Genomic DNA, 106,600 nt, shown 5'->3' with positions numbered 1-106,600 from the left:
TATCACAACTAGCGGATTTTGAATGGGTGTTCCTAGATGGCTCGATTATCAGGGCTCATCAACATAGTACAGGCGCTGCAACGGAGCATTGTGAGCAAATAGGTCAGAGCTGTGGTGGTAATTCAACTAAAATTCATCTTGCGGTTGATAGTGGTGGTTTGCCTATTTGTTTTGAGCTTTCTGAAGGACAACGACATGATATCACTTATGCAGAAAACCTAGTTGAAAGGCTCGATGAAGTCAATACAGTGATAGCCGATAAAGGTTATGACAGCGAGCCTTTTCGGTGCTTTGTTCGTCAAAAAGGCGGACGAACGGTGATTGCTAAACGTAGCCCCTACGGCTTCACTTGGTCGCGTTAAAGTTAGCAATTGCCATTCAATAACGCATCGAGTTTGTAGTTCAATATTTGCCATAGCCAGTACTTGCATGAATTCGGGTAATTCAGTAGGGGGTATAGTTGGCTGATTTTTTACTTTCGGGCTATTAAATACTTCGGTGATTTTGGCTAGAGGGTTATTATCGATAATTCCCATATTGACAGCATAATACATTATTTCATTAATTCGCCGGCAAACTCTTTTTACTGTTTCGTATTTATTATTGTTATTTAATGGCTGTAATGCGTTAATCGCTTTGATAGCTGTTACTTGGTTTATTGGAATATCTTTTATATAAGGGAAAACATGATTTTCTAATGAACGCCAAGCCTTTTTGAGCGTTTGTTCTTCTAAACCTTGTTCTGTTTTGAATTTGAACCATTTCTCAGCCATAGCGTAAAAGGTATTATTACAAGCTTCTTGCTTACGTTGTTCTTGTTCCGCTTTGTGATATTGTGGATCTATCCCTTGCTTTATTAATTCGCGCGCTTCATCTCGTTGTTTTCGCGCTTGTTGTAGCGATGTTTCTGGGTATTTACCGAAAGATAATAATGTCTCTTTATGTGATATTGGCTTTTTATATTTAAATCGCCATAATTTAACCCCTGTCGGTTTAACTAACAAAAAAAGACCTCCACCATCAAAATACTTTTTATCCTTACTAGTGGCTTTTAATGCTTTTATTTGTGTGTCAGTTAAGGGAGTAGTTTTTACAGCCATTTTTCACCTTTGGGGGTACGCAATAATAGGGTATTTAATATACCCCCAAATATACCCCCATTATTTTTGGTTGTAAATGTACCTTAATGATACTTAATGGGCAATAAAATAGACTTTAAGGCTTGTTATTACTGGGTTTGGTGTGCTTTGTTGGGTTTAAAAGAATGTTACTGTTTATTGATTTGGTGCCGTGGGCGGGACTTGAACCCGCATGCCCTTAGAGCACTACCCCCTCAAGATAGCGTGTCTACCAATTTCACCACCACGGCGCCGTTTTTATTCTGGAATATCTGACGTTGAATTTTGTTGTACTGGTTGAGTAACTGGTATTGTTATAGGAACAGTACTACCTTCATTTGGCTGAGTTGTTGCCGGCACGCTATTATCAATAATATTAAATTCGTTACTCGAAGATATATGAGGTTTGCCACCTAAATTCGACAGTAAAATACTTATAACAAAAAACAAAATACCTAATAGTGTTGTTGCACGGGTTAAAAAATTACCACTTCCTGAAGAGCCGAATAAGGTTGCAGACGCACCAGCCCCAAAAGATGATCCCATATCAGCACCTTTGCCACGTTGTATTAGAACTAACCCAATAATGGCAATTGCAATAATCAAATAACTTATAATTAAAAATCCGTACATTTTAGCCTGTCAATTTTATATTTTATACAACAGAATTTATTGATGCGGAATATTAGCGAAAGACAGGCCAACAAGCAAGTAAAATTTAAAATATAGTTGATATATTTTGAGCATTTATACTTTTAAATAAGTAAAAATACGTCGTTTCTATGTAAAAAATATCTTTTTTATATTATGTATTATCGTTTTACAAATTTGCTTCATTTAGCAAAACAAATTAATTGATGCTTTTTTAATTTTATAATTTCTATATTATTTCACAATCAATTGTACGTTTTTTTAGGAAAACCAGTATAATGACGCCATTTTATTATCGTTCACATTGATTTTATGAAATTTATTGTTAAGCTTTTCCCCGAAATTACCATTAAAAGTGATTCTGTTCGTTTACGTTTTATTAAAATATTAACCAGCAATATTCGTAATATTTTAAAGCATCATATTGAAAATGTCGCAGTTATTCGTCATTGGGATTTTATTGAAGTTCGCCCAAAAGTAAAAAATAGTGAAGCTAAGATACTTGAATTATTAATGCGCATTCCTGGAATACATCATATTTTAGCCGTTGATGAAATCACTTTTGTTGATATGCATGATATTTTTGAAAAAGCATTGGATTATTATGCTCCATTAATTGAAAACAAAACGTTTTGTGTACGCGTGAAGCGTCGAGGTAAACATGAATTTACTTCAATTGATGTTGAGCGTTATGTTGGCGGTGGGCTTAATCAACGTGTTGCATCAGCTAAAGTAAAATTGACTCACCCAGATATCACCGTCAACCTTGAAATTGACAAAGACAAATTACTGCTTGTCAAAGGCCGACATGCAGGGATAGGTGGTTTTCCAACGGGTACACAAGAAGACGTATTATCGCTTATATCCGGTGGTTTTGATTCTGGCGTATCAAGCTACATGTTAATGCGTCGTGGCAGCCGAGTGCACTATTGTTTTTTTAATCTTGGCGGAAAAAAACACGAAATTGGTGTTAAACAAATGGCTCATTATTTATGGGAGCGATTTGGAAGTTCGCATAAAGTCCGTTTTATTGCTATTGACTTTTCTGATGTTGTGGGTGAAATTCTTGAAAAGGTAGACGATGGGCAAATGGGTGTTATTTTAAAACGAATGATGATTCGTGCTGCATCGAAGATTGCTAAACGCTATAATGTTGAAGCGCTTGTTACTGGTGAGGCATTGGGGCAAGTATCAAGTCAAACGTTAACTAATTTACGATTAATTGATAATGTCAGTGACACATTAATTCTGCGTCCACTTATCACGCACGATAAAGAAACAATCATTAACCTTGCACGTCAAATCGGCACAGAGGATATAGCAAAAACAATGCCAGAATTTTGTGGTGTTATATCCAAAAAACCAACAGTTAAAGCAGTAAAAGAAAAAATTGAAGCCGAAGAGCTGAATTTTGATTTTACAATTTTAGATAGAGCGGTTGAAAATGCTGAAAATATTGATATTCGTGAAATAAAAAAACAAACCGACACGACAATTACATCGGTTGAAACAGTGACTATGCTTAATGCAGATCATGTGGTTATCGATATTCGAGCACCAGAAGAGCAAGAGGATAATCCATTAATATTGAACGATATTGAAATCAAACATATCCCATTTTATAAGTTAGCAACTCAATTTGGGGATTTGGAACAATCAAAGCAATATTTGTTATATTGTGAACGAGGTGTGATGAGTAAATTACAAGCACTTTATTTAATTGATCAAGGTTTTAATAACGTTAAAATATTTCGTACATAAAACTAAACGATAATTTACTATATTATTAGTACTTTTTGCAGATATAATAAATTTAAAATAAAGATAAAGAGGACTGCAATGAACAGCAAATTACTTGTAGTTGATGATGATCTAGAGATTACTTTATTATTACGAGAATTACTCGAATTAGAAGGATATCAAGTTGAAGTTGCTAATACAGGCACTCAAGCTTTAGAAAAGTTTGATAATACAATTGATCTTATTCTACTTGATATTATGATGCCTGAAATGAATGGATTTAGTGTATTATCTCAACTTAGGGATAAATTTATAGTCCCTGTTATTTTTTTAACAGCTAAAGATAATGAGTATGATAAAGTTATTGGGCTTGAACTAGGGGCTGATGATTACATTCTAAAACCATTTAATGATAGAGAGCTTCTCGCTCGAATTAATGCGCTTTTACGAAGAACCCGTTGGGATAATAGCGTTGATAATGATTCTCATAAACCAAATCAGTATACTATTGATAAATTGAATGTAAATAGAAAACAACAATCTGTTTATTTTGATAACAAATATATTGATTTAACGGGCACTGAATTTCAAGTGCTACTTAAGCTTCTTGAAAATGCGGGTAAAATAATCTCACGTGAAACTTTAAGTGAATCTGTTTTAGGTAAAGAGCTTGCCCCTATTGCTAACTCAATTAATGTTCATGTTTCTAATTTAAGGAAAAAGCTTCCTCATCGAAGTGATGGTTTACCTTGGATTAAAACATTACGTGCTAAAGGTTATTTATTTGTGATAGATAAACAAGATGATCTATTGCAAAACTAAGCTAACATTTAAATGAAGATAACATAACATGTGGCTTTTTGACCGACTAACCATTAGAATTTTCACTACATTTTTACTGACAGTAGCCTTTTTTCTAATATTAATTATGGTTATACCTAATCTCGATTCTCGAAATTTAACGTATTTAGCAAATAAAGACAAGCAAATAGGTAATGTACTTGCTAATCAAATTGAAAATGATCTTATTAATGTACCTAAAGATAGTTTTCGATGGTGGATGCGTTTTATTGTTGTGATGGATAGTTATCAGAAACCAGGTCAATTTTTATTTATTGTTACGCCCAATGAACAAATTATTACTGCTGAAACTAAAAATCTTGATTTAGTAAAAAATTTTAGAGAAAAATCTAAAAATGTTAATGATCCTGCAAAGAAGATTTATGATTCCCAAGAAATTATAGGACCTTTTTTAGTTCATTATTCTAATGCCCAATATCAATTATACATTTTACAACAAGCCACAGATATTCAATCTCAATTTGTTAATTTTATTTTTGATCACCCTTTTTTATTATTAACTTTGACTATGCTTGCAAGCTCTCCCGTCTTACTTTGGTTATCTTGGAGTATTGCAAAAACTGCTCAAAGGTTAAAAAAGGCAGCTGATCAGGTTGCAAAAGGAAATTTGCAGGAGTGGCCAGAACTTGAACAGATAGGTTCATCAGAATATAAAGCAACGGGTGCTAGTTTTAACCATATGTTGAGAGAACTAAAACGAATGCAAGAGCTGCAACAGCGATTGTTTTCTGACATTTCCCACGAATTACGCACTCCATTGACACGATTACAGCTTGCTACAGCTTTATTGCGTCGAAAACAAGGCGAAAGTAGCGAAGTTATGCGTATTAATGCTGAAGCATTAAAGTTAGACTCTATGATTGGTGATTTATTATCATTGGCAAGGCAGCAATATGACAATAATGAAATTCGAGAATTTAATAAAATTGATTTATTATTTAAACAAGTGCTTGATAATGCAACTTTTGAAGCAGAACAAATAGGTAAAAAGTTTACTGTTACCAATCTTCCTACCAACCATACTATTTTATGCTATCCAATTGCTTTATGTAGCGCACTTGAGAATGTTATACGTAATGCATTTCGTTATTCTAATGAACAAATTGTTATCAGTTTTATTGAAAAACAACAAAAAATAACAATTACAATAGATGATGACGGAGTTGGCGTTGCTGAAAGTGAACTTGAACAAATTTTTAGACCATTTTATCGCACAAACGAAGCTCGCGATCGTGAATCTGGCGGAACAGGATTAGGATTAGCTATTGTAGCCAATGCTATTATACGCAATCATGGAACTGTTAAAGCTGAAAAAAGCCACTTAGGTGGACTTAGAATTGTGATAGTATTGCCTATTCATCAATATAGATAATAAAAGAGAAAAATTGTGTCAAATGCTGTATTAAACATCGTTTTATTTGAACCAGAAATTCCGACTAATACTGGTAATATTATTCGTCTTTGTGCTAATACTGGGTTTAATTTACATATTATTGAACCAATGGGCTTTTTTTGGGATGACAAAAAATTGAAACGGGCAGGGCTTGATTATCAAGAATTTGTGGATGTAAAACGTTATAAAAACCTCAATCATTTTTTGGAGAATAATCAAATTGATTTATTAACTCAAGTTTACGCACTGACCACAAAGGGACAAAGATCACATAGCGAAGTCAATTACCAACAAAATGATTTTTTGATGTTTGGCCCTGAAACCCGAGGTTTACCGAAAACTATACTTGATGTATTACCTCAGAATAAAAAAATACGCATTCCTATGTTAGCAACGAGTCGCAGTATGAATTTATCTAACTCTGTCGCTGTTGTGGTTTATGAATCATGGCGCCAACTAAAATACATGGGAGCTAGTCACAGATAAAAATATAATCACTACATAAAAAACCAGATATTGGCAATATTTTTCTTCACAATAAATTTGAAACCATGACACAAATCATCCTAACAGATATAAGATAACAGGCCAAATAACTAATTAAAAATAGTCGTTTTATTTGCGAGCTGATATCAAAATTTTTTGATATATTTTTATATTGTAGTTGAGTATGATGGGAAAATGATTATATAATTATAAACCCAATTTAACCGATTACGTATTAAGTAATCATAAAGACATGCTTGAGGATTTCTCGTGCCTGATATGAAGCTTTTTGCTGGTAATGCCACACCTGAACTAGCAAAACGTATAGCTAATCGCCTTTATACCTCTCTTGGTGACATTGTTGTAAGCCGTTTTAGTGATGGTGAAGTTAATGTTCAAATCAATGAAAATGTCCGTGGTGAAGATGTTTTTATTATTCAATCAACCTGTGCTCCTACTAACGATAATTTAATGGAATTACTTGTTATGATCGATGCGATGCGTCGTGCATCTGCTGGTCGTATTACTGCAGTTATTCCTTATTTTGGTTATGCAAGGCAAGATCGTCGAGTTCGTTCGGCTCGTGTACCTATTACAGCTAAAGTTGTTGCTGATTTTCTATCAACTGTTGGTGTCGATAGGGTATTAACCGTTGATCTTCATGCCGAACAAATTCAAGGTTTTTTTGATGTGCCTGTTGATAATGTATTTGGTAGCCCAGTTATTTTAGAAGATATGTTGCAACGCCAATTTGAACGTCCAATTGTGGTATCTCCAGATATTGGTGGTGTAGTGCGTGCTCGAGCGATAGCTAAACTGCTTAATGATACTGACATGGCAATTATTGATAAACGTCGTCAACGTGCCAATGAAGCTGAAGTGATGAATATTATTGGTGATGTTGCTGATAGAGATTGTATCTTAGTTGATGATATGATTGATACTGCAGGAACACTTTGTAAAGCAGCTGATGCTTTAAAAGCGCGAGGTGCAAAAAGAGTATTTGCTTATGCTACCCATCCGATTTTTTCAGGTAAAGCAGTAAGTAACATTAAAAACTGTGCCATTGATGAAATTGTTGTTTGTGACACAATTCCATTAACGGCTGAAGTAAAAGCATTGAAAAATGTTCGCCAATTGACATTATCAGGTATGCTTGCTGAAGCAATTCGTCGAATTAGTAACGAAGAATCTATTTCAGCTATGTTCCATCAATAATCTATTTTATCATTGATATAAATGCTCCTTTTGGAGCATTTTTCACGATAAAATTAGTGACAATAAAATATTATGACAACGATAAAACTGATTGTAGGACTCGCTAATCCCGGAAACGAATATGCAACAACAAGGCACAATGCAGGTGCGTGGTTTGTTGATCAATTGGCTGAACGTTATAATCAATCATTAAAAAATGAACAAAAATTTTTGGGTTACACATCAAAAATCAATATTTCAGGTCATGATGTACGTTTATTAGTTCCAACTACTTTCATGAATTTAAGTGGTAAAGCTGTGCAAGCTATGGCGACATTTTACCAAATAAAGCCAGAAGAGATCTTAGTTGCACATGATGAACTCGACTTAAATCCCGGAATAGCTAAACTTAAGTTTGGCGGTAGTCATGGTGGACATAATGGGCTAAAAGATATTGCTAATAAATTAGGTAATAATTTAAATTTTTATCGGTTAAGAATTGGTATTGGACATCCTGGCGATAAAAATAAAGTTGTTGGTTATGTTTTAAATAAGCCATCTAAACCTGAACAGGAATTAATTGATAAAGCTATTGACGAATCTTTGCGTTGTACAGATATCTTATTGTCTGATGGAATAGATGTTGCAATGAACAAGTTACATGCTTTTAAAGCTTAGTTAAATTATTAAATTTTTCAATAACGTAATAATAAATAACTCTATATTTTAATTAAATAATCCACCTAAAATATTAGGTGGATTTAATTGTCTTAACGTTTTTTAAGAAAAAAGATGAGTTATATTACCACCTTTTTCAGCAATTTTTTTCATTACTTCTTTGATTAACCATGTATTCATTGCTGCGGTATCATCAGTATTGCCTGGATAATTCAGTTCTTTTGCTAAATTTTTCCGTGCATCTAAACTGCTATCTATACCTAATAATTTCAATAGATCAACGATAGATGTTTTCCAGTTAAGCGTTTCAGGGTGCTTTTTAGCTAAATTCTCAAGAATAGATGTAACATCAATTGCGGATGCGCTTTGCTCTACTTTATCTTGGACTTTCTCTGAACCACTTGATACTGTATTTTTAACAGATGCGGTGATATTTTCAACTTTATCCTTCACAGCATCAACTGCATTATCTACAGTTGCTTGAGCACTTGGAAATACTTTGGAAAAAATGTTATTTAAAATATTCATATTACATCTCCTTTAAATTTAAACTGCTTTAAGAAAACTGCTTAACGATATAGATGTAGAAAAGATCACATTCAATATAGCGCTTAAAAGAATGTAATGTCAAAATTGTTATGCATTAATAGCATTTTATGTATTACAATAAACTGTTTACTAAGATGCAAAACAATTATTTTTAATACTTTTCTAATATTAACTGAATTGATTGAGATTTCAGAAAAGAATTATGTGTATTTTTTAATTATTTTATATCAAAGAAATGCCCTTAAAAGGGCATTAGAATTGTTAGGATTTTGACTAATTATAATTTAGTCCAACTAGTTAAAAAAAGCTCGAAGAATAGCATACTCAACACCGCGAATTTCGGCTAAACCTCGTAAACGGCCTATAGCTGAATAACCTGGATTTGTCTTTTTCTTCAGATCGTCCAACATTTGATGTCCATGATCTGGACGAACAGGGATTGAGCGTTTGATTCCTGCTTTTTTACGTCTCTGTTCTTCTGTAATAAGCGCCTTTATTACGGCATACATGTCAACATCACCAGCTAAATGATCGCCTTCATGAAAAGATAATGGGTTTTCTTCTCGAACCGTTGCGCGTAAGTGAATGAAATGAACACGATCAGCAAATTTTTCAGCCATTGTTGCCAAATCATTATCGTTACGAACGCCATAAGATCCTGTACAGAAACAAAAGCCATTATGAATACTGTCAACTGTATCTTTAATCCATTGCATATCTTCAATAGTTGAAACTATACGAGGTAAACCCAAGATAGGTCGAGGAGGATCATCAGGATGTACTGTTAATACCACACCGACTTCTTCTGCAATAGGTACAATAGCTTTTAAAAAATAGGCATAATTTTCACGTAATTTGGTTTTATCAATACCATCATAGGTTGCAAGGTGTGCCCTAAATTGATCAAGAGAATAACCTTCTTCTGCACCAGGTAAGCCAGCGATAATGTTAGCAATAAGCTTATCTTTTTCTGATTGCGTCATTTTTTCAAAAGAAGATTTAGCTGAAGCTATATCTTCTTTTGAGTAATCTTTTTCTGCATTGGGTCTTTGTAATATAAAGATATCAAATGCTGCAAACGCTGTTTGGTCAAAACGTAATGCTTTTGAACCATCAGGCAACTCATAAGCAAGATCAGTACGAGTCCAATCTAAAACTGGCATAAAATTGTAACAAACAGTATCAATGCCACAAGCTGCTAAATTTCTAATAGATTGTTTGTAATTTTCAATATGCTGCAAAACGTTTCCTGTATGGGTTTTTATTTCTTCATGAACAGGAATACTTTCTACAACAGACCATGTTAATCCTTTTTCTTCAATAACATTTTTTCGTTTTTGAATTTCTTCAATGGTCCAAACTTCTCCATTGGGAATATGGTGTAAAGCTGTAACAATTCCAGTTGCTCCAGCTTGTTTAATATCATCTAATGATACTAGGTCATTTGGTCCAAACCAACGCATCGTTTGTTCCATATAAATCTCCTTCACGATTTCATTTTGTTTTTCTAAAATAATAAAGATCTATAAACAATGCTGATTATTATCTATTGATTAACAATGTTAACCGGAATTGAGTCAAATAAATAACCATCAAAATTTGGATCTTCGCTATCCGAAACTGCCATTAATGTTTGTTTAACATTTTCTAAATGTTGCCACATAGCATGACGTGCGGCCATTGCATCTTTTACCTGTAACGCTTGTAAAATTTTTTCATGGTCATAAAGCCATTTTTTTCTATAACTATGATCAGTAATTCGACTGTGTAGTTGCCTCCACATTTTGCTAGCGGTACGTTTTTGCCATAAATCATTTAACAGACTTTCAAGTATTGAATTCTTGGTCGCTTTTGCTATTGCAATATGAAACATTTCATCTGCACTATAGTCATCTAAAATACCTAGTTCTAAAATTTGTCGTTCTTGTTCTAAAATAGCTCTTAACTCAATAACATCTGATTTTACAATTTGTGAAGCAGCAAAAGCGGCAATATTACTTTCAATTAATTGTCTAGCTTGTAATAGTTCAAAAGGACCAAAATCCTCTTCTTCAATTTTTTTATCTGTTTCTGATAATATTTCATTTGGTAAACCAATTACATATACGCCAGAACCTTTTTTGACAGTGACTAGATTTTCAAGTTCTAGCATAATTAGCGCTTCTCTTACTACGGTTCTACTTACATTAAATGCCTCTGCAATATCTCTTTCTGGCGGTAATCGGTCACCAATTTTATAGGTACCACCTTTTAATAGTGATTTAAGTTCATTGCCAATTTCTTGATATAGCCGATTAACTGTTAGCATTATTTATAATCCTTATTCTAATTTCGGTCTAATTTGAGTAATTATACGCTAATTATTACAAGTACTATAAGTCAATTATGGGATAAATTGATTTAATCTCATAATTGGTATGCCAATATGGTTTCATATTATAGTTTTTTTGAGCGTCACACATAAAATAAACCAAAAAACGTGATCTGCATCACAAAAAAGAAGAAATTGGGATGAAAATTTCGGCAACAAATGAAAATATATCTAACCAATAAGGTAATTAAACAGATAATCACGGTGAATAAAATGTTAAATTTAGTAAATCTTCCTAAATCAATTCAACATAGACCTTTATATGATCGGCAAAAAATAACCTCACGAATTGTTCATTTGGGATTCGGTGCCTTTCACCGTGCTCATCAAGCGTTATTGACCGATCGTTTACTTAACAAGGGAAACTGTGACTGGGGTATTTGTGAAGTTAATATTGTTGGTGGTGAAGAATTAATTAATGAAATTCGTAAACAAGACCATTTGTATACTGTGTTAGAAAAAGGCGCAACATCAAAAGAAGCATTTATTATTGGTAGCGTAAAAGAATCATTATTAGCACCAACAGATGGCATAGATGCAATTTTAGAAAAGATGACGGATCCAGTAGTTGAAATTGTTTCATTAACAGTAACAGAAAAGGGATATTGCATGTTACCTAGTGGAGCTAGATTAGATTTGAATAATGCATTAATTAAAGCTGACTTAGCGAATCCAACAAAGCCTATATCTGCCCCAGGTGTTATTGTTGAGGCGCTTTATAGAAGAATGCAACGAGGGTTAAAATCCTTTACTGCTTTATCATGCGATAATATTCCTGAAAATGGATTAGTCTTAAAAAAAGCAATACTAGGATTAGCTAATGCTCGAGATCCACAATTAGCAAATTGGATCGAGTCTAATACAACATTCCCATGTACTATGGTTGACCGTATTGTCCCTGCCGCAACATCTGAAACATTAACTGAAATTGAAGATACATTAGGCGGTATGTTTGATCCATGTGGTATTGCTTGTGAACCTTTTATTCAGTGGGTTATAGAAGATAATTTTGTGACTAACCGCCCTAATTGGAATGAAGTCGGTGCTGAATTCGTTGATAATGTTGTTCCATATGAAGAGATGAAACTTCGTATGCTAAATGGTAGCCATTCTTTTTTAGCCTACTTAGGCTATTTGGCTGGTTACGAGCACATTAATGATTGCATGAATGATGTTAATTATAAAAAAGCAACTTTAACATTGATGATGCAACAACAAGCACCAACACTTCACGTCCCTAGTCATGTTAATTTGAAACAATATGCAAACAAACTTATTGAACGTTTTAGTAATCCATCATTAAAACATAAAACATGGCAGATTGCGATGGATGGTACTCAAAAATTGCCGCAAAGAATGCTCGATTCAATCCGTTGGCATATCAAAAATGGTTCAGATTTTTCATTATTAGCTTTAGGGATTGCGAGTTGGATGCGCTATGTCGGCGGCATTGATGATAATAACCAGCCGATAGATTTACGAGATCCAATGAGTGAGCAACTACAAACTATTGTTAAAACGAGTATTGATGGCGTTGAACGAGTAAATGCTCTATTACGTCTAGAGGCTGTCTTTGGTTTAGATTTGCCGAACAATACATTATTTAAAGAAAAAGTGACAATACATTATCTTTCTTTAATGAACTATGGGGCAAAACAGACTGTCAGCAATTTATCAAACTAATTATCAAACTAAAGGGCGGATTAAATATAATGAAAAACTTTTTGGATGAAAACTTTTTGTTACAAACCGAAACAGCGCAAAGACTTTACTTTGATTATGCGGCAGATCAACCAATATATGATTATCATTGCCATTTACCGCCAAAAGATATTGCGGATAATAAAAATTTTTGTAATTTAGCTGAGATTTGGCTTGCCGGTGATCACTATAAATGGAGAGTTCTTCGTACCGCCGGGGTAGATGAGAAATTTATTACTGGCAATGCATCAGATTACGAAAAATACTTAGCTTGGGCAAAAGTTGTTCCTTTGACATTGGGTAATCCAATTTATCATTGGACTCATTTGGAGTTAAGACGTCCATTTGGTATCAAACATATTCTTTTTAATGAAAAAACAGCTGAAAAAATTTGGCTTCAGGCTAATGAACAATTAGCTACAAAAGAATTTTCGACAAAAGGTATTTTGAAACAAATGAATGTTAGGGCAGTAGGTACTACTGATGATCCAATTGATTCACTTCAATACCATAAACAAATAAGCTTGGATGGTTCCTTTGAAACTAAAGTAAGACCTAGTTGGCGACCTGATAAAGTATTTAAAATTGAACTATCTGGATTTCCTGACTATATTTCTCAATTAGGTCAGGTTTGTGATATTGAAATAAACACTTTTTCAGAACTGCTCACTGCATTATTAAAAAGGCTTGATCACTTTGAACAGCATGGCTGTGAAGCATCAGATCATGGTATTGAGATATTACGCTACGCAGATATCCCTTCAGAAAAACAACTCGATTTAATACTCAAAAAACGTCTAAATAATCAATCTTTATCTGAATTAGAAATAGCACAATTTAGTACAGCAGTTCTTGTTTGGTTAGGTAAACAATATCATAAACGTAATTGGGTTATGCAATTACACTTAGGTGCTTTACGCAATAATAATCAACGGATGTATAAATTGCTGGGGCCAGATGCAGGATTTGATTCAATTGGTGATAGACCGATCGCTGAACCTTTATCTTCATTGTTGGGAACTTTAGATCTGACCGATGAGTTACCTAAAACAATACTATATTGCTTAAATCCTAGAGATAACGAAGTGCTAGCTACAATGGCTGGTAATTTCCAAGGTTCTGGTATCGCTGGCAAAATCCAATTTGGATCAGGGTGGTGGTTCAATGACCAAAAAGATGGCATGGAGCGTCAACTTATGCAGCTTTCACAAATGGGTTTATTGAGCCAATTTGTTGGAATGTTAACTGACTCACGTAGTTTCCTCTCATTTACAAGACATGAGTATTTTAGAAGAATTTTGTGCAATATGGTCGGCAATTGGATCGAAAATGGTGAAATTCCTGCTGATTTTAATTTGGTAGGAAAGATGATCCAAGATATTTGCTTCAATAATGCTAATTTCTACTTTTCTAAATAGTAACAATAATTAAAGTTTACAGGGAATAATAAGGAGTAATAATGAAAACAGTACAAAAATTTAGGTGGAGCATGATATTACTTATTTGTGCAATTACCATCATTAATTACCTAGACAGAACAGCTTTGGGTGTTGCTGCCCCTACTATCTTAGAAACAACAGGTATTACTAAAGAACAATATTCTTGGGTAGTAAGTGCCTTCCAATTGGCTTATACAATTGGTCAACCAATTATGGGGTTTTTTATTGATACTATTGGATTAAGGTTAGGTTTTGCTATTTGTGCTATTGTGTGGGGACTTGCGACTATGGGGCATGCATTAACTGGTACCTGGCAAGGTTTAGCTTTTATGAGAGGTATAATGGGTTTCAGTGAAGCCTCAGCAATACCCGCCGGTATAAAAACAGCATCTATATGGTTTCCCGCAAAAGAACGAGGTATTGCTTCAGGCATATTTAATATGGGTACTTCATTTGGTGCAATGCTAGCTCCACCTTTAATTACCTGGTGTATTTTATTTCAAAGTTGGCAATTTGCTTTTGTTGTTTCTGGCTCTTTAGCATTGATTGCAGCACTTGCCTGGTTTACTTTTTATCGAGATCCTAAAGATTCTAAAATGCTATCGGCTGAAGAACGTGCATATATTGAGGCTGGACAAGAGAAATATTTAGATATTGATACAAAAGAAAAAGTTTCTGTTTCATCAATTCTTTCTCAACGAAACTTTTGGGGAATTGGTATTGCTCGTTTTCTTGCCGATCCTGCTTGGGGTACTATTAACTTTTGGGTACCAATATTTTTTGTTGAAACACTACACTTTAGCCTAAAAGAAATTGCTATGTTTGTTTGGTTACCTTTTTTAATGGCAGATTTAGGGTGTTTAGCTAGTGGATTTGTAGCTAAATTTTTAAATGATAGAGGTTTTTCGTTAATTAGATCAAGATTAATTACTTTTTCTATAGGCGCTGTACTTATGATGACCATTGGTTTTGTAAGTATTGTTCAAAACCCTTATTTAGCCGTGTTTTTAGTTAGCTTAGGTGGTTTTTCTCATCAACTATTATCTACAGTTGCTTCAACACTAGGTGGCGATTTATTTAATAAAAAACAAGTGGCTACGGCAGTTGGAATGGCAGGAGCGTGTGCATGGACAGGTCAGCTAATTTTTAATCTCTTTATTGGAGCATTCGTTGGGATTATTGGTTTTGGTCCATTTTTCATTGCGTTAGCTTTCTTTGATGTAATAGGTGCCGTTGTTTTATGGATTTTTATCAGAGAAAACAAAATTGAGAACAGTAACTTTCAATTAGAAAGAAATTAGTTATTTTCCTTATATCTTTAAACAGGCAAATACAATATCTGATCTGTATTTGCCATTATTTTATTAGTGTTTTGTTTTACTATTTACTAATAGTTTTTATAACTTTTATTTTGAGAACCAATTAACTTGTTTACAGAAGAAATCTATGTGCCAGATTCATGTTTAACCAATAAAAATAAAATTGAGAATAGGGGCTTTTATTTATGGAGTTTTTAAATATTCTTTGGGTGATCCTTGGGATAGGATTAATGTTGATTTTAAATATTCGCTTTAAAATAAATTCAATGGTTGCATTATTAGCTGCTGCAATATTTGTTGGTCTGATGGCTAAAATGGATTTATTGAGTATTCTTAAAACGATTAAATCAGGATTTGGTGGAACACTTGGTGAATTAGCTATTATTGTAGTTTTTGGGGCTGTTATTGGTAAATTAATGGTTGATTCAGGTGCAGCTCATCAAATTGCTCAGACATTATTAAAAAAACTTGGGATTAAATATGTAAAAATAGCGATCATTATTATGGGGCTTATATTTGGTCTAGCAATGTTTTATGAGGCCGCATTTATCATATTAGCTCCGTTAGTAATTGCATTAGCAAAAGAAGCGAAAATTCCATTTTTAAAACTAGCTATTCCTGGAGTTGCAGCAGCAACCACAGCCCACTCATTATTTCCTCCACAACCAGGACCTGTAGCTTTAGTTAATGCCTATGGGGCTGATATGGGAATGGTCTATATTTATGGACTTATTGTCGCAATTCCCTCAGTAATTTGTGCTGGTATAATTCTTCCTAAATTTCTCGGTAATTTAGAAAGACCCACTCCAAAGTTTTTACAATCTGAAACGCCTATTGATGAAAATAATCTTCCTTCTTTTTTTACATCAATTACTGTTCCTTTGATTCCTGCTTATATCATGATAGCAACCACAATAGCAAATATATGGTTAGAAAAAGGCACAACAGCTTATTGCGTTCTCAACTTTATTGGATCATCTCAAATTGCAATGTTCATTGCAATGATTGCTGCTTTTATCTTATTTGGGAAGAAACTTAATCATTCAATGGAATGGGTTATGACGTCTTTTGATAATGCAGTAAAAGGTATTGCAATGGTTGTACTAATTATTGGTGCCGGTGGCGCATTAAAGCAAATTATCATCGATACTGGTATTGGCGATACTATTGGTCAATTAATGTCAACTGGCGGGGTATCTCCTTATATTATGGCATGGTTAATTACTGTGTTAATCCGTTTAGCAACAGGGCAAGGTGTTGTTTCTGCTATGACAGCAGCTGGAATTATCGGTGCTGCAGTTATCGATCCTACTACGGGGATTATGAGTGGTGTGAACCCAGCCTTACTTGTACTTGCAACTGCTGCGGGGTCTAATACATTGACTCATATTAACGATGCTTCTTTTTGGTTATTTAAAGGTTACTTTGATTTATCAATCAAAGATACTTTAAAAACATGGGGCTTATTAGAACTAGTTAATTCAATTGTTGGTTTAGCTGTTGTGATAATTATAAGTATTATTGCTTAATTGTAATTTTTTTGAAAAGATTAACTGTGATATTTTGCAGTTAATCTTTTTATTTTTTAAGTATTATATTCGTTACATGAGTTTATCTTTATCATCAATGCGAATGCGATTTTACAACCTAATATGTAGGCAAACGCCAAGTAATTCAAACTTCATGATTAAAATAATCCGCTAAAGCGCATAAGGCGTTTTTCCTGAAATCGCTTTATGTGGTTTAACGGTATGATAAAAATTAATCAAACGTTTAAGCTTTTGTTTTCGCTCTTTTGCATCGCTAAATATTGGCTGATTATGCCGCATCTCAATTCAAAGTTCGTATCATGCTTTCGGCTTTTCCATTAGTTTATGGGCAGGTAATTTTTGCTTGATATACCGGTTATCACACAGTTTATCTAAATAAATCAAGATAATATATTTTTTGTTAAAAAGTTTCAGGAGTGTACTACGTTTATGTATAAAAAACTTAAAAATCAAATAGATATGAAAATGGAAATATTATCTAGTTTGCTGCTTTGTTTGATTTTTAAGTAACGGCAAACTTTAGGTATCAGCCTGTTGCATTTCGCTTAGATAGGTTTTGTTATCGGCTTTAGCTTGCCGTCTTAATTTATTTTTAATGGGTTTTTCGATTTTAAACAAACGTTTAATACCCTAGCTGATGGCTTTATAACGTTCGTTCTTACTGGTTAAAGACACAAACAGCTTTCATCAGGCTTTTTTAGCAGATTATAAATGCTCTAGCGAATGACCATAGAGCGTTTAGCTAAATGAGTGATAGTTATTTTTATTCATAATATCAAAAAGTTATTTTGTCATTTATATGATATTTATTTGTTTTTTTATATATATTTATTTATTATGTGTAGTTGCTTAAATGGCTGTAAACAAAGTGAGTAATTTCGATAGTTTAAAATATATCAATGAGTCTATTAGTCGTTTATTGACGCTTTACAAGAGGAGTAATATATATTCACTCTGTTTTATATTTACCTAAGAATTATCAAAAAATGCTATCAGCAATATTACGTGGTGCATTAATTTCAGCGAGTTTAATTATTGCCATTGGTGCTCAAAATTTATTTGTGCTCAAGCAAGGATTACTAAAAAATCATATCTTTTATGTGTCGGCAATTTGTTTTGTTTGTGATTTTGCCTTAATGTCAATTGGGATTTTTGGGATAGGTACTTTTATTAGTAGCAATTCTTTAATTACTAATATTTTAGCAATCTCTGGGGCGGTTTTTTTAGTTTGGTATGGCTTTTGTGCGTTTAAAAATGCAATTAAAGGCACAAGTAGCATGCAAATAGAATCTAAAAAACTAAAAAATAACAACTTATTAAAAGTTGTACTGGCAACCTTGGCTGTTACACTACTTAATCCTCATGTCTATTTGGATACTGTTGTTATTGTGGGTGGAATTGCTGGCACATTAACAAGCCAACAAAAATTGGCTTTTTTAATTGGTGCTGTTTGTGTTTCGTTCATTTGGTTTTTTGGAATAGGTTATGGCGCAAGATTGCTAACACCACTATTTAAACAAAAAAAGGTTTGGATCATATTGGACTTTTTGATTGGGTGTATAATGTTTTATATCGCTTATCAATTAGTTTGGTATATTTTTGAATGTCATTGATATTATTTTTTTGTAAAATTTGTTGGGCATTTGTTAAATAAATGGTGGGTCGTGAGCGATTATTCGGCACATCATGTGCCTCCCCCCTGCAGGGCCAACACTGCGTGTTGTTCAAATTTGTTCCGGACAAATTTGTCGAACGCTAGCGTTCTCATCGCTTCTCTTTGTTTAATTAGATTAATTGGATTTACTTAAGAAATGTATAATTAAATGGTGGGTCGTGAGCGATTCGAACGCTCGACCAACGGATTAAAAGTCCGCTGCTCTACCGACTGAGCTAACGTCCCGTTAGAGGTTGGTGGGTGATACCGGGTTCGAACCAGTGACCCCCTCCTTGTAAGGGAGGTGCTCTCCCAACTGAGCTAATCACCCTTACCGTGTGGATGTGCATTATAAGGCACGTCTTATTTCAGTCAACCTTTTTTTTAAAATTTCTCTAAAATCCACCTTGTTCGGTTTAATTTTAAACATTTTTTGGGTGGTAGTTCGCAAAAATTACTTTTCTCTATTTTTATTTGGTAAAGAATTACTATGATGAAGCGATTCGGTTATCACAGATAAAAGTTAATTCATCATGGTTTTTAATAAAGAACGCGTCATTATTTATGTTCAGCCCGCTATTTTACGCTATAAGGCAGTTAGCTCTGCCAAGCAGATAACTACATTAGACACAAGCGATGGCTTAATTGCATTTCATTATCAAAATGAAGCCGATATAGATTTATTTTTAAGTGATTTACAAAAAAAATTTGCTGGACGGACTGAATTTGAACTTAATTTGGACGCCAATTTAATCCAAATGCAACAACTTGACTTACCAGATATAAAGTTAGAATTAAGTGAATTGATTTTATATGTTGAAGCTAATATTTATAAATTATTTCAATTATCTGCTAAAAATGTATTTTTTGATTTTGTTTATCCAAGCAAACCAAATAAATACGTTACTGTGATGATAACTGAGCGCAATAACATTGAAAATTGGGTAAATCTTTTTAAAAAATATGAATTACCATTAACATTTGTTGGTTGTCGAGTTGACCATGCAAAAATTAATTTTTTACCATGGCGACAAGAAAAGCAAATAAAACACCGGCGGCAATTAGCTTACACGATTGTTAGCCTTATTGGCGTAATTAGTTGTTTGCTTTGTTATTGGTGGATTCAAGCCCGAAATGAACAGCAATATTATGAGCAAAAATTACTAGAACAGCAGCAGGAGGCACAAAAACTTACTGCTGAATTATCTACTTACCTACCTACCCCCTCATTAAGTCAAAAACAGATCCAAGACGCATTATTGTTGTTTTCAGCACAGTTACCTTCGGTTATTTGGTTGGACTCTTTTTATTATGAACAACAAAAAATTACGATTGATGGGCAAAGTTTTAGTTATGTTGAATTAACTAATTTTAATCAAAATCTGTTAACGTTGAAAAATATCAGCAATAGTCAAATAAATAGCGTCTTATCTAATAAAACAAACTTATTTTTTGAAATGGAAATACGCCTTAATGAACAGTGATTTTTTTAATCGCCCAATTTGGCAACAATATTTACTGTCTATATTTTGTTGTTTGGCCGTTTTTGTGGTTGTTTATCTAATTTTTATTCACGATATTGAGCAACAAGCTAAATTAAAGGCCAACGCGTATCAGCAAAAAATCACTGAAACGCAGCTATTACAGGCAAAAGTGAATCGTTATCAAACAAGTAAAAATAGTTTATATAGCTTGATATCAGAACAAGAGTTATCGCAGGCGATCGAACAACACCACCTTGTGTTGAGTGCCTTTAAGCGCTATCAATCAGACCAAACAGTGAATTGGGATATAGAGCTAAATGGTCAGTTTTTTAATTTTATGAATTTAATTTCATCATTGACCGATGACTTTTATTTTCTTGATTTTCAAAACCTAAAAATTAGTAAACAAGATCAGCAGTTACAGATCACCTTTACATTATTGTTTAAAAAGGATAACGAGTGATGCGTTATTTATTTTTATACATCGGTTTATTATTTTTTGTCTGTTTTGATCTTAAAGCAGATAAGCCTTTAGAACGGGATCCTTTTCAACCATATTATTCGGTTTCTTGTAGTGAACAGACCGAACAATTACTTGAACAAATTCAAGTTTGGCACTTTAGGGGGGTGATGAAACAAATTGATCAAAATTATCAGCAGATTTGGCTAGTATCTGATAATCAATGGCTAGCAATAACCGACGATGCAGTGCCAAATGTCTTATTTCCTTGGCATGTGCAATCTTTACTCAACGATAAAATTATTTGGCAAGCAGATTTACCTGATTATTGCCATCAAACTGTATCATGGACAATGCCTATCAATGAATAACGACACTAAAAATCAACGACTAAATCACTCTATTAACCTTGTTACTCAAACTAAAATCAATTTGGCAATAACAATTATTTTTATTTTTTTAATTATTGGAATAAAAGCTAGTTATGCCAATATCGATCAATCATTTAATTCTGAACAGCAAAAAAATGTCTCAATGACATTTTTCCAAACCGACATAGCTATCATTTTACAGGCACTAGCCGATAGTAAACAGATGAATTTGGTTATGACAGAAGATTTACCCATAAAGCAAACCATTAAATTAAATAACGTTGATTGGCACAAAGCACTAAAGATCGTATTAGACTCAGCAAACTTACACGCTGACATTGATGACAATATTTTGTTTGTTTCTAAAGCGCCTGATCCTGACATATTATTGCAAAAAAAACAATTAGCGCAAAAAGAACAAGAACTTAACCAACCACTTAACTCGTTATCAATAGCGATTAATCATGCTGATCCAACAATGTTAATTGAAACAATTCAACAGCAAGGACTACTATCAGAAAGGGGAAAGATAACACACGATAAACGCACCAATTCACTGATTATTATTGATTTAGCCAAACAATTTACTTATATCAAAAAATTAGTAAAAACACTCGATAAACCCATGCCTCAAGTTCATATTTCAGCACATATCGTTACCATGAGTGATGAAAGCATGTCACAGCTTGGTATTAAATGGGGGTACACAGGTAAGTCATCGCAATTATTGGATAAGTTTGATGTTGGTCTTGGCGTAGCTCATCCAACTACAACAGTGGGGTTTAATTTAGCAAAACTATCGGGTAGTTTGCTTAATTTAGAACTATCAGCACTTGAATCTGAAAATCAACTTGAAATTATCGCCAGTCCTAATTTACTTACCTCTAATCAAAACATGGCATCGATAAAACAAGGTACCGAAATTCCTTACGAAGTATCTAGTGGTAGCAATGGTGCGACATCGATTGAATTTAAATCAGCGGTATTAGGGTTAGAAGTGACACCTAAAATACTGTCCGATGATCGCATGATTTTAGATTTATATATTACACAAAATACGGCAGGACGTTCGATAAAACGTAGTGATGGTGGCGAAGCGCTTGCGATTGATACGCAAGAGATCAAAACACAAGTGCAAATAAAAAATGGAGAAACCCTGGTATTAGGGGGAATATTTCAACAGGTTAATACTAATAACAAACGGCAAGTCCCTGGTGCTGCTAGTATGCCCGTGATTGGAAATTTATTTAAACACAACAGTAAAAAACAACAAAAACGTGAATTAGTTATTTTTATTACACCGCAATTGGTTGAGTAAATGTTAACACAGTTGTATCATACTTAAACTTGTGTTTAATCTTTGCTTTGATATGTCATTATTATTCAAAGCATATTATTTTAGCCATTACTATTTATTAGAAAAGTCGAGAATATTATGCATGTTGTTGCTTCTGATTTAGACGGGACTTTATTAACTCCTGAACATAACTTATCGCCTTATACCAAACAAGTTCTTCAAGCTCTACGTAAAAAAGACATTCACTTTGTTTTTGCAACTGGCAGACACCATATTGATGTTGCACAAATGCGCGAAAACATGGAAATAGATGCTTTTATGATAACCTCAAATGGTGCAAGAGTGCATGATAGCCAAGGTAATTTAGTCTTTAGCCAAAGCATTGACCCATCGCTTGCAAGCGAAATTGCTCAAATGAGTATGGATGATCCGCTAATTTATACTCACTTATATCGTGGTGATGATTGGTTAATTAATAAAGAAGATACATTTTCGTTAGAGTTTTATCGCCATACGCAGTTTACTTATCAATTATTCAACCCACTTGACTTTGATACTACTGATATTGCTAAAATTTATTTTACAACGACTGATAATGCTCTTTACCAACACCTTGTTCAGCTAAAAAATCGCCTAGAGGCAAAATTTGGCAATAAAATAAGTGTTGCTTTTTCAACATTAAATTGCCTTGAAGTTATGGCCGAAAATGTTTCTAAAGGCAGTGCATTAAAAAAAGTTGTTGAAAAACTTGGTTACAGCTTGAAAGATAGCATCGCTTTTGGTGATGGCATGAACGATTATGAGATGCTAAAAGCAGCAGGTAAAGGATGTATAATGCAAAATGGTAGTACAGAATTAAAAGAATTATTGCCAGAATTAGAAGTCATTGGATCGAATGCTCAAGATGCAGTGCCCCATTATTTAAGTAAGCTATTTTTATAATTAACAAAGTATTTAAACATGAACATAATTATCGACAAAGAACTTAATACGCTTGGATTGCGTTGTCCTGAACCTATTATGCTAATTAGAAAGACCATCCGAGAACTTGCCATAGGGCAAGTTCTTTATGTTATTGCGGATGACTTTGCCACAACGCGCGATGTTCCTAGCTTTTGCCGTCATATGGATCACGAATTACTTTCATTACAGATAGAATCTGAACCATATCAATATTGGATTAAAAAGTCGCATTAATTAAAAATCTTTTTGGCAAAAAGTTTAGAAAAGTATGTAGTTGTATCAAGTGAATTCGATTTGTTTTAAATAAAAGCGTAATGTTCGCCAGTCATTAGGTTGAAGGTTATCAACCATTAACCAAAGTGTACTATGTTTTCCATTGTGTCGAGATTTTAAATTTAAGATAACAACATAACGGAATATCAATGGCTTATGTATTAGGTGCCAGCGTTGTTTGTGCCAATATATTTGATTGATATAGTGAAATAATGCAAATTCCCTTTTAATTGTTTTCAAGTAACACACACTACGCCACCATTCTATTAGCAACAATGGAATGATAATAAAGGTATAAGCGTTTAAAGATGTATTAGCAAACATGACTAAACAAAGTATAATTAGTATTAAATAAAAAATTGTTGAAATCAGTAATTGCCTTTTTGATACACTTAGTTTTGTGCTCCACATAATACTTCCATAGCTTAGTTAAAATAGAATTATTTCATAATTTTGTTAAAAAATGCTTAAAATAAAACTAAAGATGGGAGATAATACACACAATTTAATTATGTTTTATTTTAAAAGATGAGTGAACAATCATTATCACTTTGTATTGTATTAATGTGATGTTCCTTATTTAAAGACAATTTCACTAAATTTGGCGCAGAGAGGCTTCTGATGTCATTATTTTGCTTTAAAAATGTAGATAGGAAAGATTTGTGATATTAATTAGAGTGCTAAAATTTATTCTAAAACTATTCATAGGCCTATTTCTTTGTGGCTTAATTATTGGCATCGCAGGATATAGTTATTATTCTAAGGATCTTCCTGATGTTGCAACATTAAAAGATGTTCGCTTACAAACACCAATGCAAGTGCTAAGTAAAGATGGTGAATTAATTGCCATTTTTGGTGAACGACGCAGAACACCGTTAAAATATGACGAGATCCCGCCAATAGTCGTTAACGCAGTTATCGCAACAGAAGACTCACGATTTTACGAACATTTTGGTATTGACCCAATAGGTATTGCTCGTGCTATGTATATTGGTTTAAAACAAAAAGGGTTTTCTCAAGGTGGTAGTACTATCACTCAACAAGTTGCCAAAAACTTCTTCCTAACCCCTGAAAAGAGCATTGCACGGAAAGCAAAAGAAGTAATCCTCGCGATTCGTATGGAAAAAGAACTATCGAAAGAAGAGATCATGACACTATACCTTAACATGATCAATTTTGGCTCAAGAGCCTATGGCGTTGCTGCTGCATCTTACACCTTTTTTGGCAAAACACCCGATCAATTAACAATTGACGAAGCCGCTTTATTAGCGGGCTTACCTAATGCACCATCGGCATATAATCCAATTGCTCATCCTGATCGTGCATTAATTAGACGTAATTGGGTATTAGGACGTATGTTAAATCAATCCTATATTACCCAAGCACAATATAACGAGGCCATTAAAAAACCGCTTGGTGCAAGCTATCATTCGCCAAAAATCGAATTTTCAGCCCCTTATGTTGCCGAAATGGCACGCCAATTTATGTATGATAAATTTGGCGAAAAAGCTTACACAGACGGCTATAAAGTTTATACAACTATTTCAAAAACTGACCAAATCGCGGCGACTGAAACGGTACAAAAACATATTATTGATTACGACATCAGACATGGTTATCGTGGAGCTGAAAAAGTCCTATGGCAACCTAACGAAACTGCATGGGAAACAGATAAAATCCAGCAAACGCTTAACAAATATATATGCTATAGCGGCATGTGCCCAGCGATTGTTATGACATCATCAGATAAAGAAGCAACAGCGGTACTATCAGATAAAAGTACTATAACGATTACATACCAAAATATGAAATGGGCACGGCCATTTATTAGCGATACAAGACAAGGAGCCTTCCCTAAAAAAGTATCTGATACGCTCAAAGCAGGGCAACTTATTTGGGTTAAAAAATCGGCGGAAAGCTGGGAGTTAGCACAAATCCCTGCAGTTAATGCTGCGCTAGTGTCACTTGATTCAGACAATGGCGCAATTAAAGCAATTGTGGGTGGCTATGATTTTAAATTAAGTAAATTTAATCGAGCCACACAAGCACTAAGGCAATTAGGTTCTAACATTAAACCATTTATTTATGCTTCAACCTTAGAGAAAGGGCTAACAATGGCGACACTTCTTAATGATGCGCCTATTGTCCGATCAACGGGCAGTGCCACATGGCGGCCTAAAAATTCACCACCAACTTATGCAGGCCCATTACGGTTAAGAATCGGTTTAGGAATGTCTAAAAACGTCATGATGGTAAGAGCCTTGCGTGCCGTTGGTATAGATTATGCGGCAAATTATTTAGAACGCTTTGGATTCCCTAAAGAAAACATCTCACATAATGAATCATTAGCATTAGGTTCGGCCTCGTTTACTCCGTTACAAGTTGCAAGAGCCTATTCGGTTATTGCTAATGGCGGTTACTTAATTACGCCATATTTGATTGAGAAGATAGAATATAGTAATGGCACCGGCATGATTTATCAACATCAACCAATGATTGCTTGCCAAACTTGTAATGACGAAGTCGTCACCGAGGATAACAAACCAGTGGTGTCGTTAGATAATGTCGAAAACGAAGCCAACGCAACAGACAGCGAAGAGCCTGAACAAGCGAACCTTAAATCTGACGACGATTTAGTATTGCCTAATATCAACCCAAATGATAACAATACAAATGACACACCAAAATACGCTCCGCATACAATCGATAGTGGTATTGCATTTATTATGAAAGATGGCCTTCGATCCATTGTATTTGGTGGTTCAGATTGGCAGGGTACGGCATGGCGCGTAAAAGCACTCGGCAGGAAAGACGTTGGTGGTAAAACTGGAACAACCAACTCATCTAAAGATGTTTGGTTTTCAGGCTTTGGTGGCAATATTGTGACCACCGTATGGATGGGATTTGATGATCACCGTCGTGATTTAGGTCGAACATTCCGCGCCGAAGCGGGCGCTGTAACAGCAAATCCTATATGGGTTGATTATATGAAAGTAGCCCTAAAAGATGTTCCTGTAAAACAAGATGTAAAACCTGACAATGTAATTTCGGTTACTATCGATCAAAAAACAGGCTTATTACCTAGCTCAGGCTCTAAAACCATGTCAGAATATTTCATCAAAGGCACTGAACCAACGGGTTATGCGACAAAAGAAGTCGGTACAAAAGTAACTGATTCAGAGGGCAACACATCAGAACTATTCTGATAAAGGACTTAAAATGAATGGTTCAATAAGAATTATTGGCGGAAAGTGGCGAGGGCGAAAATTAACGGTGCTTGATAAGCAAGGACTACGCCCAACTACTGATCGCATTAAAGAAACCCTATATAACTGGTTAATGCCGGTTATCCATGGTAGCCATTGTTTGGATTGTTTTTCAGGTAGTGGATCACTTGGCTTTGAAGCCGCATCAAGAGGTGCCAAAAACGTCACCTTGCTTGAAAAAGACAAACAAGTTGCTACGCTACTCAATAAAAACAAACAACTGATTGCTAGCGATGCTATCGATATTTATCATACTGATACTCTAAAGTGGCTAAACAAACCAGCCTCAAAACAGTTTGATGTGGTATTTATCGATCCGCCGTTTCATCAATCATTGGTTGCCAAAGCAGTCAGCCAACTTGAGCAAAATAATTGGCTCAAACCATCTGCTTATATCTATATTGAAACAGAAATAGGGTATGACCTAACAACTTACATCCCAACTCATTGGTGCTTACATCGTGAAAAGACCGCCGGCCAAGTTCACAGCTACCTTTTTATACGGGAAGATAATTAATGTTCATCTTTATTGGCAAAACTTTATACTCATTGATGTGGCTATTTTTATTATTTAACCTAATTTGCCCTTACCCAAAACCAGCGAATGTGGTTGCTATTGTAGGGTTAATCGCTTTTGCGGTTACTCATGGTTTGCAAGCATGGATGTTAAACTCAACCATGACCAAACAAGAAAAAAAACAAGACAAATTCAAAGTATTGCGCCTGTTTTTATTTGGCGTTTTTGAATCACTTAGTTGGAAAGACAAAAAATAATAATAAAAAGTGGTTGCTAGATACAAAAATTTTTGTATAATGCTCACCACTTCTTTCCAAGCACCTCAATAAGCGGGAATAGCTCAGTTGGTAGAGCACGACCTTGCCAAGGTCGGGGTCGCGAGTTCGAACCTCGTTTCCCGCTCCAATTCATGATGCATAACGTTGTTAAACTTTTCGAATTTATTTGCCAATCAACCGCATTTTGTGCTGTGTTATCAATTACCAATTTTAAGTTATGCCATTTAAGGCTAAGGTTGCAGCCCAAGCAAATTCGCCACGCACATCTAAGTCCATTGGATCTTGCAGTAGCCGTTCGGTTGTGCACATTACGGTTTTTATGTTGGCCTCGATTTGTAAATTAATTAGTTTCGATTGCACACTTGCGGTAAAGTATCTTTCAATAGAATGAGCAATAATATCAGTGGCCGAATACACCAAATAATTGCGGCTGACTGTGGTTTGTAGTTTAGGGTTAATTTAGGGTTAATCACCGAAACTTTAGGGAACAAACAAAATCCATGGATTGGGTATTTTTGTTTTGTGTCTTCGTTTGTGATAATGCCTCCATTGTTCATTTCGCTACCTGTTGTCGCTAGCCCCGATTATTTGCAGAAAAATACCGTACCAATTTGTGTTAACGATTTGAATAATCACCATTTAATTGGTATGCGAATATCTTTGGGCATGGCGCTGAATTGCCGTGGGAATTTTTATAAGCAGGAAAAATGGTTAAATGCCATCCGCATTCGCAATTTATAATTAATAATCATTTGCGCAAGCAAGCCGATTTACATTGTTTAGGTATGACTTGGCTTGCTCGTTCTAGTGTTGAGTAAGAATTAGCATCGGGCGAATTGATTGAGTTGTTGGCTGAATTTGCCATTACTTATGATTCATTTTACCTTTACTATCCAAGTCGCAAAGGGCATTCAAATGTTTTTAAATTGATTATCTATTTGTTAAAGTGCGAATAGCCAACTTAACTAATTTCTATAAATAGACTAAATCAGTAACAATAAAAATGAGGCATTTAGCCTCATTGGGTTTTGTATAAAATCGATAGTATATTCCTAACTTATTACTCAACCTATAGCAAGTAACAACTTAATGTTTGTTAAGAATTTCTGAAAAAGGCCTAACAGTACTATTAGGCATAACAACTCGATCATTACCTTTTTCTTTATTAAGAGTCGCCTGATCAATTTCATAACCCAAAAGATTAGATAAAATATATTTATTCATAAGCCCACTTAAATAACCACTTTCCCCACGAAACGATTCAATATACTCACAGTTATAACGTGGATTGGTTGATATAAACATAAAAGGGATTAGAAACTGATCAACATTGTCCCCTATACCATGCCCAACATTGACAATTTCACCATGATCTGAAGTATAAATTATAGTATAGTTATCACTATATTTATTGATAACATCATATAACGCTTTAACTGTACGATCGGTATGGTGAACAGTTAGATCATATTCCTCAGCATCAGGTAAAGCCTGTTTATCAATGTCATCATAATCGCCTTCATAAGGTTGATGGCTACCACGCAAATGCACTAAAATAAATTTTGGGGGGGCATCATCTTTTTGTAGGGTATCTTCTAATAATTGACTTAAACCAATATCGAGGCTTTCTTCACTGAAAGAGACAACATCGCTTTTACGAGCAATAAAACCAAATTTAGTATTAAATGTTCCTTGAATTACTTGCCTCTTAGATGCCAACCAATAGGTTTTGTAATGGTTGAATTTGGCCATTTCAATAATCGATTTATTATTAAATAAATTATCATCACTTTCAGGTACATTAAATGAGAGTGTCATTGGTATCGAATCTCGAGTAAAGGCTGCAGCTGAGTGGCTATTTGGCATAATACACCCGCCATTTTGGCTAAAAATATTGGTCATAAAAGGCGTAGTTTGCTTATGATAACCATAGCTACTATAGCGATTTACGAAAGAAGATTCCCCCATAATAAATACAATTAAGTCGTTATCCGGCTTATTAGGCGGTAAAAGAACAGCATCATTAAACTTTTCAATTTCATGACTATTTGAATAGATATCTGTTGTAGTATAACTAACTAAAATATAGGCTAAATTAGCCAGTACAGCAGAATAACATTTACGCATTACACCAATAGCAGGTTTATAGGCCCCACGCTTTAGATCAGATTTTATTACTGAATAGCTTCCTAAATAATAAAGAAGGGTGAACAGTATAAGCACATAAATGGTTATAGGAATAAAAAGTCTAAATTTAATACAAACAAATTTTTTAAGAATAAATAAAATAAGCAAAGTCGCAATAAACGCAGGGCCAATTATCATTAAGGCTTGCTTAGCCATTGAGAGTAGTTCGTAAGAATTAGTCTCGACAATAGAATCAAGTAGGCTGTCTGATATCATGTCTCCATAAAAAATAAAATAGCTAACTTCTGATAAAAAAAGGAATAACAATAAAACGCCCAAAACAACAACAAGCTTATAACCGCTACAAAGGCAATTATGTACAATCATAATAAAAAATAAAGTTGTTATTGTCATTATATAAAAAAAGAGATCATCTAAAACGGAGTCAGTAGAATTATCATAAAAATGATATTTACAATAGCAGTAAGACCAAATAGCACCAATAAAAGTATAGATTAATAGCAGTAATATTGATGGAAGAATTTTTTTTATCCTACATAAATTCATAAAATATATCCCAATCCTATATTCAAGTATTTTTTGTTAAAAATGATAGTTATAGTTAATTTTTATCACTATTTATAATAAATCAATGTAAATATTGTTTAATTGTAGGAATTTTTACAAATTAATGAAAATAAAAGCGGTATGTATTTTACATGTTTTTTTATATTGTGAAATAATTATTGAATATTTTTTATTATGTTATACAATTCATTTACTTTCAGTAAAGAGAGTAAGATTATTTTATAAAAAATGTAAGAAATATTTAAGGAGAAAATTATGATGTATTTATCAGCGATTCGCGCCCAAGCAAGAACTTTTTTAGGCAAATTCATTAAAAACGAACAAGGTGTTACTGCAATCGAATACGCAATCGTCGCAGCGGGTGTTGCAGCTGTTGTATTAGTTATCTTTGGGAGTGGTGGTCCTGTAGAAGGTATGTTAAAGGATGTATTCACCAAACTACAAACTAAAATGGCAACTTTGCTCAGTTAAGCTGTATAAAAGTGACAAACGTAAGATTTGGTTGCAGTTGTAACTAAATCTTAGTTTTTTTAAATGGCGTGTTATATCGCTTTTTTATAAGAATGAGAGTTACTGGTAGTGATAACAGTAGCTCTTTGTTAGCATAAAAAAACAATGAAATAAATACAAATGGCTAGTGAAGAAACTAAGTTCTCTAATGAATGGGGTAAAATTCGTGATTTGGTGTTTCAAGTCATTGATCTAGATTTAATTGAGCAACTAAAAAACGAACCTAATAAAATCCTGCGCGAAATTCAAACTATAATTAGAGATATTGTCAATTCAGGCAATGCTTATATTACTGCCGATGAGTCAAATATATTGGCGGGTATGATTTGTGATGAAGTTATTGGTTATGGTCCAATTGATTCATTGATGAAAGATGAATCAGTTAATGATATTTTAGTTAATGGTCCTTTCAGCATTTATGTTGAACGTGGTGGTATTCTTAGCAAAACCGATAAGTTTTTTATTAGCGAGCGCCAACTGCTTGATATTGCAAGGCGGTTAGTTAATAAAGTTGGTAAAAATATTGATGAAGCACATCCTTTAGTCGATTCACGAATGCCCGATGGTAGCCGCCTTAATGTTGTTATTCCGCCGATTGCGATTGATGGCACCTCAATGTCGATTCGTAAATTTGGTACCGGTCGCCGAACATTTCACGATTTAATTAAATATGGCTCATTAAACGAAGATATGGCTAATTTTTTAGTCATTGCAGCGCGTTGTCGAATGAATATTATTGTTTCAGGCGGTACTGGTTCCGGTAAAACCACAATGCTAAATGCATTATCAGGCTTTATTGGCGAACATGAACGTACTATTACTCTTGAAGATGCGGCCGAATTAAGGCTACAGCAAGACCACGTGCTTAGGATGGAAACCAAATCAGGTGGTGAAGATGGGCGTGGACGGGTAACGATGCAAGATCTGTTAGTTAATGCACTACGGATGCGGCCAGACCGAATTATTTTAGGGGAGTGTCGTGGTGAAGAGGCTTTTGAAATGCTTCAAGCTATGAATACAGGGCATAACGGCTCAATGTCAACTTTGCATGCTAACACAGCTAGAGATGCTTTATCGCGTTTAGAAAGTATGATCATTATGGCTCAGTCCGAATTACCTATTGTGGCAATTCGGCACTATATTGCCTCCTCGGTTAATTTTATTATTCAAGTTTCTCGTTTGCCTGATGGTCAACGTAAAGTAATGAGTATTACCGAAGTTATCGGTTTAGAATCTGAAAATATTGTTACGCATGATGTATTTAAATTTAAAATTCATGACGAAAGAAACGAACAGGGTAAGATTCAAGGTGAATTTGTCTGTAATGGCTTAATAAAGCGATCAGCCCTTTATGAAAGTGCCCAATATTATGATATGTCAGATGTATTAGAAAAACTAATGTTCAACGCAGCAGGTATAAATATATGATATTGATTCTTTCAATTATTCTAATTCTTGTCGGTGCTGTAAATATTTGGACATGGCGACGCAATAGAGAGCGATTACAAGTTTTTTATAATGTTGAAGTTAAAAACACTACCTTGTCTAGTTTGGTTGAAAGCCAACTATCTCAAAGGCAGCAATCATTATGGCAGCGAATTAGCTTTGATTTTAACGTAATGATGCGATCTTATTATAACCTACTTATCATGGGACAATCTAAAAGTCGGTTGTTTGTTTATATTTTTGTCGGTACGGTTGTGGGGATAATATTAAATGGACAGTATCTTCATTATGATAGTTATACTGTAGCTTTAGCTAGTGGTATTGGCACGGTTGTTATTATGCTTTTTCTTAAAAAAAGAAAGTTGAAAAAAGAATTTTACAATACATTTCCTGAAGCATTAAATACCATTACTGGTATTGTAGCATCGGGTAGTGCCATAACAACAAGCTTTAAAGCGTGCGGCAACTCTATTGAAGGCGTTGTTGGTAAAACATTAAAGGAAGTAGATAAGCGAATAGAAATTGGTGATAATATTGAAGGAGTTTTAATGAACTCTTATCAACGACTGCCTTTCCCTGAATATTACTTTTTTATTTTAACGGTAATGGTTAACCTTGATAGTGGTGGTGAATTAAAAGAGGTGCTTAGTCGGTTAACAAAAATGTTAACAAACAATCAGGTTTTAGTTAAAACCAGAGACGGTAAAACCGCCGAATTAAGAATGACGATGACAATATTAGGCTGTATGCCCTTTGCTTTTATATTTATACTTAAATTAATTTCACAGACACATTATGATTATTTAATGGATACATCAGTGGGTCGTGGTATTTTGTACTATGTCATAGGTAGTGTGGCTATTGGTTTTATCATTATAAAGGGAATGATTAATAAAATCGTTTAAATTATGACTAGTTTATTAAATATATTAATTCCAATTATTTTAATTTATATTGGCTGCAAAGAGTTAATTGGTTCTTATTTATTAAGTAAAAGAAAACAAAAAATCAGCTTGCTATTAAATAATGAGAATCAAGAAAAAAAAGCACCTAAAAAGCATGTTAACCAAAAAGATGTTGCTTTTGAAAAAATTGCCGCAAAAAATAGTGTAAGCCTTAGTTTTTTACGCCAATTTCAAGAACAAAATAGTTGGAAGATATATGCTGTTATTATCGTATTTTCACTTTTTTATCTTGCCAATCAGATATTCTCGTTTATTGAACTTGGTTCTAATATGTTAATGGTTGTGTTATTTGTCATTATTATTATAGTCATTATTGTGCCTGAAAAGCTAGTAAGAAGACAAACAGCAAAAAGAATAAGAAGAATTTCACAAGACTTACCATTGGTTATTGATATGATGGCTATTATGGTTAAATCGGGCATGACCGTTGAAAATGGTTTTAGGTATTTAAGTACAAGGGTAAAACCAATCAATAAAGATGTGGCAGCTATTTTAGAAAGGGCTTGCTTAATGATGGATGTTAATGGTATTGAACTCTCGATTGATTTAATTCAGCGAGAGGTACCAAGTAAAGAAGTTAGAATGTTTTGTATTACCTTAAAAAGGAGTATTAGCTATGGTAATTCAATTTATGATGCTTTATTAGATTTATCAGCTGAAATGCGAGAAATGCAAAAATTATCTATAGAAGAAAAAATTGCTGCAATTGCAGCCAAAATGACATTACCTATGATGGTGTTTTTTTTAGCGCCTGTTCTTATTATTGTGGCCGGGCCTGTCATCATGGATATTATCACATCATTAAGCGAAAGGATGTAGAAACAATGAACCATTTTTCAATACATTGTAAAGTAAAAAAATTAATAAACACAAAATTTATTATAGTATGTTCAATGCTATTTATTGTTACTGGGTGCCAAAATAGTACCGTTAGATACGATTTAAATGACAAACAAAAAATTTATGTCCATGAAGCAACTAAAAATTATGGTGGTTTAATTGAGCTTTATAAACAACGTTTACAACGTTCTGATAGCGAAGATACTCGATATAAACTTGCTCAAGTTTATTACCTTACTCATGATTTTGAAGCTGCAAAAAGAACATTAATGCCAGTATTAAAGAAAAGTAAAAATGATAATGTTTTTGTTTTATATGGGCATATTGAATCTAAAATGCGAAATAATGACACGGCATTAGAATATTTAGACAAAGCTATTGCAATTAACCCAAAAAATGGTGAGGCGTATAATGTAAAAGGTATCGTTTTGTTGAAAAAGAAACAATATGATGCAGCACGTTATTCGTTCAATCTGGCCAGAGACAACTTTTATGACGAAAATAAAGTCACAAATAATTTGGCAATGCTATCAATTTTGAATAAAGATTATAATGAAGCTTATAAATACCTAAATATTTTATATACAAAAGGGTATCGTGATCAAACCATTCTTCATAATTTACTTTACACTTTGGTAAAGTTAAACAAAATACAATTAGCTAAGTCATTTTGTATAGGGCATAGGTTATCGAATGAGCCAGAAATTTTAATTCAAGAATTAAAACAAATTGAACCAATTGATGCAGTTAAGTTTAATGAGATCAGGCCAACACAAAGTGAAGGTCAAAAACAGTATACGATTGAAAAAACAGCATTACAAAAAGTATCTAAAACAGATACCGAGATTAAACCTAAAAAGGGAACTAAAGCGCAAACTACAACTAAGTCAGAAGTTAATGCTAAATTAGCGAACATAGCAAAATTAGACACTGAAACCGAAACCGACGTTAAAAAAGGTTCTCAAAAAAATAATCAAGCTAATCAGGCGGTAACTAAGTCGACTATTTTAGCCGTTCGCTCCGGTGAACACGGCAAATTCAGTCGAGTCACCTTTGAAACAGTCAGTCCATTGAGCAAAAATCAATACTTGCTTGAGAAGATTTCTCCAACCGAGTTCAAGTTATCGCTTTATGATGTAACGCTTCCAAAAGCGGGAATAAACTATATCATTAATCGAATTGCTCGTAGTGATCGTGATTTTAGCAATGTAACAGGAACTTTAACGGCTGAAAAAAAATTAATTTTAAAAATAAAAACAAAGCAGAATTCAATAGTGAAGGATTTTGATGCAGGTCCTGATGCTTGTAAAGCAAAGTGCTTTGTGTTTGATTTTTATTTAGAAAATAAATAAATGCAACAAAAATAAATATAACATCATATGGAGTTTGCATGAAAGAAAAAAAATTACTAGTTCTGTACATATTAATGTTATTTGTTGGGCTAGCATTACTTTTTACAAAATCATCGCCTGAACCTGTTACTGAACCATCGGTTCAGCAGCAGGTTGTGGTTGAAGAACCTAAAAAAGAAGAGCCCCAAAAACAAACTATTACAATCGCTGTTGCAAAACATGATATTGATAAAAATACAATTTTGACTAAGGCTGATTACTATTTTAAATCAATTGAAGTTGAAGCAGGAAGCAACGAAGCATCCAAATATATCAGCGATGCAATGGCAATTGATACTTATGTTTCTATAAACAATATTGCTAAAGATACTGTAATAGAAAGTCAGTTTCTTGCCTCGCCTAATTCAGAACAATACCGACTACTTGCACTAAAAGATGGAAATTATATGTTTCCGTTCAAAATAGATGAAATTGATTCTTATTTAATAAAAAATCTAAAGGCCGGTGACCTTGTCGATCTTTATGTCTTTTATGCTGACAACGAATTAGCAAACGCTAATAATAAAGGCTATGGTAATGATAGGCTTGTTTCTCCTAGTGATAATTTTACTAAAAATCGCATAAAACCAATTATTGTAGGTAAAAAAATTATTTACATTGATCTAACTGAAGGAGTTAAATCGAACTTTCAGAATAGAAAAGAAACGGCTCAAATTCAATTAGAGCTTTCAAATCAAGAAATTAAATTGTTAAGAACACTAATGGCCAACTCTACAGTTATTATGTATCCAAGTACTTATAAAAGGGGTATTGATGATGGATTACGTTTGTTAAATGACAAAGAAAAAAACTGGCCACTAACGGATAAAGCGATTTTTTCAAAAAAGAAAAAACCGCTTAATTTGCTAAAAGGTAACTAAGAATGCTAATAAAAATTAAACCAATTATAAACACAATTAAACAGCTAGTTTGCTTATTATCTATTAGCTTTTCCTCGTTGGTTTTTGCTAATATTCATAACTTACAAATTGGGCAAAGCAAAACAATTGTTTTACCTGAAAATGTAGGCACTGTCTTTATTAGTCAAGACAGCGTAGCTAATTACGAAGTTGTTGATGGTAAATCATTAATTATATATGGCAGATCAAATGGTAGAACTAGTTTACTCGTTTATGATGATGCAAATAATATTATCATTAATGATACTATTAATGTTGATCCGCTTTTATCGCAAATCACACATAGAATAGCGCAAAATTTTCCAAATAGCAGCGTAACAATAGATCGTTATGATAACGGCGGTGCAAATGGTAAATTTGTTTATGTATTAAATGGCACCACGCCAGATACGACAACAAAAAGTAAAATTATCACGCTTGTAGGGACACTTGTTGGGCAAAATGCGGAACGTATACGAAGCAAAGCATCAGGTGAGTTTGGGGATATAGATCTTACATTTCAGGATTATTATGTCTATAACAATATTATTGATAATATTAGAGTAATTGAAGAATATCAAGTTAATGTAAAGTTGACCTTTGTTGAAGTGAGCAAAACATTTACTGATTCGTTGGGTATTGAATGGCAAAGTTTAACTTTGGAAAGTATGGCCAAAGGTCAAGATTTTAAGCCTAATAATATTGGTGAATTTACATTATTGGGTCTAAAAAAAGGATTTGATATTCATAATATTGTCACCATGATTCGTGCAATAAAAAATGATCGGTTAGCTAAAATTTTAGCACAGCCTAATTTATCTGTATTATCAGGCGAAAGCGCCTCATTTTTAGTTGGTGGCGAAATTCCAATTATATCTACTGGTAAAGATGGTGACTCTAACGTTACGTATAAAGAGTATGGTATTAAGTTAAATATCAGCACAAAAGTAAATAATGATAAACGTATTAGATTATTTATTAATAACGAAGTAAGTTCGGTTGTTGGTTCGTATGCGTTTAATAACTATAATATTCCAACTTTACAAACACGAAAAACCAGTTCAACTATTGACTTATCTGATGGTGATAGCTTTGTAATAGCAGGATTAATTAGTGAGCAAGATACAGAAACATTATCTCGCATTCCTTTTGTTAGTGATATCCCTATTTTAGGGGCATTGGCTCGTAGTGCAGGAAACGGTCGTGAAAAGACCGAAATGGTGGTATTTGCAACAGTTAATTTGGTTAACTCTAATAATAGTTTTAATGGCGTAGAGCTACCAATTTTAGAACGTACCGATGTAATTAATAGCTTTTTTAATATTAAAAATAATATGGATAAGCAACGACGCAAAACAGTGCCTGTATCTAATGAAAGTGAAAAATTTATTAACGACATGGGTTTTATTGAATAAAAGGCTAGTGAGATTATTATGCAATTATTTGGTAGTAAAAAAGATAATGATACATCAAAAAGCGCTTCACAAGAATTTGTGGTTGGGCGTATATCCGGTTTTCAAGTGGCTATTTTAAGTAAAAGAAGTGAGTTGATTGAAAATATTCGCTCTGTGCTTTTTCTTTACAATGTATTAGGGATGGAGATCTTTCCGTTAGAGTTATCTGATTTAAAGGAAGCTCCACACTGGAACAAATATGATGCTATTATTTTAGATATCAAAGATCAAGACAATGCAGAAATTTTATCAGAAAATATTAACCGTTTTTTTCCAATTCAAGCATCAACAATACTCATTGGTAGTCATGATTCGATTAAGTTTTCTGAATTTTTGTTAAAAAAAGGAATTCATTTTTTATTAGAGAATAGTCAATTAGAAAAGATTCCAGATATCTTACATTCAAGGAGTATCACTCCACCAGGTTCAAGCCAAAGAGTAGGTAGCGTTATTGCGTTTTTAGGGTGTAAAGGAGGTATTGGTACTTCATCGTTAGTGGTTCATACGCTAAAAAATATTAGTTCACTAACAAATTATCCTCTTCTTTATATTCAAGGTGCAACAGCAAGTCCTAATGCTGATTTTTTATTTGAAATGCCAATCCCTCAAGATGGTTCATTAGTTGATGTTGAACTCTCGCTGCAAGTAAAAGTCGAGCCAAGTGATACCGCTTGGAAATACGACAATTTAAACTCAGGGCAATTTAATATTACAGTTATTGATCAAAATATGGGGTTAGCCTCTTCATTTAAGCACTTTGAAGAGATTATTACCTTGTCTAATATTGTTTTTATTGTAATAAATCGCGATCCCTTTTCGATCAAAACTGCTAAAAAAATGTTAGACGAAATATCTCGCCTTACCACACAAAATACAGATTTCCAAAATAAACGTTTTTTGGTTTGTTTAAATGAAGATGTTCCTTATGATAAAAAAAATGCTTTGCAAGATAGCGATATAGAAGAATTTTTAGGCCGAAATATTGATTTTACACGCAAATTTATCCCAAGTTTGGATAAATTTAAAAAAGCACATAGCAGTAAAGAAATAAAAGAAATAGCTTCAACTATTATAGGTAATAAAAAAATCGAAACAAACAAACAAAAATCACCTTTTTCAATATTAAAGAAAAAGAAAGATTAATCCTTAATATAATAAAATAGAGCAAAATTATGTTGAAATATTGGAAATTATTTTTTCGCCAAAAAAAAGCAAGTGTCTCGCTAGAATTTGCAATTGTTTTTCCTTCGTTAGTTGTTCTATTTTTGTTCGTTATTGAATTTAGCCGAATTATGTTTATTGGTTCGGCTTTGGATTTAATGACTACAGAAATAACCAGAAAAGCAGCAATTTCCCAACAGTCGAGTTATCAACAACAAATGCAGCAATTGATCGCATCAGAATCACTTTTATTTCCCTATATTGCTGATCCACAAAAGTTTACAGTAACAGTAAAATATTGTGAAACAGTCAAGCAGGTAACTGATGGTGGTTGCCAAGCTGCGCTTGCTGATAATACTCAGATACTGTTATTTGAATTGCAGTATGAATATTCAGCCATATTTTCCAAATTGTTTAGTCGTATTCTTGATACTTCTTTGACAAAAAAAACTATCGCTTACCGAGAGTTTAATAAAAATAGTTGATAATTTAAGGAATAAAATAACAATGAAATCTTCTGGCAATTTTTTGCGTAATAAAGATGGTATAATGTCAATAGAATTTGCTGCATGCTTTTTGTGCTTTTCAGCTTTGGTATTTATTATTTATGATGTATATAGTAGCATTATGTTACAAAGCAGATTAGAGCGTGCAAATTATGCGGTAGCTTCGATTTTTCGTGAAAGGTCATCTTTGTATCCAATTATAGATAGCTCAAGTGTTCAGAATACATCTTCATTATGCAGTAATTCTGACTCTTGCTTTCAATCTCATGAACTGTTTAATGATACTCAAGTAAAAGAACTTAGCCAACTAGCAAGTTCATTATTAGGTGGACGCAATGTGGCTGTAAAAGTAGATGGTTTATTTATTTTTCAAGATGTTAATAACCCAGCAAGTTTAAAAGATGCTGAATTTGTTACGTTAAGTGCTGAATCTTGTCCTTCTGGCGCCTGCAATGATGGTATTCGCAAGTATTTTTCTTCATTACCTAAGATGGACGATCGTTCAGATGGTTCACTTACTAACTATTCAAAACTAGTTCCATATGTTCCAAGAATTAGTGATTTGGAAAATAAATTAGAAGGGCGTTGGATTCCTCTGTATCGCGTTAGTATGTGTATTGTCAACGAGGAAAGTCTTTATTTAAAATTGGTTAACTCAAACAGAACTGCCTCTGGTTTTTTACCAAATTTATGTAGTAATTTTGTAGTGTTGTCTCGCTGTAATGATATTTTAAATCCTACAGACACAGCTTGTCCAATTTATCATCGCTAACCACACGCATATTAGAGGTCTATATGAGTAATAACAAATCTGAACACAAAAATCATAATAAATCTTTTTTTAAGTGTAATTTAGGTAGTGTGGCTATAAGCTTTGCAATTATGGTCCCAGCTATGCTTGCTTTTATGGTAGTTTCGATAGAACATACCCAAACAATGCGCAATCGTGCAAGGCTTTCTGAAGCAACTAACGAAGCCTCGTTAGCTATCATAGCTTTAAACAATAAAAATATTGATGAAACAGCCATTAAAAATAATCGTTCAATGGCAATGAACTATATCAATTATTTTTCTTCTCAAAAAATTACTGACACGTTGGGCGATGGCGATAGTATTGATGTTGAATATAACACAAAAGAAAAAGTATATAGTATTAAATATAAACAAAAATTGAATTCCCAAATTACTGATGAACAAACCGGTGAGTCAAAATCTATGTTTGTTACTAATAAATCCGACAGTTACGGGAACACAAAAAAATTTGAACGTTTTGATTCATTTGATATCGCTTTTATTGCTGATTTTTCAGGCTCGGCAACGTGCCAATATAATGACTCAACTTGTAACGATTACTTAGGAACAAATAGCTCACAGCAACGCCTTCAATACATGAAAGCGGCAATCGTTGATATTATTGATAAATTTAAAGGGGATTCTAAATTTGCATTAGTTCCTTATGACATTGGCGTACCGGTTCAGCAAGATACTAAAAACCCAGCAGGCGGAGAAAGCTACGCTTGCTCGGTTATGTATAAAATGAAATCGCCTTATGACAAAATTGATTATAATTTTTGGGCCAATAAAAATATTGCATATTCAAAATGGAGTAATTTAAAAGCAAGTGGAGAGATTAATGACTTTTCATCCTATAACTACTTTACTAAATTTGAGAATACTGTTAATTATTATTTAGATTATTTTAATTATCGTTATTATTCACAAATTATTGGGCCGGCAAAAGGTCTTAATAATGATCAAGCTTTAGTCAATAGTGGATTGTGTAGCCGTAGGCATCATGTTGATCAACTGAATATGGGATCGGCAAAATATGCTTGTGGTGAAAATGATCCAAATTATCCATTGAGCGATAAAAACCAGCAAATAATTAAAAAGCAATATGGCAATATAGTTCAACTGTATGATTATATGTTTTCAGGGGATTATCCTGATGTGCATTATTCATTTGCCAACACTAAAACAGTCGATGTACAAGGTACAATTGATACCTTATTTAGTGGTATCAATAGTAATACAATAACATTTAACCGACCAATTTCGCCAACTGTCGCTGATTTTTCACCGTTTTTGGGAATGTGCCAATCACCTTTATACAATAATAATATTATGAGTAAAGATGTGATTAATATGAACTCTAACTTCCAAAGGTTTAAAGAAACCGCAAAACATATTGGAACATTTAAATCATCCCCTCATTTAGTGCCTTTTAGTAAAGATAAAAATCATAATTTAGATTTACTAAATTATATTAAGAATGGAAACTGGCAACCAGGCGGTGGAACAGATACCATAACTGCTTTATTAAGAGCTGTTCCTGTAATGGCAAAAGGTGAGAGTAATAATAAAATGATCATTATTATTACAGATGGCAAAGATGATGCAGGAGCGGATATTCTTAGAGATAACTTCTTGGATGCTGGTGTTTGTCAGGCAATAACTAGCGGGTTGACCTCATTAGATAATCAAAAAAATGGTTATATTAATAGAGCAGCTAAAACAGCGATGATCCATTATATAAAACTAGATCCACAAGCAGGTAATTCGACAGATGCATACGGAAAATGGTTTACCAAGTGTATGAATGGTAATAAAAAATATGTGCACGAGGCTAATGATTATAAGACATTGTTCGATACAGTGGAAAAAATTATTCAAACAGAGACGGGAAATTTTATTAACAAAGGTGAGTCTAATTAATCAATAATATGATAGGAGCAATTCTAAATGAAACTGATTAAATTAGTAGTGTTGTTTGTATTTTGTTTATGTTCTTCTTTATTATTTGCCAATGAGCGAAGTGATGCGGTAGTGTTTTCAATAAAATCAGGATTGCAGATACCTACCGCATCCAATTCAGCTTATACGGGCATAACAATCGAAAACGGCGATCTTTGGATTTGGGGATATAGAGATTTAGGCCTACAAGGTAATGGTGTCTATACTGTTTCATCTAGTGCGCCTCCCGCCAGAGTGAAAAGTTTTGTTGAAAAAGGGCTTAGTATTACACAAGTTGCAACTGGAATTGCGCATATAATTGCATTAGATGATCAAGGTAATGTTTGGGGGTGGGGGCAAAATGGCTATCAGGAAGCTGCCGGAGGTAAATACTACGGTTATCCAACCTCGCCTGCTTTAGTGTTAGATAATAAAGATGTTATCATGATTAATGCAGGGGAATATACTTCTTATGCATTAACAAGAAGTGGCGAGGTTTATTCTTGGGGATATAATCTTTATGGGCAAGCAGGGCAAGGAACAAGAAGATCAATAGTTGGAGTTAATCGTATTGCACAAAAGTATTTTAATAATAGACCGGTAGTATTAATCGGAGCGGCTTATGAAAGCGGTTATGCTATTAATGATAATGGCGAAGTTTTTGCCTGGGGGGATGAAGAATCAAATGCATTTGGTTTTGAAAATATACCTGTCCATGTTTATAATTTTGCTCCGAAACAAATCACAAATTTACCCGTTGATGGAAAAAATATTATGCAGATAACAGGCGGAAATCGGTTCACGACTTTTGTAACATCATCCGCTGACGTTTACTCTATGGGGGCAGCAAATCACATAGGAATTGGTTGTGACTCTCATTATGATAGTCGGTGCGAAAGAGGCATAAAAGATCCTCAATTAATTACCGGTAATGTTGGTATGTTATATTGTCGCTATGCAGGATGTATTGCTACCACAAAAAGCAATAAAATATCAGTATGGGGTGTAACTGCTGGTGCTTTTAATCATATAATATATGAAGCAATACCAACGATTAAAAGCCATATTGGCAATTTAACAAAAGTTGATGGAGGTAAAGAAAGCCTACTGTATTGGAATGATGAAGGTAAAGTTTTTGGCGTTGGCTTTCCTGGCACAAATAAATTTCGCTCAGGAACCGGTGCAGTTAATTGGCCAGGAGTAGAATTAAAATTTGTTACAGATGAAATGAAAAAAGTTTATGGTGAAAACTATATTCCAGGGCAAGGTTACTAATGATTAACCAAGGATTAATTAATGATATTATTATTTTGGCGATTTGGCTGTGTTTGTTAGTTTCTTGTTATACGGATTGGAAGTACCGAATAATCTCAAATAAAATCGTCATAATAATATTCATTCTGGCTATTTTAAACTTTTTGTTTGGTCAAGGACAGCTAAATTATGGTGCATCAGCAATATTTTTAATCTGTGGTTTGCTTATGTTTTATTGCCGATTAGCCGGTGCGGGGGATATTAAATTAATTACGGCACTTTTAATAACAATTCCTGTAAGCAGCGTTCTGTTTTTCTTGGTTGTGATTACATTTTTTGGTTTGCCACTAGCAATCTTTGTAATTATATATAAACGTTTAAAGAAACCCGAAGGCGGTATTACATTACCCTATGGAATTGCAATAAGCGCAAGCTATTTTTTAACATCAATTACACTATTTAAGGTTATATTGTAATAGTAAACTCAACATTCACCTTAATGATATGTGTATTTTGATAATCAGTATTAGTGTTTCTCATTCTAAATAAATGATTGAGAAACATTCCTTTCTTATATGACATTAACTAATAATACCTTATACCTGAACGATAATTACAGTATATGTAAACCTAAATGTATAGAAAATAAGTGATTGCTTGATTACAAGCAAATCTTATACACTAATACCCCATTTTGTTTTAAAAGATAATTATTCTTGCTTTACGCAAAGATATAATAAAAATTTTTTAAAAATTATTACATTAAATTATAATTATGTATAAGATTGATGTTTTTGTTTTATACTGAAACGTAGTATTTTCTGAAACTTTTTTACAAAAATTATTATCTTTAGCCATATAAATTAAAGATATACGTATTATATAAAGACATTTTTGTATACAATTTTGTGCATGCCAAGTTTTTAGAACATTATAAATTTATTACTACAGGATGATGAATCATTATAATTATTTTTATTAGTTTTTGGCGTAAAAAGTAGTAATGATATTAATTTGCATTTATCAAAATTTGTTAAAGTTATGACATGGTTATTTCTTATAGATAACATTGAATATAATTATATTTACTACGGCATTATAGAAATAAATTAAGAGGAGACATGCATATGGAAAATCATAGCAGTAGTACCGTTGCTTTTGTTAAAAATCAGCGTGCTTCATTAATCAGTGCCATTTTTTTAATGGCGACATCGGCAATTGGTCCAGGATTTATTACTCAAACCGCTACGTTTACCGTTAAGCTTGGTACTGCCTTTGGCTTTGGTATTTTAGCATCTATTATTATCGATTTTGTTGTTCAGCAAAATATTTGGCGAGTGGTTGCGTTAACCAAAATGAACTCGTCAGACATTGCCAATGCCACAATTCCATTTAGTGGTTATGTGCTAGCGGTACTAATTATATTTGGTGGGTTAGTGTTTAATATTGGTAATATTGCCGGCGCAGGATTAGGTTTAAATGCACTTGTTGGGCTTGATCCTAAATGGGGCGGAGCAATTAGTGCACTTTTAGCGGTTTATATCTTTTCGTCGCGTAAAGCCAGCAATTTTATTGATCGTTTAATGATAGGTTTTGGTTTGTTAATGATTGTTTTAACGTTATTTGTGGTATTTGCATCGCACCCTCCAGTTGGTGAAGCATTAAAAGAAACCGTGTTTCCGAGTGATATCAATTTTGCTTCAATCACAACTATTGTTGGTGGAACCGTTGGGGGATATATTTCTTATGCTGGCGCTCACCGTTTACTTGATAAAGGTATGGTTGGTGTAGAGCATATTGATTATGTTTCAGGCGCGGCCACAAAAGGAATTGTCGTTGTTGGTTTAATGCGTTACATTTTATTTTTAGCGATTTTAGGGGTCGTGGCAAGTGGTGTGACAATTGATATTTCAAGTTATGCAGCCAATCCCGCATCGCAAGCCTTTCAGGCTGCCTTGGGCGAGCTTGGATTACGCCTTTTTGGTTTAATTTTATGGGCGGCAGCCATAACTAGTGTTATTGGGGCCGCTTATACTTCAATGACATTTATTACACCTTTTAAACGAACAATTACAGATAGACAACGCCAATTTGCCACCATTATCTTTATTGCTGTTTCGCTTGTGATCTATTTAGCTATGGGAACAGCACCTGTATCATTACTTGTTTTTGCCGGTGGTTTTAATGGTTTAGTGTTACCGCTTGGTTTGACTATTTTTGTGTATATTGGTTGGCGACGAGCTGATCTTATGTCTGGATATCATTATCCAAGATGGTTGTTATTTTCAGGTGTGATAGTGTGCGCAATGACTTGGTATATGGGCATAATGTCGGTTGCGACTATTTTTAACGATTTAAAATAGAGGACAATATGACAATCACCAAATGTATTGATTTAAACAGTGACCTTGGCGAAAGCTTTGGTCAATGGCAAATGGGTAATGACGAGGCAATGCTAAAAGTTGTTAGCAGTGCCAATGTCGCTTGTGGATTTCATGCCGGTTCGCCAGCCGGTATTTTAAAAACATTGAAAGCGGCCAAAGCCAATAATGTTGAAGTGGGTGCTCATGTCGGTTATCCTGATTTAGTCGGTTTTGGTCGTCGCAATATGGATATAGCAACTGATGAGTTAACCGCTGATGTGATTTATCAAATTGGTGCACTTAAAGGATTAGCCACATCAATCGGCACCAAAATAAGTTATGTTAAACCACATGGCGCATTATATAACACTATTGCACACGATAAACGTCAAGCAATGGCGGTGATTGATGCGCTTTGTGCGGTTGATTCGACGCTGATTTTGGTTGCTCTTGCTGGTTCAAGATTGATTCACTGGGCTAAAGAAAGTGGCTTAAGCGTAGTTGCCGAAGCGTTTGCTGATAGAGCGTATCATGCTGATGGTACATTAGTTTCGCGTAAAGAAGCAGGTGCTGTATTGCACGATCCTGATTTAGTAGCCGATCGTATGTTGCAATTGGTTAATGATGGTGGCGTGATGTCTATTGAAGGGCAATTTGTGCGTATTGAGTCAGGATCAATTTGTGTCCATGGCGATAGCACTGGCGCTTTAGCGATGGCACAAAAAGTGCGACAAAAACTACAACAAAATGGCATTAATATTGCCTCGTTTGCTAAAAGTAACAATAAATAAATTAGTTAATATTTTGAAAAATTAATCAAATTAATAAAAAAATAAAAGTATGATTAGACAACACTTTACCAAGTGGGCTATAAACTTGGCCTTTAATATGACCAAACAATATAAAATATGTATTGTTAGTGATTGGATGTTGATCATATTTCGAGGTACTTAATGCGATTTTTACCCGTTAATATCGATGCGTTTATCGTAGAATTAAACAGCCTTGAGCAAACTATGGCACTTACTGATGTGCTTCAAGGTGTTATTGCTGATTGGCATATCAATGAAATAATCCCAGCAGCACGAACCTTATTAATCCGTTATAACCCCATTGTAACCAGTGCTAATATACTTGCTAAGCAGATTGCTCAATTAGATATTTCGGCAACTGTTATACAATCTGGCGAATTGGTAACAATACCTGTTCGCTATAATGGTGAAGATTTAGCTCAAGTGGCAGACTATCTTGGTATAACGGTTGCCGAAGTCATTGCAAGGCACACTGATAACGAGTATCAAGTGGCTTTTTGTGGCTTTGCTCCTGGATTTGCTTATATGGTATCTAAAACGGCTCAGCTTAATGTACCGCGTCGCAAGTCGCCTCGAGTTCGTATTCCGGCAGGATCGGTTGCTTTGGCAGGAGAATTTAGTAGTGTATACCCACAAGCAAGTCCTGGTGGTTGGCAACTAATTGGTATTACTGACACCGCAGTTTGGGACATCTATCGTGATAAGCCAGCGCTGTTCAAACCGGGTACTCGGGTTCATTTTATTGATGTAAGTCAATCGAAAACAACTTATCATTTACCTGCTCATTTATCAGCTGCTAAAAAACAAGAAGACCTTGTTGAGCAACAAGATATAACAGTATTAACGACAGGATTGCAAACATTGTTTCAAGACAATGGTCGAATTGGGCAGGCGGCGTTAGGTATTTCTGAATCGGGAGCGATGGATAAAAGCGCATTACACAGCGCTAACCGAGTGTTAGGTAATTCAATTAATGAACCAGCGTTAGAAATTACTCAAGGCGGTTTTAGTGCACAAATAAACCGCCCCATGTTAGTTGCAGTAACAGGAGCTGTATGCGATATCACCATCACCACCTCACAAGGTGAAACCTATACTTCGCCCATGTATCGGCCAATTCAATTAGAAGTAGGTGATATTATCCGTTTAGGTAATGTAAAATGTGGCGTTCGTAGTTATTTAGCGGTGCGTGGTGGTTTTCAAGTATCGCCAATTTTAACCAGTTGTGCGTTTGATACCCTTGCACAAGTAGGTCCATTGCCACTAAAAGCAGGGCAAACATTGGCAATAAAGCAAACAAATGCGTTAAAACCAATTCCATTAACTGAAACCCCTGCTATCAATTACCCAACTAGTGAGGATGTGGTTGTTTTAGATATTGTGCTTGGGCCGCGTACTGATTGGTTTACTCAGCAAGCAATAGAGCTTCTTACTTCACAGCTATGGCAAGTAACGCCAGCTTCTAATCGTATTGGATTACGCTTATCTGGTGAACAACCATTAAGTCGTGAAAAACACCAAGAATTACAGAGTGAAGGAACTTGTATCGGCGCAATCCAAATTCCTGCTAATGGGCAGCCAGTACTATTTTTGAATGATCACCCTTTAACGGGTGGTTATCCTGTTATTGGTGCAGTATGTAATTATCATTTAGATTTGGCAGGTCAAATACCAGTTAATGCCAAAATAAAATTTAATCCGATAGGGATATTTAAAGAATTTGAAGGGAGTGATGTTGATCATGTCTGAAAATAATCAAACAATAATGCATAAAGTATTAATTGCTAACCGTGGCGAAATTGCCGTACGCATTGTGCGTGCTTGTCGTGATATGGGATTTTTATCTGTTGCGATTTATGCTGATGCCGATATTAACGCACTTCATGTACAAATGGCCGACGAAGCTTATGGACTAGCAGGCAATATGCCAAGCGAAACGTATTTAGATATTGATAAAATTATCGCTATAGCTAAAAAATCAGGAGCAACGATGGTGCACCCTGGTTATGGTTTTTTATCTGAACGTGTTGAATTTGCAAAAGCGGTGCAAGATGCTGGGTTAATTTGGGTTGGACCCAATCCCGAAACGATTGAAATATTAGGTGACAAAGTCAAAGCAAGGCAACTTGCATTGCAAGTGGGTGCGCCATTGGTTGTGGGAACAAAAGAACCTGCTAAAAACGCTAAAGAAGCAGTCGAATTTGCCCATGCCCATGGTTTACCTATTGCTATAAAAGCCGCATTTGGTGGTGGTGGTCGAGGTTTAAAAGTTGCTTGGCAAATAGATGAAGTAGAAGAGCTTTACCATTCTGCCGTGCGTGAAGCAACTGCCGCTTTTGGGCGTGGAGAGTGCTTTTTAGAACAGTTTTTACATAATCCTAGACATGTCGAAGCACAAGTTATTGCCGACAAATTAGGTCATATTGTTGTGGTCGGTACACGTGACTGTTCATTACAACGACGTAATCAAAAATTAATTGAAGAATCTCCTGCACCTTTTATAACTGAGCAATTAGAACAGCAAATTATTCAATCTTCGATTGATATTTGCGCTAAAGCAAACTATGTAGGCGTAGGGACAGTTGAGTTTTTACTCAGCCAAGATGGCAAATTATCATTTTTAGAAGTCAACACACGATTACAAGTAGAACATCCTGTAACAGAAGAAACAACAGGCATTGATCTTGTTGTTGAACAACTGCGTATCGCTCAAGGTTTGCCATTAAGCATTGATGAAACACCAAAACCTAAAGCTCATGCAATCGAATTTCGTATCAATGCCGAAGACGCAGCTAATGGTTTTTTACCTGTAGCTGGTACTATTACACGCTTTGATGTACCATTAGGAGCAGGTGTTCGCGTGGACAGTGGCGTAACGGTGGGATCAACAATTCCTGCCACGTTTGATTCACTGATGGCAAAATTGATTGTAGTTGGTCATAATCGACAACAAGCTATTGCTAGAGCTCGCCGTGCATTAGCAGAATTTACAATTGAAGGGGTTGCTAGTGTGTTGCCATTTGATCGTGCGGTTATTGAACATTCTGATTTTTGTGATGATTTTAAATTGCATACACGTTGGATTGAAACCGAATTAAATGCCACAATCACACCTGCAAAAAGGCAAATTCCTGCCAAAGAAGAAGCATTAATAAAAACCGTTATCGAAATTGACGGCAAACGCTGTAAACTGGGCTTACCAGCAAACCTATTTGCTAGATTTGCTATGCAAACCGAAGCAAACGTTATCTCATCGACTTCAACTTCTGCTAATGACGTACTATCCGATTCGCTTGTACCATCGCCTGTATCTGGTAACCTTTTTAAATGGTTAATTGATAATAACCAAAATGTAAACGAAGGTGATGCCATTGGTATTATGGAAGCCATGAAAATGGAAGTACAAATTATTGCACACCGAAGTGGCACAGTAACCAAAACAGTCCAAGAGGGCGATTATGTTAATGCAGGTGATGTCGTTGCTGAAATTAACTAGCACCTGATTAGCTTCAATTAATCCCAATTTGGGCACTTCTACAGCCTAATGGTTAAGCTTTAATAACTAGTATTATATTAAAATAATAATACTAGTTTTTTGTTTATGTTTAGCCATTTTTTGATAGTAAATGACTAAATGATGCTTAAGTCAAGACAGTTTTTAATGAATAATAAAACTTAGTAATTACTTGAAGTAATATATAAAAAAAGATTATTATCATGATTTTTTATATAAATTTATTATTCAAATATGTTAAGGTTTTAGAATTATCTTTAATAAATAGGAAAGTAGAATGGCACACTCATCTCATCCTCTGGTCCGTTTTTATTTTAAAGTTGGGTTAGTATTACAGATTTTATTAGGTTTAATATTTGGCGCTATACTTGCTGATGTATCTAAAAATACAGCACTAAATATGTCATTATTAGGCGATCTCTTTATTAACGCCCTAAAATCAGTTGCCCCTCTTCTTGTGCTTATTTTAGTAATTTCTTCAATATCAAATCACCAACACGGTAAACAAGCGAATATGAGATCGTTAATTACTCTTTATCTTGTTGGTATGATGTTAGCTGCATTATTAGCCACCGTTGCCAGTTTTTTATTCCCATCGCAAATTTCATTTGGTGACACACTAAATAACCTTGAGCTTTCTCCGCCTAATGGTATTACCGAGGTGTTAAAAACGTTACTAGGCAAAATGATCGACAATCCAATTAATGCGCTGATGAATGCAAATTATATTGGCCTTATTGTGTGGGGAGTTGGTATTGGCTTGGCATTAAGACATAGCAGTCAAACCACTAAAACGATGATGAATGATTTGTCTTATGCTATTTCGTTTATTGTCAGAATTATTATCCGATTTGCGCCTTTAGGCGTCTTTGGGCTTGTTGCTTCAACATTAGCCGAAACAGGTTTTGATGAGATCGAAAAATATGCGCATTTATTAATTGTATTAGTTTCTTGCATGGTGATTGTTGCATTGGTTATCAACCCATTACTCGCTTATCTAGTTATGCGAAAAAACCCATATCCACTCGTATTTACCGCTTTAAAAGAAAGCGCGATCCCTGCTTTTTTTACACGTAGCTCAGCTGCCAATATTCCTGTCAATATGGAAATCTGTAAAAAATATAATATGGATGAAGATACCTATACCGTTGCAGTGCCACTCGGTGCGGCAATTAATATGTCGGGTGCAGCTGTTACCATTACGGTGTTAACACTAGCAACAGTGAACTCAATGCCAGTTAGTGCCGGTATACATGTTGATATCTATTCTGCGGTATTACTTTGTATTGTAACTTCAGTGTGTGCTTGTGGTGCATCGGGCATTGCTGGGGGATCGTTACTGCTTATTCCAGTTGCTTGCAGTATGTTTGGTATACCGAATGAAATCTCGGCTAAAGTAATTGGAATTGGTATTGCCATTGGTGTAATTCAAGATTCGGTTGAAACTGCATTAAATTCATCAAGTGATGTTGTATTTATTGGTGCGGTTTCATCAGCAGCGCAGAAAAAGCAAAATAATACGACTAAAATTAAGTATTCAAACCTATCTAATTGGTAACTCTCATTTATAACTGAGTATGGTAATTTGTTATTATCAGCTCAGTTTTTATTTATTCCTCACAACCAAACATATCACATTGCTTTTTCTCGAATGGCTCTTTATTATTAAAAAACATCTAATATTTAAGTTGTTTCTTATATTATTTAGATGTTCCGATACTATATGTGATGAGGAGACACTATGCCATTTAATGCCATTGTTTTATCGAAAGAAGAAAAAACGGGGTTTTCATGCTCCTTAAAGAGTATTAGTAAACAGCAGTTATTAGCGCAAGAAGGTGATACCTTAATCCAAGTAACCTATTCAAGTATTAACTATAAAGATGCGCTAGCTTTAACCAACAAAGGCCCTGTAGTTAGGCAATGGCCAATGGTACCAGGTATTGATGGTGTTGGTATTGTGCTAGAGTGTCGCAGTGGTCGTTATCAAAAAGGCGATATAGTTATATTAAATGGATGGGGTTGTGGCGAAACGCATTGGGGGTGTTTGGCACAATATGCCTATTTTCAATCGGATTGGCTGATTCCACTACCTAACAATCTAACGCCTTATCAAGCCATGGTCATTGGCACAGCAGGTTATACAGCTGCGTTATGTGTTGAGCGAATTATCGATTTTGGAATAAAACCACACCATGGTATGGTGCTTGTGACAGGGGCAAGTGGGGGAGTTGGCTCAATTGCCGTTGCATTACTTACTAAACTTGGTTATCAAGTCACAGCATCGACCAGTAAAATCGATGAAGCACATTATCTACAAAAACTCGGTGCAGTTAATGTTATCGATAGTCAAATTTTAAAAGAAGCAGGTAAACCCTTACAAAAAGAACAGTGGTCAGCGGTTGTTGATGCGGTTGGTTCGCACACTTTAGCCAATGCTTGTGCTCAAACTCAATATGGCGGTATTGTCGCTTGTTGTGGGCTTACTCAAGGAATGAGTTTACCTGCAACGGTTGCACCATTTATTTTACGTGGCGTAACTTTGGCTGGCGTGGATAGTGTCATGGCAAGCTATGATAAACGTGTAACAGCATGGAGTTTATTAGCGCAGCATCTGGATGAAGATATCTTATCTTATATCGGCAGAATAATCACATTAAACGAGTGTGTTGAAGTGGCAAATAAAATGATCGCAGGAAAAATAAAAGGGCGCTTTGTTGTTGATGTAAACAAATGAATCTAGGTATTGCTAAACAGTGGTATCTTGATAATTACTGTTAATCAACCACGAAACGGTATAGACTCCTGAATATTTTTTACAAAAATTTAGCTTGCTATCTTAATTTATCTTCAATCGAGCTTTTTTTAACACACTATAAATGGTTGGATGACTGAGCATAAATATTTAGCTAATTAATAACGGTGATTTTTTATGATATAGACGCCATATCGCTTATCTGGGATACGGCGTTAGATATATGCATTACTGTCATTGCTGAAATTACTATCAACAATGTGAGGTATTCCGACTCGTTAGATCACATCAGCAAGTTCTTAAATGAAATTAGCGCTTGTATTATTTTATAAATGGGAATAAATTCGTTGGAGTGCTATTTTTACCATTACCATTTTAAATTTTCAGTCATCTAAGATTAATTTATGAGGGAATGTGATATGCCATATAAAACTCGTGAAGATTTACCCGATTCAGTACGCCATGTTTTGCCTGAACACGCACAAGATATTTTTAAAGAAGCATTCAATAGCGCGATTAAGGAATATCAAGATCCGCATAAGCGGCGTGATAATAGTGATCCCGAAACGATTGCTTTTAAAGTGGCTTGGGCAGCAGTCGAAAAGGTTTACCACAAGGGGGAAGATGGTAAATGGCAACGTAAATAATCATTAGGCATCCCAGTTAAATAATAATTTGATAGAAATAATTTATATTATCCTAATTTTTTACTAATCATTACTTTTATGAGAATAAAATAAGTTAGGATTAGATTATTTCTATCACAAGTAAAAACGGATTTATTATATTGGTTTTCTTTTTTATCCTAGTTATAAATAAACGCTGTTTATTTTTCTCTGACTTACTTTAAACCTATTAACGAAGTAAAACGTAATTAACAGCAATATATTAGTTATCTGGAAAGCTATTACGAGCTGGGACATTTTATAGCATCAGGTCGAAAAGTTCCACGCATAGGCGGAATGATTGTTTGCTAAGTAGAAAGCAAGAAACAGCAATTTTAATCATAAAGGAAGATTCATTTTATATTCATCACATTACTCAATACCATATTATCGAATTTGTGCCTTCGAAATAGGCTGATGAGTTTGACGAATTTATTTAAGATTTTGCTTTAACTATTTAAAATTTAAAATTATTTTTTTATCTTTATCGTATGCCGATAAATTTCTAAATATCAAAAAAAGTAACTCATCTTACTAATATTAATTTATAACTTTCCTCCAAAATATACTTTTATTTTTCCTGATCAATACGGAAAAAGTTGGTTAGTAATTCTATTTTTTTCCTTTTATACTAAATTTGAATTATCAATAAACACAGGTACTTGATTATGAAAAATAAAGGTTTACCAAAAGATTTTTTGTGGGGAGGTGCTGTTGCTGCTCATCAATTAGAAGGTGCTTGGCAAGTTGGTGGAAAAGGAATAAGTGTCGCTGATGTGATGACTGTTGGTTCACCAAAAAGTTACCGTAAAATTACTGAAGGTGTTATTGACGGTGAATATTACCCAAATCACGACGCTATTGATTTTTATCATCACTATAAAGATGACATTAAACTCTTTGCCGAAATGGGTTTTAAATGTTTTCGTACTTCTATTGCTTGGACTCGTATCTTTCCAAAAGGTGATGAACTTGCGCCAAATGAAGAAGGGTTAAAATTTTATGATGATCTTTTTGATGAATGCTTAAAATACAATATTGAGCCGGTTGTTACCCTTTCCCACTTTGAATTGCCTTATTATCTTGTTACTGAATATGGTGGCTTTCGCAATCGTAAATTAATTGACTTTTTTGTTCGCTTTGCAGAAGTTTGCTTTGACCGTTATAAAAATAAAGTCAAATATTGGATGACTTTCAACGAAATCAATAATCAAGCTAACTTTAATGAAGATTTTGCACCGTTTACTAACTCAGGTATTTTCTATAAACAAAGCGACGATCGCGAGCAGATTATGTATCAAGCTGCACATTATGAATTAGTTGCTAGTGCTAAAGCGGTACAAATTGGCCATGCTATTAACCCTGATTTTGAAATAGGCTGTATGTTGGCGATGATCCCTATTTACCCAGAGACTTGTAAACCAGGTGATATTCTAATGGCACAAAAGGCGATGGAACGTAAATATTTTTTTGGTGATGTTCATGTCCATGGTCAGTATCCAAACCATATTAAAAATTATTGGCAACGTAAAGATTTTAAACTTGATATCACCAATCAAGATCTTGAGATCTTGAAAAATGGAACAGTTGATTACATTGGCTTTAGCTATTACATGTCTAATGCAATTAGGAAAAAAGAAGATAATGAAAGCTATGAATATAACGAAAAAACCGATCTGATCGGCAATCAATATGTTAAAAAATCAGACTGGGGTTGGCAAATCGATCCTGAGGGACTTCGTTATACACTTAATTGGTTAACTGATATGTATCGTTTACCGCTTTTCATAGTTGAAAATGGTTTTGGCGCCTACGATAAGCTCGAAGCTGATGGTAGCGTGCACGATTCTTACCGTATTGATTACTTGCGTGAACATATTAAACAAATGAAGCTAGCTGTTGAAGAAGATGGTGTTGATTTGATGGGATACACTCCTTGGGGATGTATTGATCTTGTTTCAGCAGGGACTGGCGAAATGGAAAAACGTTATGGATTTATCTATGTTGATAAAGACAACAAAGGTAACGGTTCACTAAAACGTAGCCGCAAAGCCTCATTTGCATGGTTTAAAAAAGTCATTGAGTCTAATGGTGAAGTTTTATAAAGCATATAACTATTTTTTAGGAGAATTTATGAAAAAAGCATTAATTATTTGTGCCGCAGGGATGTCATCATCATTAATGGCAAAAAAAGTGACAGAATATTTTGCTAGCAAAGATAAAGCGGTTTCGGTTGATGCGGTATCAGCAACTGAAGGGGCGAATATGATTAAAAATAGTGATTTTTCACTTTTTTTAATTAGTCCGCAAACAATGATGATGCTTGATAAATTTAAAAAATTGGGGGAAGAAGTCGGTAAGCCTGTTGTCAGTATTCCTTTTCAGGCTTATATACCCATTCAATCAGGCATTGAACAATTGGCTAAGTTAGTAGAGGAGAATATAAACTAATTTAAATCAATATATATCGGCTTTAGCGATATGATTTGGCGTTGTGAATAGATTATTAAAATAGCAGCGCCTTACTATCTTACTTTATTGTGCTTATGTAATAGTTACAAGTATTCACTATATTATTAATAATATGGTTTTAGTTGATGACACAGGTATGGATGATAGTGATTAAAAATAAACAGCGTGACCTTATTAGTTTATTGGTTCGTTCTAAAGATCTATTTAAAAGCAGTGCATTACTAGCGACTGAGTTAGCATTATCAGATCGTACTGTTCGCACTTATCTTAATGATTTGAAATCGTTAATTGAAAGTCACGGTGGATCTATTATTAGTAAACAAGGTTATGGTTACAAATTACAAATTAAAGACAGAACAGCTTTCAACTTATTTTTAATTGAGCATCATTTATTAGATCGCAATGTAGAGCAAGCAAATTGTCGAGAAGCATGTCAAAGAAAACACCATATTCTTAATCTGTTATTATTAGAAAGCCAAAAAATCGATATAGAAGCATTAGCTGAACAATTATTTATTAGTTCTTCCCAACTCAATAAAGATATTTTAGAAATTAAGCATCAACTTAAACCGTATGGTCTGACAGTCAAAAAAAGCCAATCCCTGTTTTATGTTGAAGGCGAGGAAAAAGCAAAACGACATTTCATTTTGAGTTATTTTTTCCATGATGGATCAATTAATCTTTTGCAGCATATAACGTATTTAAATAACTTTAGTGATGTCATTAGTTTTGATTCGTTAACCATCATTATTTTAGATGAATGCCGTGAGGCAAAAATAAAATTATCTGATGTAATGATACAAAATATCGTGTTACATCTGTCATTAAGCATTAAACGCTTACAGTCAGGGCTTTCTATTCAAAATCTTGATATGTCACAATCGACAAAAAATACCTTGGAATATCAAGTCGCTAAAAAGATTATCAATAGAATTGAAAAGGTAACAGGTTTTTGTTTTCCAAAAGAAGAACAAATGTATTTAACTTTACATTTAATGAGTAAATCAAATTTTTGCCAAAATGATTTTGATGCTGAGTTGTATTCGTCTTTGACTAATTTACTCATCAAGATAGAACAAGAGACGGGATATTTATTTTTAAATGATGAGCAATTGAAAAACGGCATTATCCAACACTTAAAACCAATGATTGTTCGTTTAAAGCAACATATTAAACTGAAAAATCCATTGCTTAATGAAATTAAAGCCAATTCTCCAGAATTGTTTGAGTTAGTTAAAAATTACCTTAGCCAGCTTCCTGAGCTTAAAAAATTTACTATTCATGATGATGAATGGGGCTATTTGACTTTGCACTTTTTAGCTTCGATTCAAAAACTGAAAAATGAACAAAAAGCCAAAGTATTAATTATTTGTGCAACAGGTCTTGGTAGTGCTCAACTACTAAAAAATCGCGTTGAATGTGAATTTAATGAAAGAATCAAAATTGTTGCCACGCAAGGCTATTATGAAATTGAGCCGAAGATCTTAGACAAGATTGATTTTATTATCTCGTCGGTGGATCTCTCATCAAAAGTATTTAAAGTCCCAGTTTTTCATGTTTCAGTATTTTTTACCGAAGATGATGTACAAAAAATTCGCCGTCATCTTTCGTCACCTAATATGCTTATTTCAACACATAAAGAACCAATATCAAAGTCAAGATCTTTAGATCATGTTATTGATGCTTTGCAAATAGTAGATGATTTATCCGCTGGTTATTTTTACCGATGTGAACAGCCGCAAAATAAAGAACAAGTTTTAAATTGTTTACTTGATCTTTTAGCGCTAAATGAAACTAGTGATTATAAACAACTGATGATAAAGCAAATGGAAAATCGTATGCTATTAGGTGATATTTTCTTTAGCCCAACTATCGTAGTGCCACATCCAGCAATGCCAGTGGGAAAATTGCCTAAAATTGGCATTGCAATTATTCCTGATGGATTATTTTGGGATCACAATTATCCAAAAATTCACTTTATCTTTATGATTTCACCCTCGATTTATCAAAATCCGACTCTTGCGATGATGACAAAAGCGATTGTTAACTTGATTGATGATTTAGAAATGCAATCAAAACTATTGAAATCACAAAACTTTGATCAATTTAAACGACTTTTTATCCAACTTATTGAAAAAGAGGTATAGCAATGAATAAAGAAATGAGCTCAGAGGATATTCAACTTATCGCTTTTAATATTATTTTATATAGTGGTAATGCTAAAACCAAAATCCACGAGGCTTTTAAAGCAATGAGGCAAGCTGATTTTATTGCCGCAAATCAGCTTCTTGATGAAGCAAATAAAGAGATCTTGCAAGCACATCATTCACAAACAGAACTACTGCAAAATTATGCAAATGGTACCAAAATCACGATGGAAATTATTATGGTACATGCACAAGATCACTTAATGACAACTATGAGTTTTCGAGAAATGGCGATTGAAATGTTACATTTATATGAAAAACATCATGAACTAGAAACAACATTAAAGGGCTAAATAAGGAGTAGCATGATGACAGAAAAGCTAACCATGCATAAAAAAATCAGCCTAACTAATCTCTATTTTAATCGATTTTTAGTGATTCGCTATACCACCGCATTTTTTTTATTTTTGAATCTTTATTGGGCAACCTTTCTAATAGGTTCATTGTCAATAGTCGCTATTTTACCGCTTGCTCTTTTTGTTTTGGGCATACTTACCACATGGGAACAAATTAAACTTTATCGTAATCATTGCAATAAATTGCCTTATGCTCGGTTATTTTATTGTGCCTTAATGATAGTTTTTATAGCACTAATGATTACGCTCTATACCCCTTTGTATCAATTTTTCTTTCCATTTTTAAAACAGACACCAGATGCTTTACATGTATTAATGGTATTACTGACGGTGAGTTTAATTATTACGTTTTTAATGCTTAGAAAGTTAAATAATATTCAACATAATCGGGATCAGCATTTTAAAAGAATCCAAGCTTACGAAGAATTTATTAATTAGATGAGGAAAACAAAATGAATACGGGATTTGTTATTTTGCAGAAATATCTGATGACGCCGATGGCGAAAATATCACAATTTAAAATTGTTCGAGCTGTAATGGCGGCGGGAATGGCGTCAGTACCTTTTTCTATTGTTGGCTCTATGTTTTTAGTATTCAACACGTTGCCAGTGACATTTACTGGATTAGAAGGTTTTTTTCAGAATACTTTTTTTAGAGTGAGTGATCTTTATATGATTGCTAATACCGCGACAATCGGTATTTTGGCCCTTTATTTTAACTTTGTTGTTGGTTATGAACTAACTAAAATCGAAGCAGAAGAAACTGGTCTTAAAGTTAATGCACTTAATGGTGCAATGTTATCAGTATTTGCTTTTTTCATGACTTTGCCTGAATTGGTCATGCAAAATGGTGCGATTACCTTACTTAATGATAAAAATAATTTAGTCTTTAATGGGCTACGCTTAAAACCCTTTGTCTTTCGGTTGGGGACATCGGGGATATTTATTGCCATCGTTATGGCTATTGTGGCGACTCATCTCTATTTTTTATGCGTCAGACGCAACTGGGTTGTAAAAATGCCTGAAACAGTGCCATTAGGTGTTTCGCGATCCTTTACCGCACTGATCCCAACTTTTGTGATTGCTTTTTTTGTGATCATCCTTAATGGTATTTTGATCTATTTTGGTACTGATATTTTCAATATTATTGCCGTGCCATTTGCCTTTGTAACCAATCTCACTAAAAGTTGGTTGGGTATTATGGTTATCCTATTTTTAATTCATGCATTATGGGTGGTTGGGATTCATGGTGCGAGTATTATTGGGGCATTTATTACCCCGATTATGTTAACTAATATGACTGAAAATGCGGCAGGCGCTCATATTCCTTTTGCGGGTGAATTTAATAATTCACTTGTGATTTTAGGGGGATCAGGTTCTACCTTATTAATGACATTTTTTATTGCGTTTTTTGCGAAGTCTAGCCAACTAAAAATCTTAGGACGAGCGTCTGCAGTACCTGCAATATTCAATATTAACGAACCAGTTATTTTTGGAATGCCGATTGTATATAATCCTTATTTAGCGCTTCCTTTCTTTTTAGCCCCCATGGTATGTGGCACATTAGGTTATTTTGCGATTAATACAGGTTTTATCCATCCAATCATTGCATTAATTCCATGGCCATCACCAATGGGATTAGGCGCATTTATTGGTACTGGTGGAGACTACAAGGCCGCTATTGTTGCGATACTTTCAGCTGTTGTCGCTTTACTAATTTATATGCCTTTTGTCAAATTATATGACAATAAATTGTATAAAGAGGAACAAGGTAAGTCAGAAAGTCAAATTCAAACAGCTTAGTTTTTTATGTTTTAGATAAGAGCGTATATACTTTAATTAAATGAATTACGCTCTTTTTTATTGATAATCATAAAAATCAATTGCGCCTATTTTCTATGAGGATCAAGAAATCATTTTGACTAAATTCACTACTTTTTTATACTTAAACGTAGTGTTTCCTGAAACTTTTTTACAAAAATCCGCTTTATTTAAGCGGATTATGTTTTTATCGCTAACTTTATTAAGAAAATACATCATATTTGACACTTCTTAATAACATTTTCACCAAAGTTTAACTATTTCCTACTTATGTTCATCAAATAAGATAGATAGGCATCTCTATATAGATGAGTTTTATTATCATCGATTGCATTAAATTATCAGCCTTTATTGAGTAAAACTAACTGATCATCTTATTTCAGGTATTAGCAATTATTGGTGCTCTATGTAAATGACAAGTAAGGATAAAGCATTGCATTGTGGCTGGCTGATCAATATTTACTCAATATTTTTATTTTCTATGTTATATTGATGATTCCCCTTAACTGATTATTGCAGGATTTATTAATGTGATTCATGTATTTTGCTGTTAAGTGGGTACGATAAATAATACTTTAATTAGGAGGTGCAAAATGTTTTATCTTAAACGTAAGTTGATAAAGTATTGCTACTTTATTGTATTTTTACTGATAAGCCAACAAGTACTTGCTGTCGAAAACATAAAACAAAAATTAGAAGCTGGTGCAGTTGCTTCGCCCGATTATTATGGTGCCATTGCTGCACAAGAAATATTAAAAAAAGGAGGCAATGCTGCCGATGCTGCGGTGGCTACCGCCTTTGCGCTTGCTGTAACTTATCCTGAAGCGGGTAACATTGGAGGGGGTGGTTTTATGACCCTTTGGATGGACGGTAAGCCTTATTTTATTGATTATCGAGAAGTTGCACCAAGCAAAGCTGATAAAGATATGTATCTTGATGAACATAAAAATGTGATCCCTAATTTAAGTTTATATTCTCACAAAGCATCGGGCGTTCCTGGGACCGTTGCAGGTATGTGGGCTGTGCATCAACGTTTTGGTAAATTACCGTGGAAAGAGGTTATAGCACCAGCTATTCGATTTGCCAATGAAGGATTTGTTGTAGACAAACAACTAGTTAAACGTTATCAAGAAGCACAAGAACTTGCACCTGCTAATGGCCACTTTAAGCAATACTTTGGTTCAATGCAAGAAGGAAAAATATTTAAACAACCTGAGCTTGGCAAAGTATTAGAGCGTATTGCAAATCAAGGTAGTGACGGTTTTTATAAAAGCGAAACAGCTAAATTAATTGCCCAACAAATGAAAGAAAATGATGGACTAATTAGCGAAAGTGATCTGGCAAATTATCAAGCTAAATGGCGTACTCCTCTAGTTGCTAGTTGGCAAGATATGCAAATTGTTACAGCACCACCACCAAGTTCTGGGGGCGTTGGTTTGATTCAGCTATTATTAATGAAACAAGACCTTGCTAAAGATTTTAAAAATGTAAAAGTAAATTCAGCACAATATATTCACTTATTGGCCGAAATCGAAAAACGTGTTTTTGCTGATCGCGCTGAATATATGGGAGATCCTGATTTTATTACTGTGCCTGTAGAGAAGTTAATTGATCCTAATTATGTTGCAGAAAGAGCGAAGCAAGTTAATCCAAAAGCGATATCTGTTACTGAACAAGTTAAACCCGGTTTAGATAATAATCGTGAAAAATTACAGACAACCCATTTTTCAATTGTCGATAAATGGGGTAATGCGGTATCAAATACTTACACGCTAAATGGTTGGTTTGGATCTGCTGTTGTAATAGAAGGTACTGGTATCATTCTAAATAATGAAATGGATGATTTTAGTAGTAAACCAGGTGTTGCTAATCAATTTGGCGTGGTTGGTAAAGATGCTAATGCGATAGAGCCCAATAAACGCCCGTTATCTTCTATGACGCCGAGTATTTTTATTAAAAATAATGATGTTGCAATGATTATTGGTACACCGGGCGGTTCAAGGATTTTTACATCAATATTCCAAGTTGTTACAAATGTTTTTGATAATCATATGTCATTAAAAGCGGCAATGGATGCTCCGCGTTATCATCATCAACTATTACCAACGAATCTTATCTTTATTGAGCGTTTTCAAAATAAAGTACCAGAGGAGTTAAAAGACAAACTTAAACAGATGGGATATCATTTTGAACAACAAGATTTTAGCGGTGATATTCAAGCCATAAGAATTAACAATAATAAACCCGAAGCCGTATCAGATATTAGAGGTCGAGGTAAATCAATTATTGTGAAATAGATAATAAAAGACCCGCCATAATGACGGGTCTTTTTGTATTTATTGTTGGATGATTATTCAGGAATAATATCAACAATAAGTTTAGCAAATGCTTCGCTGTGTACTTGGAAGAACACTTCATGTTCACCAGTAGTACGCAGTACACCATTTGGTAAGCGAACTTCGCATTTTTATGCTTGGAATTTATGATAAACAAAATGCTCGCCGAGCAAATAAAAGGCGTTTTTTTATTGATGTAAATAGATGAGATAAATCCAGACTAGCATGTATTATAGCTAGTCTGTTTAGATTATTTAACTTAAAGTGAATCTTCTATCTTTTTAATGTCCTCTTGCGTAAAAGTAATGTTTGTCTTTTCACTAGTATCGTTAATTATCTTTTGACTAATTAACTCGGTGATTGGGTAGATAATAGTAAAATGATCGCCACCTTTAATCATATTTGAATAAAAAGGAATATTTTTATCTTTTGCCATAGACGATAGGATATTGAAGTCTGTGTTGTAATATTCTTCACCTTCAAAGTAAAAAGTTGGTGTTTTGATTGATTCAATAAAAAAACCAGGTGATCTAAGTTTAAATTCTTCGGCGCTAGTTGTATCAAAAGGCAAGAATGACATATCAGCGTTACCCCACCATTTTTTGACATCACTTACACCACCCAAAGAAAAGATAGCCCTAAATCCTGTTAAAAGTTCGCTAGCTAATAAAACGCGAGTACCACCAGTGCTATGTCCTGCTAGGTAAATTCTATTAGCATCAACATAAGGTTGGGCTGCTAAAAACTGACGAGCTTTTTCTAAATCATCAATTTCGCCAAAAAACATTTCATCTTGTCCAGGATTTCCGCTTTCCCCCCTAAAGCTTGGTAACATTAAAATTAATCCAGCCTTTCGAAAAGCACTACCGGTTTGATCGTTAGTTTTAGGTGCCGGCGTCCAAAAATCGTCACCACCTTGTCCACCAAATCCGCCACTAATCCAAATCACGGCAGGATGTTTTTTCCCATCTTTAGGATCTGGTGTTAAATACGCTGACATATCACCATCTTTTGCTGGATAATAAACTAATGAAAAAATATCTTTAGGTGGAATAGGTGGTTTTTCATTATAATCCTTTGGATTGACAATTTTAGTGTTAAAGTTAGCTCTTGCTTCTTGTAAACTAACATTGCTTTGAGGTACTGTATTTGATTTTTCAAATGAATTATTAGCGAGTATTGATAATGGAAATAAAGCCATAGCAATCACAGCTGCACGAATAATTATGTGTGTGTTTTCTTTAATCATTTCTTTCATTAACCTTTTAATTTTATTTAAAAATGGTAAATTCCTTATAAAATAAGATAATTTATTTTAAGCATTTTTAGTTCTTTAGCAATAAATAGATATAGGTATTTCAATAAAGTAGTAAAATATTGTTACTTTTACTATTATCATTTTAAATTATCATTTAAATGTTTCACCTTCAAAACTAAATTATGAGGAGGAATATGATATGCCATATAAAAAACGTGAAGATTTACCTGATTCAGTGCGCCATGTTTTACCTGAACATGCGCAGGATATTTTTAAGGAAGCGTTTAATAGTGCGATTAAAGAATATCAAGATCCGCATAAACGGCGTGATGATAGCAATCCCGAGACAATTGCTTTTAAAGTGGCTTGGGCGGCTGTTGAAAAGGTTTACCACAAAGATGAAGAGGGTAAATGGGTGGCTAAATAGGTATTTATTTGATAAATATGATTAACTAAGAATTTATTATACTTTTAATTTTTCATATAGCATGAAAATTTTATATTTTAACAATAAAAAAACCCGTCATTTGAACGGGCTTTTTGTATTTATTGTTGGATGATTATTCAGGAATAATATCAACAATAAGTTTAGCAAATGCTTCGCTGTGTACTTGGAAGAACACTTCATGTTCACCAGTAGTACGCAGTACACCATTTGGTAAGCGAACTTCGCTTTTTGATACTTGAATACCACGAGCTTTAACAGCATCAGCGATATCACGAGTACCGATTGAACCAAATAATTTGCCTTCATCACCGGCTTTAGAAGTAATAGTTACTTTACCAAGTGCATTGATTTGAGCAACACGCTCTTCAGCTGCTTTCAATGTTTCTGCAAGCTTAGCTTCTAATTCAGCACGACGAGCTTCAAAGAATTCGATGTTCTTTTTAGTCGCTGCTACTGCTTTACCTTGTGGAATCAGAAAGTTACGCGCATAACCCGCTTTAACATTAACTTGATCACCTAAGCTGCCTAAATTAGCAACTTTGTCGAGTAAAATAATTTGCATTATATGTTCCCTCTGTTGCTAATTACTGATGGTTGTCAGTGTATGGTAATAATGCCAAGTAACGAGCGCGTTTGATTGCGCGAGCTAATTGACGTTGATATTTTGCGCTAGTACCAGTAATACGGCTTGGTACAATTTTACCACTTTCTGTGATATAGCTTTTTAATAAAGAAACATCTTTATAATCAATTTCTTTAACGCCTTCTGCAGTAAAACGGCAGAATTTGCGACGACGGAAATAACGTGCCATTTGGCTATTCTCCTAATAGTTTAATTTGGTCAGCATGTAAAACAAGTTGACTTGTTTTGTTGCGTTTAGTGTGGGTACTTATAAATCCACTAACTAAAACGTTGCTGCCTTTTTTTATGTAACTTAACTCATGTTGTCCACTAACAATCACAGGCATTACGCACCATGCTTGCCTTGCGAGCTCTGCTTCAATTTGCTCAGAAACATGTTCTAAATAAAACTGGCAGTGTGATATCCCACTTGGACTGATTTTTCGTATCGGTGTTTTGATAACAATACCCGATAACGTTAAACGATTATTCTTCGGAATCATCGTCCATGTTTGTTTCGTTAAACTCTTCATCAGAGCTACGACGCTCATCTTTCGCTTTTAACATTGGTGAAGTTTCAGTTACAGCATGTTTAGTACGCATAATTAAACTGCGAATTACTGCATCATTAAAACGGAAGTTATCTTCAAGTTCGTTAACCGCTTCTTGAGTTGCTTCAACATTCATTAACACATAATGTGCTTTGTGCAGTTTTTCGATAGGATAGGCTAATTGGCGACGACCCCAATCTTCTAAACGATGGATTTTACCACCATCAGTGGTTAACGTACCAGTATAACGTTCAATCATACTTGGCACTTGTTCACTTTGGTCTGGGTGAACCATAAATACTATTTCGTAATGACGCATTATCGCTCCCTACGGATTAATCAGCTTTCTGTCGGGGCAACCGCAACCCATTGAAAGCAAGGAACATGAAAATAAGCGGTTGAAATCGACGGGGCATTATATATCAAGTTATAGTGCTTGACAAATGAATATGCCAAGATTCTTTATAAGACAATGTTACGTTTTGTTGATGGTAAGTATCTGTTTTTATAAAATCGCTGTGTGGAAACTATAAAAAAATTAATAAAATCAATGTTTTTACTGACCGTTTTTTGTGGTTGTAAAAATGCATTGTAAAATGTAACGATTTCTATACATTTTTGTTAGTAAAATATGATATGCTTTCGCGCAATAGAATTGTTATTAGTAGATGTTTGTATAACTATATAGGTAAGATAAGAGGAAAGGTTTGATGGCTCAGGAAACTATTTTTAGCAAAATTATTCGACAAGAAATCCCCGCTGATATTGTTTTTCAGGACGATAAGGTGACAGCATTTCGTGATATTTCTCCTCAAGCGCCGACTCATGTGTTAATTATTCCAAATAAACTAATTCCAACCGTTAATGATATTCAAGAAGAAGATGAAGCCGTTCTTGGGCATATGATGGTGGTTGCGGCTAAAATTGCCAAGCAAGAAGGTATTGATGAAAGCGGTTATCGTTTAATTATGAATTGTAATAAAGATGCAGGACAAGAGGTTTTCCATCTTCATATGCATTTATTAGGCGGTAAAAATTTAGGTCGATTAATAGGTTAATCATGATATGAAACAGATCAAGCGTATATTTGTTGTTAGCTCATTAGCTTTTTTGTTAGCGGGTTGTCATCTTCTTGGGAACTCTCAAAAAACCGAAGTAAAACCGCCTGTTGATGTTAATCAACCTGATGGTACTGGCGTGATTGAAACACCACCGCAAATTGTTAGGCAGACTGATTGGCATTCAATATTGTCACCATTTATCAGTAAATTAGTGAATTTATCCTCTTTAGACTCAGATAATAAGCTGATTTTAATTAGCGATATCCAAAATCGTAGTGGTGATTATCTTGCCAGTAATAAAATTGCTGATGCATTGCATCAATTAATGCACAAACAAAATACGTTCACTGTAGTTGATCAACAAGCGATAAGCCAAGCTAAACAATCACTGGGTATTTCGGCTGATGATAAGCTTGTGTCACGCGGTAAGATGATTGGACTGGCTAAATCGATGAATGCAAATTATGTCCTTTTTACAACAATTTATAAAGTGCCAAGCGAAAGTACTGATACCGATTTAGCAATGGAGTTACTTTCAACGAAAAGTGGCGAAATCTTAACTAGAGTTGCGTCGAAAGATTTTCCAAAACCGTCTGATAGCAATAGTAATGCACAATCAAAACAAATTGGAGATAATCAATAATGGGGCCGTTGTTGATTGATGTTGATGGTTTAACATTAACTCAAGACGATAAAAAGTTGTTACAAAATCCATTGGTGGCAGGGGTGATTTTATTTAGCCGAAATTACCAAGATCCTACGCAACTATACGAATTAATTAAACAAATTAGAGCAGCTAGCTCACAACGTTTGTTAATTTCGGTCGATCATGAGGGCGGGCGAGTTCAGCGATTTAGAGAGGGCTTTACGGCAATTCCCCCTGCGCAATCGTTTGCAGCTCTGAATAACTTAGAGCAAGCAAAGTCCTTGGCTTTTGATGCCGGTTGGGTTCTTGCTATGGAGTTAATTGCGTTTGATATCGATCTAAGCTATGCCCCTGTTTTAGATTTGGGACATGATTGTCTTGCTATCGGTACACGTTCATTTCATCAAGATGTCGATATTGCTTATCAAGTTGCTTCTGCCATGATTGATGGTATGCATGCTGCAGGGATGAAGACAACAGGCAAGCATTTTCCTGGGCATGGGCATGTGATTGCCGATTCGCATAAAGAAACGCCTGTTGATCATCGTGAAAAAGCATTGATTGAGCACGATATGCAGATTTTTGCTAAGCTTATTGCTAATAATAAGCTCGATGCGATTATGCCTGCTCATGTGATTTATCCTGCCTTTAATGATAAACCTGCTAGCGGTTCGCCATATTGGCTTAAAACAGTGCTTCGTGAGCAATTACATTTTGATGGTGTAATCTTTTCTGATGATTTATCAATGGAAGGTGCTTCAGTAATGGGCAATCATGCTGAGCGTGCCCAAGCTGCGTTAGCTGCTGGTTGTGATCTGCTTTTGGCTTGCAATAATCGGCAAGGAACGATGGCTATTTTAGAGCAGTTAATGGCGTTAGATAAGGTTAGTCCGCTAACATCAGATAAAGCAAAATGCTTATTAACCCGGACTAAAATCACTTATGCTGAATTGATAAAAAATCCTAAATGGCAAAATCGCCGAGATAATTTAATCAAACTTAATGAAAAGTGGGCAGATTATGCAAGTAGCCATCATTGAAATTGATCATAACCAACATCTGGTTGCTTATAACGACATAGCTAAGAAGTTGTTGGGAGATAAGGCTTTGGTATTAAAACAACCTTTTGATTATCAATCGATTTTTAGTTTTGATAATACCGTTAATATGGATAAGCAAGATGATACGATTATTGTTTTAAATTCTCAGCACTTTTTATTGCAAAAAGTGATGGAATTATCTAAAACAATATTTATTTTACAACCGATTGATTATCTAAAAAAACGCTTATCAAAAATAACCGTAGTAGCTTGCCATGCTTTTGATATCTTTGCTACCCAAAGCGTGGTTATGCAAAAACTCATTGCACAAGCGAAAGTGTTTTCTATGCAACGTGAACCGTTATTAATATCTGGCGAAACGGGTACCGGTAAGGATTTATTGGCTAAAGCTTGTCATCAATATAGTCCTCGTGGCGATCAGACTTTCTTAGCCTTAAATTGTGCAGCCATGCCTGATGAAGTCGTTGAAAGTGAGTTATACGGTCATGCAGCAGGCGCTTACCCCGGCGCAATTGAGAGCAAAAAAGGCTTTTTTGAACAAGCTAATGGCGGTTCCGTTTTGCTTGATGGTATTGATGAAATGTCGTTTCAAATGCAAACTAAGTTATTGCGTTTTATTAACGATGGCTATTTTCGTCGTGTGGGGGACGATAACGAGGTTTATGTCGATGTTAGAATCATTTGTGCAACGAAAGTTGATTTGGCCGATCTGGTCGAACAAGGAAAATTTAGAAAAGATCTTTATTATAGATTAAATGTGTTGTCACTTAATCTACCTTCTTTACAAGAACGTAAAGAAGATATCGCTCAACTTACGGGTATTTTTGTGAATGAATTTGCCAATAAACAAGGCATCACATCTCCAACAGTTGACGATAATGCTATTGATTATTTGAAGAGTTATTCATGGCCGGGTAATGTAAGGCAACTTAAAAATATTCTTTATTCGGCATTAGCGCAATTGAAAACACCTAAACTAACCGCTAAAGATATCGTATTACCAAGTTCGACGCCATCGCAATTGTCTTGGACTAACAATATTGAAAATAAAACACTAGATCAAATGACTAAACAATTCGAGAAAGAGGTGTTATTAAAACTCTACGACAAATATCCAAGCTCAAGAAAACTCGCCAAAAGATTAGGTGTATCGCATACGGCGATTGCAAATAAGTTGAGAGATTATGGGATAGGGCGGTGATAGGTTTATTTTTATCTATATTGTAGCAAAAATCATAACAAAATTGAAGTATGCATTTATATTGCTCTGTTGAGCTAATCAATATAAATGATATTTAACATATATGCAATATCTTTATTGGCTGTTATACTGACGCAGTCAGTTGTAGTTTGAAAAACTATGTGTGATTTAATTTAGGTAATTTAATGTGAAAACAGATATTATTAATTTATTAAGTTCTACTAGGAATTATTTTTTTCAAAATGCCAAAACATATGACGATACCTATATTGAGAGAGTTTTAAAGGATATTGAATGCTATGAAGTGATTTCATTTGATATTTTTGACACTATTTTGACAAGGTTAGTCGAGTGTCCTATCGATGTTTTTTCAATTGTAGAGAAATGTCTAATCGAAAAAGGTCATTTTTGTGCTAGTTTTGCTGTTGCTAGATTCGAATCGGAAAAAATTGCTAGAGATATTGCCTATCAACAAAATATAGAAGAGGTTACTTTAGACAATATTTATGAACAATTGAAAATAACTTATCCTGAGTATCAAGATGTTATTGAAGAAGCAAAGCAAACGGAAATGATGATCGAAATAAATTATTGTGTCCCATCTTTAGATAATCTATTTTTGATAAATAAAATTTTTGAAAAAAATAAAAAAATTATTTTAGTTTCTGATATGTATTTAGATGAAGAAACAATAAAAAAAATGTTAAGCAAAGTTGGGGTTTCATCTTTTGATAAATTATATTTATCAAGTAATTTATTAAAGACTAAAAATCACGGTACTATTTGGCAAAACGTCCTTGATGATTATGCCAATCAAAAAATCCTACATATTGGTGATAACTATTACTCAGATGTTGAGGTGCCTAAAAGAGACGGTATAGATACTATTTGGTATAATTCTCTCATAACAGAAAGAAGATTAGGTGGGCAATTGTCGACAAATATTATTCCTTTTTCTTTGATAAAAAAAATGATTTTATTAACAGATAAGGTAATATATAAAGATTTCTGGTTTGTTTTCGGGATTTCTTGTGGTTCTTTTTTTATTTATAGTTTTCTTCAATGGTTGAATGATCACGTTAGAAAAAATAAAATTGAACATGTTTACTTTTGCTCTCGTGATGCACAAATTATTTACAATTTATGGAAAGAATTTAATTTTGATAAACTATGTGGTGTAACATCAAGTTATTTATATATATCTAGACTTGTTCTTGGATATAGCCAGTGTTACATCGAATGTCAAAAACATAACAAGCTTTCTGAGGCATCTTTAACTTTTCTTTCTAACCATAATATAGTTGAAGGGCAAACTAATAGAGACGTTCTAACAAGATTAAAAATTAATATATCTGATATTGACGTAAATAATTTTGTTAATAAATTTGGTGATTTGGATAGCAAATTTAAATTTTCACTATTGGATGATTTTAAATTTTATCTTGGTCATGATTTACTTCCTCTACTACTACCTCAATTTGAAGAACAATACAAAAATTCCTATCAATACTATGATCAAGAAGGTATATTTAGCTCTAAAAAAATAGCAATAGTTGATTTGGGATGGTCAGGTACTTTACAGCAAGCTCTAACTTTGTTTAGAGAAAATCATGGTATTAAAGAAAAAATATCTGGGTTTTATTATGGATTACACAATGGTTTGGCTACTGGCCGAATATTTTACAACGGATTAATGGATGCTGCATTTTTTAGTGAATTCAATGATCCTAATAAAATTTTCTTAATGAAAAATAGCATTAATATATTAGAGAATCTTCATGTCGCAGATCATGAATCTGTTATTGGTTTTACTGAATCAATGGGAAAATATATTCCTATTTTCAAAGAAAAAAAAGATAATCTTAAAGAACAAGTAGTGAATTTAAAAAGATTTTATAAGGGATTGCATTCGGTTATATCTAAATGGGTTAAAAATGAAGATGTTTTCGGAATTAATTCTGATTATATTAATGTAAATACGGCAAAAGGAGCTTTAGCTCAAGTCATTTGTTCTCCTACTAGTCTAGAAGTTAAAGAATTGGGAAATATATTACATGCTCCAGGATACGATCATGAGATTTATTTTCCTTTGATTTGGTCAAATGAAGAACCTTGGGATGAGAAAATATATCCTATGATTCACCGAGGAGGTTGGTTATGTGGACAATTACTTTACTGGAAATATAATGGATATTATTCTGACAATGCTCATTTGTATCAAATTGTTAGTAACGAATTATCTAATTACCCGACAATTTTAAAAAATTTTATTTTAGGATAATATATAATGAATATATCAGAACAATTATATCCGTCTTACATTCGAGATTATGAAAATGTTAATTATATAAAACATGACGGATCCGTTGCCGTTATTATGCGAACTAAAGATAGGCCTATTTTATTAGCAAGGGCTTTAAAAAGTGTATTAGAACAAGAGTATCAGAATTGGCATTTGTATTTGATAAACGATGGTGGGGATAAAAAATCAGTAGAAGATCTAGTAAATATATATGCTTCTTCTTTTGATGGTAGATTAACTCTTTTACATAACGAAAAATCATTAGGTATGGAAGCTGCTTCAAATAAAGGATTTGAACTTGCGTCTGAGGAATTCATTGTCGTTCATGATGATGATGATTCATGGACTCCTCAATTTCTACAAAAAACGACTAATTTTTTAAAAGAGAATAAACATGCTGTAGCTGTCATCACAAATTGTGTTGTAATACATGAAGAAATCACAAATAATTATGTTCAAGAAACTGCTAGATATGAATGGGGATATTGGCGTGATGATGTTGATATATCAGTCCTTTTAAAAGGAAATATAACTCCTCCAATTTGTTTGCTCATTAGAATGGATGTTGCTAAATCGATAGGGCCTTTTAACGCTGATTTACCAGTATTAGGTGATTGGGATTATAATTTGAGGCTATTTCGATGTGGCGAAATTTTAACGTTAGATGAAAAACTTGCTTTTTATCACCATAGAGTTAATGCAACATCTATCTATGGAAATTCTGTACATGCTGGTGTTAATAAACATAAACTTTATGCAATCCGTTACAAAAATGCATTGGTTAGAAAATCTTTTCAAGAATCGCAAGGAAATTATGGTTTATTACAAATTCTATTGCTTGAACAGGATAAAAATTTAAATGAGATTAGAGCATTAGCGCATCAATTAGGCAACTCAATTGATCATCTTAATCATCAATTACAGGAAGTAAAAAAAATCTTGAATGAAAGAGTGACGATCTATAATAGGATCAGATTATTAATTAGAAAAATTCGACGTTGGAAAAAACAAAAAAGTTGAATAATATAAGTGGTGATAGTGTGATGAAAATTGATATGAGAGATTTTTTATCAAATTATTCAGATAAAAAAGTTTATTTTATTACTAATCCGGGGAATGCCGGTGACGCATTTATTACATATTCGACATACTGTTTATTTGATGAATTAAATATTTGTTATGAGATTATCGACCCTAATAATGATATTTCTATTTCTAATGAAATTCTATTTTTTAGTGGAGGAGGAAATTTAGTAGAAGGTAAGTATGATCATTTATATAAAAAATTAAAAAAATATTTAAATAATAATAAATGTATCATATTACCTCATACTATCTGGGGCTATAAAGATCTTGTTCAAGAAACTCATAGAAATTTAATTATCATCTGCCGAGAAAAAGTTAGTTATGAATTATGCGTTTTAAATGGAGCTAATAAAAATAATCTGTTCTTATCTGATGATATGGCTTTTTATTTTCCACAAAATGAATTATCACAGTTTGCTATTAAGGGTAGAGGACACGGGTATTGTTTACGAACTGACGGGGAATCATCTAAACTTCTTTATATTAATGAATTTAATAAAGACATTTCATTATCTTGGAATGGAGAGTTGTGGGGCAATTATTTGTTATCAAAATACGTAACATATAGTTTGGCTAGTTATTTATCACAATTTGATGAGATTGAAACAGACCGCTTACATATTTCTATTTTTGCAGCGATGTTGAATAAAAAAGTTATTATGTACCCTAATAATTATTACAAAAATAGAGCGATATTTGAAAATAGTATTATGCAGAAATACAAAAATGTAAATTTTGTTAATACCTCTACAGATTTATTACACTCTGACTATGTAATGAATTTATTAAAAAATGCTCATCTCATTACAGATTAATAATTAATATAATTATTAATCTTAAACTTTTAAATTTTGATATTAAATGAGTAATAAGTTAATAAAAATATGCTATTAAAGAAGATAAAAGATAAATCCAAAGTAAAAGTTAGATTATTTGGAATTACAATTTACAAAAGGTTGATATTCATAAATAGACGAGAATTCTTGCATGGCTTTTTTATTATAGAGAAGACAAATAAACGTAGAATATTTCGTTTATTGGGGTTTAGGATCGCTTCAAAGAGATTAAAAATAATAAAAGAACTACCAACCAGAGAAAAAATACACTCAGGGAAAAGTGAATTAAGTAATGAATATGAGGTTTTACAAGATTCATTACCTATTACCATTGAAAATATCAGTAAAATAATTGAACTTGAAACAATAAAAATCATAAGTTTCGGTGTTTTTGATAATTTATTAATTCGCCCATCTTTAGAATCAAAGGATGTATTACATCTGTTATTTCACACAGTAAAGAAAAAGTATAATATCGATTTGTGTAATGCTAGGTTATTAGCTATTGATGAATTTGTTCATCAAAATGTATCGTTATCAGATATATATAATTTCATTGCAAAAAAACTTTCTCTTGATGAAAAAACAAAATTATTACTTCAACAAGAAGAATTAGAAATTGAGAGTAAATTACTTACAGTTAGAAAAGATTTTATGTATTTATATGATATGGCGGTTAAAAATAATAAAAAAATCATAGCAGTATCGGATACATACTTACCTGAGGATTTTTTACTTTCAGTTTTGCATAAGAATGGTTTTTGTAAAATTGAAAAAATATATACTCCGGTTAGTTATAATAAGAAAAAAGATAATGGTGAATTATTCAACGATGTGATTAGTAATGAGAATATTGAACCATCAGCTATTTTTCATATAGGTGGTAATTATAATTCTGATTATTTACAGCCAATGGAAAAAAATATTACCGCAATCTATTATCCTTATGTGAAAAATATTTTAATATCAGAACGGTCAATCTATAAAGAGATTCTTTATGAATATGCGAATTTTGATTTAGGTCAAAGGTTGTTAATTGGATTTAGTTTTAATAGAGTATTCGCTGACCATTATCAAATGCCTAAAAAGCCTAATGTTTTTGCTGATATTAGTTGTTTATCTAGATTGCTTTTATCTCCACTTATATTATATATAGCATTAAAAATTCTGCAAAATAATGAAATTCAAAATAATTATGATAAAATTTATTTTGCTTCTAATAATGAATGTCTAATTGAGTTTGCCTATAATTTTCTGAAAGATAAGTTATTGAATAAAAAATTACCGAGCCAACGCCTGCTCATGTCAAAACAAATCTATCATATACTCAAATATGAAGATTTTATAAGATTTATAGAAAGTATTGATGATTGTGATAATGAATACTATAAATTTCGTAACATGCTTGAAGACGTTATTCTAGACAAGTCATTACTTGAAAAGTTACTTAATTTATTATCTGAAGAAGAGAGAGAGCTTTTATTTTTTGACAACAAAGAGAAATGTATTGATATTTTAAAACGTTTTAATTTAATTCTTAATCAATATCTAATTAAGTTGAAAAATAATTTAGTAGATTCTCTTTCACAAGAAGTGAAAGAGAATATAGGGAAAAGAGGAATTGTTTTCAATTTAGAAAATGATGAGCTATTATCTGGAGTATTAGCAAGTATTACTCATATTTTATTTGATCAAATTTATTCTTTTAATGGAAATGATAATTTTCAAAAAAATAATGGTAACATTAAGTCATTTTGTATTTCACCAACTATAAATGATTCAACTTCTTTAAAAATACTAATGTGTTCCTTGCTTTCACCATCAAAATTACTTTTAGAGAACAAAAAATTTCAAAACGATTTATTAGTAATCAAAAATGAAATGAAAGATTATTTGTCTCAATTTATTAATCAATTTGGCTCATATGTGAGTTTTTTGGATATAACTGATTTATCCGCGTTTGCTAGGCTTTTTAATTTTTCTTGGCAAAAATCGCCTTATTGTGAAATGAATCAATTAAGGCATGTATTTTATCAAGGATCTATTTCTTTTTATAAAACTAAATCTATACAATATCAATTAATTATGGAAAATTATCGATTTGATAATGTATTTTCTGCAACTGGTTTCGTTAATCCGGAAAAAAGATATATTCCGAAGAATGAGTTATCATTGTCGTTTAATAAAAAAGTAGGAATTCATTGTCATCTTTATAACATTGATCTTTCAGAAGAGATACTAAAGTACTTACATAATTTTCCAGTTAAATTCGATTTAATATTAACTATTCCTGATGAAAAAAAACGAGATTTATTAATTAATTTATTTAATAGGAAAATAGTAAAAAATTTAAATATGTTGAGTATTATCTTAGTACCAAATCGAGGCCGAGATGTAGCTCCATGGCTGATTGAAACAAAGAAATATCAAGATAAGTATGATTTATTTTGTCATATTCATTCTAAAAAAAGCCCACATTTATCATATTCATCTTCATGGCGTAATTATCTTTTTTCTAATTTGATAAAAAAAGAAAGTGTAATTGATATTTTTAATATTTTTGAACAAAATCAAAGTGTAGGTATCATTATTAATGATTTCTATAGTGAGTTGAAATGTGGACATATTCAAAATAATATTTCTTTAGCAGGTAATTATAATGAGAAAAAATTAATAGATCAGTTAATTTATAAGATGGGATTTTCGACAGAAATGTGCTTAAATGATCTATTATTTGCTGCTGGGACTATGTTTTGGTATCGCCCAAAAGCTTTGGAGCAGTTATTTTTTTTAAATTTATCTTATAAAGATTTTCCTAATGAACCCATAGGTGTTGGAGGAACTATTGCTCATGCTATTGAACGTTTACCTGTATTTGTATGTGAGCAAAATGGGTATAAAGGTTGTATTTATACAAAATATCCAAGTTAATTTCAAAAATTAAATATCAGTAATATTTTATAATTAAATAATAAGTTAAAGAGAAGCTAAATGAAAGTGATTGTTACAGGCGGTGCTGGTTTTATCGGTTCCGCTGTTGTTAGGCATATTATTAATCAAACAGAAAATGAAGTTTTAGTCATTGATAAATTGACTTATGCTGGGAATTTGGAATCATTAGATGAGATATCTAAAAACGAACGATTCCATTTTAAGCAAATTGATATTTGTGACCGAAAATCACTTGATTCTATAATCACTGATTTTCGACCTGATATTATTATGCATTTAGCTGCCGAAAGTCATGTTGACCGTTCTATTGATAATCCTTCTAAATTTATTGAAACCAATATAATAGGTACTTATACTTTATTAGAAGCATCTTTGGCTTATTGGAAAACGCTAGAGGCAACTAAACAATCTACATTTCGTTTTCATCATATTTCAACTGATGAAGTGTATGGTGATTTACATGGAACTAATGATTTATTTACTGAAAAAACGCCTTATTCGCCAAGTAGCCCATATTCAGCATCGAAAGCTTCGAGTGATCATTTAGTCCGTGCGTGGCATAGAACTTTTGGTTTACCTACAGTTATCACTAATTGCTCAAATAACTATGGACCTTATCATTTTCCAGAGAAACTAATTCCATTAATGATACTTAATGCTCTTGAAGGTAAGCCGTTGCCAGTATATGGTAATGGTCAACAAATTAGAGATTGGTTATATGTCGAAGATCATGCAAGAGCACTTTATCTTGTTGCTACTAAAGCAAAAGTAGGTGAGACTTATAATATCGGTGGGCACAATGAACAAAAAAATATTGATGTTGTAAATATTATTTGTGAATTACTTGAAGAACTCGTTCCAAATAAGCCTGATGGCGTTAAGTGTTATAAAGATCTGATTACTTATGTTACTGATCGGCCAGGTCATGATCAACGTTATGCTATTGATGCATCAAAGATCTATCAAGATTTGGGTTGGAAACCACAAGAAACATTCCAAACAGGAATGCGCAAAACAGTAGAGTGGTATCTCAAAAACAAACAATGGTGTGATCATATTAAAGATGGCTCATATGCAAGATCACGACAAGGAATTATTTAATATAGGTAACTTTATGAAAGGTATTGTATTAGCTGGTGGGTCAGGAACCCGTCTTTATCCCATAACTCGAGGTATTTCAAAACAGTTGTTACCTGTTTATGATAAACCTATGATTTATTATCCTTTATCTGTACTCATGCTTGCCGGTATTCGTGATATTTTAATAATCACAACACCTGATGATTTACCTATGTTTCAACGATTGCTAGGTGACGGTTCTCGTTTTGGTGTCAAACTAAGTTATGCACAGCAACCTAAGCCAGAAGGTTTGGCACAAGCTTTTTTAATTGGTGAGGAGTTTATTCAAAAACAACGCTGTTCTTTAGTGTTAGGTGATAATTTATTTTTTGGCGAAAGCTTTGGCAAAAAATTGGTAAGAGTTGCTGCTCAAAAAGAAGGTGCAACAATTTTTGGTTATCAGGTACTTGATCCTGAAAGATTTGGTGTAGTTGATTTTGACGAAAATTTTAAAGCATTATCCATTGAGGAAAAACCAGCCAATCCAAAATCGAACTGGGCTGTAACAGGTCTGTATTTTTATGATGAAAATGTGGTTGAAATGGCAAAACAAGTCAAGCCATCTCATCGTGGTGAGCTAGAAATTACAACTCTTAATCAAATGTATTTGGATGCAGGACTGTTAAATGTTGAGATCCTAGGACGCGGTTTTGCTTGGCTTGATACAGGTACACATGACAGTTTGCTTGAAGCGTCATCGTTTGTTCAAGTAATAGAAAAAAGACAAGGACTCAAAGTTGCTTGCCTTGAAGAGATTGCTTATCGTAATGGCTGGCTCAGTGCTGAACAGGTCAAAGAAGAAGCCATTAGTTCAGGTAAAACATTATATGGACAATATTTAGCAAGATTGATAGAACAATAGAATAGGTGGACAAATGGAAGTTATTTCAACTAATATTGCGGATGTAAAAATTATAAAACCGAAAGTGTTTGGCGATGAACGAGGCTTTTTTCTTGAAACTTTCGAACAAAAACGGTATCAAGAAATGTTAGGTATAGAACTTAATTTTGTTCAAGATAATCATTCGCGTTCACAAAAAGATGTGTTAAGAGGATTACATTTTCAAAAGGAAAACCCTCAAGGTAAACTAGTTCGAGTTGTTAGAGGTGAAGTTTTTGATGTAGCTGTCGATATTCGTAAAGATTCCCCTACTTATGGAAAGTGGGTTGGCGTTACCTTAACAGAAGAAAATAAAACACAGTTGTGGATTCCACCTGGACTTGCTCATGGTTTTGCTGTACTGTCAGATATTGCTGACTTTGAATATAAATGTACTAACTATTATGATCCTAAGTCAGAAGGGTGTTTATTGTGGAACGATCCTACAGTAAATATCAGTTGGCCGATTTCAAATCCATTACTATCGGCAAAAGATAAGTTAGGCAAAAAACTACAGGAGTTATAGTTAATTGATGAAAGTTTTGTTAACTGGTGCTAATGGTCAATTAGGACATTGTTTTAAAGATATCTTTCCTTCAGATTGGCAATTACTTGCTACTGACAGCCTGCAATTAGATATAACTGATGGTTTAGCTGTTAATAATTTTGTTGCCTTGCATAGACCAGATGCCATTGTAAATGCTGCAGCATATACAGCAGTAGATAAAGCCGAAGATGAATATGAATTAGCTTATAAAGTTAATGCTATCGGTCCTAAGAATTTAGCAATTGCTGCCAAAAAATATCATGCAAAACTAGTTCATGTTTCGACTGATTATGTTTTTGATGGTACAAAAAGTTCCCCTTATTTAGAGAACGATTTAACCAATCCGGTTAATGTCTATGGTGAGACTAAACTAGCTGGTGAATTATCTGTCTTAGACAATTATTCCTCTACAATTGTAATTAGAACCTCTTGGGTTTTTAGTGAATATGGTAATAATTTTGTCAAAACGATGTTAAAACTTAGCCAAACTAGACCTGAATTAACCATTATTGATGATCAGTTAGGATGTCCAACTTATGCTGGTGATATTGCTAAAACGATTTTAGAAATGCTAATGAATGATATTCAAGGTGGTATATATCATTATTGTGGTAATGAATCTACATCATGGTTTTTATTTGGTCAAAAAATATTTGATATAGCATTAGATCAAAATTTATTATTTCAAGTTCCTGTTATTTCTCCAATTAATTCTCAATCTTTTCCCTCTAAAGCTAAGAGGCCATTATATTCTGTAATGAGCATGGACAAAATAAAAAAATATAATTTATCTGGTTCAAATTGGGAAGAACAATTAATATCTTGTATTTCTAAAATTAGATCTATTTAGGTTACTTAATGACTATTTATTTTGCTGAGTGGAATGCTGATTATGAAAAGCATATGGTTAATGTCTTAAAATCTGAATATGATGTTGTTCTTTTTAATAAATTAATGAAACATTTTAGAGATATTAATTTTATATTAGATAGAAAAAATCTTCCTAGACAATGGTTTATCAAATTCCATCAATTCATGAAATTAAGAACATTAAAATCTGATGATATTTTATTGTGTAGTGGTTTTGCTATTTCTGGATTCATTGACTTAGTTAAAGATCTTCAATGTCATAAAGTTTTAGTGCTACGTGATACTATTGAAGTATTAAATAATAGCATGAAAAATAAAAAAAAATGGTTATGTCAACATGAAGATTATATAAATAAAATCACTCCGTTTTTTGATAAAATTTATAGTTTTGATTTTGATGATTGCCAAAAATATAGCTTTACATATTTAAATCAATTTTTACCATTTACTTTTTCAGAAATGAAAAAATTGAGGGGAGAGCCTAATCATTTCCACTACACTATAAAAACATGTTTTTTTATAGGCGAGTATTGGGAAAATAGAGCCCAAATTATTAATAGAATTGCGCCTATATTACACCAAAATGGTTACCAAACAGATTTTAATTTAATCAATTACAAATCAACACAAATAATAAACCCGTTAGGAAAATCTAACTATTATAAATCGAGAGAAAAAATTAGCTATTTCGAAAATATAGAAAAAGTAAAACAGAGCGATGTTATTTTAGAAATAGGGCAAATAGGTCAAACGGGAGTCACTTTAAGAGCCCTTGAAGCTATTTTATTTAACAAAAAATTAATTACTACTAATAAATCTATAAAAGAATATAATTTTTATTCGCCAGAACAGATTTTTATTCTTGATAATGAAAATTATCAAAATATTGAGTTATTTTTGAACTCTAAGTTTACACCAGTTACATTAGATGTTTTGTATCAATATAGTCCAGATGCAATGCTAAACACAATGACTAGTAATTTTGTATAAAAAAATCCTATTTTTTAAACTTTTATTTTTTTTATACAATATATTAGATAACAAATAAAACCACGCAACAATTTTTTTTGATGCAATTTATGTTTTGCGCAATATCTCATTTGTGTTGCTGTCGTAGCTGATAGCAGAGGTGTTGATTTCCATGGTGATGCTGATTTAGCATCAATAAAATATTGTGAGCATTTATAATCTCTAGCCCATTTGTGCCATGGTTTGGTTGGTCCAATGTAATGTATTAGTATTGTTTCATCAGAAATGGGGGAGTAACAGTTAATGTTTGATTTATATTTTAATTCGTAATTAATGCTGACTTGTTGGTTATATTTTCTATCAAGATACTTAACTTTTTCAAGCAATATAATATTTAATACATCTTGGTCTAGATGTGTGAATTTTCCTGAACGATTTGAATCGGAAAGTAACTCTAATGCTTTGCTATTTACATTAAATTCTTGCCATTTTTTTAGATTAATTAGCAAAAATCCTGCATTGAAGTAACCGGATGATAATTTATGTTCATCAAGTCGAGTGGCACATTTGTTCCACCATATAGAGTCTTTTTCTGTCACTACATAGGCGATATTATTATCAAAATTTAACGTACATAATTCTTTTAATGAACCTTTACAGATAATATCGGCATCGAGATAAAGAATTTTGTCTATTTTTCCATAAAAATAATCTGCCACGATAAATCTAAAATAGGTTGCAATTGTCCAATTTTTAGTAGTTGGTAAGTGTGATAAACCATTATCATCCACTAAATAAATTATTATGGTTGTTCCGTAGTCATCGGCAAGTTGTTCTAGTTTTTTTTCAAGATCATCGTTAATGTAATTTGTGAATATATGAAAATTAAAACATAAACTAGGGTTAGTTAATAAAATGGAAGTGATTGAAGTGGTACAACCTAAAAAAAAGTTTTTATCAATACCATATGCGATGTTTAGTTGATTAACATTATTGTTATTTCTAGCTCCAAATATTATCATTTTTTTTATAATTTTGTTTGCGTCGAAATACATTGCCAATTTCCTATTACATCGTGTGAAATTAATTATTATTTAATAACTGATTATTTAACCAAGAGTTTAATATTGTAAGAAGGATTTAATAAACTTACTTAACATTACTTTATTATATAGATAAAACAAATTTTTTCTAGTTGAAAAAGAGTTGTAATAAAATTTCAAATTAATAGAGTATATATAGTATAATTGTCTTTCCAATTAATTTTTTTACTTCATTATGTCTAATAAATATAGCTCATTGAATACCATTAAACAATTGTGGCCGTTTATTTATCCACATAAAAAAGCGTTAATTGTTGCAATTATTGCGCTTTTGCTAAATGCTGCAACTGACGCAACACTGATCTCGTTAACAAAACCCTTATTAGATAATGGATTAATGGATAAAAATTATGAGTTATTAATTCTTTTTTCGATTGGTATTATAGGGTTAATTGCATTACGTGGATTGTCTAACTATTGTTCTACTTACTGCCTTTCTTGGTTATCTGGTAAAGTTGTAACCAAATTCAGACAGATGATTTTTAATCACTTAGTTAAAAGTCCTACCAGTTTTCTTGATAAAAATCCTATTGGTGAGCTTGTCACGGTAATTACTTATAATACTCAATTATTATCAAAAGCTTCATCTGATGCTCTTATCATTTTAGTAAGAGAAATTGCTTATGCTATCGGTTTATGTGTCGTTATGTTTTATGGTAATTGGAAGTTGGCTTTAGTTTTAATTATTGTTGTACCGTTAGTTATTTTTATAGCCCAATTTATTGCAAAAAAATTTCGAAATACACTTGTTTCTATGCAAAAAGGAATAGGTAACATTACAACAGCAGCAGATGAGATGCTGAAAGGGCATAAAGAAATTTTAATTTTTAATGCTCAAAAATACGAAAAAGACAATTTTTATTCAATCAATAAAATTTTTAGAAAAGGCATTTTAAAAATTGTACTTGTTTCTGGTTTATCGACACCCATCATTCAATTAGTTGCTACATTGGCTTTAGGATTAATCTTGTTTCTTGTTGCAAGTCAAACTTTAGATATTACACCAGGATCATTTACTGTTGTTTTTTCGGCTATGGTTGCAGTGATGCGTCCTTTAAGGGAGCTAACTAGTGTTCATCTAGAATTACAAAAAGGCGCTGTTGCTTGCGAATCATTATTTGGACTGTTAAATTTACCACTCGAAGATGACAACGGAAAAGTTGAGTTGAATAGAGCAAAAGGAGATATTGAGTTTTGTCAGGTCACTTATACTTATCCAACAAGAACATCACCATCTTTAAATAATATTAGTTTTAAAATTAAAGAAGGCGAAACGGTAGCTTTAGTAGGGCGCTCAGGTGCGGGTAAATCAACAATAGCAAGTTTATTGCCTAGATTCTATGATATACAAAAAGGTGAGATACTACTAGATAGTATTAATATCAAAGATTACACACTTGCTTCATTGCGTAAGCAAATAGGCTATGTTTCACAAAAAGTCCATTTGTTTAATGGCACAATAGCTGAAAACATAACTTATGGTGCTAAAAATCAGTATACTCAAGAAGACATTATTAATGCAGCTAAACAAGCTAACGCAATGGAGTTTATTGAAAAATTAGAACATGGATTGAATACAGAGATTGGTGATAATGGTGTGTTATTATCAGGTGGACAAAGACAAAGAATTGCTATAGCAAGAGTGCTTTTACGCGATAACCCTATCTTAATTTTTGATGAGGCTACTTCAGCATTGGATAACGAATCTGAAAGATTTGTTCAGCAGGCGATAGATAATTTACAAAAAAATCGAACCTCTATTATTATTGCACATAGACTATCTACAATTGAAAAAGCTGATCGTATATTGGTTATTGATGATGGTTCGGTAATAGAGGAAGGTTCTCATAGTTCATTATTACTTCAAAATGGCACTTATGCCAAGATGTATCAAATGCAATTTAATTCTTAAAGCAAAAAATATTATGAAAAAAAATAATAATCAATCAATAAACAACGATATTGATCGAGACACATCCACATGGAAAACGTTTTCTAAGTTATGGCCTTATATTGCTAAACATAAATTTATTCTGTTTTTATCAATAATTTTGCTTATTTTTAGTGCGTTTGCCGATACTTCGCTCATTGCGTTGTTACAACCTTTACTTGATAAAGGTTTTGTTGAAAATGATCAGCATTTTTTAATGATGGCGCCTTTTTATATCTTTGGATTAGTGTTACTCCGCGGCATTGCTAATTATGGATATTCTTTCTTTTTATCTTTGATTTCTACTAAAATTGTACTTAATATTCGGCAACGCCTTTTTAATCATTTTGTTGATGTTCCAGTCAGTTATTATGATCAAAACTCTACAGGAAGATTGTTGTCTCGTATTACTTATGATACAGATCAAGTCGCCTCATCATCATCAGATGCTTTGATAACAATAGTACGTGAATCAGCTTTTATTTGTGGTTTATTTTATACTATGTTTAGCAATAGCTGGCAGTTATCTTTATCGTTGATTATCATTACGCCAATTGTTATTGGGTTAATTACTTTTATTTCCGTAAAATTTAGGCGATTAGCCAAAAATATGCAAAATTCAATGGGCAGCATCACAATGTCTGTTGAACAGATGTTAAAAGGCCATCGGGAAATTATTCTTTTTGGTGCCCAAGATGAAGAATCAAAAAACTTTGATAAAGTGAATAATAAATTTCGTCGAGATGGTATGAGATTAGTTTCTATTTCAGCATTATCAACGCCAATTGTTCAACTTATTATTTCGTTTGCTATCGCTTTTGTCTTGTTAATGGCAAGTAATCCTGATTTAAATATTAGCCCAGGGCAGTTTACGGTCGTTTTTTCTTCACTAGTAGCGTTAATGCAACCAATAAAAAGCTTAACCAGTGTTAATGCTGATTTTCAAAAAGGTATGGCTGCTTGCCAAACGTTATTTGCTATTTTTGAACAACCAATTGAGAAGAATAATGGAAAAATCAATATTGAGCGAGTTAAAGGCAATATTGAATTTAAACATGTGACTTTCACATATGAAAATAGACAAGAGCCAGCATTACAAGATATTAGTTTTTTAGTAGAGCCATGTAAAACCGTTGCTTTAGTTGGTCGTTCAGGTTCAGGGAAAACAACTATCGCAAGTTTGCTCACACGTTTTTACGATATAAATGGCGGTGAAATTTTAATCGATAATAATAATATTCAAGATTTAACTTTATATAGTTTGCGTAATCAAATTGGATTAGTTTCGCAAAATGTGCATTTATTTAATGATACTGTTGCAAATAATATTGCTTACGGAAAAGTAGGTGAATATTCTCAAGAAGAAATAGAAGAAGCTGCTAAAAAAGCGTATGCATATGATTTTATTATTGGGCTTGAAAATGGATTTGATACAATAGTTGGTGAAAGTGGCGTGTTATTATCTGGTGGTCAACGACAACGTATTGCAATAGCAAGAGCTTTATTACGAGATACACCAATTTTAATACTTGATGAAGCTACTTCAGCCTTAGATACAGAATCAGAGCTAGCAATTCAAAAGGCCTTGGACGATCTTCAAAAAGGAAGAACATCAATAGTGGTAGCACATCGACTATCAACTATTGAAAATGCAGATAAAATATTGGTAATTGATAATGGTAAAATTATTGAACAAGGTAACCATCAAACGTTGTTATCAATGGATGGTTTATATGCAAAATTATACCAAGGAAACTTTGTGGTTTAATATATATGATTTTTGCATTATAGGATATTGAAAGTAATGGCAAATAAATTACTAGAATGTATTAAATACTTAAATAGGCAACGAAATTTAAAGATAAAGCCTTTTAAATTGGCGATCAAATTAGCATTAATAAATCGAAAAAAAAAACAAAGATCGACTTTTATTCTTGAACAATATAATTCTGTAGCTATTCTGATGAATGATCAAGGAATTGGTGATGCAATAGTCACTTCCTATTTAATTCATTATCTCAGAGAAAATAATTTTAAAGTATATGTACTAGTAGAAAGGAGGATTGCTTTTCTTTTTGATAAATTTATTTTGGTGGATGGTGTTTTGTCCTACGATAGGAATAAAGGTGTAAAACAGATAGAAGAACAATTACAGAATATAAAGATTGACGTTGTAATAGATCTTGTCGATAAAGGCCCAAATAGTGTAAGGCGTGCTCAAATAATTCAAGCTATTAATCCATTACATACGATTGGTTTTAATCAAGAAAAATATAAATTATATGATACATCAATTTTCTATCAAGAATACAAATCACATATTTCAACACGAAGCCAAAAAATACTTGAATTAATGAATATTGAATCAGCTCCCATAAAGTACTTTGTTAATATTCCAACAGAAGCCGAATTTTCAGCGAGAGATTTTATAAATCCTTTTCTTACTTCAAAAAAAAATATCATTATTTTCAACCCATATGGTTCAAATCAGGCGAGAAGTTTTTCTAATTCCCAAATTGATATCATCTTATCGTTTTTGTCTCAATATGATAATTGCATAACAATTATTATTGGCGAACCAAGTACAATTTCTCATATTAAAACTAAAAAAAATATTGTTATTAACCCATTAGGTTCTTTTTTTCAAAGTGTAGCTTTGGTGAAGTTTTCAAATTTAGTGATTTCTGTTGATACTTCAATTGTACATATTGCTTCTATTTATGATAAAAAAATGCTTTGTGTTTATAACAATAGGATGATTGATAATGTATTTATTAATAATTTTGTCTGGGCACCAAATTATGCTAACGCAATACAAATATTTACTAATGATAATTTAGGTACAGGGCTTGGTGATCCAATAGCGAATCTTGATATTGATATTATGCTCAAACAATTAAAATTAGAAATAGAAAAATTATAAAAAATTGATCAAAAGAATAGGAATAACTTTGATGGATTTAAAGCAAAAATTACGGCAATTAAATTGGCAACGTAATTTTATTACTAAAAAAATTAAATATATATAAAAATATTGTCTATTTTTACTATTTTTCTGAAAAAGAAAAAAAATTTATTTAATACCAATACAATAAAGAAAGTACTTATTATTAGAAATGATTGTATTGGTGATATGATAGTTACAACACCATTTATCCGATATTTGGCTGATAAAGGGTATGAAGTTTATATATCTTCTCGAAAAAGCAGTTTAGAAATTATAGATAACAATCCACATATAACAGGTCGTTTTTCGTATAATGATAAAAGTTTTGGTGAGTTGATTAACTCACTAAAAATGGTTAGAAAACATGAGTTTGATTTGGCAATTGATGCAAGATTTCACAGACGGTTAGATTTGAAACATTTGCTATTTTGTTGTTTTGTGAGAAGTACACATTTACTTAGTTATAATAAAAGTAATATAAAATCATTTAATATTTCTTTGCCTTATTATCACCCGGAAAATCATGTTACAAATCAACTTAAATATTATTTAACATACCTTAATATCAAATATAGTTCGTTTAATTACGAAATTTTTATTGATTCTGTTAAAGAAAAAAATGTGGACATATTTATCACTAATAATATTAAGCCTCAGAACAAATTTGTTGTGATAAATCCCTATGGTAGTTCAAACTATCGTTGTTTATCTGAGCGTCAGATTAAAATGTTGTGTGATCTATTAAAAAATTTTCATCAGGAATATAAAATAATATTAATTGGTCAAGGTGAAAAATTTGACAAATTATTTATATCAGACTGTATTAAATTCCAATCTCCTACAATTTCTGATGTCATTCCTTTAATAAAAAAAGCAGATTTAGTTATTAGTGTTGATACATCAATCGTACATATTGCTTCTGCTTTTTCAACTAAATGTATTTCAATTTATATGGAGCCTCCACCTCCTGACTCAAATAGTTTGAAATCTGTTTATAGCCGAGAATTGAGTAATTATAAATATTTACAACAAGATTTATTTTTAGATAAAAAGTATATAAAAAAACACAGCCCAAATCTTAACTTGAAAGTAAATAGCCATATTTGGTCACCCAACGATATAAATGGAAAACAAATTGTTTTTTATGTTAATAGTATGGAAAAAATTGACCCAGATAATTTAATAAGGTCAATTAGTAAATATATTTAAGTGAGTTAGATCTAATTTTTAAATTTATAGACTAAATAAAGCAAATAATACTTTAAGGCTGTCGCAAATTTTTTCTCTTTCATATTATTTTTGGCATAAATACGATAGTCATTAATGCGCATTTTATGCTTATAACTTTCAAGTGGATTATTTGCCCATGGCGTAAAATGCTTATAAAAACAATAAATATTTTGAGCAAGCCCAGTGTGTTCTTGATACCACATTTTTCGTGCGCCAGTAAAATGAACAATGTATGGTAACGTATTTTTATTATAAAAAAATGTTTCTTTTTGTTTATCATCCATCCAAGTAAATAAATAATTCCAATTCGGATCGATAAATAATACTTGATGCTGTAAAACCATATTTAGTGCATCTTGATCTGGATAGATTAACTCTTTTTGTTCTAATGATAATAATATTTTATTCGTTTTATTTTCGGTATCAAACTTCATCCAGTTATCAACATTTATATATAAAAAACCAGAGTTGAAATAACAGTCAGAAGTTAGCTCAAGCCTTTCTTTGTTTTTTAACATATTTTGTTTATCTAATGAATCAGGGGTTACTGCACAAATAACCGAATCTATATTGGTATTTAAAATTGGTGATATATCCGCAAAACATAACACATCAGCATCTAGATAAATAAATTTATCGACAATGCCATGTAATAATCTTGGAACGGATAATCGGATATACATCGATCGATTAATATGTTGTATTTTGTTATTTTGTGTATCTGAATACTTGTACAACTCGTCAGTAGGAATTGAGTAGAGTGTAATTGATGAACTAAGTTGTTGTAATTTTTCTTGTTCTTCTGTAGTTACATCATATAAAAAAACATGAAAATGAATATTATTATGCATATTATTAAGTATGATAGAGGTAATAGAAACACCTACATGTTCAAGATAATTCGAGTCTGTACAATATGCAATATCAATACTCTTATCCATTTCCAATACTCTTTAAAACTTAACGCAGTTATTTAGTCATTACTAACGTGATATGTCAATATAAAATTGATTATTACTTCATTGTTTAATTTAACGTATGTTACAATATTACAAATACAAATTTTTAATCATGGCTTTAAAACGGCATAAGATGAAAGAAAACCTTTTTATTAGTAAAATTACAACATTGTTTAATAATACCATAGAATCTTTACAGTTCACACATATTGCATTTTGCTTTGATGATAATTATGCAATGCCAGCGGGTATTGCTATGTCTTCAGTCATTTTAAATAATCCAGATAAAAACTTAGTTTTTCATTTATTTGCTAATAACGTATCGAATGAAAAAATAATAAGGTTTAATCAATTAAGTAAAGAAAATGTGACTGTAATTTGTTATGAGATTAGTGATGATTTTTCTATTAATCCTGATACTTTAGTGCTGCATGTTTCGGCATCAACATGTTTACGATTTGCTGTTCCACAAATTTTAAATAAAGTGACTTCAAGGGTGCTATATTTGGATTGTGATGTCTTATGTACTAGTAATCTTAATGAATTAATCAACACTGATTTAACGAACAAATATTCGGCAGTCGTTCCTGATGTCGATAAAACACAAGAAAAACAATGTACTGCTTGTAATATTCCATTAGGTGAATATTTTAATGCAGGAATGATTTATATTAATACGGATATGTGGGTGCAAAACAATCTTACAGACAAAGCATTTGCAATGATTAATAGTGGTGAAATATATAAGTTTGCTGATCAGGATGTATTAAACATTTTAATGCAAGGTAAAACTGTGTTTTTACCTCGTTTTTTTAATAATTTAACTTCATTGACGGTTGGTGGACAAGAAGATAATTTTATCAGTAAAGATACCGTTATTATTCATTATGTAACGGGTAATAAACCTTGGTACCAGCTTTATATAACACCGCTTTATCAAAGTTATATCGCTTCCTCGCCATGGGCAAAGGATAAATTATTACTTGCCAACGAAAATGCTCCTTCAACAACAAGGCGATACGCTAAACTGCTTGCAAGCCAACATAAATATTTTTCTGCTTGTAAGTATTATTTATTGTATTTGAAACATAAAGCGTTCAAAAAGCATTAAGGATTAGTGGTGTGATTAATGTTGATAAGTTTATTCATAAACGAAATGAATTATTATTGTGTAATTCATTAAATAATACGCCTGTATTACATATTTTATTATGTTTTGATAATAGTTATGCGCTATCGGCAGGTGTAGATGTTATCTCTGTTATTGAAAATAACACAAAACAGCAGATTCATTTTCATCTTTTTACACATAATATTTCAGAAGAGAATAGAAAAAAATTTGCAGATATTAAATCAGATGATGTTTCTATCACCGAATACGTCATTAATGATCAGTTTAAAATAGACTCTAGAAATACTGAAAAGTTTCCTATTTTCAGCTTGTGTTCGATTAATTGCTCCGATAATTTTAAAAGATGTTACCGAAAGGTTGCCTTTATATTGATAGTGATGCACTCTGTATTCAAAATTTAGCATTTATTTGTAATACTAATTTAGATTCAGCAGTCGTTGCTGCTGTTGCTGATGCCCCCTATATGCAAGAGTCCCAATGTGCTAAATACCGCGTAATGTTTGGTACGTATTTCAATTCTGGAGTTATGTTAATTAATATTCCACTTTGGTGTCAGGAAGATATTACAACTAAAACGCTAACACTATTAAATAGTGGTGAAAAATATCAATATCCAGATCAAGACGTATTAAATATTGCAATAGGTGAAAAAACAATCATATTAGCAAAGAAATATAATAATTTACTAGCTTTATCAATAAATGGTAATGAAGATTCGAAAGTTCCAGACGATACAGTATTAATTCATTATATTACTAAAAACAAACCTTGGCATCAGCCTTATCGTTCAAGATTATTTGATTTTTATTTACAAAAATCTCTATGGAAAAATGATAAGCTGCCTTTATATAGTTGTAAAAAAACATCTTCAATACGAGCCTATTCTCGATTAATGTTTAAACAGAAAAAATATTTATCGGGAATTAAGCATTATTTAATTTACTTGAAAACCAAATTGACAAAATAAATTTATTATTGATTCTTTGGCTTTTTAAGCATTGAACATTATCTATTTTTAATGGGTGATGTTCAAAATAAAAAACAACCGTATTCATCTTCAAATATAGCTATATATCTTTTTTTCTTGGTTACTGGTATAGTACGGCAATTATTTGTATTGTTAACTATTCAATTCAGCAATAATAAATTTATCTCATTTTTGAAATGAGTCATTATATTTTCATAACGTTTTATTTTTCTTAGAATATATTTTCTTAATTTTATTGGTGTATTGAACTTAGATTTTTATTAGGTATATTTAAGTGATTGATGATTTTGCAGAAGATGGTTTGCTTGCTAAGGCTATAGAGGGGTTTGTAGCAAGAGAGCCACAACGCAATATGGCAAGTAAAGTCTCTGAATCAATAAAAAAACAGCATTCTCTTGTGGTTGAAGCAGGGACAGGGACTGGAAAAACTTTTGCTTATTTAGTACCCGCACTACGTAGTAATAAAAAAGTAATACTTTCAACTGGCTCTAAAAATTTACAGGAACAGTTATTCAGCAAAGACTTACCAATAATAAAAAAAGCATTAAATTACACAGGAAAAATAGCCTTACTTAAAGGTCGAGCTAATTATCTTTGTTTAGAAAGAATGTATCATCAATATGCAGCAGCAGGTGACCTTGATAAGGAGTTACGCGCTGATTTAGCGCGTGTTAAAAATTGGTCGATTAAAACCAAAGATGGGGATATTAGCAAATGCACAACTGTCACAGAAGATAATTCTATTTGGCCAATATTAACAAGCACAAATGATAATTGTTTAGGAAGTGATTGTGAACACTATAGTGATTGTTATGTTGTTAAAGCGCGCAAACGAGCTTTAAATGCAGATATTGTTGTGGTTAACCATCATTTGTTTTTAGCTGATGTTGTAGTAAAAGATACCGGTTTTGGTGAACTTATTCCTAAAGCAGATGTTATGATCTTTGATGAGGCTCATCAATTACCGGATCTTGCTTGCCACTATTTTGGAGAACAGCTAAATAGCCGTCAACTTTTTGATCTAGCAAAAGAAATTAATCTAGCTTATCGTACCGAAGTCAAAGATATGTCTCAGTTACAGCAATGTGCGGATAAATTACAAAAATGCACGCAAGACTTGCGAATTGCTATTAACCAACAGCCACCAAAAGGTAACTTACGGTTTTTATTTAACCAAGAAGCGGTTAAAAAAGAGATTTCTTATCTTGTCGATGCATTAGATTTTTGTCAAGAAGTTTTGTTATTAGCCGTTGGACGTTCGACAACGTTAGATAACTGTCTTGAACGAATTAAGCAATATACTATGCTTTTAAAGCGATTACAGCAAACCAATATAACCGGTTTTAGTTACTGGTATGAAAGTAGCTATAACTCCTTTATCTTTGCTTTGACACCGCTGTCTGTGGCTGATAAATTTACAGAATTACTTACTGAACGTAAAGGCAGTTGGATTTTTACGTCTGCAACGTTATCGGTTGATAATCAATTAGATTATTTTACTAAACGTTTAGGGCTGACAAATGCCGATTCGCTAATATTAGAAAGCCCATTTGATTATATTAATCAGACGATTTTGTGTGTTCCACGTTATATTCCATCACCAAACGAACAAGGTAACGCTGAAAAATTAGCCAACATTTTATTACCCGTTATTGAAGCTAACAATGGACGTTGTTTCTTTTTGTGTACCTCATACGCAATGATGAATGCACTAGCTAAACAGTTTCGAGAATTAACCCAATTACCGGTGCTCGTACAAGGCGAAACCAGTAAAGTTAAATTGCTTGAACAGTTTATTCATACTGGCAATGCGTTACTTATTGCCACCAGTAGCTTTTGGGAAGGGATTGATGTTAGAGGAGATACACTCTCATGTGTTATTATAGATAAATTGCCGTTTACCTCGCCTGATGATCCGTTAATTAAAGCTCGTATGGAAGATTGTCAAATGCAGGGCGGGGATGCATTTAATGATATACAATTGCCGGAAGCTGTTATCACCTTAAAACAAGGCGTAGGGCGATTAATTCGTCATCACAATGATCGTGGTGCAGTTATTATTTGTGATAATCGTTTAGTAATGCGACCTTATGGTGCAACATTTATTAATAGCTTACCGCCGTCACCAAGAACACGGGATATAAAAAAAGTTATAAACTTTTTAACAACGAAAAGCTAAATGACAATAGATAAAATATTTTGGAAAAAACATGAGTACTATTTTAGCCATTGATACCTCGACAGAAGCTTGTTCGGCAGCTTTACTCTACCGTAACGAAATTACTCACGATTTTATTGTATCGGCTCGTGATCATACTAAACAAATATTACCGATGGTTGACAGACTTCTTAAACAATCAGACTGTTCACTTACGCAAGTGGATGCAATTGCTTTTGGACAAGGTCCAGGTAGTTTTACAGGCGTTAGAATTGGTATTGGCGTGGCTCAAGGTTTAGCATTAGGTATTGATAAACCCATGATAGGTATATCAACATTAATGACCTTGGCGCAAGGTGTTTACCGAACAACACAAGCAACAAATGTTATTGCCGCAATTGATGCTAGAATGAATGAAGTCTATTTAGGTCAATATCATTATGTTAACGAACAATGGCAAACGGTTATTGCTGAGTGTGTTATTGGGCCTGAAAAAGTAATCGAAACGGTAAAGCATATTAGTCAAAATGATTATTGTGCTGGTACGGGTTGGCAAACTTATCCTGATATGATTAATGGAGTAAAGCAAAGCGACATCTTATTACCTCATGCCCAAGATCTTGTTGTTCTTGCTAAAAATAAATGGCAAAAGAATGAAATTGTGAATGTTGAAGATGTTGAGCCAACTTATTTACGTAACGAAGTGACTTGGAAAAAGTTACCAGGAAGATAAAATAAAAAAGCCACTCAAAGGAGGGGCTTTTAGCAAAAAATTGCGTGTTATTTATTCTTTAAAAAGTCCTAAATGCGCTTTTGCATAGGCTTCAAAATCAGTACAGCCACCGATTGGCTTTTCATCAATAAAGATTTGTGGTACCGTCTCAACAGGTTTACCAACGCTTTTAGAAAGATCTTCTTTAGTAATACCTTCAGCATTTATATCCACATAACGATAAGAAAAATCATCACGCTCTTGAGAAAGTTTTTCAGCTAGTTCTTTAGCTCGAACACAATAAGGACAACCTTGACGTCCAAAAATTACAGTATACATTTTCACCTCGAATAAGTTTTTTACATATAAATACTATACGTTACTTTAAATTAAAGAAAAGTTGTTAAATATAGTTAATTAAATAGATTATATCTATTGATGATACACTTTAAAAGCTAATCAGTCTTTATATATAAAAACTTGCAATTGGTTGCTTATTTTTTCACAATTTAGATTGACTATTCAAAGCATCACACACCATAAAAGGCAACTTATCGATCCTTTTTAATCACAATAAAAGAGAATTTATCGGTATAAAAAATTTAAGAAAAAGAATTGATTTTATTGATATTTTTATACAAGAAACAAAGCTAACGCCTTATCGCAGACAAGCGATAGAGCGCTGATATCAAAAAGAAAAATAACTGTCACCAATTTGGCTAAACGCTTTATGGTCAGTTGTCCTACCATTTATAACGTACTAAAAAAAGCTCGATTGAAGCTTTTTGTGCCTTTAACCAGTCAGAATGAACGTATAAAACCATCAGTTATGGAATTAAACGTTTGGTTAAAGTCGAAAAATGGATTGGAGATAAATTAAGACGGCAAGCTAAAGGCGATAACAAAATTTCTCTGAGCGAAATACGACAGACTGATACCTACGGTTTACCTTTACTTAAAAATGAAACGATATAGCAGAATAGAGAATATTCACTTGAGATTATCTGTTTGATTTTTATTGTTTTTATACATAAACGTAGTGCACTCCTGAAACTTTTTAACAAAAACACTACTATATTGATTTATTTAGATAAACTGTGTGATAACCAGTATATCAAGCAAAATCACCTGCCCACAAATGAATGGGAAAGCCGAAAGAGTGATACGAACTTTAATGGAGATGTGGCATAATCAGCATATATTTAGCGATTCAAAAGATAGAAAACAAAAACTTAAACGCTTTATTAATTTTTATAATACCGTTAAACCACATAAAGCGATTTTTGGAAAAACGCCTTATGAGTTTTTAGAGGATTATTTTAACCATGAAGTGTAAACAACTCGGTGTTTTCCTACACATCATTAATTAAATAAATAGTTGGATATGAATATGTTAAAAAGATTATTATTGATTACTTTATTACTGCCTATCACTGCATTTGCTGCAAAAAAAGAGTGTGGGGTTAAACCTAGCTATGATATTACTATCAATAAAGAAAGTGTGCATATTTTTAATAAAAAAGATGATTTAACTATCATGCCAAATGGTAATGTGGTTTTAAATAACAGATCTATCTTACCCAATCCGTCATTACAAAAAAAACTGGTTTATTTTCAGCAAGATTTACGCCAACAATTACCACAGTTAGAGCAACAGTCGTTAAATTTATTGTTAGAAGTTAAAATGACTTTTGAGCAGGCAATAAAAAATCATCTTAGCAATGATAGTGAACTAAAAAGTGAATTAAACAAATTATATAAACGTTTAGTTAAGTTGCTACATGGCTCAATTAGTACAGAAAATGGCAATACGCGGTTTTCTTACCAAAACTTCAATAATCTAAAAAAAGATGGAGAAGATATTGGTCAACGCATTTTTTATAATGTTGTGGGTGGCAGTATTTTACATTTGAATTTTTTCAAAAATTTAGGCGCAATCAAGACAATTTCTAAAAATGAGTGGAAAGCGCAAAAACCGAAATTAAAGGCTTTTGATGCTCATATTTGTTCCGTTATTACAGGCATTGATACGCAATACGAACAAATATTAACGCAACTTAATCAAAGTATTCACAAGTAAATAGACATTAATAAAAACTTTTGCGAAAATGATGCCTTTACTATGATAGCTAAACGGAAGCTTATGCTTATGAGTGCACAAATAATTGATGGTAAGGCATTATCGCAACAAATTCGTAATGAAATTGCCAGCAAAGTCAACAAGCGTATTGAAAGAGGCTTATCTATTCCAGGACTTGCTGTTATACAAGTAGGTTCAGACCCTGCATCAAAAATCTATGTCAAAAATAAGCAAAAAGCGTGCGACGATGTTGGTTTTGTTTCTTTTGCTTATGATTTCCCAACGGCTACTACCGATGAGTTGTTAGCATTAATTGATGAACTCAATCAATGTCCTGATGTGCATGGTATTTTAGTGCAACTCCCTTTGCCTGATAATATTGACAAAACCAAGGTTCTTGAACGTATTGATCCAAGTAAAGATGTTGATGGTTTTCATCCTTACAATATTGGGCACTTATTACAACGTGACCCTATTTTGCGACCATGTACACCATATGGTGTAGTTAAAATGCTTGAGTCAATAGGTGTTAATCTATCAGGTTTAAATGCCACAGTGGTTGGGGCATCTAGTATTGTTGGTCGCCCTATGGCGTTAGAGCTATTATTATTAGGTTGCACAACCACTATTACTCATAGTCGTACCATTGATTTGGCCAAACATGTGAGTAATGCTGATATTGTTGTAGCAGGAGTCGGTATTGCTAACTATGTTAAAGGGGAATGGATTAAACCCGGAGCAATTGTTATTGATGTTGGTATTAACCGCTTACCTGACGGTAAACTTGTTGGTGATGTCGAGTTTGATGTTGCAGTTAATCGAGCGGGTTGGATAACTCCAGTTCCTGGTGGCGTTGGTCCTATGACAGTTGCTATGTTGATGAGTAACACGCTTGAAGCCTGTGAAAAGTTTAGCAAGTAACTAAAATTAATGTAGTTAAAATAAATATAGTCTCATCGTTTGGAATTCATCCATTTACGTTGTAAATTAAATAAGAGAGTAAGGAACTTTTTATGATTATATTTCACACTAATTTAGGTGATATTAAAATCGAAACTTTTGATGACAAAGCGCCAGAAACAGTTAAAAATTTTATTGAATATTGCAAAGACGGTTTTTATAACAATACGATCTTTCATCGTGTTATTAATAATTTTATGATTCAAGGCGGTGGTTTTGAACCCGGTATGAAGCAGAAAAAAACCAAATCTCCTATAAAAAATGAAGCAGATAATGGTCTAAAAAATGACCGTGGTACTTTAGCCATGGCACGAACATCTGATCCACATTCTGCAACAGCTCAATTTTTTATCAACGTAGTGGATAATGATTATCTTAACTTCCGATCTGCTGATGTTAATGGTTATGGTTATTGCGTTTTTGCCCAAGTTGTAGACGGTCTTGATGTGGTTGATAAAATTAAAGCCGTTAAAACAGGGCGCAGTGGTATGCACTCAGATGTTCCTATGGAAGATGTTGTTATTACGAGTGTTACGGTTGAATAATCCTGTTCGTTATTTTATCGCTGATATTCATCTAGCCGATAATGAGCCTGCTTCTGGTTATAGCGATATAACCGCAGGCTTTTTGTCTTTTCTAAATGCACTGCCTGATAGTTGTGAGCTTTATATTTTAGGCGATCTATTTGATTATTGGGTTGGTGATGATATAAAAACAGACTTACATTACCAAGTTGCACAAGCATTACAAGCTTTATCAAAACGTAATATCAAAAAATATTTTGTTCATGGTAACCGTGATTTTTTATTAAGTAAAAAGTATGCTCAACAGTGTGATATGACCTTATTGCCAGAGGTTAATTGTTTACCTAATCAAGAAAAAAACATTGTTTTTTTACATGGCGATTTGCTGTGCACTGATGACCTTCAATATCAAAAATTTCGAAAAGTGATGCATAATACATGGCTACAAAAACTATTTTTATTTTTGCCGTTGTTTATTCGGCTTAAAATTGCCACTAAGTTAAGGAAAAAAAGTAGTCAGCAGAATCAAATCAAGTCTGAATCTATTATGGATGTAAATCAACAAGCGGTAGTTGATATATTGATGGCGTATAATGCCGATATTATGATTCATGGTCATACACACAAACCAGCAACTCACCACTTTGAAATAAACCGCAGCCCAGTAACTCGCCTAGTTCTTGGCGCATGGCATGATGGGGTGACATATGTTAAACAAGCGCAAAACAGCGCTATTTTTGAGCTTTACAACCACTCTTTTAAATAATTGCTTTGTAAAACTTGGTCGGTTTTACCAAACTCAATAAGCCTTCCTTGCTCTAAAATGACAACATTATTGGCGATTTGTTTAACTTCATTAATATTATGCGTAACATAAATAATAGGTATATTTAATTCGTTAGCTAATTTATTAATATAGGTTAATAGTTCTTTCTTTCTTGGCATATCAAGCGCGGAAAGTGGTTCGTCCATCAACAGCAGTAAAGGATTAGTTAATAGTGCTCGACCAATTGCTACGCGATGTTTTTCACCACCTGATAGCATGGCTGGATAACGATTTAATAATGGTCGAATATTAAGCACATTTACGATTTCGTCAAATCTTGAGGTTTCAACCTTTTTAGCCCCGTAAGTCAAATTTTTAATCACTGTATAATGAGGGAAAAGTAATGCATCTTGAAAAACGGTACCAATTTGGCGGTTTTCTGGCGCAACAAAAAGGCGCTTATCACAATCAACTAGCAGCCTATTATTTAGTTCAATATAACCTTGGTCTGGTTTAATTAATCCATTAATAAGATTGATTAGTGTTGATTTACCTGATCCCGAAACGCCTAAAATAGCGGTAATACCTTGGCAATCAATATTATGATTGAATTGGAACGAAAACGAAGCAAGCTGTTTGTTAACCTGTATCTTTAACATAATTTATTGTCCAACAATTTTATTTTTATGCCAACGATTTAATAATTCAGATAAAAATAGTGCAATTAGTGATAGCATAATCGAAATAATACAAAGCCGTAATGCACCTTGTTCGCCATCGGGAATTTGTAGCATTGTGTACATGGCAAGCGGCAAAGTACGGGTTTCGCCTTGAATATTTGATACAAACGTAATTGTGGCACCAAATTCCCCTAAACAACGAGCAAAACCTAGCACTATTCCCATTAAAATGCCCGGAAAGGCCAAGGGTAATGTGATTGTCATAAATACTCGCCATCGACAAGCACCAAGGGTTCTAGCTACATTTTCAAGGCGTATATCAATTGATTCAATGGCTAAACGAATTGAACGTACCATAAGTGGAAAGGCAACCACAGCCGAAGCTAAAGCAGCACCTTGCCAATTAAAACTAAAGCTAATATTTAAGTTGTGATTTAACCATCCACCAATTACACTGTGCCGCCCCATGGTGATTAATAATAAATAGCCCAAAACTACTGGTGGTAAAACAAGGGGAAGATGCACAATACTAACAAATAGCGATTTACCCCAAAATTGACAGCGTGCTAATATCCAAGCTGTAAAAATACCAATGGGTAAACTAAAACCAATTGCAGCAAAGGCTATTTTTAAACTAAGTAGCAAGGTTTGCCATTCAAATTCGTTTAATAACATAGTTGTATTATTTCACCACCGTAAATTACTTAATTATAAAACCATATTTTTCAAAAATAACTTTCGCTTGTGGTGAATTTAAATATTGATAAAAATCGTTCGCTTTTAAGTTTAATAACGTGATTGGGTATTCAATCGATTTGAATGTATTTGCAGGAAACGTTCCAACAATTTTTACTTTATCGCTTACTTTGGCATCGGTACTGTAGACAATGCCAAGCGCAGCTTCATTACGCTCTACTAACATCAAAGCATCACGCGCATTACTAGCAGAAGCAAATTGTGGTAATAATTTGTCAAATACGCCCAAGTTGGTGAGTGATTCTTTTGCATAGAGCCCAACAGGAACATGATCAGGATCGCCAATAGCAATTCTTTCACCTTTAGGTAAAATTGCTTGCCAATTGGTATTGCTATTAATTAAGACGTTATCTACTTGCGAATTTTTTTGCGCAATAAGAACCAATTTATTTTTCAATAGATCTTGTTTGTTTTTAACAATATTATGCTCAATTAAGTAAGTCATCCATTTTTGATCTGCTGACATAAAAATATCTGCAGGAGCGCCTTGTTCAATTTGTTTAGCTAATACTGATGAGGATGCAAATGAAAACACAATATCGGCATCTTTATGCTCCGCTTTATAACTTGTTGCGATATCTTGCATCGCATTTGTTAATGATGCGGCGGCAAATACTGTGATTTTTCCAACTGCCGCTTTTTCAACTGCTGATGTTGAATATGTCATCGCTATTATAACGATAGTGGTGATAGTTCCAATAATTTTTTTCATTCTTTTCCTCACAATCAAAAGTCGTTATTAATTTGAGCCTTTAATAATATTTAATTGTTTTTAAACGTGTATTTTTATTTTTTAGCAAAACACTTAATTATCGCTATATAAAATAATATATATCGATGTTAGCAAAATTTATTCACAAAGTACAATTAAACTGATGAGATAAAATGATCAATAAGATTTTTAACAAGTTTTGAAGAATACTAAAAAGCGTCTACAATGATTAATCGTGTTTGTTCTAATTGGCTAGTGGTTATTTGTGGTGTTAAATTATGTTTTCTCCTGAAATTTTATTAACGTTAAATATACATCAGAAGTTATTTACTGATCCAAGGCGCATTGCGCTATTAAAAGCAATTGAGCAAACAGGCTCATTAAGTCAGGCTGCTAAGCAAGTGGGTATTAGCTATAAAACGGCATGGGATGCTACTAATGAAATTAACCAACTAGCACCGAAACCTTTTTTAATTACTGAAATTGGTGGCAAAAAAGGAGGGGGAACTAAGCTAAGTGATTACGCCATTAGGTTTATACAACTTTATGAACTATTAACTCAGTTACAACAACATGCTTTTAATATTCTTAGGGATGATAAAGTACCATTAGACGATATATTAAAAGCAACAGCTAAATTATCACTGCAAACTAGTGCTCGCAATCAATTATATGGTAGCGTAAAACGAATAAAAACTAATGATGTTGCCGGGTTTGTAATAGTTCAATTAGATGATAACCAAACTCAATTAAAGGTCTATATTACTCAACCAAGTGTGCAACGATTGAAATTAAGCCTAGGTAAAACTGTTATTTTATTAATTAAGGCGCCACTAATTGAATTAAATGATACCCATGAAAACCGTTTATTGGTAAAAGTTGAAAATATAACAATTGATGGTGATTGGAGTGATATTACCTTTTCATTACCTTCTGGAATTATGATTTATGCCAGCAGAGAAACTCGTGAAATTGAACAATGCGCATTAACCGAAGGTAAGCAAATTACACTTTCTATTGATCCGCAAAATATTATTATCGCTACTTTAGTTTAGTATTTTATTAAGACGAGGTATTCATGTTACAAATAGAAAATGCGGTTTATAAAATCAGTGATTATAAGGTTTTTAGTATTGAAAAACTAGAAGTTTATCGAGGTGGCAATTTAGCGTGCATTGGTCGCAATGGTAGCGGTAAATCTATGTTAGTTAAAGCATTATCTGGCGAGCTAACACTATTGTCAGGTAGAGTTAATAATCAATTTAAATCAACATGTTATATTTCATTTGAGCAGTTACAGAAACTGATTGATGATGAGTGGAGGCGTAATAATACTGATATGCTAAGTGAAGGCGAAAATGATATAGGATTAACCACTGAGCAAATCATTCAAGAAAATAATTTTAACCAAGCATTTTGTCAACAATTAGCAAACCAATTTGGTATCGGCCATTTATTAACTAGGCGATTTAAATACCTTTCAACAGGCGAAACACGCAAAACATTAATCTGCCGAGTTTTGATGCAACAACCCGATTTGCTAATATTAGATGAACCCTTTGATGGTTTAGATGTTGCATCGCGAGAAAATTTAGCCGAAGTTCTTGATGATCTTGCTAAGCAAGATATCACAGTTATTCTTGTTTTAAATCGCTTTAATGAAATTCCTTACTTTATCAAAAATATTGGTATATTAGCGGATTGCCAACTATTGAAAATTGATACAAAAGACACAATATTGAATGATGTAACAGTCAAGCAATTGGTCAATTTGGAAAATATACCCAATACACCATTACCTGAAGCCGACGAACCACCAATTCAATTAACTGATGAATTAGATCGTATCATATTAAATAATGGTTATGTTCATTACGATGATAAACCCATTATTAATAGATTAACTTGGCAAGTCAAAGCCAAGCAAAATTGGCAAATTGTTGGGCCTAATGGTGCAGGTAAATCGACGTTATTAAGTTTAATAACAGGTGATCATCCGCAAGGATATTGCAATGATCTTATTTTATTTGGTCGTAAACGAGGATCAGGTGAAACAATTTGGGATATTAAACGCCATATTGGTTATGTTAGTAGTAGTTTACATTTAGATTATCGCGTTAATGCGAGCGTTAAAACCGTGTTATTGTCTGGTTATTTTGATTCGATTGGTGTATATCAAGCCACCAGCGATAAACAAACTAAATTGGCTGATGAATGGTTAAAGTTGTTAGGTTTACAAGCACAAGCAGATAAAACTTTTCAATCACTTTCTTGGGGACAACAACGTTTAGTATTGATAGCTAGGGCTTTGGTTAAACATCCAACATTGCTTATTTTAGATGAACCATTGCAAGGGCTCGATCATCTTAATCGAGAATTAGTCAAACGCTGGATAGATCGTTTAATTAGTGAAGGACATACTCAGTTACTCTTTGTGTCTCATCATGCAGAAGATGCACCAAAATGCATCACTCATCGATTAACTTTCGTTCGTGGCTTTGATGAAAGCTATCAATACCAATTTGAACAGCTAAACAAATAAATTAATTAAACCTATTAAAAGAAGTTTAAAAATAGGAAAAACCATCCAAAATAAAAGTTTTTTTTGGGCAAAAATTGTCTTGATAATAGAAAAAAGCCTATAAAGGCTATACTTATGAAGTTATCCCCGTTACCTGTGGATAACTCTGTTAATAGTTTATTGAAAAAAACGCTAACCTCAGTAACTATCAGGCTTTTTCTTGATTTGATTGCAAGTTAGCCGTTAAATGAATTTTTGTTTATTATCAATATGTTATTGTAAATCAAGCCATAGATAAATTGTTTTTTTTATAAATAAAAAAACAATTTGAACAAAAAATAGGAAATTTTAAAAGGTCAAGCCCTTTTGGGGATAATTTTTATTAATAGGTAAAATATTAGGTTGCGATGTAATGAAAAAATTTAAATTATATTCCGAATTTAAGCCAGCTGGTGATCAGCCGGAAGCAATAAAAAGAATTAATCAAAATCTTGATGATGGGATTGCACATCAAACATTATTAGGCGTAACCGGATCAGGTAAAACATTTACCATGGCAAATGTTATTGCTAAACATAATCGCCCTACAATTATTTTAGCACCAAATAAAACATTAGCCGCTCAGCTATATGGTGAAATGAAAGCCTTTTTCCCTGAAAATGCGGTTGAATACTTCGTATCTTATTATGATTATTATCAACCTGAATCTTATGTGCCCTCAACCGATACATTTATTGAAAAAGATGCATCAATCAATGAACATATAGAACAAATGCGTCTTTCTGCCACTAAATCACTACTAGAACGACGTGATGTTGTGATCGTAGCTTCGGTATCGGCAATTTATGGTTTAGGTGCGCCAGAAACCTATATGTCGATGATATTACACTTAACGAAAGGCACCATAACCGATCAGCGTTCAATTTTGACTCGTTTGGCCGAATTGCAATACACTCGTAACGAAATAGGCTTTAGTCGTGGCACATTTCGCGTTAGAGGTGATGTGATTGATATCTTCCCAGCTGATTCAGATGAGATTGCAGTGCGTGTAGAGTTATTTGATGATGAAGTGGACCGAATCGTTATGTTTGATCCACTCACCGGTAATAGCATAAATGAAGTATCACGGATAACTATTTATCCAAAAACACACTACGTCACTCCAAGAAATATAATGGAAAACGCTATTGCCCAAATAAAGCAGGAACTTAAAGAGCGTCAAAAAGTATTGTTAGACAACAATCGTTTGTTAGAAGAACAGCGCTTAACTCAACGAACACTATTTGATATCGAAATGATGACTGAGTTGGGGTATTGCTCTGGGATTGAAAACTATTCACGCTTTTTAGCTCAGCGTAATCCGGGCGATCCGCCCGCAACCTTATTTGATTATTTGCCACCTGATGGATTACTGTTTATTGACGAATCTCACGTCGCTATTCCACAATTAGGGGCAATGTATAATGGTGACCGTTCACGTAAACTTAATCTGGTTGAATATGGCTTTCGTTTGCCATCTGCACTAGACAATCGACCGTTAAAATTTGCTGAATTTGAAAACATTATGCCACAAACTATTTATGTGTCAGCAACACCGGCTAAATACGAAATTGAAAAATCAGGTCATGAAATTATTGAACAAGTAGTTAGACCTACAGGTTTATTAGATCCCATTATTGAAGTTCGACCAGTTGCGACGCAGGTTGATGACTTATTATCTGAAATCAAAATTCGTATCAATAACGAAGAGCGTGTTTTGGTGACCACATTAACTAAACGTATGGCAGAAAACTTAACTGATTATCTGTCAGAACATAATGTAACTGTAAAATATTTGCATTCAGACATCAATACGGTTGAACGTATGGAAATTATCCGTGACCTACGTTTAGGTAAGGTTGATGTACTTGTGGGCATTAACCTATTGCGAGAAGGTTTGGATATACCGGAAGTCTCGCTAATAGCAATATTGGATGCTGATCGCGAAGGTTTTTTACGTTCAGAAAGTTCGCTAATTCAAACCGTAGGGCGTGCAGCGCGTAATGTAAATGGTAAAGCCATATTATATGCTGATAGAATTACACCGGCTATGCAAAAAACGATTGATGAAACAGCCCGTCGTCGTAAAAAACAGGAAGACTTTAATACTGCGCACGGCATCACACCAAAATCAGTACGCAAAGAAATTAAAGACGTATTAGAGGCAGGTTTAAGTACCAAAAAATCAACAGCCAAAGTACAAGCATTTGAACCAGGCAAACCTTATCAGTATGTTTCAGTTACAGAAGTACAGGCAAAAGTGAAAGAGCTTGAAGCAATGATGTACGAAGCGGCTAAGAATCTTGAATTTGAAAAAGCTGGTGTACTGCGCGATGAAATAAAAAAATTGCGTGCTGATTTTATTAAAGTGTCTTAATTAACCATCTAACAAGGAAAATATGATGACAATAACACGAATTGATCCAGAAGAACGCTGGTCTGAAGCCGTAATTTATAATAACGTTATTTATTACACAAGTGTTCCTACTAATCTTGAAAATGATGCTTATATTCAAACTAAAAGCGCTTTAGCCGAAATTGATAAAATATTAGCTAGAGCTAACAGCGATAAAGCACATATATTGGATGTAACACTATTTTTAGTTAATAAAAATGACTTTGCCGCAATGAATAAAGCATGGGACGAATGGGTAGTTAAAGGAAGCGCTCCTGTACGCTGCACTGTGCAAGCGGGATTAATGAAAAAGGAATATTTAATCGAAATTAAAATTGTGGCAGCAGTAAAAAATTAATGTTGCGATTACTGCCAATACTATTTGCTATTCGACTATATCAATTTAAGATCTTGTAAACAAATCGGTGTATTTACCTATTTTTGAGCTAAACCATAAGGCGTTTTCCCTGAAATCGCTTTATGCGGTTTAACGGTATTATAAAAGCTAATAAACCGCTTAGGCTTTAGTTGTCATTTTTTTGCGTCACTAACTATTTGCTGATTATGTAACTTTCTATTAATGTACGCATCACTATTTCGGCTTTCCTATTCGTTTGTGGCAGGTGGTTTTAGTAAATTTTTCTTGATATGCCGGTTATTACACAGCTTATCTAAACAAATATTTTAACTAAAAAAATAAAGGCAGTGCCATTTTTGTCAAAAACTTTCAGGAGTGTACTACGTTTATGTAAAAAATCCTAAAAAATCATGCATAAATAAACAAGGGTAACGTTATTATTATTGCTTTT

Annotated in this window: 98 protein-coding genes, 4 tRNA genes and 3 pseudogenes; 81 read left to right on the top strand and 24 right to left on the bottom strand. The window is 33.2% G+C overall.

Translation table 11 applies throughout. The features are described from left to right. Nucleotides 1–332, top strand: a pseudogene (locus GA0061080_RS02025) (transposase); the annotation flags it as partial. Here the strand turns inward: GA0061080_RS02025 and GA0061080_RS02020 are convergent. The 3 genes from GA0061080_RS02020 to secG form a co-directional block, all read right to left on the bottom strand. Further along, nucleotides 219–1,100: an integrase arm-type DNA-binding domain-containing protein gene (locus GA0061080_RS02020; protein WP_091120183.1), complete on the bottom strand. Its 882-nt coding sequence runs from the start codon at nucleotides 1,098–1,100 to the stop codon at nucleotides 219–221. The pseudogene GA0061080_RS02025 and the gene GA0061080_RS02020 sit on opposite strands and share 114 nt — an antisense overlap. Nucleotides 1,101–1,283: 183 nt before the next feature. Next, a tRNA-Leu gene (locus GA0061080_RS02015) sits at nucleotides 1,284–1,369 on the bottom strand. A gap of 7 nt (nucleotides 1,370–1,376) precedes the next feature. Beyond that, complete coding sequence (gene secG, locus GA0061080_RS13040) at nucleotides 1,377–1,751, bottom strand: preprotein translocase subunit SecG (protein ID WP_091120179.1); 375 nt, start codon at nucleotides 1,749–1,751, stop codon at nucleotides 1,377–1,379. Nucleotides 1,752–2,081: 330 nt separating this feature from the next. Here secG and thiI point away from each other — a divergent pair, with 330 nt between their 5' ends. The 6 genes from thiI to pth all read left to right on the top strand — a co-directional run bounded on the left by thiI (nucleotide 2,082) and on the right by pth (nucleotide 8,124). Then, complete coding sequence (gene thiI, locus GA0061080_RS02005; RefSeq protein WP_091120174.1) at nucleotides 2,082–3,530, top strand: tRNA uracil 4-sulfurtransferase ThiI; 1,449 nt, start codon at nucleotides 2,082–2,084, stop codon at nucleotides 3,528–3,530. Nucleotides 3,531–3,608: 78 nt separating this feature from the next. Further along, nucleotides 3,609–4,331, top strand: coding sequence for a response regulator (locus tag GA0061080_RS02000; protein ID WP_091120170.1), 723 nt, complete (start codon nucleotides 3,609–3,611; stop codon nucleotides 4,329–4,331). A gap of 28 nt (nucleotides 4,332–4,359) precedes the next feature. Beyond that, nucleotides 4,360–5,742, top strand: coding sequence for an envelope stress sensor histidine kinase CpxA (gene cpxA / locus GA0061080_RS01995; protein ID WP_091120166.1), 1,383 nt, complete (start codon nucleotides 4,360–4,362; stop codon nucleotides 5,740–5,742). A 15-nt stretch (nucleotides 5,743–5,757) separates the two neighbouring features. Next, nucleotides 5,758–6,249: a tRNA (uridine(34)/cytosine(34)/5-carboxymethylaminomethyluridine(34)-2'-O)-methyltransferase TrmL gene (gene trmL / locus GA0061080_RS01990; RefSeq protein ID WP_091120162.1), complete on the top strand. Its 492-nt coding sequence runs from the start codon at nucleotides 5,758–5,760 to the stop codon at nucleotides 6,247–6,249. A gap of 270 nt (nucleotides 6,250–6,519) precedes the next feature. Continuing rightward, nucleotides 6,520–7,467 carry a ribose-phosphate pyrophosphokinase gene (locus tag GA0061080_RS01985; RefSeq protein WP_091120159.1) on the top strand — a complete coding sequence of 316 codons (948 nt, stop codon included), beginning with the start codon at nucleotides 6,520–6,522 and terminating at the stop codon, nucleotides 7,465–7,467. A 72-nt stretch (nucleotides 7,468–7,539) separates the two neighbouring features. Further along, on the top strand, nucleotides 7,540–8,124 hold the full coding sequence (gene pth / locus GA0061080_RS01980) for an aminoacyl-tRNA hydrolase (RefSeq protein ID WP_091120155.1): 585 nt from the start codon (nucleotides 7,540–7,542) through the stop codon (nucleotides 8,122–8,124). Nucleotides 8,125–8,226: 102 nt separating this feature from the next. Here pth and GA0061080_RS01975 read toward each other — a convergent pair whose 3' ends face one another. The 3 genes from GA0061080_RS01975 to GA0061080_RS01965 form a co-directional block, all read right to left on the bottom strand. After that, a complete protein-coding gene (locus tag GA0061080_RS01975) occupies nucleotides 8,227–8,652 on the bottom strand; it encodes a DUF3597 domain-containing protein (protein WP_091120151.1) in 426 nt (141 codons plus the stop codon). A gap of 314 nt (nucleotides 8,653–8,966) precedes the next feature. Further along, a complete protein-coding gene (gene uxuA, locus GA0061080_RS01970; protein WP_091120148.1) occupies nucleotides 8,967–10,148 on the bottom strand; it encodes a mannonate dehydratase in 1,182 nt (393 codons plus the stop codon). A 71-nt stretch (nucleotides 10,149–10,219) separates the two neighbouring features. After that, complete coding sequence (locus GA0061080_RS01965) at nucleotides 10,220–10,981, bottom strand: GntR family transcriptional regulator (protein ID WP_091120143.1); 762 nt, start codon at nucleotides 10,979–10,981, stop codon at nucleotides 10,220–10,222. A 276-nt stretch (nucleotides 10,982–11,257) separates the two neighbouring features. Here GA0061080_RS01965 and GA0061080_RS01960 point away from each other — a divergent pair, with 276 nt between their 5' ends. The 4 genes from GA0061080_RS01960 (at nucleotide 11,258) to gntP (ending at nucleotide 17,032) form a co-directional block, all read left to right on the top strand. Further along, nucleotides 11,258–12,727, top strand: a complete 1,470-nt coding sequence (locus GA0061080_RS01960) for a mannitol dehydrogenase family protein (RefSeq protein ID WP_091120140.1) — start codon at nucleotides 11,258–11,260, stop codon at nucleotides 12,725–12,727. Nucleotides 12,728–12,756: 29 nt separating this feature from the next. Then, on the top strand, nucleotides 12,757–14,163 hold the full coding sequence (gene uxaC / locus GA0061080_RS01955) for a glucuronate isomerase (RefSeq protein ID WP_091120136.1): 1,407 nt from the start codon (nucleotides 12,757–12,759) through the stop codon (nucleotides 14,161–14,163). A gap of 41 nt (nucleotides 14,164–14,204) precedes the next feature. Then, nucleotides 14,205–15,485: an MFS transporter gene (locus tag GA0061080_RS01950; protein ID WP_091120133.1), complete on the top strand. Its 1,281-nt coding sequence runs from the start codon at nucleotides 14,205–14,207 to the stop codon at nucleotides 15,483–15,485. 203 nt (nucleotides 15,486–15,688) lie between these two features. After that, a complete protein-coding gene (gntP, locus tag GA0061080_RS01945) occupies nucleotides 15,689–17,032 on the top strand; it encodes a gluconate permease GntP (RefSeq protein ID WP_091120129.1) in 1,344 nt (447 codons plus the stop codon). Between the two features lie 171 nt (nucleotides 17,033–17,203). Here gntP and GA0061080_RS12885 read toward each other — a convergent pair whose 3' ends face one another. Beyond that, a complete protein-coding gene (locus tag GA0061080_RS12885) occupies nucleotides 17,204–17,332 on the bottom strand; it encodes an integrase core domain-containing protein (protein WP_141683074.1) in 129 nt (42 codons plus the stop codon). Nucleotides 17,333–18,039: 707 nt separating this feature from the next. Between GA0061080_RS12885 and GA0061080_RS01940 the strand changes: the two genes are divergently transcribed. Then, nucleotides 18,040–18,666 carry a LysE/ArgO family amino acid transporter gene (locus GA0061080_RS01940; protein WP_091120124.1) on the top strand — a complete coding sequence of 209 codons (627 nt, stop codon included), beginning with the start codon at nucleotides 18,040–18,042 and terminating at the stop codon, nucleotides 18,664–18,666. A 211-nt stretch (nucleotides 18,667–18,877) separates the two neighbouring features. Here GA0061080_RS01940 and GA0061080_RS01935 read toward each other — a convergent pair. Continuing rightward, nucleotides 18,878–18,953, bottom strand: a tRNA-Lys gene (locus GA0061080_RS01935). 9 nt (nucleotides 18,954–18,962) lie between these two features. Then, nucleotides 18,963–19,038, bottom strand: a tRNA-Val gene (locus GA0061080_RS01930). A gap of 202 nt (nucleotides 19,039–19,240) precedes the next feature. On the opposite strand from GA0061080_RS01930, the gene GA0061080_RS01925 reads away from it, so the two are divergent. From GA0061080_RS01925 to tusA, 6 genes are all read left to right on the top strand, one after another. After that, entirely contained in the window at nucleotides 19,241–20,191 is a 951-nt protein-coding gene (locus GA0061080_RS01925; RefSeq protein ID WP_091120120.1) for a PilN domain-containing protein, read from the top strand. After that, nucleotides 20,181–20,654: a hypothetical protein gene (locus GA0061080_RS01920; protein ID WP_091120116.1), complete on the top strand. Its 474-nt coding sequence runs from the start codon at nucleotides 20,181–20,183 to the stop codon at nucleotides 20,652–20,654. The genes GA0061080_RS01925 and GA0061080_RS01920 overlap by 11 nt, the downstream gene beginning before the upstream one ends. After that, a complete protein-coding gene (locus GA0061080_RS01915) occupies nucleotides 20,654–21,022 on the top strand; it encodes a hypothetical protein (RefSeq protein WP_091120112.1) in 369 nt (122 codons plus the stop codon). Before GA0061080_RS01920 ends, GA0061080_RS01915 begins: the two co-directional genes overlap by 1 nt. Next, nucleotides 21,015–22,340 (top strand): secretin GspD/PilQ domain-containing protein, encoded by a 1,326-nt coding sequence (locus GA0061080_RS01910; RefSeq protein ID WP_209435699.1) that lies wholly within the window; start codon nucleotides 21,015–21,017, stop codon nucleotides 22,338–22,340. The genes GA0061080_RS01915 and GA0061080_RS01910 overlap by 8 nt, the downstream gene beginning before the upstream one ends. Nucleotides 22,341–22,454: 114 nt before the next feature. After that, nucleotides 22,455–23,261 carry a Cof-type HAD-IIB family hydrolase gene (locus tag GA0061080_RS01905; protein WP_065636933.1) on the top strand — a complete coding sequence of 269 codons (807 nt, stop codon included), beginning with the start codon at nucleotides 22,455–22,457 and terminating at the stop codon, nucleotides 23,259–23,261. Nucleotides 23,262–23,279: 18 nt separating this feature from the next. Next, nucleotides 23,280–23,516: a sulfurtransferase TusA gene (gene tusA / locus GA0061080_RS01900; protein ID WP_065636932.1), complete on the top strand. Its 237-nt coding sequence runs from the start codon at nucleotides 23,280–23,282 to the stop codon at nucleotides 23,514–23,516. 45 nt (nucleotides 23,517–23,561) lie between these two features. Here tusA and GA0061080_RS13070 read toward each other — a convergent pair whose 3' ends face one another. Beyond that, nucleotides 23,562–23,966: a protein YgfX gene (locus GA0061080_RS13070; RefSeq protein ID WP_091120109.1), complete on the bottom strand. Its 405-nt coding sequence runs from the start codon at nucleotides 23,964–23,966 to the stop codon at nucleotides 23,562–23,564. A 260-nt stretch (nucleotides 23,967–24,226) separates the two neighbouring features. Here GA0061080_RS13070 and GA0061080_RS01890 point away from each other — a divergent pair, with 260 nt between their 5' ends. From GA0061080_RS01890 to GA0061080_RS01875, 4 genes are all read left to right on the top strand, one after another. Further along, complete coding sequence (locus tag GA0061080_RS01890) at nucleotides 24,227–26,761, top strand: PBP1A family penicillin-binding protein (protein ID WP_439330212.1); 2,535 nt, start codon at nucleotides 24,227–24,229, stop codon at nucleotides 26,759–26,761. Between the two features lie 13 nt (nucleotides 26,762–26,774). Then, a complete protein-coding gene (rsmD, locus tag GA0061080_RS01885; RefSeq protein ID WP_091120105.1) occupies nucleotides 26,775–27,338 on the top strand; it encodes a 16S rRNA (guanine(966)-N(2))-methyltransferase RsmD in 564 nt (187 codons plus the stop codon). Beyond that, on the top strand, nucleotides 27,338–27,595 hold the full coding sequence (locus GA0061080_RS01880; protein WP_091120101.1) for a DUF1145 domain-containing protein: 258 nt from the start codon (nucleotides 27,338–27,340) through the stop codon (nucleotides 27,593–27,595). Before rsmD ends, GA0061080_RS01880 begins: the two co-directional genes overlap by 1 nt. Nucleotides 27,596–27,667: 72 nt before the next feature. After that, nucleotides 27,668–27,743 (top strand) — tRNA-Gly (locus GA0061080_RS01875). 86 nt (nucleotides 27,744–27,829) lie between these two features. Here the strand turns inward: GA0061080_RS01875 and GA0061080_RS12880 are convergent. After that, nucleotides 27,830–28,194 (bottom strand): annotated as a pseudogene (locus GA0061080_RS12880) (iron-containing alcohol dehydrogenase); the annotation flags it as partial. A 508-nt stretch (nucleotides 28,195–28,702) separates the two neighbouring features. Then, nucleotides 28,703–30,019: a sulfatase-like hydrolase/transferase gene (locus GA0061080_RS01860; protein WP_167349162.1), complete on the bottom strand. Its 1,317-nt coding sequence runs from the start codon at nucleotides 30,017–30,019 to the stop codon at nucleotides 28,703–28,705. 567 nt (nucleotides 30,020–30,586) lie between these two features. Here GA0061080_RS01860 and GA0061080_RS01855 point away from each other — a divergent pair. From GA0061080_RS01855 to ggt, 27 genes are all read left to right on the top strand, one after another. Next, the gene (locus GA0061080_RS01855; RefSeq protein ID WP_091120090.1) at nucleotides 30,587–30,802 is read left to right on the top strand and encodes a Flp family type IVb pilin; all 216 of its coding nucleotides are present in this window, start codon (nucleotides 30,587–30,589) and stop codon (nucleotides 30,800–30,802) included. A 159-nt stretch (nucleotides 30,803–30,961) separates the two neighbouring features. Beyond that, nucleotides 30,962–32,269 (top strand): TadA family conjugal transfer-associated ATPase, encoded by a 1,308-nt coding sequence (locus tag GA0061080_RS01850; RefSeq protein ID WP_091120086.1) that lies wholly within the window; start codon nucleotides 30,962–30,964, stop codon nucleotides 32,267–32,269. Beyond that, nucleotides 32,266–33,192, top strand: coding sequence for a type II secretion system F family protein (locus GA0061080_RS01845; protein WP_091120083.1), 927 nt, complete (start codon nucleotides 32,266–32,268; stop codon nucleotides 33,190–33,192). Before GA0061080_RS01850 ends, GA0061080_RS01845 begins: the two co-directional genes overlap by 4 nt. A gap of 3 nt (nucleotides 33,193–33,195) precedes the next feature. Continuing rightward, nucleotides 33,196–34,071 (top strand): type II secretion system F family protein, encoded by an 876-nt coding sequence (locus GA0061080_RS01840; protein ID WP_091120079.1) that lies wholly within the window; start codon nucleotides 33,196–33,198, stop codon nucleotides 34,069–34,071. Between the two features lie 74 nt (nucleotides 34,072–34,145). Further along, a complete protein-coding gene (locus GA0061080_RS01835; RefSeq protein WP_167349161.1) occupies nucleotides 34,146–35,444 on the top strand; it encodes a tetratricopeptide repeat protein in 1,299 nt (432 codons plus the stop codon). 38 nt (nucleotides 35,445–35,482) lie between these two features. After that, nucleotides 35,483–36,364: a CpaB family protein gene (locus GA0061080_RS01830; RefSeq protein ID WP_091120073.1), complete on the top strand. Its 882-nt coding sequence runs from the start codon at nucleotides 35,483–35,485 to the stop codon at nucleotides 36,362–36,364. A gap of 2 nt (nucleotides 36,365–36,366) precedes the next feature. Next, nucleotides 36,367–37,797, top strand: a complete 1,431-nt coding sequence (locus GA0061080_RS01825; RefSeq protein WP_091120068.1) for a type II and III secretion system protein family protein — start codon at nucleotides 36,367–36,369, stop codon at nucleotides 37,795–37,797. A gap of 18 nt (nucleotides 37,798–37,815) precedes the next feature. Next, nucleotides 37,816–38,979: a CpaE/TadZ family protein gene (locus GA0061080_RS01820; protein WP_091120064.1), complete on the top strand. Its 1,164-nt coding sequence runs from the start codon at nucleotides 37,816–37,818 to the stop codon at nucleotides 38,977–38,979. A gap of 29 nt (nucleotides 38,980–39,008) precedes the next feature. Further along, nucleotides 39,009–39,482, top strand: a complete 474-nt coding sequence (locus GA0061080_RS01815) for a TadE/TadG family type IV pilus assembly protein (protein WP_091120060.1) — start codon at nucleotides 39,009–39,011, stop codon at nucleotides 39,480–39,482. 22 nt (nucleotides 39,483–39,504) lie between these two features. Beyond that, entirely contained in the window at nucleotides 39,505–40,275 is a 771-nt protein-coding gene (locus tag GA0061080_RS01810) for a TadE/TadG family type IV pilus assembly protein (RefSeq protein ID WP_091120057.1), read from the top strand. A gap of 23 nt (nucleotides 40,276–40,298) precedes the next feature. After that, a complete protein-coding gene (locus GA0061080_RS01805) occupies nucleotides 40,299–42,218 on the top strand; it encodes a TadE/TadG family type IV pilus assembly protein (RefSeq protein ID WP_091120054.1) in 1,920 nt (639 codons plus the stop codon). A 27-nt stretch (nucleotides 42,219–42,245) separates the two neighbouring features. After that, on the top strand, nucleotides 42,246–43,511 hold the full coding sequence (locus tag GA0061080_RS01800; RefSeq protein ID WP_091120050.1) for an RCC1 domain-containing protein: 1,266 nt from the start codon (nucleotides 42,246–42,248) through the stop codon (nucleotides 43,509–43,511). Continuing rightward, entirely contained in the window at nucleotides 43,511–43,966 is a 456-nt protein-coding gene (locus GA0061080_RS01795) for a prepilin peptidase (RefSeq protein WP_091120047.1), read from the top strand. The genes GA0061080_RS01800 and GA0061080_RS01795 overlap by 1 nt, the downstream gene beginning before the upstream one ends. Nucleotides 43,967–44,617: 651 nt before the next feature. Beyond that, entirely contained in the window at nucleotides 44,618–45,853 is a 1,236-nt protein-coding gene (locus tag GA0061080_RS01790; RefSeq protein ID WP_209435695.1) for an NRAMP family divalent metal transporter, read from the top strand. A gap of 14 nt (nucleotides 45,854–45,867) precedes the next feature. After that, nucleotides 45,868–46,644 carry a LamB/YcsF family protein gene (locus GA0061080_RS01785; RefSeq protein ID WP_091120208.1) on the top strand — a complete coding sequence of 259 codons (777 nt, stop codon included), beginning with the start codon at nucleotides 45,868–45,870 and terminating at the stop codon, nucleotides 46,642–46,644. Between the two features lie 162 nt (nucleotides 46,645–46,806). Next, the gene (locus GA0061080_RS01780) at nucleotides 46,807–48,414 is read left to right on the top strand and encodes a 5-oxoprolinase subunit B/C family protein (RefSeq protein ID WP_091120039.1); all 1,608 of its coding nucleotides are present in this window, start codon (nucleotides 46,807–46,809) and stop codon (nucleotides 48,412–48,414) included. Then, on the top strand, nucleotides 48,407–50,161 hold the full coding sequence (locus GA0061080_RS01775) for an acetyl/propionyl/methylcrotonyl-CoA carboxylase subunit alpha (protein ID WP_167349160.1): 1,755 nt from the start codon (nucleotides 48,407–48,409) through the stop codon (nucleotides 50,159–50,161). The genes GA0061080_RS01780 and GA0061080_RS01775 overlap by 8 nt, the downstream gene beginning before the upstream one ends. Nucleotides 50,162–50,456: 295 nt before the next feature. Continuing rightward, nucleotides 50,457–51,737, top strand: coding sequence for a serine/threonine transporter SstT (gene sstT, locus GA0061080_RS01770; RefSeq protein ID WP_091120033.1), 1,281 nt, complete (start codon nucleotides 50,457–50,459; stop codon nucleotides 51,735–51,737). A gap of 183 nt (nucleotides 51,738–51,920) precedes the next feature. Next, a complete protein-coding gene (gene acuI / locus GA0061080_RS01765; protein WP_091120029.1) occupies nucleotides 51,921–52,916 on the top strand; it encodes an acrylyl-CoA reductase (NADPH) in 996 nt (331 codons plus the stop codon). A 437-nt stretch (nucleotides 52,917–53,353) separates the two neighbouring features. Further along, complete coding sequence (locus tag GA0061080_RS01760) at nucleotides 53,354–53,581, top strand: ChaB family protein (RefSeq protein WP_065639159.1); 228 nt, start codon at nucleotides 53,354–53,356, stop codon at nucleotides 53,579–53,581. A 686-nt stretch (nucleotides 53,582–54,267) separates the two neighbouring features. After that, nucleotides 54,268–55,704 carry a 6-phospho-beta-glucosidase gene (locus tag GA0061080_RS01755; RefSeq protein WP_091120026.1) on the top strand — a complete coding sequence of 479 codons (1,437 nt, stop codon included), beginning with the start codon at nucleotides 54,268–54,270 and terminating at the stop codon, nucleotides 55,702–55,704. Between the two features lie 28 nt (nucleotides 55,705–55,732). After that, nucleotides 55,733–56,050, top strand: a complete 318-nt coding sequence (locus tag GA0061080_RS01750) for a PTS cellobiose transporter subunit IIB (protein WP_091120204.1) — start codon at nucleotides 55,733–55,735, stop codon at nucleotides 56,048–56,050. Nucleotides 56,051–56,196: 146 nt separating this feature from the next. Next, nucleotides 56,197–58,218 (top strand): BglG family transcription antiterminator, encoded by a 2,022-nt coding sequence (locus tag GA0061080_RS01745; RefSeq protein ID WP_209435693.1) that lies wholly within the window; start codon nucleotides 56,197–56,199, stop codon nucleotides 58,216–58,218. Nucleotides 58,219–58,232: 14 nt separating this feature from the next. Further along, nucleotides 58,233–58,571, top strand: a complete 339-nt coding sequence (locus GA0061080_RS01740) for a PTS cellobiose transporter subunit IIA (protein WP_091120197.1) — start codon at nucleotides 58,233–58,235, stop codon at nucleotides 58,569–58,571. Between the two features lie 12 nt (nucleotides 58,572–58,583). Then, a complete protein-coding gene (locus tag GA0061080_RS01735; RefSeq protein ID WP_141683073.1) occupies nucleotides 58,584–59,072 on the top strand; it encodes a hypothetical protein in 489 nt (162 codons plus the stop codon). A gap of 14 nt (nucleotides 59,073–59,086) precedes the next feature. After that, on the top strand, nucleotides 59,087–60,436 hold the full coding sequence (gene celB, locus GA0061080_RS01730) for a PTS cellobiose transporter subunit IIC (protein WP_091120022.1): 1,350 nt from the start codon (nucleotides 59,087–59,089) through the stop codon (nucleotides 60,434–60,436). A 611-nt stretch (nucleotides 60,437–61,047) separates the two neighbouring features. Continuing rightward, a complete protein-coding gene (gene ggt / locus GA0061080_RS01725) occupies nucleotides 61,048–62,751 on the top strand; it encodes a gamma-glutamyltransferase (protein WP_091120018.1) in 1,704 nt (567 codons plus the stop codon). 53 nt (nucleotides 62,752–62,804) lie between these two features. On the opposite strand, the pseudogene rplI (GA0061080_RS01720) reads toward ggt, so the two are convergent. After that, nucleotides 62,805–62,921: pseudogene (rplI, locus tag GA0061080_RS01720) on the bottom strand (50S ribosomal protein L9); the annotation flags it as partial. A gap of 128 nt (nucleotides 62,922–63,049) precedes the next feature. Beyond that, nucleotides 63,050–64,039 (bottom strand): alpha/beta hydrolase family protein, encoded by a 990-nt coding sequence (locus GA0061080_RS01715; protein WP_209435692.1) that lies wholly within the window; start codon nucleotides 64,037–64,039, stop codon nucleotides 63,050–63,052. A 208-nt stretch (nucleotides 64,040–64,247) separates the two neighbouring features. On the opposite strand from GA0061080_RS01715, the gene GA0061080_RS01710 reads away from it, so the two are divergent. Beyond that, nucleotides 64,248–64,475, top strand: a complete 228-nt coding sequence (locus GA0061080_RS01710) for a ChaB family protein (RefSeq protein ID WP_091120015.1) — start codon at nucleotides 64,248–64,250, stop codon at nucleotides 64,473–64,475. A gap of 133 nt (nucleotides 64,476–64,608) precedes the next feature. On the opposite strand, the gene rplI (GA0061080_RS01705) is transcribed toward GA0061080_RS01710, so the two are convergent. Genes rplI (GA0061080_RS01705) through rpsF form a run of 4 tightly spaced genes read right to left on the bottom strand, consistent with a single transcriptional unit; the run spans nucleotide 64,609 to nucleotide 65,988 of the window. Continuing rightward, on the bottom strand, nucleotides 64,609–65,058 hold the full coding sequence (rplI, locus tag GA0061080_RS01705) for a 50S ribosomal protein L9 (protein WP_091120012.1): 450 nt from the start codon (nucleotides 65,056–65,058) through the stop codon (nucleotides 64,609–64,611). A gap of 22 nt (nucleotides 65,059–65,080) precedes the next feature. Further along, on the bottom strand, nucleotides 65,081–65,308 hold the full coding sequence (gene rpsR / locus GA0061080_RS01700) for a 30S ribosomal protein S18 (RefSeq protein ID WP_025314965.1): 228 nt from the start codon (nucleotides 65,306–65,308) through the stop codon (nucleotides 65,081–65,083). A gap of 4 nt (nucleotides 65,309–65,312) precedes the next feature. Continuing rightward, the gene (gene priB, locus GA0061080_RS01695) at nucleotides 65,313–65,621 is read right to left on the bottom strand and encodes a primosomal replication protein N (RefSeq protein WP_091120007.1); all 309 of its coding nucleotides are present in this window, start codon (nucleotides 65,619–65,621) and stop codon (nucleotides 65,313–65,315) included. Further along, nucleotides 65,605–65,988 (bottom strand): 30S ribosomal protein S6, encoded by a 384-nt coding sequence (gene rpsF / locus GA0061080_RS01690; RefSeq protein ID WP_091120003.1) that lies wholly within the window; start codon nucleotides 65,986–65,988, stop codon nucleotides 65,605–65,607. The genes priB and rpsF overlap by 17 nt, the downstream gene beginning before the upstream one ends. A gap of 391 nt (nucleotides 65,989–66,379) precedes the next feature. On the opposite strand from rpsF, the gene GA0061080_RS01685 reads away from it, so the two are divergent. The 13 genes from GA0061080_RS01685 to GA0061080_RS01625 all read left to right on the top strand — a co-directional run bounded on the left by GA0061080_RS01685 (nucleotide 66,380) and on the right by GA0061080_RS01625 (nucleotide 81,220). After that, complete coding sequence (locus tag GA0061080_RS01685; protein ID WP_091119999.1) at nucleotides 66,380–66,727, top strand: HIT domain-containing protein; 348 nt, start codon at nucleotides 66,380–66,382, stop codon at nucleotides 66,725–66,727. A 7-nt stretch (nucleotides 66,728–66,734) separates the two neighbouring features. Next, complete coding sequence (locus tag GA0061080_RS01680) at nucleotides 66,735–67,373, top strand: LpoB-related protein (protein ID WP_091119995.1); 639 nt, start codon at nucleotides 66,735–66,737, stop codon at nucleotides 67,371–67,373. Further along, nucleotides 67,373–68,416 carry a beta-N-acetylhexosaminidase gene (gene nagZ / locus GA0061080_RS01675; RefSeq protein WP_091119991.1) on the top strand — a complete coding sequence of 348 codons (1,044 nt, stop codon included), beginning with the start codon at nucleotides 67,373–67,375 and terminating at the stop codon, nucleotides 68,414–68,416. The genes GA0061080_RS01680 and nagZ overlap by 1 nt, the downstream gene beginning before the upstream one ends. Continuing rightward, entirely contained in the window at nucleotides 68,379–69,638 is a 1,260-nt protein-coding gene (locus tag GA0061080_RS01670) for a sigma 54-interacting transcriptional regulator (protein WP_091119988.1), read from the top strand. The genes nagZ and GA0061080_RS01670 overlap by 38 nt, the downstream gene beginning before the upstream one ends. A 187-nt stretch (nucleotides 69,639–69,825) precedes the next feature. Then, nucleotides 69,826–71,919, top strand: a complete 2,094-nt coding sequence (locus tag GA0061080_RS01665; RefSeq protein WP_091119985.1) for an HAD-IA family hydrolase — start codon at nucleotides 69,826–69,828, stop codon at nucleotides 71,917–71,919. Nucleotides 71,920–71,925: 6 nt separating this feature from the next. Next, on the top strand, nucleotides 71,926–72,960 hold the full coding sequence (locus GA0061080_RS01660; RefSeq protein ID WP_091119981.1) for a glycosyltransferase family 2 protein: 1,035 nt from the start codon (nucleotides 71,926–71,928) through the stop codon (nucleotides 72,958–72,960). Beyond that, nucleotides 72,939–73,841, top strand: coding sequence for a polysaccharide pyruvyl transferase family protein (locus GA0061080_RS01655; RefSeq protein WP_091119977.1), 903 nt, complete (start codon nucleotides 72,939–72,941; stop codon nucleotides 73,839–73,841). Before GA0061080_RS01660 ends, GA0061080_RS01655 begins: the two co-directional genes overlap by 22 nt. A gap of 168 nt (nucleotides 73,842–74,009) precedes the next feature. After that, entirely contained in the window at nucleotides 74,010–76,793 is a 2,784-nt protein-coding gene (locus tag GA0061080_RS01650; protein WP_167349159.1) for a rhamnan synthesis F family protein, read from the top strand. A gap of 60 nt (nucleotides 76,794–76,853) precedes the next feature. Continuing rightward, on the top strand, nucleotides 76,854–77,915 hold the full coding sequence (gene rfbB / locus GA0061080_RS01645; RefSeq protein ID WP_091119970.1) for a dTDP-glucose 4,6-dehydratase: 1,062 nt from the start codon (nucleotides 76,854–76,856) through the stop codon (nucleotides 77,913–77,915). A gap of 13 nt (nucleotides 77,916–77,928) precedes the next feature. Beyond that, nucleotides 77,929–78,795, top strand: a complete 867-nt coding sequence (rfbA, locus tag GA0061080_RS01640) for a glucose-1-phosphate thymidylyltransferase RfbA (RefSeq protein WP_091120190.1) — start codon at nucleotides 77,929–77,931, stop codon at nucleotides 78,793–78,795. 13 nt (nucleotides 78,796–78,808) lie between these two features. Then, nucleotides 78,809–79,339, top strand: coding sequence for a dTDP-4-dehydrorhamnose 3,5-epimerase (gene rfbC, locus GA0061080_RS01635; RefSeq protein ID WP_091119966.1), 531 nt, complete (start codon nucleotides 78,809–78,811; stop codon nucleotides 79,337–79,339). 7 nt (nucleotides 79,340–79,346) lie between these two features. Beyond that, entirely contained in the window at nucleotides 79,347–80,210 is an 864-nt protein-coding gene (gene rfbD / locus GA0061080_RS01630; protein WP_091119963.1) for a dTDP-4-dehydrorhamnose reductase, read from the top strand. A gap of 8 nt (nucleotides 80,211–80,218) precedes the next feature. After that, nucleotides 80,219–81,220: a WaaS/CpsH family glycosyltransferase gene (locus GA0061080_RS01625; RefSeq protein WP_091119960.1), complete on the top strand. Its 1,002-nt coding sequence runs from the start codon at nucleotides 80,219–80,221 to the stop codon at nucleotides 81,218–81,220. A 14-nt stretch (nucleotides 81,221–81,234) separates the two neighbouring features. Here GA0061080_RS01625 and waaO read toward each other — a convergent pair whose 3' ends face one another. Beyond that, the gene (waaO, locus tag GA0061080_RS01620; protein WP_091119957.1) at nucleotides 81,235–82,254 is read right to left on the bottom strand and encodes a lipopolysaccharide 3-alpha-galactosyltransferase; all 1,020 of its coding nucleotides are present in this window, start codon (nucleotides 82,252–82,254) and stop codon (nucleotides 81,235–81,237) included. A gap of 223 nt (nucleotides 82,255–82,477) precedes the next feature. Between waaO and msbA (GA0061080_RS01615) the strand changes: the two genes are divergently transcribed. From msbA (GA0061080_RS01615) to GA0061080_RS01600, 4 genes are all read left to right on the top strand, one after another. Next, nucleotides 82,478–84,214: a lipid A export permease/ATP-binding protein MsbA gene (gene msbA, locus GA0061080_RS01615; protein ID WP_091119951.1), complete on the top strand. Its 1,737-nt coding sequence runs from the start codon at nucleotides 82,478–82,480 to the stop codon at nucleotides 84,212–84,214. 13 nt (nucleotides 84,215–84,227) lie between these two features. Beyond that, on the top strand, nucleotides 84,228–86,000 hold the full coding sequence (gene msbA, locus GA0061080_RS01610) for a lipid A ABC transporter ATP-binding protein/permease MsbA (RefSeq protein WP_209435690.1): 1,773 nt from the start codon (nucleotides 84,228–84,230) through the stop codon (nucleotides 85,998–86,000). A gap of 36 nt (nucleotides 86,001–86,036) precedes the next feature. Next, a complete protein-coding gene (locus GA0061080_RS01605; protein ID WP_091119948.1) occupies nucleotides 86,037–87,155 on the top strand; it encodes a glycosyltransferase family 9 protein in 1,119 nt (372 codons plus the stop codon). Nucleotides 87,156–87,266: 111 nt separating this feature from the next. Continuing rightward, a complete protein-coding gene (locus GA0061080_RS01600) occupies nucleotides 87,267–88,388 on the top strand; it encodes a glycosyltransferase family 9 protein (RefSeq protein ID WP_141683072.1) in 1,122 nt (373 codons plus the stop codon). An 11-nt stretch (nucleotides 88,389–88,399) separates the two neighbouring features. On the opposite strand, the gene GA0061080_RS01595 is transcribed toward GA0061080_RS01600, so the two are convergent. Beyond that, nucleotides 88,400–89,350 carry a glycosyltransferase family 8 protein gene (locus GA0061080_RS01595; RefSeq protein ID WP_091119941.1) on the bottom strand — a complete coding sequence of 317 codons (951 nt, stop codon included), beginning with the start codon at nucleotides 89,348–89,350 and terminating at the stop codon, nucleotides 88,400–88,402. A 151-nt stretch (nucleotides 89,351–89,501) separates the two neighbouring features. On the opposite strand from GA0061080_RS01595, the gene GA0061080_RS01590 reads away from it, so the two are divergent. The 5 genes from GA0061080_RS01590 to tsaB all read left to right on the top strand — a co-directional run bounded on the left by GA0061080_RS01590 (nucleotide 89,502) and on the right by tsaB (nucleotide 94,379). Continuing rightward, nucleotides 89,502–90,479 carry a glycosyltransferase family 8 protein gene (locus tag GA0061080_RS01590; protein ID WP_167349158.1) on the top strand — a complete coding sequence of 326 codons (978 nt, stop codon included), beginning with the start codon at nucleotides 89,502–89,504 and terminating at the stop codon, nucleotides 90,477–90,479. An 11-nt stretch (nucleotides 90,480–90,490) separates the two neighbouring features. Next, nucleotides 90,491–90,901 carry a glycosyltransferase gene (locus GA0061080_RS13065; protein WP_167349157.1) on the top strand — a complete coding sequence of 137 codons (411 nt, stop codon included), beginning with the start codon at nucleotides 90,491–90,493 and terminating at the stop codon, nucleotides 90,899–90,901. Beyond that, nucleotides 90,844–91,467, top strand: coding sequence for a glycosyltransferase family 8 protein (locus tag GA0061080_RS01580; protein WP_091119931.1), 624 nt, complete (start codon nucleotides 90,844–90,846; stop codon nucleotides 91,465–91,467). The genes GA0061080_RS13065 and GA0061080_RS01580 overlap by 58 nt, the downstream gene beginning before the upstream one ends. 295 nt (nucleotides 91,468–91,762) lie before the next feature. Continuing rightward, nucleotides 91,763–93,667: a DNA repair helicase YoaA gene (gene yoaA, locus GA0061080_RS01575; protein WP_091119927.1), complete on the top strand. Its 1,905-nt coding sequence runs from the start codon at nucleotides 91,763–91,765 to the stop codon at nucleotides 93,665–93,667. Between the two features lie 31 nt (nucleotides 93,668–93,698). Then, nucleotides 93,699–94,379: a tRNA (adenosine(37)-N6)-threonylcarbamoyltransferase complex dimerization subunit type 1 TsaB gene (gene tsaB / locus GA0061080_RS01570; protein ID WP_091119923.1), complete on the top strand. Its 681-nt coding sequence runs from the start codon at nucleotides 93,699–93,701 to the stop codon at nucleotides 94,377–94,379. A 51-nt stretch (nucleotides 94,380–94,430) separates the two neighbouring features. On the opposite strand, the gene GA0061080_RS01565 is transcribed toward tsaB, so the two are convergent. Continuing rightward, nucleotides 94,431–94,697, bottom strand: coding sequence for a GrxA family glutaredoxin (locus GA0061080_RS01565; RefSeq protein WP_091119919.1), 267 nt, complete (start codon nucleotides 94,695–94,697; stop codon nucleotides 94,431–94,433). Nucleotides 94,698–95,457: 760 nt separating this feature from the next. Here GA0061080_RS01565 and GA0061080_RS01560 point away from each other — a divergent pair. From GA0061080_RS01560 to GA0061080_RS01540, 5 genes are all read left to right on the top strand, one after another. Beyond that, nucleotides 95,458–95,694, top strand: a complete 237-nt coding sequence (locus GA0061080_RS01560) for an integrase core domain-containing protein (protein WP_209435689.1) — start codon at nucleotides 95,458–95,460, stop codon at nucleotides 95,692–95,694. Between the two features lie 54 nt (nucleotides 95,695–95,748). After that, the gene (locus GA0061080_RS01555; protein WP_167349156.1) at nucleotides 95,749–96,438 is read left to right on the top strand and encodes a YggN family protein; all 690 of its coding nucleotides are present in this window, start codon (nucleotides 95,749–95,751) and stop codon (nucleotides 96,436–96,438) included. A 69-nt stretch (nucleotides 96,439–96,507) separates the two neighbouring features. After that, nucleotides 96,508–97,359, top strand: a complete 852-nt coding sequence (gene folD / locus GA0061080_RS01550) for a bifunctional methylenetetrahydrofolate dehydrogenase/methenyltetrahydrofolate cyclohydrolase FolD (protein ID WP_091119906.1) — start codon at nucleotides 96,508–96,510, stop codon at nucleotides 97,357–97,359. A 92-nt stretch (nucleotides 97,360–97,451) separates the two neighbouring features. Further along, nucleotides 97,452–97,943, top strand: coding sequence for a peptidylprolyl isomerase B (ppiB, locus tag GA0061080_RS01545; RefSeq protein ID WP_091119902.1), 492 nt, complete (start codon nucleotides 97,452–97,454; stop codon nucleotides 97,941–97,943). Next, nucleotides 97,936–98,688: a UDP-2,3-diacylglucosamine diphosphatase gene (locus GA0061080_RS01540; protein WP_209435688.1), complete on the top strand. Its 753-nt coding sequence runs from the start codon at nucleotides 97,936–97,938 to the stop codon at nucleotides 98,686–98,688. Before ppiB ends, GA0061080_RS01540 begins: the two co-directional genes overlap by 8 nt. Here the strand turns inward: GA0061080_RS01540 and modC are convergent. From modC to modA, 3 genes are read right to left on the bottom strand one after another with little or no spacing between them, the layout of a single operon-like run. Beyond that, nucleotides 98,667–99,347 (bottom strand): molybdenum ABC transporter ATP-binding protein, encoded by a 681-nt coding sequence (modC, locus tag GA0061080_RS01535; protein WP_091119895.1) that lies wholly within the window; start codon nucleotides 99,345–99,347, stop codon nucleotides 98,667–98,669. The two genes, GA0061080_RS01540 and modC, sit on opposite strands and share 22 nt — an antisense overlap. Nucleotides 99,348–99,350: 3 nt before the next feature. Then, a complete protein-coding gene (gene modB / locus GA0061080_RS01530) occupies nucleotides 99,351–100,043 on the bottom strand; it encodes a molybdate ABC transporter permease subunit (protein WP_091119891.1) in 693 nt (230 codons plus the stop codon). 25 nt (nucleotides 100,044–100,068) lie between these two features. Beyond that, on the bottom strand, nucleotides 100,069–100,836 hold the full coding sequence (gene modA, locus GA0061080_RS01525; RefSeq protein ID WP_091119887.1) for a molybdate ABC transporter substrate-binding protein: 768 nt from the start codon (nucleotides 100,834–100,836) through the stop codon (nucleotides 100,069–100,071). A gap of 278 nt (nucleotides 100,837–101,114) precedes the next feature. On the opposite strand from modA, the gene GA0061080_RS01520 reads away from it, so the two are divergent. The 4 genes from GA0061080_RS01520 (at nucleotide 101,115) to GA0061080_RS01505 (ending at nucleotide 106,149) form a co-directional block, all read left to right on the top strand. Then, on the top strand, nucleotides 101,115–101,891 hold the full coding sequence (locus GA0061080_RS01520) for a TOBE domain-containing protein (protein ID WP_091119883.1): 777 nt from the start codon (nucleotides 101,115–101,117) through the stop codon (nucleotides 101,889–101,891). A 23-nt stretch (nucleotides 101,892–101,914) separates the two neighbouring features. Continuing rightward, nucleotides 101,915–103,378, top strand: a complete 1,464-nt coding sequence (gene modF / locus GA0061080_RS01515; RefSeq protein ID WP_091119880.1) for a molybdate ABC transporter ATP-binding protein ModF — start codon at nucleotides 101,915–101,917, stop codon at nucleotides 103,376–103,378. Nucleotides 103,379–103,769: 391 nt separating this feature from the next. Continuing rightward, entirely contained in the window at nucleotides 103,770–105,773 is a 2,004-nt protein-coding gene (gene uvrB, locus GA0061080_RS01510; RefSeq protein WP_091119879.1) for an excinuclease ABC subunit UvrB, read from the top strand. 25 nt (nucleotides 105,774–105,798) lie between these two features. Next, nucleotides 105,799–106,149 carry a RidA family protein gene (locus GA0061080_RS01505; RefSeq protein ID WP_091119875.1) on the top strand — a complete coding sequence of 117 codons (351 nt, stop codon included), beginning with the start codon at nucleotides 105,799–105,801 and terminating at the stop codon, nucleotides 106,147–106,149. Nucleotides 106,150–106,600 lie beyond the last annotated feature (451 nt).

Source organism: Gilliamella intestini (assembly GCF_900094935.1).
Lineage (GTDB): Bacteria > Pseudomonadota > Gammaproteobacteria > Enterobacterales > Orbaceae > Gilliamella > Gilliamella intestini.
The sequence above is the reverse complement of the archived record's forward strand: the minus strand, read 5'-3'. Positions and strand labels throughout refer to the sequence as shown.

Excerpts from the sequence above, each read along its gene's own strand:
- GA0061080_RS01800 (WP_091120050.1), top strand. The coding sequence starts at position 42,246 with ATGAAACTGATTAAATTAGTAGTGTTGTTTGTATTTTGTTTATGTTCT.
- GA0061080_RS01670 (WP_091119988.1), top strand. The coding sequence starts at position 68,379 with ATGAAAAGTGGGCAGATTATGCAAGTAGCCATCATTGAAATTGATCAT.
- GA0061080_RS01565 (WP_091119919.1), bottom strand. The coding sequence starts at position 94,697 with ATGTATACTGTAATTTTTGGACGTCAAGGTTGTCCTTATTGTGTTCGA.
- ggt (WP_091120018.1), top strand. The coding sequence starts at position 61,048 with ATGTTTTATCTTAAACGTAAGTTGATAAAGTATTGCTACTTTATTGTA.
- msbA (WP_209435690.1), top strand. The coding sequence starts at position 84,228 with ATGAAAAAAAATAATAATCAATCAATAAACAACGATATTGATCGAGAC.
- GA0061080_RS01680 (WP_091119995.1), top strand. The coding sequence starts at position 66,735 with ATGAAACAGATCAAGCGTATATTTGTTGTTAGCTCATTAGCTTTTTTG.
- GA0061080_RS01950 (WP_091120133.1), top strand. The coding sequence starts at position 14,205 with ATGAAAACAGTACAAAAATTTAGGTGGAGCATGATATTACTTATTTGT.
- GA0061080_RS01555 (WP_167349156.1), top strand. The coding sequence starts at position 95,749 with ATGTTAAAAAGATTATTATTGATTACTTTATTACTGCCTATCACTGCA.
- cpxA (WP_091120166.1), top strand. The coding sequence starts at position 4,360 with ATGTGGCTTTTTGACCGACTAACCATTAGAATTTTCACTACATTTTTA.
- GA0061080_RS01735 (WP_141683073.1), top strand. The coding sequence starts at position 58,584 with ATGATGACAGAAAAGCTAACCATGCATAAAAAAATCAGCCTAACTAAT.
- GA0061080_RS12885 (WP_141683074.1), bottom strand. The coding sequence starts at position 17,332 with ATGCGGCATAATCAGCCAATATTTAGCGATGCAAAAGAGCGAAAACAA.
- GA0061080_RS01580 (WP_091119931.1), top strand. The coding sequence starts at position 90,844 with ATGTTACCGAAAGGTTGCCTTTATATTGATAGTGATGCACTCTGTATT.
- GA0061080_RS01880 (WP_091120101.1), top strand. The coding sequence starts at position 27,338 with ATGTTCATCTTTATTGGCAAAACTTTATACTCATTGATGTGGCTATTT.
- waaO (WP_091119957.1), bottom strand. The coding sequence starts at position 82,254 with ATGTATTTCGACGCAAACAAAATTATAAAAAAAATGATAATATTTGGA.
- thiI (WP_091120174.1), top strand. The coding sequence starts at position 2,082 with ATGAAATTTATTGTTAAGCTTTTCCCCGAAATTACCATTAAAAGTGAT.
- GA0061080_RS01915 (WP_091120112.1), top strand. The coding sequence starts at position 20,654 with ATGCGTTATTTATTTTTATACATCGGTTTATTATTTTTTGTCTGTTTT.
- GA0061080_RS01850 (WP_091120086.1), top strand. The coding sequence starts at position 30,962 with ATGGCTAGTGAAGAAACTAAGTTCTCTAATGAATGGGGTAAAATTCGT.
- GA0061080_RS01925 (WP_091120120.1), top strand. The coding sequence starts at position 19,241 with ATGGTTTTTAATAAAGAACGCGTCATTATTTATGTTCAGCCCGCTATT.
- GA0061080_RS01815 (WP_091120060.1), top strand. The coding sequence starts at position 39,009 with ATGTTGAAATATTGGAAATTATTTTTTCGCCAAAAAAAAGCAAGTGTC.
- priB (WP_091120007.1), bottom strand. The coding sequence starts at position 65,621 with ATGATTCCGAAGAATAATCGTTTAACGTTATCGGGTATTGTTATCAAA.
- GA0061080_RS01860 (WP_167349162.1), bottom strand. The coding sequence starts at position 30,019 with ATGATATCAGACAGCCTACTTGATTCTATTGTCGAGACTAATTCTTAC.
- uxuA (WP_091120148.1), bottom strand. The coding sequence starts at position 10,148 with ATGGAACAAACGATGCGTTGGTTTGGACCAAATGACCTAGTATCATTA.
- GA0061080_RS01960 (WP_091120140.1), top strand. The coding sequence starts at position 11,258 with ATGTTAAATTTAGTAAATCTTCCTAAATCAATTCAACATAGACCTTTA.
- GA0061080_RS01505 (WP_091119875.1), top strand. The coding sequence starts at position 105,799 with ATGACAATAACACGAATTGATCCAGAAGAACGCTGGTCTGAAGCCGTA.
- GA0061080_RS01845 (WP_091120083.1), top strand. The coding sequence starts at position 32,266 with ATGATATTGATTCTTTCAATTATTCTAATTCTTGTCGGTGCTGTAAAT.
- GA0061080_RS01775 (WP_167349160.1), top strand. The coding sequence starts at position 48,407 with ATGTCTGAAAATAATCAAACAATAATGCATAAAGTATTAATTGCTAAC.
- GA0061080_RS01745 (WP_209435693.1), top strand. The coding sequence starts at position 56,197 with ATGACACAGGTATGGATGATAGTGATTAAAAATAAACAGCGTGACCTT.
- GA0061080_RS01755 (WP_091120026.1), top strand. The coding sequence starts at position 54,268 with ATGAAAAATAAAGGTTTACCAAAAGATTTTTTGTGGGGAGGTGCTGTT.
- GA0061080_RS02020 (WP_091120183.1), bottom strand. The coding sequence starts at position 1,100 with ATGGCTGTAAAAACTACTCCCTTAACTGACACACAAATAAAAGCATTA.
- GA0061080_RS01825 (WP_091120068.1), top strand. The coding sequence starts at position 36,367 with ATGCTAATAAAAATTAAACCAATTATAAACACAATTAAACAGCTAGTT.
- GA0061080_RS02000 (WP_091120170.1), top strand. The coding sequence starts at position 3,609 with ATGAACAGCAAATTACTTGTAGTTGATGATGATCTAGAGATTACTTTA.
- sstT (WP_091120033.1), top strand. The coding sequence starts at position 50,457 with ATGGCACACTCATCTCATCCTCTGGTCCGTTTTTATTTTAAAGTTGGG.
- GA0061080_RS01685 (WP_091119999.1), top strand. The coding sequence starts at position 66,380 with ATGGCTCAGGAAACTATTTTTAGCAAAATTATTCGACAAGAAATCCCC.
- GA0061080_RS01965 (WP_091120143.1), bottom strand. The coding sequence starts at position 10,981 with ATGCTAACAGTTAATCGGCTATATCAAGAAATTGGCAATGAACTTAAA.
- rfbA (WP_091120190.1), top strand. The coding sequence starts at position 77,929 with ATGAAAGGTATTGTATTAGCTGGTGGGTCAGGAACCCGTCTTTATCCC.
- acuI (WP_091120029.1), top strand. The coding sequence starts at position 51,921 with ATGCCATTTAATGCCATTGTTTTATCGAAAGAAGAAAAAACGGGGTTT.
- GA0061080_RS01780 (WP_091120039.1), top strand. The coding sequence starts at position 46,807 with ATGCGATTTTTACCCGTTAATATCGATGCGTTTATCGTAGAATTAAAC.
- modF (WP_091119880.1), top strand. The coding sequence starts at position 101,915 with ATGTTACAAATAGAAAATGCGGTTTATAAAATCAGTGATTATAAGGTT.
- rplI (WP_091120012.1), bottom strand. The coding sequence starts at position 65,058 with ATGCAAATTATTTTACTCGACAAAGTTGCTAATTTAGGCAGCTTAGGT.
- GA0061080_RS01710 (WP_091120015.1), top strand. The coding sequence starts at position 64,248 with ATGCCATATAAAAAACGTGAAGATTTACCTGATTCAGTGCGCCATGTT.
- rfbB (WP_091119970.1), top strand. The coding sequence starts at position 76,854 with ATGAAAGTGATTGTTACAGGCGGTGCTGGTTTTATCGGTTCCGCTGTT.
- GA0061080_RS01910 (WP_209435699.1), top strand. The coding sequence starts at position 21,015 with ATGAATAACGACACTAAAAATCAACGACTAAATCACTCTATTAACCTT.
- GA0061080_RS01760 (WP_065639159.1), top strand. The coding sequence starts at position 53,354 with ATGCCATATAAAACTCGTGAAGATTTACCCGATTCAGTACGCCATGTT.
- tusA (WP_065636932.1), top strand. The coding sequence starts at position 23,280 with ATGAACATAATTATCGACAAAGAACTTAATACGCTTGGATTGCGTTGT.
- GA0061080_RS01820 (WP_091120064.1), top strand. The coding sequence starts at position 37,816 with ATGCAATTATTTGGTAGTAAAAAAGATAATGATACATCAAAAAGCGCT.
- modA (WP_091119887.1), bottom strand. The coding sequence starts at position 100,836 with ATGAAAAAAATTATTGGAACTATCACCACTATCGTTATAATAGCGATG.
- pth (WP_091120155.1), top strand. The coding sequence starts at position 7,540 with ATGACAACGATAAAACTGATTGTAGGACTCGCTAATCCCGGAAACGAA.
- uxaC (WP_091120136.1), top strand. The coding sequence starts at position 12,757 with ATGAAAAACTTTTTGGATGAAAACTTTTTGTTACAAACCGAAACAGCG.
- GA0061080_RS01840 (WP_091120079.1), top strand. The coding sequence starts at position 33,196 with ATGACTAGTTTATTAAATATATTAATTCCAATTATTTTAATTTATATT.
- GA0061080_RS01715 (WP_209435692.1), bottom strand. The coding sequence starts at position 64,039 with ATGATTAAAGAAAACACACACATAATTATTCGTGCAGCTGTGATTGCT.
- GA0061080_RS01625 (WP_091119960.1), top strand. The coding sequence starts at position 80,219 with ATGACTATTTATTTTGCTGAGTGGAATGCTGATTATGAAAAGCATATG.
- GA0061080_RS01810 (WP_091120057.1), top strand. The coding sequence starts at position 39,505 with ATGAAATCTTCTGGCAATTTTTTGCGTAATAAAGATGGTATAATGTCA.
- GA0061080_RS01975 (WP_091120151.1), bottom strand. The coding sequence starts at position 8,652 with ATGAATATTTTAAATAACATTTTTTCCAAAGTATTTCCAAGTGCTCAA.
- GA0061080_RS01805 (WP_091120054.1), top strand. The coding sequence starts at position 40,299 with ATGAGTAATAACAAATCTGAACACAAAAATCATAATAAATCTTTTTTT.
- rfbC (WP_091119966.1), top strand. The coding sequence starts at position 78,809 with ATGGAAGTTATTTCAACTAATATTGCGGATGTAAAAATTATAAAACCG.
- GA0061080_RS01835 (WP_167349161.1), top strand. The coding sequence starts at position 34,146 with ATGCTATTTATTGTTACTGGGTGCCAAAATAGTACCGTTAGATACGAT.
- GA0061080_RS01830 (WP_091120073.1), top strand. The coding sequence starts at position 35,483 with ATGAAAGAAAAAAAATTACTAGTTCTGTACATATTAATGTTATTTGTT.
- msbA (WP_091119951.1), top strand. The coding sequence starts at position 82,478 with ATGTCTAATAAATATAGCTCATTGAATACCATTAAACAATTGTGGCCG.
- secG (WP_091120179.1), bottom strand. The coding sequence starts at position 1,751 with ATGTACGGATTTTTAATTATAAGTTATTTGATTATTGCAATTGCCATT.
- GA0061080_RS01790 (WP_209435695.1), top strand. The coding sequence starts at position 44,618 with ATGGAAAATCATAGCAGTAGTACCGTTGCTTTTGTTAAAAATCAGCGT.
- nagZ (WP_091119991.1), top strand. The coding sequence starts at position 67,373 with ATGGGGCCGTTGTTGATTGATGTTGATGGTTTAACATTAACTCAAGAC.
- GA0061080_RS01740 (WP_091120197.1), top strand. The coding sequence starts at position 58,233 with ATGAGCTCAGAGGATATTCAACTTATCGCTTTTAATATTATTTTATAT.
- GA0061080_RS01920 (WP_091120116.1), top strand. The coding sequence starts at position 20,181 with ATGAACAGTGATTTTTTTAATCGCCCAATTTGGCAACAATATTTACTG.
- rsmD (WP_091120105.1), top strand. The coding sequence starts at position 26,775 with ATGAATGGTTCAATAAGAATTATTGGCGGAAAGTGGCGAGGGCGAAAA.
- GA0061080_RS13070 (WP_091120109.1), bottom strand. The coding sequence starts at position 23,966 with ATGTGGAGCACAAAACTAAGTGTATCAAAAAGGCAATTACTGATTTCA.
- tsaB (WP_091119923.1), top strand. The coding sequence starts at position 93,699 with ATGAGTACTATTTTAGCCATTGATACCTCGACAGAAGCTTGTTCGGCA.
- GA0061080_RS01595 (WP_091119941.1), bottom strand. The coding sequence starts at position 89,350 with ATGGATAAGAGTATTGATATTGCATATTGTACAGACTCGAATTATCTT.
- GA0061080_RS01590 (WP_167349158.1), top strand. The coding sequence starts at position 89,502 with ATGAAAGAAAACCTTTTTATTAGTAAAATTACAACATTGTTTAATAAT.
- rfbD (WP_091119963.1), top strand. The coding sequence starts at position 79,347 with ATGAAAGTTTTGTTAACTGGTGCTAATGGTCAATTAGGACATTGTTTT.
- GA0061080_RS01855 (WP_091120090.1), top strand. The coding sequence starts at position 30,587 with ATGATGTATTTATCAGCGATTCGCGCCCAAGCAAGAACTTTTTTAGGC.
- ppiB (WP_091119902.1), top strand. The coding sequence starts at position 97,452 with ATGATTATATTTCACACTAATTTAGGTGATATTAAAATCGAAACTTTT.
- GA0061080_RS01795 (WP_091120047.1), top strand. The coding sequence starts at position 43,511 with ATGATTAACCAAGGATTAATTAATGATATTATTATTTTGGCGATTTGG.
- GA0061080_RS01605 (WP_091119948.1), top strand. The coding sequence starts at position 86,037 with ATGGCAAATAAATTACTAGAATGTATTAAATACTTAAATAGGCAACGA.
- modB (WP_091119891.1), bottom strand. The coding sequence starts at position 100,043 with ATGTTATTAAACGAATTTGAATGGCAAACCTTGCTACTTAGTTTAAAA.
- celB (WP_091120022.1), top strand. The coding sequence starts at position 59,087 with ATGAATACGGGATTTGTTATTTTGCAGAAATATCTGATGACGCCGATG.
- GA0061080_RS01940 (WP_091120124.1), top strand. The coding sequence starts at position 18,040 with ATGCTATCAGCAATATTACGTGGTGCATTAATTTCAGCGAGTTTAATT.
- folD (WP_091119906.1), top strand. The coding sequence starts at position 96,508 with ATGAGTGCACAAATAATTGATGGTAAGGCATTATCGCAACAAATTCGT.
- uvrB (WP_091119879.1), top strand. The coding sequence starts at position 103,770 with ATGAAAAAATTTAAATTATATTCCGAATTTAAGCCAGCTGGTGATCAG.
- rpsR (WP_025314965.1), bottom strand. The coding sequence starts at position 65,308 with ATGGCACGTTATTTCCGTCGTCGCAAATTCTGCCGTTTTACTGCAGAA.
- modC (WP_091119895.1), bottom strand. The coding sequence starts at position 99,347 with ATGTTAAAGATACAGGTTAACAAACAGCTTGCTTCGTTTTCGTTCCAA.
- GA0061080_RS01660 (WP_091119981.1), top strand. The coding sequence starts at position 71,926 with ATGAATATATCAGAACAATTATATCCGTCTTACATTCGAGATTATGAA.
- gntP (WP_091120129.1), top strand. The coding sequence starts at position 15,689 with ATGGAGTTTTTAAATATTCTTTGGGTGATCCTTGGGATAGGATTAATG.
- rpsF (WP_091120003.1), bottom strand. The coding sequence starts at position 65,988 with ATGCGTCATTACGAAATAGTATTTATGGTTCACCCAGACCAAAGTGAA.
- GA0061080_RS01750 (WP_091120204.1), top strand. The coding sequence starts at position 55,733 with ATGAAAAAAGCATTAATTATTTGTGCCGCAGGGATGTCATCATCATTA.
- GA0061080_RS01520 (WP_091119883.1), top strand. The coding sequence starts at position 101,115 with ATGTTTTCTCCTGAAATTTTATTAACGTTAAATATACATCAGAAGTTA.